At 38.6% G+C, this 115,343-nt stretch carries 101 protein-coding genes and 3 tRNA genes (2 of these 104 cut by a window edge); 50 read left to right on the top strand and 54 right to left on the bottom strand.

Annotated features, from left to right (window positions below; all coding sequences use genetic code 11):
- The 6 genes from ACSQ7D_RS02680 to ACSQ7D_RS02655 form a co-directional block, all read left to right on the top strand.
- Window positions 1–324 carry the end of an AGE family epimerase/isomerase gene (locus tag ACSQ7D_RS02680; protein WP_009420570.1) on the top strand. Its footprint begins 846 nt before the window's first position, so the window shows 324 of its 1,170 coding nt (coding positions 847–1,170); its start codon lies beyond the left edge, outside the window; its stop codon occupies window positions 322–324.
- A 6-nt stretch (window positions 325–330) separates the two neighbouring features.
- Window positions 331–1,596, top strand: coding sequence for a cyclically-permuted mutarotase family protein (locus tag ACSQ7D_RS02675; protein WP_437135274.1), 1,266 nt, complete (start codon window positions 331–333; stop codon window positions 1,594–1,596).
- A 135-nt stretch (window positions 1,597–1,731) separates the two neighbouring features.
- The gene (locus ACSQ7D_RS02670) at window positions 1,732–2,964 is read left to right on the top strand and encodes an MFS transporter (RefSeq protein WP_437135273.1); all 1,233 of its coding nucleotides are present in this window, start codon (window positions 1,732–1,734) and stop codon (window positions 2,962–2,964) included.
- A gap of 144 nt (window positions 2,965–3,108) precedes the next feature.
- A complete protein-coding gene (locus ACSQ7D_RS02665) occupies window positions 3,109–4,032 on the top strand; it encodes a dihydrodipicolinate synthase family protein (RefSeq protein ID WP_437135272.1) in 924 nt (307 codons plus the stop codon).
- A 69-nt stretch (window positions 4,033–4,101) separates the two neighbouring features.
- Complete coding sequence (locus ACSQ7D_RS02660) at window positions 4,102–7,374, top strand: SusC/RagA family TonB-linked outer membrane protein (protein ID WP_437135270.1); 3,273 nt, start codon at window positions 4,102–4,104, stop codon at window positions 7,372–7,374.
- A 23-nt stretch (window positions 7,375–7,397) separates the two neighbouring features.
- Window positions 7,398–8,879, top strand: coding sequence for a RagB/SusD family nutrient uptake outer membrane protein (locus ACSQ7D_RS02655; RefSeq protein ID WP_437135269.1), 1,482 nt, complete (start codon window positions 7,398–7,400; stop codon window positions 8,877–8,879).
- Window positions 8,880–9,050: 171 nt separating this feature from the next.
- Here ACSQ7D_RS02655 and ACSQ7D_RS02650 read toward each other — a convergent pair whose 3' ends face one another.
- The 5 genes from ACSQ7D_RS02650 to ACSQ7D_RS02630 all read right to left on the bottom strand — a co-directional run bounded on the left by ACSQ7D_RS02650 (window position 9,051) and on the right by ACSQ7D_RS02630 (window position 14,574).
- The gene (locus tag ACSQ7D_RS02650; RefSeq protein ID WP_437135268.1) at window positions 9,051–10,757 is read right to left on the bottom strand and encodes a phospho-sugar mutase; all 1,707 of its coding nucleotides are present in this window, start codon (window positions 10,755–10,757) and stop codon (window positions 9,051–9,053) included.
- A 93-nt stretch (window positions 10,758–10,850) separates the two neighbouring features.
- Window positions 10,851–11,630: a carboxypeptidase-like regulatory domain-containing protein gene (locus ACSQ7D_RS02645; RefSeq protein ID WP_437135267.1), complete on the bottom strand. Its 780-nt coding sequence runs from the start codon at window positions 11,628–11,630 to the stop codon at window positions 10,851–10,853.
- A 68-nt stretch (window positions 11,631–11,698) separates the two neighbouring features.
- Entirely contained in the window at window positions 11,699–13,108 is a 1,410-nt protein-coding gene (locus tag ACSQ7D_RS02640) for a CCA tRNA nucleotidyltransferase (RefSeq protein ID WP_178958839.1), read from the bottom strand.
- Window positions 13,108–13,899 (bottom strand): 3-deoxy-8-phosphooctulonate synthase, encoded by a 792-nt coding sequence (gene kdsA / locus ACSQ7D_RS02635; protein ID WP_002672353.1) that lies wholly within the window; start codon window positions 13,897–13,899, stop codon window positions 13,108–13,110. The genes ACSQ7D_RS02640 and kdsA overlap by 1 nt, the downstream gene beginning before the upstream one ends.
- 93 nt (window positions 13,900–13,992) lie before the next feature.
- Window positions 13,993–14,574, bottom strand: coding sequence for a MarC family protein (locus tag ACSQ7D_RS02630; RefSeq protein WP_009751479.1), 582 nt, complete (start codon window positions 14,572–14,574; stop codon window positions 13,993–13,995).
- A gap of 715 nt (window positions 14,575–15,289) precedes the next feature.
- On the opposite strand from ACSQ7D_RS02630, the gene fumC reads away from it, so the two are divergent.
- Window positions 15,290–16,687, top strand: a complete 1,398-nt coding sequence (gene fumC / locus ACSQ7D_RS02625) for a class II fumarate hydratase (RefSeq protein WP_015783032.1) — start codon at window positions 15,290–15,292, stop codon at window positions 16,685–16,687.
- A gap of 90 nt (window positions 16,688–16,777) precedes the next feature.
- On the opposite strand, the gene ACSQ7D_RS02620 is transcribed toward fumC, so the two are convergent.
- The 3 genes from ACSQ7D_RS02620 to ACSQ7D_RS02610 all read right to left on the bottom strand — a co-directional run bounded on the left by ACSQ7D_RS02620 (window position 16,778) and on the right by ACSQ7D_RS02610 (window position 21,336).
- A complete protein-coding gene (locus ACSQ7D_RS02620; RefSeq protein ID WP_437135266.1) occupies window positions 16,778–18,232 on the bottom strand; it encodes an aminoacyl-histidine dipeptidase in 1,455 nt (484 codons plus the stop codon).
- Between the two features lie 151 nt (window positions 18,233–18,383).
- Window positions 18,384–20,606: a patatin-like phospholipase family protein gene (locus ACSQ7D_RS02615; protein WP_437135265.1), complete on the bottom strand. Its 2,223-nt coding sequence runs from the start codon at window positions 20,604–20,606 to the stop codon at window positions 18,384–18,386.
- A gap of 88 nt (window positions 20,607–20,694) precedes the next feature.
- The gene (locus ACSQ7D_RS02610; RefSeq protein ID WP_437135264.1) at window positions 20,695–21,336 is read right to left on the bottom strand and encodes an O-methyltransferase; all 642 of its coding nucleotides are present in this window, start codon (window positions 21,334–21,336) and stop codon (window positions 20,695–20,697) included.
- A 470-nt stretch (window positions 21,337–21,806) separates the two neighbouring features.
- Here ACSQ7D_RS02610 and pncA point away from each other — a divergent pair, with 470 nt between their 5' ends.
- From pncA to speB, 7 genes are all read left to right on the top strand, one after another.
- Window positions 21,807–22,346, top strand: coding sequence for a bifunctional nicotinamidase/pyrazinamidase (gene pncA, locus ACSQ7D_RS02605; protein WP_016479475.1), 540 nt, complete (start codon window positions 21,807–21,809; stop codon window positions 22,344–22,346).
- A 23-nt stretch (window positions 22,347–22,369) separates the two neighbouring features.
- On the top strand, window positions 22,370–23,830 hold the full coding sequence (locus tag ACSQ7D_RS02600) for a M14 family zinc carboxypeptidase (RefSeq protein ID WP_437135263.1): 1,461 nt from the start codon (window positions 22,370–22,372) through the stop codon (window positions 23,828–23,830).
- A 25-nt stretch (window positions 23,831–23,855) separates the two neighbouring features.
- The gene (locus ACSQ7D_RS02595) at window positions 23,856–24,680 is read left to right on the top strand and encodes an endonuclease/exonuclease/phosphatase family protein (RefSeq protein WP_437135262.1); all 825 of its coding nucleotides are present in this window, start codon (window positions 23,856–23,858) and stop codon (window positions 24,678–24,680) included.
- Between the two features lie 15 nt (window positions 24,681–24,695).
- Window positions 24,696–25,886, top strand: a complete 1,191-nt coding sequence (locus ACSQ7D_RS02590) for a pyridoxal phosphate-dependent aminotransferase (protein ID WP_437135261.1) — start codon at window positions 24,696–24,698, stop codon at window positions 25,884–25,886.
- A gap of 105 nt (window positions 25,887–25,991) precedes the next feature.
- Entirely contained in the window at window positions 25,992–26,897 is a 906-nt protein-coding gene (locus tag ACSQ7D_RS02585; protein ID WP_009411114.1) for a YitT family protein, read from the top strand.
- Window positions 26,898–26,953: 56 nt separating this feature from the next.
- Window positions 26,954–27,328 carry a DUF4293 domain-containing protein gene (locus tag ACSQ7D_RS02580; RefSeq protein WP_002672326.1) on the top strand — a complete coding sequence of 125 codons (375 nt, stop codon included), beginning with the start codon at window positions 26,954–26,956 and terminating at the stop codon, window positions 27,326–27,328.
- A gap of 101 nt (window positions 27,329–27,429) precedes the next feature.
- Window positions 27,430–28,335 (top strand): agmatinase, encoded by a 906-nt coding sequence (gene speB / locus ACSQ7D_RS02575; protein ID WP_437135260.1) that lies wholly within the window; start codon window positions 27,430–27,432, stop codon window positions 28,333–28,335.
- Window positions 28,336–28,392: 57 nt separating this feature from the next.
- Here speB and idi read toward each other — a convergent pair whose 3' ends face one another.
- The 3 genes from idi to lgt all read right to left on the bottom strand — a co-directional run bounded on the left by idi (window position 28,393) and on the right by lgt (window position 30,466).
- On the bottom strand, window positions 28,393–28,911 hold the full coding sequence (idi, locus tag ACSQ7D_RS02570; protein ID WP_009419961.1) for an isopentenyl-diphosphate Delta-isomerase: 519 nt from the start codon (window positions 28,909–28,911) through the stop codon (window positions 28,393–28,395).
- 18 nt (window positions 28,912–28,929) lie between these two features.
- A complete protein-coding gene (locus tag ACSQ7D_RS02565; protein ID WP_016479480.1) occupies window positions 28,930–29,445 on the bottom strand; it encodes a DUF192 domain-containing protein in 516 nt (171 codons plus the stop codon).
- A 61-nt stretch (window positions 29,446–29,506) separates the two neighbouring features.
- A complete protein-coding gene (gene lgt / locus ACSQ7D_RS02560) occupies window positions 29,507–30,466 on the bottom strand; it encodes a prolipoprotein diacylglyceryl transferase (protein WP_437135259.1) in 960 nt (319 codons plus the stop codon).
- Between the two features lie 627 nt (window positions 30,467–31,093).
- On the opposite strand from lgt, the gene ACSQ7D_RS02555 reads away from it, so the two are divergent.
- The 5 genes from ACSQ7D_RS02555 (at window position 31,094) to ACSQ7D_RS02535 (ending at window position 37,659) form a co-directional block, all read left to right on the top strand.
- Window positions 31,094–32,023 carry an ABC transporter ATP-binding protein gene (locus ACSQ7D_RS02555; protein ID WP_002672307.1) on the top strand — a complete coding sequence of 310 codons (930 nt, stop codon included), beginning with the start codon at window positions 31,094–31,096 and terminating at the stop codon, window positions 32,021–32,023.
- Between the two features lie 193 nt (window positions 32,024–32,216).
- The gene (locus tag ACSQ7D_RS02550) at window positions 32,217–33,491 is read left to right on the top strand and encodes an ABC transporter permease (RefSeq protein ID WP_181830782.1); all 1,275 of its coding nucleotides are present in this window, start codon (window positions 32,217–32,219) and stop codon (window positions 33,489–33,491) included.
- A 1-nt stretch (window position 33,492) separates the two neighbouring features.
- Entirely contained in the window at window positions 33,493–35,598 is a 2,106-nt protein-coding gene (ppk1, locus tag ACSQ7D_RS02545) for a polyphosphate kinase 1 (protein WP_437135258.1), read from the top strand.
- Window positions 35,599–37,272, top strand: a complete 1,674-nt coding sequence (menD, locus tag ACSQ7D_RS02540) for a 2-succinyl-5-enolpyruvyl-6-hydroxy-3-cyclohexene-1-carboxylic-acid synthase (RefSeq protein ID WP_437135257.1) — start codon at window positions 35,599–35,601, stop codon at window positions 37,270–37,272.
- A 39-nt stretch (window positions 37,273–37,311) separates the two neighbouring features.
- A complete protein-coding gene (locus ACSQ7D_RS02535; protein ID WP_009419954.1) occupies window positions 37,312–37,659 on the top strand; it encodes a DUF2853 family protein in 348 nt (115 codons plus the stop codon).
- Between the two features lie 102 nt (window positions 37,660–37,761).
- On the opposite strand, the gene priA is transcribed toward ACSQ7D_RS02535, so the two are convergent.
- From priA to ACSQ7D_RS02490, 9 genes are all read right to left on the bottom strand, one after another.
- Complete coding sequence (priA, locus tag ACSQ7D_RS02530) at window positions 37,762–40,215, bottom strand: replication restart helicase PriA (protein WP_437135256.1); 2,454 nt, start codon at window positions 40,213–40,215, stop codon at window positions 37,762–37,764.
- A complete protein-coding gene (locus ACSQ7D_RS02525) occupies window positions 40,215–41,126 on the bottom strand; it encodes a YihY/virulence factor BrkB family protein (RefSeq protein WP_048748013.1) in 912 nt (303 codons plus the stop codon). Before ACSQ7D_RS02525 ends, priA begins: the two co-directional genes overlap by 1 nt.
- Window positions 41,101–41,328 (bottom strand): serine hydroxymethyltransferase, encoded by a 228-nt coding sequence (locus tag ACSQ7D_RS02520; RefSeq protein WP_437135255.1) that lies wholly within the window; start codon window positions 41,326–41,328, stop codon window positions 41,101–41,103. The genes ACSQ7D_RS02525 and ACSQ7D_RS02520 overlap by 26 nt, the downstream gene beginning before the upstream one ends.
- A 16-nt stretch (window positions 41,329–41,344) precedes the next feature.
- Window positions 41,345–42,010, bottom strand: a complete 666-nt coding sequence (gene ung, locus ACSQ7D_RS02515; RefSeq protein WP_437135254.1) for a uracil-DNA glycosylase — start codon at window positions 42,008–42,010, stop codon at window positions 41,345–41,347.
- Window positions 42,011–42,013: 3 nt separating this feature from the next.
- Window positions 42,014–42,775 carry a DUF6261 family protein gene (locus tag ACSQ7D_RS02510; RefSeq protein ID WP_278590115.1) on the bottom strand — a complete coding sequence of 254 codons (762 nt, stop codon included), beginning with the start codon at window positions 42,773–42,775 and terminating at the stop codon, window positions 42,014–42,016.
- Window positions 42,776–43,299: 524 nt separating this feature from the next.
- Window positions 43,300–45,471, bottom strand: coding sequence for an endonuclease MutS2 (locus ACSQ7D_RS02505; protein WP_437135253.1), 2,172 nt, complete (start codon window positions 45,469–45,471; stop codon window positions 43,300–43,302).
- Complete coding sequence (locus ACSQ7D_RS02500) at window positions 45,472–46,068, bottom strand: lipoprotein signal peptidase (RefSeq protein ID WP_009411097.1); 597 nt, start codon at window positions 46,066–46,068, stop codon at window positions 45,472–45,474.
- A gap of 84 nt (window positions 46,069–46,152) precedes the next feature.
- Entirely contained in the window at window positions 46,153–48,663 is a 2,511-nt protein-coding gene (locus ACSQ7D_RS02495) for a tetratricopeptide repeat protein (RefSeq protein ID WP_437135252.1), read from the bottom strand.
- 67 nt (window positions 48,664–48,730) lie between these two features.
- A complete protein-coding gene (locus tag ACSQ7D_RS02490) occupies window positions 48,731–48,856 on the bottom strand; it encodes a hypothetical protein (RefSeq protein WP_437135251.1) in 126 nt (41 codons plus the stop codon).
- 351 nt (window positions 48,857–49,207) lie between these two features.
- On the opposite strand from ACSQ7D_RS02490, the gene ACSQ7D_RS02485 reads away from it, so the two are divergent.
- Entirely contained in the window at window positions 49,208–51,331 is a 2,124-nt protein-coding gene (locus ACSQ7D_RS02485; RefSeq protein ID WP_437135250.1) for a Tex family protein, read from the top strand.
- A 152-nt stretch (window positions 51,332–51,483) separates the two neighbouring features.
- Here ACSQ7D_RS02485 and gltX read toward each other — a convergent pair whose 3' ends face one another.
- Genes gltX through ACSQ7D_RS02470 form a run of 3 tightly spaced genes read right to left on the bottom strand, consistent with a single transcriptional unit; the run spans window position 51,484 to window position 54,065 of the window.
- Window positions 51,484–52,986 (bottom strand): glutamate--tRNA ligase, encoded by a 1,503-nt coding sequence (gltX, locus tag ACSQ7D_RS02480; RefSeq protein WP_437135249.1) that lies wholly within the window; start codon window positions 52,984–52,986, stop codon window positions 51,484–51,486.
- A gap of 6 nt (window positions 52,987–52,992) precedes the next feature.
- The gene (locus tag ACSQ7D_RS02475) at window positions 52,993–53,655 is read right to left on the bottom strand and encodes a hypothetical protein (RefSeq protein WP_009411092.1); all 663 of its coding nucleotides are present in this window, start codon (window positions 53,653–53,655) and stop codon (window positions 52,993–52,995) included.
- Between the two features lie 50 nt (window positions 53,656–53,705).
- Window positions 53,706–54,065 (bottom strand): YraN family protein, encoded by a 360-nt coding sequence (locus tag ACSQ7D_RS02470; RefSeq protein WP_009422124.1) that lies wholly within the window; start codon window positions 54,063–54,065, stop codon window positions 53,706–53,708.
- Between the two features lie 241 nt (window positions 54,066–54,306).
- On the opposite strand from ACSQ7D_RS02470, the gene ACSQ7D_RS02465 reads away from it, so the two are divergent.
- Complete coding sequence (locus tag ACSQ7D_RS02465; RefSeq protein WP_437135248.1) at window positions 54,307–54,555, top strand: hypothetical protein; 249 nt, start codon at window positions 54,307–54,309, stop codon at window positions 54,553–54,555.
- 254 nt (window positions 54,556–54,809) lie between these two features.
- Here the strand turns inward: ACSQ7D_RS02465 and gyrA are convergent, their stop codons facing one another.
- Window positions 54,810–57,335, bottom strand: a complete 2,526-nt coding sequence (gene gyrA, locus ACSQ7D_RS02460; RefSeq protein WP_437135247.1) for a DNA gyrase subunit A — start codon at window positions 57,333–57,335, stop codon at window positions 54,810–54,812.
- Between the two features lie 355 nt (window positions 57,336–57,690).
- Here gyrA and ACSQ7D_RS02455 point away from each other — a divergent pair, with 355 nt between their 5' ends.
- From ACSQ7D_RS02455 to nagB, 3 genes are all read left to right on the top strand, one after another.
- Window positions 57,691–58,635, top strand: coding sequence for a glycosyltransferase family 2 protein (locus ACSQ7D_RS02455; RefSeq protein ID WP_437135246.1), 945 nt, complete (start codon window positions 57,691–57,693; stop codon window positions 58,633–58,635).
- A 33-nt stretch (window positions 58,636–58,668) separates the two neighbouring features.
- Window positions 58,669–60,147 (top strand): cysteine--tRNA ligase, encoded by a 1,479-nt coding sequence (cysS, locus tag ACSQ7D_RS02450; RefSeq protein ID WP_437135245.1) that lies wholly within the window; start codon window positions 58,669–58,671, stop codon window positions 60,145–60,147.
- A 249-nt stretch (window positions 60,148–60,396) separates the two neighbouring features.
- Window positions 60,397–62,340: a glucosamine-6-phosphate deaminase gene (gene nagB / locus ACSQ7D_RS02445; RefSeq protein ID WP_437135244.1), complete on the top strand. Its 1,944-nt coding sequence runs from the start codon at window positions 60,397–60,399 to the stop codon at window positions 62,338–62,340.
- A 280-nt stretch (window positions 62,341–62,620) separates the two neighbouring features.
- On the opposite strand, the gene gltS is transcribed toward nagB, so the two are convergent.
- Window positions 62,621–63,859: a sodium/glutamate symporter gene (gltS, locus tag ACSQ7D_RS02440; protein ID WP_437135243.1), complete on the bottom strand. Its 1,239-nt coding sequence runs from the start codon at window positions 63,857–63,859 to the stop codon at window positions 62,621–62,623.
- 281 nt (window positions 63,860–64,140) lie between these two features.
- Here gltS and ACSQ7D_RS02435 point away from each other — a divergent pair, with 281 nt between their 5' ends.
- The 6 genes from ACSQ7D_RS02435 to ACSQ7D_RS02410 all read left to right on the top strand — a co-directional run bounded on the left by ACSQ7D_RS02435 (window position 64,141) and on the right by ACSQ7D_RS02410 (window position 71,822).
- On the top strand, window positions 64,141–65,103 hold the full coding sequence (locus ACSQ7D_RS02435; RefSeq protein ID WP_437135242.1) for a transketolase family protein: 963 nt from the start codon (window positions 64,141–64,143) through the stop codon (window positions 65,101–65,103).
- A gap of 56 nt (window positions 65,104–65,159) precedes the next feature.
- The gene (locus ACSQ7D_RS02430) at window positions 65,160–66,014 is read left to right on the top strand and encodes a hypothetical protein (RefSeq protein WP_437135241.1); all 855 of its coding nucleotides are present in this window, start codon (window positions 65,160–65,162) and stop codon (window positions 66,012–66,014) included.
- Window positions 66,015–66,347: 333 nt separating this feature from the next.
- Entirely contained in the window at window positions 66,348–67,793 is a 1,446-nt protein-coding gene (locus ACSQ7D_RS02425) for an SWIM zinc finger family protein (RefSeq protein ID WP_437135240.1), read from the top strand.
- A 10-nt stretch (window positions 67,794–67,803) separates the two neighbouring features.
- Window positions 67,804–69,633, top strand: a complete 1,830-nt coding sequence (locus tag ACSQ7D_RS02420) for a HEAT repeat domain-containing protein (protein WP_437135239.1) — start codon at window positions 67,804–67,806, stop codon at window positions 69,631–69,633.
- 157 nt (window positions 69,634–69,790) lie between these two features.
- A complete protein-coding gene (locus tag ACSQ7D_RS02415) occupies window positions 69,791–70,063 on the top strand; it encodes a hypothetical protein (RefSeq protein WP_437135238.1) in 273 nt (90 codons plus the stop codon).
- Window positions 70,064–70,328: 265 nt separating this feature from the next.
- Window positions 70,329–71,822, top strand: a complete 1,494-nt coding sequence (locus tag ACSQ7D_RS02410) for a sulfatase (RefSeq protein WP_437135237.1) — start codon at window positions 70,329–70,331, stop codon at window positions 71,820–71,822.
- On the opposite strand, the gene ACSQ7D_RS02405 is transcribed toward ACSQ7D_RS02410, so the two are convergent.
- The 7 genes from ACSQ7D_RS02405 to tig form a co-directional block, all read right to left on the bottom strand.
- Window positions 71,819–73,447, bottom strand: coding sequence for an AMP-binding protein (locus ACSQ7D_RS02405; RefSeq protein ID WP_009751476.1), 1,629 nt, complete (start codon window positions 73,445–73,447; stop codon window positions 71,819–71,821). The genes ACSQ7D_RS02410 and ACSQ7D_RS02405 overlap by 4 nt on opposite strands.
- Before the next feature lie 26 nt (window positions 73,448–73,473).
- On the bottom strand, window positions 73,474–74,148 hold the full coding sequence (gene trmD / locus ACSQ7D_RS02400; protein WP_437135236.1) for a tRNA (guanosine(37)-N1)-methyltransferase TrmD: 675 nt from the start codon (window positions 74,146–74,148) through the stop codon (window positions 73,474–73,476).
- Between the two features lie 4 nt (window positions 74,149–74,152).
- Window positions 74,153–74,791, bottom strand: a complete 639-nt coding sequence (locus ACSQ7D_RS02395; RefSeq protein ID WP_437135235.1) for a hypothetical protein — start codon at window positions 74,789–74,791, stop codon at window positions 74,153–74,155.
- Between the two features lie 30 nt (window positions 74,792–74,821).
- Window positions 74,822–75,424: a thioredoxin family protein gene (locus tag ACSQ7D_RS02390; protein ID WP_437135234.1), complete on the bottom strand. Its 603-nt coding sequence runs from the start codon at window positions 75,422–75,424 to the stop codon at window positions 74,822–74,824.
- 63 nt (window positions 75,425–75,487) lie between these two features.
- Window positions 75,488–76,720 carry an ATP-dependent Clp protease ATP-binding subunit ClpX gene (clpX, locus tag ACSQ7D_RS02385; protein WP_289013339.1) on the bottom strand — a complete coding sequence of 411 codons (1,233 nt, stop codon included), beginning with the start codon at window positions 76,718–76,720 and terminating at the stop codon, window positions 75,488–75,490.
- Complete coding sequence (gene clpP, locus ACSQ7D_RS02380) at window positions 76,720–77,379, bottom strand: ATP-dependent Clp endopeptidase proteolytic subunit ClpP (RefSeq protein ID WP_437135233.1); 660 nt, start codon at window positions 77,377–77,379, stop codon at window positions 76,720–76,722. Before clpP ends, clpX begins: the two co-directional genes overlap by 1 nt.
- Before the next feature lie 232 nt (window positions 77,380–77,611).
- Window positions 77,612–78,940, bottom strand: a complete 1,329-nt coding sequence (gene tig / locus ACSQ7D_RS02375) for a trigger factor (RefSeq protein WP_009751461.1) — start codon at window positions 78,938–78,940, stop codon at window positions 77,612–77,614.
- A gap of 766 nt (window positions 78,941–79,706) precedes the next feature.
- Here tig and ACSQ7D_RS02370 point away from each other — a divergent pair.
- From ACSQ7D_RS02370 to ACSQ7D_RS02345, 6 genes are all read left to right on the top strand, one after another.
- Complete coding sequence (locus ACSQ7D_RS02370; RefSeq protein WP_002676096.1) at window positions 79,707–80,552, top strand: NADAR family protein; 846 nt, start codon at window positions 79,707–79,709, stop codon at window positions 80,550–80,552.
- 103 nt (window positions 80,553–80,655) lie between these two features.
- Window positions 80,656–81,270 carry a uridine kinase gene (gene udk, locus ACSQ7D_RS02365; protein ID WP_002672209.1) on the top strand — a complete coding sequence of 205 codons (615 nt, stop codon included), beginning with the start codon at window positions 80,656–80,658 and terminating at the stop codon, window positions 81,268–81,270.
- The gene (locus tag ACSQ7D_RS02360; protein WP_002672207.1) at window positions 81,270–81,578 is read left to right on the top strand and encodes a septum formation initiator family protein; all 309 of its coding nucleotides are present in this window, start codon (window positions 81,270–81,272) and stop codon (window positions 81,576–81,578) included. Before udk ends, ACSQ7D_RS02360 begins: the two co-directional genes overlap by 1 nt.
- A 31-nt stretch (window positions 81,579–81,609) precedes the next feature.
- Window positions 81,610–81,927 carry a DUF4298 domain-containing protein gene (locus ACSQ7D_RS02355; protein WP_002672205.1) on the top strand — a complete coding sequence of 106 codons (318 nt, stop codon included), beginning with the start codon at window positions 81,610–81,612 and terminating at the stop codon, window positions 81,925–81,927.
- Between the two features lie 50 nt (window positions 81,928–81,977).
- Entirely contained in the window at window positions 81,978–82,394 is a 417-nt protein-coding gene (locus ACSQ7D_RS02350; protein WP_009750555.1) for a PaaI family thioesterase, read from the top strand.
- A gap of 17 nt (window positions 82,395–82,411) precedes the next feature.
- Window positions 82,412–83,032 carry an L-threonylcarbamoyladenylate synthase gene (locus ACSQ7D_RS02345; RefSeq protein WP_178977900.1) on the top strand — a complete coding sequence of 207 codons (621 nt, stop codon included), beginning with the start codon at window positions 82,412–82,414 and terminating at the stop codon, window positions 83,030–83,032.
- A gap of 51 nt (window positions 83,033–83,083) precedes the next feature.
- Here ACSQ7D_RS02345 and ACSQ7D_RS02340 read toward each other — a convergent pair whose 3' ends face one another.
- Both ACSQ7D_RS02340 and ACSQ7D_RS02335 read right to left on the bottom strand, forming a co-directional pair.
- A complete protein-coding gene (locus ACSQ7D_RS02340) occupies window positions 83,084–83,368 on the bottom strand; it encodes a winged helix-turn-helix domain-containing protein (protein ID WP_009419679.1) in 285 nt (94 codons plus the stop codon).
- The gene (locus ACSQ7D_RS02335) at window positions 83,358–83,957 is read right to left on the bottom strand and encodes a hypothetical protein (RefSeq protein WP_437135232.1); all 600 of its coding nucleotides are present in this window, start codon (window positions 83,955–83,957) and stop codon (window positions 83,358–83,360) included. Before ACSQ7D_RS02335 ends, ACSQ7D_RS02340 begins: the two co-directional genes overlap by 11 nt.
- 272 nt (window positions 83,958–84,229) lie before the next feature.
- Here ACSQ7D_RS02335 and ettA point away from each other — a divergent pair, with 272 nt between their 5' ends.
- The 3 genes from ettA (at window position 84,230) to ACSQ7D_RS02320 (ending at window position 88,786) form a co-directional block, all read left to right on the top strand.
- Window positions 84,230–85,921, top strand: coding sequence for an energy-dependent translational throttle protein EttA (ettA, locus tag ACSQ7D_RS02330; protein WP_002672152.1), 1,692 nt, complete (start codon window positions 84,230–84,232; stop codon window positions 85,919–85,921).
- Between the two features lie 86 nt (window positions 85,922–86,007).
- Entirely contained in the window at window positions 86,008–86,586 is a 579-nt protein-coding gene (locus tag ACSQ7D_RS02325) for a flavin reductase family protein (protein WP_437135231.1), read from the top strand.
- Window positions 86,587–86,722: 136 nt separating this feature from the next.
- Window positions 86,723–88,786: a M13 family metallopeptidase gene (locus tag ACSQ7D_RS02320; RefSeq protein ID WP_437135230.1), complete on the top strand. Its 2,064-nt coding sequence runs from the start codon at window positions 86,723–86,725 to the stop codon at window positions 88,784–88,786.
- Here the strand turns inward: ACSQ7D_RS02320 and ACSQ7D_RS02315 are convergent.
- From ACSQ7D_RS02315 to prmA, 3 genes are read right to left on the bottom strand one after another with little or no spacing between them, the layout of a single operon-like run.
- Window positions 88,750–90,249 (bottom strand): phytoene desaturase family protein, encoded by a 1,500-nt coding sequence (locus ACSQ7D_RS02315; protein ID WP_437135229.1) that lies wholly within the window; start codon window positions 90,247–90,249, stop codon window positions 88,750–88,752. The genes ACSQ7D_RS02320 and ACSQ7D_RS02315 overlap by 37 nt on opposite strands.
- A gap of 3 nt (window positions 90,250–90,252) precedes the next feature.
- Window positions 90,253–90,939 (bottom strand): SMUG2 DNA glycosylase family protein, encoded by a 687-nt coding sequence (locus ACSQ7D_RS02310; protein ID WP_437135228.1) that lies wholly within the window; start codon window positions 90,937–90,939, stop codon window positions 90,253–90,255.
- Window positions 90,939–91,775, bottom strand: a complete 837-nt coding sequence (gene prmA, locus ACSQ7D_RS02305) for a 50S ribosomal protein L11 methyltransferase (protein WP_437135227.1) — start codon at window positions 91,773–91,775, stop codon at window positions 90,939–90,941. The genes ACSQ7D_RS02310 and prmA overlap by 1 nt, the downstream gene beginning before the upstream one ends.
- Before the next feature lie 499 nt (window positions 91,776–92,274).
- Between prmA and ACSQ7D_RS02300 the strand changes: the two genes are divergently transcribed.
- From ACSQ7D_RS02300 to ACSQ7D_RS02285, 4 genes are all read left to right on the top strand, one after another.
- Complete coding sequence (locus ACSQ7D_RS02300; protein ID WP_015782987.1) at window positions 92,275–92,925, top strand: phosphatidylserine decarboxylase family protein; 651 nt, start codon at window positions 92,275–92,277, stop codon at window positions 92,923–92,925.
- An 8-nt stretch (window positions 92,926–92,933) separates the two neighbouring features.
- Window positions 92,934–94,046: a CapA family protein gene (locus ACSQ7D_RS02295; protein WP_437135226.1), complete on the top strand. Its 1,113-nt coding sequence runs from the start codon at window positions 92,934–92,936 to the stop codon at window positions 94,044–94,046.
- Window positions 94,047–94,053: 7 nt separating this feature from the next.
- The gene (locus ACSQ7D_RS02290; RefSeq protein ID WP_437135225.1) at window positions 94,054–94,773 is read left to right on the top strand and encodes a YebC/PmpR family DNA-binding transcriptional regulator; all 720 of its coding nucleotides are present in this window, start codon (window positions 94,054–94,056) and stop codon (window positions 94,771–94,773) included.
- A gap of 91 nt (window positions 94,774–94,864) precedes the next feature.
- Window positions 94,865–95,413: an RsmD family RNA methyltransferase gene (locus tag ACSQ7D_RS02285; protein WP_437135224.1), complete on the top strand. Its 549-nt coding sequence runs from the start codon at window positions 94,865–94,867 to the stop codon at window positions 95,411–95,413.
- Here ACSQ7D_RS02285 and ACSQ7D_RS02280 read toward each other — a convergent pair.
- Both ACSQ7D_RS02280 and ACSQ7D_RS02275 read right to left on the bottom strand, forming a co-directional pair.
- A complete protein-coding gene (locus ACSQ7D_RS02280; RefSeq protein ID WP_437135223.1) occupies window positions 95,410–96,099 on the bottom strand; it encodes a DNA alkylation repair protein in 690 nt (229 codons plus the stop codon). The genes ACSQ7D_RS02285 and ACSQ7D_RS02280 overlap by 4 nt on opposite strands.
- A gap of 19 nt (window positions 96,100–96,118) precedes the next feature.
- Window positions 96,119–96,610, bottom strand: a complete 492-nt coding sequence (locus ACSQ7D_RS02275) for a DUF2271 domain-containing protein (protein ID WP_264854327.1) — start codon at window positions 96,608–96,610, stop codon at window positions 96,119–96,121.
- Between the two features lie 144 nt (window positions 96,611–96,754).
- Here ACSQ7D_RS02275 and ACSQ7D_RS02270 point away from each other — a divergent pair, with 144 nt between their 5' ends.
- The 7 genes from ACSQ7D_RS02270 to mgtE all read left to right on the top strand — a co-directional run bounded on the left by ACSQ7D_RS02270 (window position 96,755) and on the right by mgtE (window position 103,956).
- Window positions 96,755–97,792: a DUF445 domain-containing protein gene (locus ACSQ7D_RS02270; protein ID WP_437135222.1), complete on the top strand. Its 1,038-nt coding sequence runs from the start codon at window positions 96,755–96,757 to the stop codon at window positions 97,790–97,792.
- A gap of 85 nt (window positions 97,793–97,877) precedes the next feature.
- Window positions 97,878–99,008 (top strand): tRNA guanosine(34) transglycosylase Tgt, encoded by a 1,131-nt coding sequence (gene tgt / locus ACSQ7D_RS02265; protein ID WP_437135221.1) that lies wholly within the window; start codon window positions 97,878–97,880, stop codon window positions 99,006–99,008.
- 97 nt (window positions 99,009–99,105) lie between these two features.
- The gene (locus ACSQ7D_RS02260) at window positions 99,106–100,182 is read left to right on the top strand and encodes an LptF/LptG family permease (protein WP_437135220.1); all 1,077 of its coding nucleotides are present in this window, start codon (window positions 99,106–99,108) and stop codon (window positions 100,180–100,182) included.
- A gap of 350 nt (window positions 100,183–100,532) precedes the next feature.
- Window positions 100,533–101,186, top strand: coding sequence for a hypothetical protein (locus tag ACSQ7D_RS02255; protein WP_437135219.1), 654 nt, complete (start codon window positions 100,533–100,535; stop codon window positions 101,184–101,186).
- Between the two features lie 146 nt (window positions 101,187–101,332).
- Window positions 101,333–101,776: a hypothetical protein gene (locus ACSQ7D_RS02250; protein ID WP_437135218.1), complete on the top strand. Its 444-nt coding sequence runs from the start codon at window positions 101,333–101,335 to the stop codon at window positions 101,774–101,776.
- 23 nt (window positions 101,777–101,799) lie between these two features.
- Complete coding sequence (gene rsmA / locus ACSQ7D_RS02245; RefSeq protein ID WP_437135217.1) at window positions 101,800–102,573, top strand: 16S rRNA (adenine(1518)-N(6)/adenine(1519)-N(6))-dimethyltransferase RsmA; 774 nt, start codon at window positions 101,800–101,802, stop codon at window positions 102,571–102,573.
- Window positions 102,574–102,600: 27 nt separating this feature from the next.
- Window positions 102,601–103,956 carry a magnesium transporter gene (gene mgtE / locus ACSQ7D_RS02240; protein WP_437135216.1) on the top strand — a complete coding sequence of 452 codons (1,356 nt, stop codon included), beginning with the start codon at window positions 102,601–102,603 and terminating at the stop codon, window positions 103,954–103,956.
- Between the two features lie 41 nt (window positions 103,957–103,997).
- Here the strand turns inward: mgtE and ACSQ7D_RS02235 are convergent, their stop codons facing one another.
- The 15 genes from ACSQ7D_RS02235 to ACSQ7D_RS02165 all read right to left on the bottom strand — a co-directional run.
- On the bottom strand, window positions 103,998–105,212 hold the full coding sequence (locus tag ACSQ7D_RS02235) for a bifunctional folylpolyglutamate synthase/dihydrofolate synthase (protein WP_437135215.1): 1,215 nt from the start codon (window positions 105,210–105,212) through the stop codon (window positions 103,998–104,000).
- A gap of 108 nt (window positions 105,213–105,320) precedes the next feature.
- The gene (locus ACSQ7D_RS02230; RefSeq protein WP_308765874.1) at window positions 105,321–106,148 is read right to left on the bottom strand and encodes an energy transducer TonB; all 828 of its coding nucleotides are present in this window, start codon (window positions 106,146–106,148) and stop codon (window positions 105,321–105,323) included.
- An 8-nt stretch (window positions 106,149–106,156) separates the two neighbouring features.
- Window positions 106,157–106,543 carry an ExbD/TolR family protein gene (locus ACSQ7D_RS02225; RefSeq protein ID WP_437135214.1) on the bottom strand — a complete coding sequence of 129 codons (387 nt, stop codon included), beginning with the start codon at window positions 106,541–106,543 and terminating at the stop codon, window positions 106,157–106,159.
- A 27-nt stretch (window positions 106,544–106,570) separates the two neighbouring features.
- Entirely contained in the window at window positions 106,571–107,275 is a 705-nt protein-coding gene (locus tag ACSQ7D_RS02220; RefSeq protein WP_308765873.1) for a MotA/TolQ/ExbB proton channel family protein, read from the bottom strand.
- A gap of 168 nt (window positions 107,276–107,443) precedes the next feature.
- A tRNA-Val gene (locus ACSQ7D_RS02215) sits at window positions 107,444–107,518 on the bottom strand.
- 36 nt (window positions 107,519–107,554) lie between these two features.
- Window positions 107,555–107,632 (bottom strand) — tRNA-Val (locus ACSQ7D_RS02210).
- A 40-nt stretch (window positions 107,633–107,672) separates the two neighbouring features.
- Window positions 107,673–107,747: transfer RNA gene (locus ACSQ7D_RS02205), tRNA-Val, on the bottom strand.
- A 111-nt stretch (window positions 107,748–107,858) separates the two neighbouring features.
- Complete coding sequence (gene recG / locus ACSQ7D_RS02200; RefSeq protein WP_308765872.1) at window positions 107,859–109,973, bottom strand: ATP-dependent DNA helicase RecG; 2,115 nt, start codon at window positions 109,971–109,973, stop codon at window positions 107,859–107,861.
- 45 nt (window positions 109,974–110,018) lie between these two features.
- On the bottom strand, window positions 110,019–111,068 hold the full coding sequence (locus ACSQ7D_RS02195) for a glutaminyl-peptide cyclotransferase (protein ID WP_308765871.1): 1,050 nt from the start codon (window positions 111,066–111,068) through the stop codon (window positions 110,019–110,021).
- A gap of 1 nt (window position 111,069) precedes the next feature.
- A complete protein-coding gene (gene truB / locus ACSQ7D_RS02190; protein WP_308765870.1) occupies window positions 111,070–112,746 on the bottom strand; it encodes a tRNA pseudouridine(55) synthase TruB in 1,677 nt (558 codons plus the stop codon).
- A gap of 5 nt (window positions 112,747–112,751) precedes the next feature.
- On the bottom strand, window positions 112,752–113,402 hold the full coding sequence (locus ACSQ7D_RS02185) for an epoxyqueuosine reductase QueH (protein WP_308765869.1): 651 nt from the start codon (window positions 113,400–113,402) through the stop codon (window positions 112,752–112,754).
- A 55-nt stretch (window positions 113,403–113,457) separates the two neighbouring features.
- Complete coding sequence (locus tag ACSQ7D_RS02180) at window positions 113,458–113,904, bottom strand: GNAT family N-acetyltransferase (protein WP_002672071.1); 447 nt, start codon at window positions 113,902–113,904, stop codon at window positions 113,458–113,460.
- Window positions 113,905–114,041: 137 nt separating this feature from the next.
- Window positions 114,042–114,860, bottom strand: a complete 819-nt coding sequence (pyrF, locus tag ACSQ7D_RS02175) for an orotidine-5'-phosphate decarboxylase (RefSeq protein ID WP_437135213.1) — start codon at window positions 114,858–114,860, stop codon at window positions 114,042–114,044.
- Window positions 114,850–115,089, bottom strand: coding sequence for a hypothetical protein (locus ACSQ7D_RS02170; RefSeq protein ID WP_002672069.1), 240 nt, complete (start codon window positions 115,087–115,089; stop codon window positions 114,850–114,852). Before ACSQ7D_RS02170 ends, pyrF begins: the two co-directional genes overlap by 11 nt.
- On the bottom strand, window positions 115,086–115,343 hold the 3' portion of the coding sequence (locus ACSQ7D_RS02165) for an SIR2 family NAD-dependent protein deacylase (RefSeq protein ID WP_437135212.1). 432 nt of this gene lie beyond the right edge of the window; only the last 258 of its 690 coding nucleotides appear in the window; its start codon lies beyond the right edge, outside the window — the gene reads right to left on this strand; it ends in the stop codon at window positions 115,086–115,088. Before ACSQ7D_RS02165 ends, ACSQ7D_RS02170 begins: the two co-directional genes overlap by 4 nt.

Genomic DNA, 115,343 nt, shown 5'->3' with positions numbered 1-115,343 from the left:
TACTACTTTATGGATAGAAAAGGCTGTCCGCCCCAACAATTAGAATGGGATCAGAAATTGTGGTGGGTACATATAGAAACGCTTATTTCGCTGATAAAAGGATATCAACTCACTGGTAATAAAGAGTGCTTGCAGTGGTTTGAGAAAGTGCATCATTACACTTGGGAACATTTTAAAGACCCTAAACACCGCGAATGGTGGGGGTATCTCAATCGCCAAGGCGAAGTGCTTTTAGACCTTAAAGGCGGTAAATGGAAGGGCTGTTTTCACGTACCACGTGGCTTATATCAAGTGTGGAAAACAATTGCAATGATTAATGGTTAGTTGTTAATGGTTAATGATAAAAGACAAATAATGAACAGAAAAACTTTGACAAAGTCTAAGCTACTTTGCCAAAGTTTCCTACCCGTGCAGCTCGCATCTTTGGCAAAGTCTGCTCTATTCGTTTTATCTCTAATAATATTGACGGCTTGTACAGAAACCCAAAAAGAACAACCTATGAAAATTAATATTACAACACTTACCACCCAAGGCTTGGAAGGCGATTTGCAGAAAGGCGTTTCGGCTTCTTATGCTGCCCTGCTCAACGGTGAATTATTGGTAGCAGGAGGGTGTAACTTCCCTGATAAATTGGGTTTTGAAGGCGGAAAGAAAGTGTTTTACGATGAAATACTTCACTTCAATAAAACACAAAACCAATGGCAAACAGTGGGCAAGCTTCCTGAGGCAGCAGCTTATGGGGTATCGGTAGCGATTCCTGCTGGCTATCTGTGGATAGGAGGACAGACGGCTACACACTCTTTAGCCAATTGCTATAAGGTGCAGTACTCAAAAGAAAAAGGCATTACGCTTACTTCTTTTCCTTCTTTGCCTGAACCACTCGACAACTTTGCAGGAGCGAGCATAGGTAGCAAAGTTTTTGTGGCAGGAGGTAGTGCTTCGGGAAAGCCCTCTAACAAAGTATATTATATCGATACTGCTACTGATAAAGAGTGGCATCGCTTGCCTGATTTCCCCGAAGAGCCCAGTGTACAACCTGTATTAGTAGCGATGGAACAAGAGGGTGATACACACTTATTCTTGTTAGGAGGCTTTTTCGGGGGGGATACTACTCGCGTGCCTGCCCTCTCTACTGCTGTGTGGAGGTATAGTGTGCAACAACAGCAATGGCAAAAAATAGCTACACAAGCAAGTCCTGAAAAAGTGCCATTTTCACTCACAGGAGCTACAGCTTTGGCTATTGATAACCGCTATATTGCTTGTTTTGGAGGTGTAAATGCAACACTTTTCTTGAAAACCATCACTGACCTCTATCATATAGGTCGAGATACTACCCTCACTGATGAGACACGCAAGCAGAAAAACTACGACTATATGTCGCATTATATGACACAGCCTATTGAGTACTATCGTTTCAATAAAGAGTGTTATCTGTTCGATACTCACAGCCAACAGTGGTCGGTGCTCAATACACAAACTGATTTTGCTCGAGCAGGTGCTACCTTAGTAGGCTCTCCAGATGAGTTTTACCTCGTGCAAGGAGAACTAAAACCCGGTGTACGTAGTAATAAAACTTTTAAAGTTGTGGTAAAATAGTATATACTTACTTAAAGGGTGAGGCTATGCCTCAGAAATCAATCAAAAAAACAAAATCAAACAAACTTTTGTTAATCTGTTAGATTTCCCGACCGTAGGGAGGCTCTTTAACAAACTAATATAACAATTGATACTATGAAAAACAGTAAAATATACCCTTGGATAGTAGTGGCATTGCTATGGGTGGTGGCACTACTCAATTATTTAGATCGACAAATGCTCTCCACGATGCAGGAGTCGATGAAAATGGACATCAAAGAGCTTGCTGTGGGAGAAAACTTTGGTAGGCTGATGGGAGTGTTCCTTCTTATCTACGGATTGATGAGCCCTGTGGCTGGTATTATTGCCGACCGCGTGAACCGCAAGTGGATGATTGTAGGAAGCCTGTTTGTATGGTCGGCAGTAACTTATGGTATGGGTTATGCGACAACCTTTAATCAGGTGTATTGGCTACGCGCCTTAATGGGACTCAGTGAGGCGCTTTACTTAGCTACTGCTCTTTCTATGATAGCCGATTTCCATACTTCAAAAACACGCTCTTTGGCTATAGGTATTCATATGTCGGGGCTTTATGCAGGACAAGCCTTAGGAGGCTTTGGAGCTACTATTGCCTCTAACTATACTTGGCATACTGTGTTTCACTGGTTTGGTATGGTAGGGATAGTGTATGCTTTTTTCTTGGTATTTACTCTCTTTGACATAGAGCGTAAACCACAAGCAACTACACAAACAACGTCAGCACCGAAAAACTCATTGTTATCGTCGCTTGCTCTTGTGTTTGGCACTTTCTCTTTCTGGATACTCTTGTTCTACTTTATGGCATCGAGCTTTCCAGGTTGGGGAACTAAGAACTGGTTGCCTACGCTCTTTGCTACTAACTTAAATGTACCAATGGCTACCGCAGGACCTATAGCAACAATTTCTATCGCTATATCTTCTTTCTTGGGAGTGCTCATAGGAGGTACATTGTCCGACCGCTGGGTACAGACCAATATCAAAGCGCGCATCTATACTAGTACTATTGGCTTAGGGCTTACCATTCCTGCTTTGATACTCATAGGTTTTGGAGAGTCGTATGTAGCAATGATAGGGGCAACCTTGCTCTTTGGTATTGGCTACGGAATGTTTGATACCAACAATATGCCTATCTTATGCCAAATTATTCCGCAACAGCAACGCGCTACGGCTTATGGCATTATGAATATGGGGGGCGTATTTTCGGGCTATGCTGTTACCTTAATGCTTGGTACTTCTACCGATGCGGGCAACTTAGGAGCTGATTTTAGCAAACTCTCGGTGATTATCTTAATAGCCATTGTACTGATGTTGCTATTCTTAAAACCTAAGAGAGAATTGTGTGGAGAATAATAATCCCCAACCCCTCCCAAAGAGGAGCTAATTGAAATAGAATTATTAATAAACACTCTCCTTATTATTGCTTTTGAGGTTCCCCTTCCCCTTCCTTTTTGGGAGGGGAAGAAAGGAGAGGGAGAGAATAAATAACTAAATAAAATGACATTTGAAAAAATTAATGGGCTAATAGTAGCGCCCTTTACACCTTTTGACAAGAAAGGAGAAGTAAATTTAGACCCTATTGATCAGTATGCAAAACTCTTGCAAAAAAATGGATTAATAGGGGTATTTATCAACGGTTCGTCAGGTGAAGGCTATATGATGACGGTTGAAGAACGTATGAAGATAGCCGAAAAATGGGTATCAGTAGCTCCCAAAGACTTCAAAGTGATTGTACACTGTGGGGCTACCTGCATCAAAGATAGCCATAAAATGGCACAGCACGCCCAAGAAATTGGAGCTTTCGGTATAGGGGCAATGGCTTCACCTTTTCCCAAAGCGGGTAGGGTAGAGGAGCTGGTGAAATACTGCGAGGAAATAGCTTGTGGAGCGCCTAATCTGCCTTTCTATTTCTATCATATCCCTGTGCTCAATGGGGTGTACCTTCCTATGTTGCCGTTCCTTAAAGCAGCTGACGGACGTATTCCTAACTTAGCGGGTATTAAATACACCTACGAACCGCTTTATGAGTACAACCAATGTATGTTGTACAACAATGGTAAATACGATATGCTTTATGGCTTAGATGAGACTATCCTCAATGCTCTTGTAATGGGGGGTGCTCGTGGTGGTATTAGCGGTACTGGTAGCTATATAGGCAAGGTATTGGTAGGTATCATAGAAGAATATCACAAAGGCAATATTGCCAAAGCTGCTGAGTTGCAAAACTACGCCCAAGACGTGATAAATGTAATTGCTAAATATCGTGGCAACATAGTTTGCGGCAAGCGTATAATGAAGTTGCTCGGTTTAGACTTAGGTATCAATCGTACGCCTTTCCAAAACATTACTGATGAAGAGGAAGCAGTCATTAAGAAAGAATTGGAAACCATTGATTTCTTTAACAAATGTAACCAAATGTAGTATATATAAAATGTAATTAACCTACCACCCCATTGTATTTATAAAATCAATCAGTAAAAATTTAAAGTAATGAAGCAAAAGTATTTATTTAGTGTATTCTTCTTGTTGTTCTTTACCACAATAGGTTGGGCTCAAGAGATAATGGTGAAAGGGACGGTTTCTTCTGATGAAATGCCGTTGCCAGGTGCTGCTGTAGTTGTGAAAGGTACCACACACGGTACCCAGACCGACTTTGAAGGGAACTATACCCTCACTGCAAAGGAGGGTGATATTCTTGTATTTAGCTTTGTCGGATATACTACCCAAGAGAGAAGAGTAACAGGAGGTGGAAATGTTACACTTAATATTAAGTTAAAAGAAGAGAGCAATACGCTTGATGAAGTGGTGGTGACGGGATATGGAGTGCAAACTCGTAAAACCTTAGCTACTTCAGTTTCTAAATTGAACACAAAAGTATTAGAAAGTGCTCCACGTTCTAATGCGGCTACCGCTCTACAAGGTAGTATTGCAGGACTTAGAGTAACCCAAGTAACAGGGAAACCAGGGACTACCCCCGAAATACAATTGCGTGGTGGTACTGGCTTCGATGGTAGTGGTTCACCTTTGGTCTTAATAGATGGAGTACCAGGTTCTTTTTACGCTTTGAACTCTGATGATATAGAATCTATGGAGGTCTTAAAAGACGCTGCTTCTACTGCTATTTATGGAGCACGTGCTGCGAATGGAGTTATCTTGATAACTACTAAAAAAGGAAAAACAGGACGTTCTAATATTACCGTCAGAACCAAATATACGATGAATCAGAAACGTGCTTTACCCGATTATCTTGATGCGCGCGACTTTATCTACTGGAATAGACGTGCTATTAAGAATGTACAAGACTACGGAGTACACAATTTCGACCAATTCCTTACTGGTACACACGCTATGTCAACAGGTAATAACACTACTGATTCACCATATACTACAATGGAGCTTACTAATGCCAATCGTTATTTGCTTAATAATCCAGAATGGCAAACAATGACAGATCCTTTAGACCCTACTAAAACACTTATTTTTCAAAATAATAATGTAGGAGAACTTATCTATCAATATAGTGATGCTAAAGATTACAGTGTTTCATTTGAAGGAGGTAATGATAAAGGCACTTACTATTTGGGATTAGGATATTTAGATGATACGGGTTTAGTATTAGGGTCTAACTTTAAACGTTATTCTGGTACTTTTAACGGTTCATATAAGATTACTGATGATTTTAAAGTATCTTCTAATGTTCTTTATGCTCAATCTAACAAAGTAGGGTCTTTTAGAGATGCTTTGAGTACTTATGCCAATGAAGATGATTATTTTATTTTCCAACGTTTTGCAGGGCAAGCGCCTACTTCACGTATTTACAATACCAATCCCGATGGCAGTTCTTCTAAAGACTACAATCCTGGTAGTAACTCAGGTTTTGGTAACCCTGCTTACTACAAAGATAAGTTCTTAATGGACAATATAGAACACCGTATTACGGCTTCGGTACAGTTTGATTGGAAATTGCTTAAAAATCTTTCTTTGATGGCACGTGCTAGCCATTTCGCTGTGCATAATACAGATGAAAGGTTTTACAAGGCTTATATGAATAGTGGAGCTTTAGTATCTTCTCGCCAAGCTAAAACGGCTTACGATCGCACTATGAACAATCAGGGTACCCTTACGCTGAACTACAAAAATACTTTTGCTGAAAAGCATAATCTAAGTGTATTATTAGGAGGTGAGTTTTTCAAACAACAACAATTCGCTTCTAATGCAGCTACTGAAGGTTCTCCCACTGACCTTATCCGTACCCTCAATGCAGGAGCTAAAGCAAGTGGAATCCCTTATTCCTACAAACGCGATTATAGCATAGTGTCTGCTTTTGGGCAACTTAATTACGATTATGACGATCGCTACCTTTTAGGACTTACTTTCCGCTATGACGGTACTTCAAAACTACGTGATAATAAGTTTGGTTTCTTCCCGGGAGCTTCTATAGGTTGGAATGCTCATAATGAAGAGTTCTTCAAAGAAGGAAAAATTAGCCAAGTAATCAGCAGATTAAAACCACGTGTGAGCTATGGGGTAAACGGAAATATTGATGCTTTGACTATAAGCAATGATTACTATTGGTTGTTAGGAAAATATAGTGTACAAGCACCCTATAATGGTAAGAAAGGCTATGTAAATACTTCTGTACCCTTGTATTACTTGAAATGGGAAAAAGCTACTACGTTAAACTTCGGGTTAGACCTTGGACTTTTTAACAATCGTGTGAATTTCTTAGTAGATTATTTCATTCGTGATATTTATGATAAATTGGCAGACCAAAGAATACCTATCTCTACAGGTTTCTCATCTGTAAAAATCAATAATGGTACGCTACAAAACAGAGGTATTGAAATTGAAGCGAACTTCAAAGTTATCAATACCGATGATATAAAATGGAATATAGGAGCTAACTTTACCCGTATTCGTAGCTTTGTGAAGAAACTTCCACATAACGGTAATAATAAGAATCGTATAGGAGGACAAGAAATATGGGATCCTTCTGATCCTACTAAAACTATGTATGTAGGTGGTCGTCAGCAAGGAGAACGTGTAGGTGATGACTTAGTAGTAGGTTATCAAGATGAAGGTGTATATCATAACCAAGCTGAATTAGATCCTCATAAAGACAGACAAATTCAGTTTTATGCTGGTACGATACCTACTGTTAATAGAAAACCTATGGTAGGTGATACCCGTTGGAAAGATGTAAATGGCGATGGTATTATTGATAGTCGAGATAGAGTGGTATTGGGTAGAACAACCCCTGATTTTATAGGAGGTTTTACTACTGATTTTACCTATAAAAACATTAATCTCTTTATCAAAACAGACTATGCGGTGGGGCACTTAGTACACAATTCCGTACGAAGTAGAGGTATTTCACAAGTACAGGGTAATATGAACTGGACATCAGAGATAAAAGATACTTGGACACCTGAGAATCCTAATGCTGATATTCCACGTTATGACTTTACCGACCCTCGTGGCAACCATAAAGCTGAAACAAAAGCAGGAGAAGAACAATTTACAGCAAGTTCTCGCTACTGGGAAAAAGGAGATTATTTAGCTTTGCGTGAAATTACTCTTAGCTATAATTTGCCAGGAGCAGCAGTGAATAATGCTTTTAAAGATATTCGCCTTTTCGTTTCAGGTACTAACTTAGCTTACTTTACTAAGTATTCAGGTTATTCTCCTGAAAAAGGCGGTTGGGATAACGGACGTTTTCCTTTGCCACGTAGCTTTACTTTTGGTATCAATGCTACTTTTTAAATAACTTTTTAAATAGAACTAAAATGAAAAGAAATATATTATTAGGACTCTTATTGCTATTTTTGGGAGCCTGTGAATTAGAAACACCTCCTGAAAGTGATCTTACTTATACAGGATTTTGGAATAAAGAAGAAGCTGCTAAATCTGTACACTCAGGCGTATATTCACGTTTTAGAGCTTATGGCTATACAATGTGGCTGATGGGGGAACTCCGCTCTGATATATGGGGAGGTAAAGGTATTGAAAATTCACATAATCAAGACCTTTATACCAATGATATTAACATTACTAAGGTGGCATTTAATAACTGGGGAAATTGGTATACAATGCTTCATTATATCAATGATTTTATTAAAAATGCTCCTCAAACTTCTTTCAGTAATGAAAATGAGAAGAAGAATATGTTAGCACAGATGTATGGACTTAGAGCCTATATCTATTACACTATGCTAAAAAGTTGGGGAGATGTACCTATTGTTACAGAACCTTTGCAAAACGTTGATAACTTAGTAGCTCTTAAAAAAGCACGGGCTCCTAAAGCAGAAGTATTAGCTTTTATCAAACAAGATATTCAAAAATCATTAGACTTATTTGAAAACAATGAGAACTTTTATCGTGATAATGTCTATTGGTCAAAACGTGCTACCCTTATTCTTAAAGGAGATGTCTTCTTGTGGTCAGGTAAAGTGTTAGGTGGTGGTGTTCCTGAATTTACTGAAGCCAAGAATGCTCTTAGCCAAGTCTCAGGAGCATTAGTGCCCTATGAAAACTTATGGGGTATTGATAATGAAAAAAATACTGAGTTTATTTTTGCCTTAGACTATAAGAAAGATGAAGCTGAACATTTCTATAAAGTAACAACAGCACGTAATACTGATGTTAAGGATAAGTTTGATGATAGTGGTCGTAAAATTTCTTCTTTTCTATATGTAGAAGGAGGTAACTATAATTCTCCTTCTGAAAAAACTTTGCGCCTAATAGATGACGTAAAAGATCAACGCCGTGCTACATTTGTACGTGTTTACTCTGATAATGTAGGACATATTCCTTTTAACACTACTAATTATTTAGGTTCTATATTATCAAAATTCATAGGAAGGAATAATTCAGGAGATATAGTGAACGAAAATAACGTACCTATTTATCGCTATGCTGATGTATTATTGCTATTGGCAGAGGCTAAAAATAACTTGGGTGAAGACCCTTCTGCTGAGATAAACCAAGTGCGTGCAAGAGCTTATGGTAGCAATTATAACGTAGCTACTCACGGTTATACCAATAGCACTAAGGCTAATAATGCTAAGGCTATTCTTGATGAACGTTACAAAGAGTTCATTGGAGAAGGTAAACGTTGGTGGGATTTACTACGCGCAGGTGATAATTTTGTGTATGATGAAGTAGCTTCGATGACTTCCAATGGTACAAAAAAGAATATATACCTACCTATTTCTCCAGCTATGATAGCTGATGATAATACACTTGTTCAAACACCTGGTTACAAATAAAGATAAAGATTTTTAGCTTTATTGAAGATGAAAACGGAGTTCCTTGTAAAAGGGGCTCTGTTTTCTGTTTTACATATTTCTTTCTTCAAAAAAAGTACCTCTGCATTCAATTGTTAAATGCAGAGGTACTGTCTATTTGCGGACTCTATATAGAGTATATAGAGTGGTTCACTATTTTAGCTTCAATTCTTCTACTATCTTTTGGATTTTGCTATCCAAAACCTTTTGAGTTGCTTCAAAAGCGTCTACACTGCTCAAAGATGTATTTACACTGAAATAAAACTTAATCTTAGGCTCTGTACCGCTGGGGCGTGCTGCTACGCGGGTACCCTTATCGGTGTGGTAGATAAGCACATTCGATTTAGGAACGTCTATATCTTCTACTTTACCAGTAAGTGGGTGGAAAGCCTTAGACGATTGGTAATCGCAAATTAGCGTTACTTTTTCTCCGTTAATTTCCTTCAACGGATTTTCGCGCAAGTCTTTCATCATCTTAGCAATCTCTTCTGAGCCCGAAATACCTTTTTTCACTAAGGAAATGAGATACTCTTTGTAGAAACCGTATTTGGTATAAGCGTGTAGTAATTCTTTGTAGAAAGAACTGCCTTTAGCTTTCGCAAATGCAGCAATCTCACAAGCCAATAGGGTCGCAGTTACGGCATCTTTATCGCGTACGAAATCACCAACCATATAACCGAAGCTTTCCTCTCCACCGCCTATGAAAGTAAGCTTAGGGAAATCTTTAATCATTTTGGCAATCCATTTAAAGCCTGTGAGTCCTTCTTTGTATTGCACTTTGTATGCATTAGCAATTGCGTGAACCATAGGAGTTGAAACAATAGTAGAAGCTACAAACTCGTTGCCTTTAAAGCCTTTTTTGCTTTGTTGTGCCAAGAGAAAATCGGTCATCATTACCATTGTTTGGTTACCGTTAAGTAGCACCATTTTGCCGTGAAGGTCGCGAACGGCTATACCTATACGGTCGCAATCGGGGTCGGTACCTATTACGATATCAGCTCCTATTTGGTCTGCTTTTTTGAGTGCCAACGTAAGAGCTTCGGGCTCTTCTGGGTTAGGTGATTTTACGGTAGGGAAGTTGCCATCAGGTACAGCTTGTTCCTCTACGATGTGTACATTGGTAAAGCCAGCACGTTTGAGCACATCGGGAACCATTGTAATAGACGTTCCGTGCAAAGAAGTAAATACAATTTTTAGCTTGTCTTTCTCAGGAGCATTGAAGTCTCCGTGTTTGATAGATGCTTCGGCAAAAGCATTGTCAAGTTCTTTGTCGATGTAGTGAATAAGACTCTCATCGGCGTTGAATTTGATGTCTTTGAAGTCAATTGCTTCAATAGCTTTCATAATATCACCGTCTTCGGGCGGTACGGTTTGTCCGCCGTCTTCCCAATACACTTTATAACCGTTGTATTCTGGGGGGTTGTGAGAGGCGGTAAGCACGATACCCGCTTGACAGCCTAAGTAGCGTACTGTAAACGAAAGCTCTGGGGTAGGACGGAGGTCAGAGAAGAGGAATACTTTTATGCCATTAGCCGCAAACACATCGGCTACTATTTTGGCAAACTTCTTAGAGTTGTTGCGACAGTCGTGAGCGATAGCCACTTTAATCTCTTGGTTAGGGAAGCATTTTTTGAGGTAGTTGCTCAATCCTTGGGTGTTTTTGCCTAACGTGTATTTGTTGATTCGGTTAGTACCAATTCCCATAATACCACGCATACCACCAGTACCGAACTCTAAGTTCTTGTGAAAGGCTTCGTTGAGCTCATCGGGATTTCCGTCGATGAGGGCTTGAACCTTGTTGCGGGTTTCTGCATCAAAAGTGTCAGAAAGCCACATTTTTGCTGTTTCAATACTTTTCATAAAATTAATTTTATATAGAGGCTGACTCTTGTTATATATTTTATCAGCGTTGTTTTTCGTTAGCAAAGGTACAAATTAATTATTAAATAACAATTAATTATTAACATTTTTTTTTGTTTCTTCTTTCTGTAAATTAGTTAATTCATTCCACCATTCGTATAACATAAATTCTAATTGCTTGTTGTCTTTTCGCTCTACAAGCCGATGTGCTTCGGGTTTTTCCATTACATAGAAAGCTAAGGTGCCTATTTCTTCTTCCGTTAGGTGATGTTCATTTTTGAGGTAGTTGCCCATCTCATTTACGATGTAATGTGCCACCCTTAGGTTCTTTTCATTGATAACTTGTTGCTTTATAATCTTTGCCTTTCCGTTCAGGTGGTTGATAATTGCATTGAAATTAAAACTCACATTTCCTACTAGTAGTTTGTAGAGGGAGAATTTGTCTATTTGAAGAATATCTGTATTAGCGTACTTCCGTTTCTCTTCCCAAGTGCGTTCTTTTGGAGTATGTTGTAAAATACCCAAACTCTGAGCAGTAATCTTAGGTTTTTCAGTAACACTCACTTCTTCTAATGCAATAGTAATATCAGTCATTTTCAAAACAACCAATCGCTGTAAATCCACTTGTGTAAGGCTATGGTAAAGTGTTTTCTTGCCTACATACGTAGCTTTTAAGCTCTGTCCTTTGGTAGCGTCTATCGAAAAAGACCCCTCAGCATCGGTAGTAGTATAGTGCTGGTTGTCTATGTTTTGAATATGCACCCCTTCCAAAGGCGCATTGTTGTAGAATACTTTTCCTCTGATACGCGTCATTTCTTGCCCCCTCATCAAAAGCGGACTCATCAGCAATAATATGAAAAACCATAATTTCATTACTAAATTAATCGCTTGTACGGCTCGTCCTGCCTGTGTGGCTCGCACTGCCTGTGCGGATCGCACCTCTAAATCAACTTCATCTTCTTTGCTTTCTCCATCATAAAGGCTTTGGCAGCCTCGTATTCATTAGGAATTTTCCCCTCTAAAATCGCTTCTTTTATCGCTTCTTTTAGCATTCCTACCGGTTGTGAAGGAGGTAAGTTGAACGTCTGCATTATCTCTTCACCACTTACCGGAGGTTGGAAATTGCGAATGTGGTCTTTTTCTTCTACTTCCACTACCTTTTGGCGTACTATCTGAAAATTGTCGTGATATTTTTTGAATTTCTTAGGGTTTTTAGTAGTAATATCAGCTTCGCAGAGGGTCATTAGGTCTTCAAACTCCTCTCCAGCATCAAATACCAAACGGCGTACAGCTGAATCAGTAACAATATCATCAGCGATGATAATAGGGCGCGAACTCATCTTTACGATTTTCTGTACGTATTTCATCTTGTCGTTCAGAGGCATTCGCAAACGTTTGAAGAGGTGATATACCATCTTGCTCCCCACAAACTCGTGTCCGTGAAATGTCCAACCTATCTTCTTGTCGAAGCGTTTGGTAGGTGCTTTGCCAATGTCGTGTAAGAGTGCTGCCCAACGTAACCAGAGGTTATCGGTGTTCTCTGATATATTATCCACCACTTCTAAGGTATGCCAGAAGTTATCTTTATGGCGTTGTCCGTCGTGTTCCTCCACCCCTTGCAAGGCAATGAGTTCTGGGAGGATATAGTGTAACAAGCCCGTTTCGTACAGCAATTTCAGTCCAATAGAAGGTTTAGCCGAAGCGAGTATCTTGTTCAGTTCCTCTACAATACGCTCGTTCGAGATAATTTTTAGCCGTTCCTTATTGTCAGTAATAGCTTTCAGCGACTGCTTTTCAATCTTAAAATTCAGTTGGGTAGCAAACCTGATAGCACGCATCATACGCAAAGGGTCGTCTGAATAAGTAATATCAGGGTCTAAGGGGGTACGAATGAGCTTTCGTTTTAAGTCGCCTAAGCCGTCAAAAGGGTCGATAAGCTCGCCAAAAGTATCTCTGTTCAGAGAGAAAGCCATTGCGTTGATAGTGAAATCCCTACGATTTTGGTCGTCTTGTAGCGTGCCACTCTCTACATAAGGCTTGCGTGAGTTTGCCTCATAGCTTTCACGGCGTGCCCCTACAAACTCAATATCCAAGCCATCGGCTTTAATCATTGCTGTACCAAAGTTTTTAAAAATCGATACTTTAGGAGCATTAGGCAATCGCTCAGCTACTTTTTCAGCCAACGAAATACCACTACCGATTGATACTACATCGATGTCTTTGGGAAGTTTTTTCTCTAATAAATAATCGCGTACAAAGCCCCCAATCACGTAACTTTCAACCGATATCTCAGCCGAAATATCGCTTATGAGTTTAAAAATAGGATTAGAAAGCGCTTCAGTATAGTTCATTAAAATTCGTTAATTGTTTTGCGAATGGCAACCAAACGCGTTAAAAGACCTTCAAGGAGATCGAGATGTAGCATATTTGCCCCATCACTTTTGGCGTTAGCAGGGTCAAAATGGGTTTCGATAAAAAGTCCATCAGCATTGTTCACAATAGCAGCGCGGGCAATGGTTTCAATCATATCTGGGCGACCGCCTGTTACCCCACTACTTTGGTTAGGCTGTTGTAGCGAGTGCGTAACGTCCATTACTACGGGAGCAAACTTGCGCATCGTCGGAATTCCGCGGAAATCTACTATCAAGTCTTGATAACCGAACATCGTGCCACGGTCAGTTATCAACGCTTTTTCATTGCCACTATCAAATACTTTTTGCACGGCAAATTGCATACTCTCAGGACTCATAAACTGACCTTTTTTCAAGTTTACTACCTTGCCCGTTTCGGCTGCTGCCACCACCAAATCAGTCTGGCGCACCAAGAAAGCTGGTATTTGCAGTACATCTACATATTCGGCAGCCATCGCCGCATCGCTCACCTGATGAATATCAGTAACAGTAGGAACATTAAAGGTTTGCCCTACTTTTTGGAGTATTTTTAGTGCCTTTTCATCGCCTATGCCCGTAAACGAATCTACGCGACTCCTATTGGCTTTCTTAAAACTCCCTTTAAAAATGTAGGATATATTCAGTTTATGAGTGATATTCACTATATGTTCAGCAATTTTCATCGCCATATCTTCTCCTTCTATAGCACAAGGTCCCGCTAAGAGAAAGAAATTATCTTCTTTGTTTATCATTTTGTTTAATTGTTAGGTATAATTCTTTGAGGTTAGTAGCTTTTTCGTAATTTTTTATTTGTCGATGAGGTTCGTACTGTTATTTGTCATTCATCATTGCCCAAATAACATCGCCCTAATATTAGTAGTAAACAAGTTTACTGCAATCGCTAAAAGTATAACTCCAAAAAGATTGTGAATTACGGTAATGCCCTGTTTTCCTAAAAACTTCTCTATTTTCTCCGAAGATTTAAGTACTACATACACAATAATCATATTAATGAGGATTGCCACTATAATATTCTCTACATAAAACTTTGCCCTAAGGGAGAGTACAGTAGTGAGTGCCCCTGCTCCTGCCACCATAGGGAAAGCCAAAGGGACAATAGAGGCAGTCTCAGGCGTAGTGCCTTTGTAGAGGGTGATACCTAAAATCATCTCTAAGGCGAGAAAAAAGAGAATAAATGCCCCAGCTACAGCAAATGCCTCAACCGTTACTCCAAACAAATTGAGTAATTGCTTGCCTATAAATAAAAACAGAATAAGCAAAATACCGGCTACAATAGCTGTTTTCTCAGATTGTATACGTCCTGCTTTTTTCCGCAGATTAATAATGATAGGCACACTCCCGATAATATCAACTACCGCAAAGAGCACCATAGTAGCGGAGACAATCTCCTTTACATCGAAATTCATAATCCAAAAAATTTATGCAAAAGTAGTAAAATAATTGCGAACGATGAAAAAAAAAATCTCCCAATTTGTTAATTAATTGATTTACCAATATTTCAATATAACTAAAAGATTGATTTCACCTACATCATAATATGATAAAAACACTTTCTTACAATTATCATAGCCTCATCTTTCCTTCGTCTTTTCTCTATTTCCCCTTGTACCTTGCACCGTTTTTTGTATGAACTTTGCCTAAGTTTCAAACTTTGGCAAAGTTGAAATCCACTAATAACCTTCTTTTTATCTATCTTTTAGCTTTAACTTACCTTCTCTTTTCCTTCGTCATTTGTTCGTTCTAGACCCACTGTAGAGCCACTGTAGAGCCACTGTAAACCCACTGTAGAGCCACTGTAGACCTACTGAAAAGCCACTTATTGTTCGATTATCCTATAAGTTTCCTATAAGTTTTGTATACTCCTCTCCTAATGTCATCATTAATTCACTTCACCCCAAAAAATGCTCGTCGTGCTACGACTGCTTGTCGTGCTACAATTGCCTGTCGTGCTACACCTGCCCGTGCGGCTCGCACCTGCCCGTGTGGCTCGCTCTACCTGTCTTTAATAAATAGAATACAGTAATGGTATCAAAAAATCTCAGAAAAATTTTAATATTTAGAAAATACAACGTACCTTTGTAGCGTTTTTAAAAGAAGATTATTTTAACTAATACAAACAAAATGAGTTATAGAATTGAAAAAGACACTTTGGGTGAAGTGAAAGTGCCAGCCGATAAATATTGGGGAGCACAAACAGAGCGTTCACGCAACAACTTTAAAATCGGTGCACCCGCTTCTATGCCGATTGAAATTATCCGTGGTTTTGCTTACCTTAAAAAAGCTGCCGCTTATGCAAACTTCGATTTAGGAGTGCTTTCAGCCGAAAAACGCGATGCTATCGCTCAAGTTTGCGATGAAATTCTCGAAGGCAAACTCAACGACCAATTCCCATTAGTAATTTGGCAAACCGGTTCAGGTACACAATCTAATATGAACGTGAACGAAGTGATTGCCAATCGTGCTCAAGTGTTGGCTGGTAAAAAAATAGGTGAAGGCGACCCCGTACTAAAAGCCAATGACGATGTAAACAAATCGCAATCGTCTAATGATACTTTTCCTACCGGTATGCACATAGCTTGCTATAAAATGGTAGTTGAGAAAACTATTCCTGGTGTTCAGAAACTACGCGATACTCTCGCTGCTAAATCTGAAGCTTTTAAAAATGTAGTAAAAATAGGTCGTACGCACCTTATGGACGCTACACCACTTACTTTGGGACAAGAACTTTCTGGCTACGTATCTCAACTCGACCACGGTTTGCGTGCTCTTAAAAACACATTAGCTCACCTTTCAGAATTAGCCTTAGGAGGTACAGCCGTAGGTACGGGGCTCAATACCCCTAAAGGTTACGACGTGAAAGTAGCTGAATACATTGCTAAATTCACCGGTCTACCTTTTGTAACCGCTCCTAATAAGTTTGAAGCTTTGGCTTCTCACGATGCAATTGTCGAAAGCCACGGAGCTCTTAAACAATTAGCCGTATCACTCAATAAAATTGCAAACGATATTCGTATGATGGCTTCAGGACCTCGCTCAGGTATAGGCGAAATCATCATTCCTGCTAACGAACCTGGTAGCTCTATTATGCCCGGTAAAGTAAATCCTACTCAATGTGAAGCTATGACAATGGTGGCAGCTCAAGTAATGGGTAATGATGTAGCCATTTCAATAGGAGGTACACAAGGTCATTATGAATTAAATGTATTTAAACCATTGATGGCTTCTAACTTCCTTAAATCAGCTGAGTTGATAGGAGATGTTTGCGTGTCATTTGAAGAACACTGTGCAAGTGGTATTGAACCTAATTACAAACGTATTAAGGAATTAGTAGATAACTCGTTAATGCTTGTTACAGCTCTTAACACTAAGATTGGCTATTATAAAGCAGCCGAAATAGCCCAAACGGCTCACCGCAATGGCACAACCCTTAAAGAAGAAGCTGTGCGTTTAGGTTATGTAACTCCGGAAGACTTCGATAAATGGGTACGTCCTGAAGATATGGTCGGAAGCCTTAAATAAGTAATATAAAAAGTTTATAATATTAAAAAAAGGGAAAGCTATCTAATTGATAGCTTTCCCTTTTTTATGTAAGTAACTGTATATTTCTTCTTATTTGTTAGGAATATGTTGCAATATCGCTAGTAAGAACTTCCAAAACTTCTGTACAGAAGCTATATTTACCTTTTCAGCAGGCGAGTGTGCCCCTTTGATAGTAGGACCAAAGCTCACCATTTCCATTTCGGGGTAATGGGTTCCTAAAATGCCACATTCTAAGCCTGCGTGGCAAGCTACTACATTAGGTGTTTCACCGAAGAGCGTTTTGTATTGTGCTTTTACAATCTTCAAGATTTCAGCATCTACTTTGGGCTCCCAACCTGGGTAACTACCGGTGTATTCTACTTCAAATCCAGCTAACTCAAAACTACTGCGAATCGTATCAGCCAAATCATATTTAGAAGTTTCTGAAGCCGAACGAGTGAGGCAATACACGTTTATTTCGCCGTCTTTAATTTGTACCCTTGCTACGTTATTGCTGGTTTCTACAAGGTCAGCAATCGTCTGACTCATTTTATACACCCCATTGAAAGCTGCGTAAAGAGCGCGTAATACATCTTCTTGTTCTTCTTCTTCCATTACTTTCTCAGGTACCGCAGTAGGTTCAAGTAATACTGTAAGAGTCGGTTCAGTTACTGAATACTCGTGTTGGAGTGCTTGGGCAAGCGTAGCTACTTCTTTTTTAAAAGCTACTTCGTCGTTTTTATTAATAGTTACCATCGCTACGCTTTCTCTCGGAATAGCATTGCGCAAACCGCCTCCATCTACACTTGCAATATGCAAACCAAATTTCTCAGTACAAGTGAATAATATACGGTTCATCAGTTTGTTGGCATTAGCATAACCCTTATGGATATCTGTACCACTATGTCCACCGTGCAATCCTTTTATGGTAAGTATATAGCCTACTGAATTATCAGGCGTATCTACCACATCGTACTCTCTAAACGCCGATACATCTACACCACCGGCACATCCTATATCAATTTCGTCGTCTTCCTCAGTATCTAAGTTGAGAAGAAAATCACCAGAGAGCAATCCGCCTTTGAGCCCTTTAGCACCCGTCATTCCTGTTTCTTCGTCAATAGTAAAGAGAGCTTCAAGAGCAGGGTGGGGGATATCCTTACTTTGTAAGATAGTCATAATACTCGCAACCCCAATACCATTATCGGCTCCCAAAGTTGTACCATCAGCACGTACCCAGTCGCCATCTACTAACATTTTGATACCTTCCATACTAAAGTCGAATACCGTATCATTGTTCTTTTGGTGTACCATATCAAGGTGCGATTGTAACACTACTGTTTTGCGGTTTTCCATTCCTGCCGTAGCGGGCTTTTTAATGATTACATTGCCCGTTTCGTCTTGGTAGGTATCAAGCCCTAAACTTTTGCCGAAAGCTACCATAAAAGCAATGACTTTCTCTTCTTTTTTTGATGGACGAGGCACAGCATTCAAGCTCGCAAAGTTCGCCCATAACTGTTTTGGTTCTAACTCTGTTATTTTCATTATATTTATTAATTATTAGTTTTTAGTCATCAGTTATCAGTTGTTAGTATTTAGTCGCTACCGCTTTTACCTTTTACCTTTTACTTTTTATTCACATACCCAGCTGTGAGCCCTCGCTGGCTTTACCTTTTATCTTTTACCTTTTACCTAATCAGAACCAGTACCCTATATTAAACAGCCATATCGCTTGTCTTATTTCAGGTGAGTAAGTGCACTTCAGTTCTATAGGACCTAAAAAGCTCTCAATGCTATATCCTATACCATACCCCGAATAGTCTGGGTATTTCTTCCACTCGAAACTCTCAAAAAGATTGTTGTCTGCTTTAGCAATATTCGCTAATAATAGCAAGTGTTGTTTCTTAAAGGGTTGGATATCTATTACCAATTCTGATTTTAAGTAGTTTTTAGCACCAATGCTCAAAAAATCATAGCCGTAAAAAGGTGAATAGTTTGTAAATACATTCTTGTTATACCCTCCTAAAAAGAAGTCTAATGAGTATATATTAGAGCCTCCTATGGTAACACCACCTTCTAATCCTACTCGTGCGCTCAATCTTGGCAAGATAGGAAAAGCAAATGATAACTCTGTTTTACCCGTTGTAAATTTGTTAAAATCTGAGTAGTTAGAGGCAAGTGCATAAAAATTGAACTGTGTATTGAAGTACACCCCTCTACTGGGGAAAAAGCTATTGTTAAAGCTGTCGTATTTAAGATAAGAATACAGACTGCCTATATGACTCTTTTCCGAATACGAAGTCGCTGAACTTATTGAATGCACTTGCTCAGTATCAAACTGTATTTTGCGGTGCTCTACTCCTAAGCCAAATACAAAACCATTACCCGAAAGTGTTTGCAAATACAGCTGATTTACCCAGTCGTAAGCCTCTACGTCCATTCGGTTGAGTTCCGACTGCTCTATTCGGTAGTTAGATAAGCGTTTTGTGTTCAGCTTTCGGTCGAATTGCACAAACTTAGACCGCAATCCATAACTGATGTAAAATCCCTTATCCACAAAATAATCAAACTGATAGCGTATGTTATCTCCTACAATAAGGTCGAGTGAAAGAAAATCACTGCTTTGTAAGAAATAGTTCCGAGTATAGTTCATCAAGAACCCTGTTTTTAGCAGATTGTCATAATGTATCCCAAATTTCAAAAAGGTGCGTTGCGGATTCTCTCTTAAATAAAAGTCTATATGTTCCCCTTCAAATGTGTGCCTAATCTGGTGATTGATAGAATGGAAATTGTTAGTAGCCATCAAGTTGTCGATTCCGTCGTTCAGTTGCTCGAACGAAATCTTACGGTTTAGATATTTCAAGTGTAGTTTACCGCGCAAATAACTACGTGAAAAGTGTTCGTTGTTATGAAAATGGACGTCTTTTAAGTAAAAGGAATCTATCTTTTGTATTCGTTCTCTTTCCTCTGTATGTTTTTGTTGAGTTGCAATCTCACGCAATCTTGGTAGAAAATGTTCCGCTGCTATTTTGCCATTGTTGATGATTGTCTCTCCTTTATCAAACGAAATAACGTTGAATCCCTCTATATCAGGTTTGATGTACACATCGGTCTCTTTTATTTTTTTTGGCATATTATCTATCATTGGGAAGGTAGTAATCTGCGAAAAAATACTCAAAAAAGAGTTAATCTCCTCTCGTTTTGCTAGCGGACTCTGTACATCTACCCCTATGATAATATCCATTCCTTTTTTCTTAACTTCGTCTACCGGATAATTATCGGCAATACCGCCATCGGTAAGCCATTTACCATCTATTTCTACCAAATCGAATAGCGAAGGAAACGAACCGCTTGCTTGTATTGCTTGAGGCAAGAAACCGTTTTCAAGTACTACGCCTTTACCTGTTTCTATATCCGTTGCTACACACAAGAAAGGAATGGGTAACTGCGAAAAATCATAGATTTCATTCACCGGATAGAGTAGTTTCACAAACTCGTTGTAGATGTTTTGTCCTTTTGATACCGCACGAGGCAACCCTACTTTGAAGTTGTTGAAAGGCAATGCTACTGCATAACGGTCGTATATATAGCGCTCGTGTAATGATTTAGCACGGCGTGAAGTCTTGTCTTGCAAGAGTTTATCAAAGTCTAACTGACGGAAGATAGAGTCCAACTCATTGGCTGAATATCCTGCCGCATACAAAGCTCCTACCATAGCCCCCATACTCGTACCCCCGATGTAATCGATGCGCACCCCTGCTTCTTCCAACACTTTTAGTACCCCTATATGTGCTAATCCTTTCGCACCTCCACCGCTGAGTACCAATCCCACTTTTAAATCCTTTTTGTGGGTAGTATCTTGCGCACGCAGAAGAGGACTACTAAGTATCAGAAATATGGTTGCTAAGAATATTCTCATCCAATGAATTGCTTTTTAAAACAGGTACAAAGGTATAAAATAATTAACAAATAACAATATAAAAATGAGGATTAATTTTTTAATCGCTCTATTTTACTCTCGATATGGTAATACCGTCCCGTATGGGGAGTAGCACTGTCTCTATACGAGGGTCTTTTTTTAGTTTTTGATTGTAAGCCATTAAGGCTTGGGTATGTTTATCCGAAGGCTTTACTTCTTGCACTACTTTACCACTCCACAACACATTGTCAGAGAGGATAATACCTCCTGAGTTCATTTTCTCTATCACCAAATCAAAATAATGAGCGTAATTCTGTTTGTCAGCATCTATGAAAACAAGGTCGAAAGTAGTGCTGAGAGTAGGGATAATATCGGTTGCCTTGCCTAAGTGTTGCACAATTTGCGCCCCATAGCCACTCCGGTCAAAAAACTCTCTTTGCAGGTCAGTGAGTTCCTCTTTGATGTCGATAGTATGTAAAACACCATCAACTGCCAACCCTTCTGCCAAACAGAGGGTTGCGTAGCCCGTGTAAGTGCCTATTTCCAAAATAGTTTTAGGCTGTATCAATTTAGAGAGCAAACTGAGGAAACGCCCTTGTAAATGACCGCTAATCATTCTCGGTTGCAGTACAGTAAGATGAGTGCGCCTACTGAGTTCTTGCAGTAAAGGGGGTTCGTTGTCAGTATGTTCGCAAGCGTAATTTTCTAAATCTTCTGATAAAAAGTGCATTGGTAAAATATTTTTTTGGCAAAGATAGCAATAATATTCAAAAAAGCTGTACCTTTGCCACAAAAGCCAAAGGTAGAGAAGATTGATAGAAATGTAGAAGAAGCGAGGTAAAGTACTTTTTATTTCCAATATAACAATAACTTTACTATACCTTTTCTTCGTTCATTGTTCATTTGCCCGTGTGGCTCGCACCGTCATTTGTTCGTCTTTTGTTCGTTCATTGTTCGTTCATTGTTCGTTCATTGTTCGTTCATTGTTCGTTCATTGTTCGTTCATTGTTCGTCTTCTGTTCGTCTTTTGTTCGTCTTTTGTTCGTCTTTTGTTCGTTCATTGCTTATTTGCTAGTGTGGCTCACACTGTTTATCACATAAGATTTCGTATAATCCCTCCTAACTCACCATTAACCATTAATCATTAACCATTAATCATTAACCATTAATCATTAATCATTAGTTTAGAAAAGAGTTACTATGAAAGCACTTGTAATTGTAGATGTTCAAAACGATTTTATGCCTACCGGTACATTACCTGTACCCCAAGGCGACCAAATAATTCCCTTTATCAATGCCGAAATGACACAAGGGTATGACCTTATTGTTGCAACACAAGATTGGCACCCTGCTACTCATAAAAGTTTTGCAAGTCAGCACGCAGGTAAAAAGCCTTTTGAAGTAATACAGCTCGGAGGTATCGACCAAATACTGTGGCCAGACCACTGTGTGCAAGGTACTTTCGGAGCTGAACTGCATAAAGATTTAGATATTCGCCCCATTGCAGCCATTTTTCGCAAAGGAATGAACCCCGAAGTGGATAGCTACAGTGCTTTTTTTGATAATAATAAACAGAACAACACAGGATTACACGGTTTTTTGCAAGACAAAGGCATTACAGAACTCGTATTTTGTGGCTTAGCAGGTGATTTTTGTGTAGCTTATAGTGCCAATGATGCCAAAGCCTTAGGCTATAAGGTAAGTTTGTTCGACAAAGGTATAAGGTCAATCAATTGCTAAAAAATAAATATTAAAAGAATAATATGTTAAAAATAGAAGTGAAATATATTGCTTATATAATATTAGCTGTGGCTTTTGCGGGTTGTGACACACCTTTCTTCTCTCCAAGAGAAAACTACCAAACACCCTTTGAGCAAACTGATGGTACCAAGAGCTCATCATATCAGGAAGTAATAGACTACTACAAAGATTTATCGAAAGAATTTGCATCTATTTCCTTTAAAACAATGGGGCAAACCGATAATGGTCAGCCGTTGCACTTGGTAATCTACAGTCCCGATGCCGAGTTTAATCTCTCCAAGTATCACAAAGATAGAACTATTGTTTTTATCAATAATGCTATTCACGGCAACGAACCTGATGGAGTGGACGCTACTATGTTGCTCTTTCGTAATTTGGCGCAGAATGAAATCAAGCTTTCCAAAAATGTGATAGTAGTAACTATCCCAGTGTACAATATAGGCGGAATGCTCACAGGTAAGAAAAATAGTGAAGCAAACTACAATTTGAACTGCGATTTTGTAAAAGCTGATGTAGAAAATACCTTGTCGTTTGCTAAAATCTTACAAGAAGTACAGCCAGATATCTTTATTGATAACCACGTAATTGATGTAGCTAATGCTCCTTATGTGTTAAGCTATTCTACCTCACAAATTGAGAAGTTAGGCGTTTTTACAGGAGGTTATGTACGTGATGCTTTATTGCCACGTCTCTCTCAGCAGTTAGAAAAAAGACAACTCCCTTTCCAAAGCGATAGTTTGAGAACCCCTTTTAAGCAATTAACCTTATCCTCACACCCCGATATTCCTCGATATGCCACTGGTTATGTCAGCTTGTGGAATTGTATGAGTATCCGCATTAATACTAATAGACAGAAACCCTACAAAAAACGCGTAGAAGCTAACTATGAGATGATGAAAAACCTTGTAGAAATAGCCGATGCTGACAATCAGTATATCAAGCAAGTAAAAATCAAACAAACAGAGGCTGATAATGCACAAAAAGAATATTCGTTGGAATGGGAAATAGATTCTACTCAATATACAAAAGTAGATGAAAAACCTCTTTACAATCATTTTAAACCCGTGCAGAGTGTTAGTATTCCTCAAAGTTATATCGTCCCTAAAGTATGGCAAAGAGTAATTGACCGCCTAAAAGCTAACGGTGTAGCAATAACAGAAATAGAGAAAGATACGCTGATGAATGTAACATCTTATCGCATTGAGAGTTTTAAAACTTATACCTATCCGTTTGAGGGGCATTATTTACATCACCAAACACAAGTGAGTCCTCAGAAAGAAAAAGTACAACTTTACAAAGGCGATTATCTTATTGAGGTAGCGCAACCCGCTAAACACTATCTGTTAGAAACCTTAGAACCTCAAGCACCTGATTCTTTCTTTAATTGGAACTTTTTTGATAGTGTTTTAGGGAAAGAAGAAGGTAAAAATGCACCTATTTACCCTATTTACCGAAAAGAATAATTAATAATTTTAAAATAGCAATATTATGAAACCATTATTATTTATTTTATGTGTCTTGCCTACTTTTTCCATAGCGCAAGACCTAACCGTAATGACTTATAACATTCGTTGCGAAGTTCCTCAAGATGGTGTAAACGCCTGGACTGATGGCAATAGGAAAGAAAAGGTATTTACAGTGCTTACAGAGGCAAACCCCGATATCTTTGGAGTACAAGAAGCCTTACCACACCAACTCAAATTCTTGGAAGAGCGTTTCCCTACTTATCAGCGTGAAGGCGTAGGGCGTGACGACGGTAAGGGAGCGGGTGAACATTCGGCTATCTTCTTCAAAAAAAGTCGTTTTACCTTGCTCGACAAAGGAAATTTTTGGCTTTCTCAAACTCCAGAGGTGCCTTCCTTAGGCTGGGACGCTACTTGCTGTAACCGCATTTGCTCTTGGGTAAAACTCAAAGATAAAAAGACGACCTTTTGGGTGTTCAATCTCCATTTCGACCACGAAGGCAAAGTAGCTCAGGTACAAAGTGCTGATTTGGTTTTACAGAAAATTAAAGAGATTGCCAAGAGCGGGAAAGTCATCTTAATGGGTGATTTCAATCTTCCTACTGAGCACCCTGCCGTGCAAAAAATAGCATCTCAGTTGTACGACACTCAGTTATCACCCACTAATAAAACACCTAATATGGGTACTTTCAATGCTTTTAAAACCGATGAACCTTTAAAAGGACATATAGATTTTATCTTTGTTCAGAAGTCTATAAAAGTAAAACAATATAAAATTATAGAAACCCGCATCGATGGTCTCTATCCTTCCGACCATTTGCCTGTATGGGTAGAATTACAACTGAAATAAACTTTTTAAAACAGTATGAAACAGTATTTATCTGACCGTATCAACGCTATGGAAGTATCGGCTACCTTAGGAATGGCAGCCAAAACACGTGAACTAAAAGCCGAAGGCAAGGACATCATTGGTCTTAGCTTGGGTGAACCCGATTTCGATATCCCTGATTTTATAAAAGAAGCAGCTATCGAGGCAGTACAACAGAACTACAGCAAATATACTCCTATCGATGGTTATTTGGAATTGAGAGAGGCAATTTGCGAAAAGTTCAGACGCGACAATAACCTTCATTACAAGCCTTCACAAATAGTAGTATCTACGGGAGCTAAACAATGCTTGGCAAATGTAGCCTTGGCGATGCTCAATCCCGGTGACGAGGTGATATTTCCTGCTCCTTATTGGGTGAGTTATAAGGAAATAGCTAAAATGGCAGGAGGCGTTCCAATAGAGGTTCATACAACCATTGAGAACGACTTCAAAATAACTCCAGCTCAGTTGGAAGTAGCTATTACTCCTAAAACTAAAATGGTATGGTTTAATACCCCTTGTAACCCCAGTGGTTCTATATACAGCAAAGAAGAATTAGAAGCTCTAGCCGTAGTGCTTAGAAAACACCCTAACATCTTTATTCTCTCTGATGAGATTTATGAGTATATCAACTTCACCAATGAGAGAGTAACTAGTGTAGCCGAAATCGACGGACTTTATGAACGTACCATCACCGTAAATGGAATGTCCAAAGCCTTTGCAATGACCGGCTGGCGCATAGGTTATATGGGAGCCCCTGAATGGATTGCTAAAGCTTGTACCAAAGTACAAGGACAAATAACCAGCGGAGCTAATGCCATAGCTCAACGCGCTTCTATCACTGCTCTGAAAGCACCTAAAAGCAAAATACAATATATGGTAGACGAGTTTAAAAGGCGTAGAGATTTAGTATTACAACTTCTAAGTGAGATTGACGGATTCAAACTCAACGTCCCCGAAGGTGCCTTTTATGTGTTCCCCGATGTATCGTCTTTCTTTGGCAAAACCCTAAGAGGTCGCAATATCCATAACGCAACCGACTTCTCTTTGTATCTGTTAGAAGAAGCAATGGTAGCTACTGTTACAGGTGAAGCCTTTGGTGATGCTAATTGTATTCGCTTTTCGTATGCCGCTTCTGAGAAAGACCTACGAGAAGCTATAAGACGTATAAAAGAGAGTTTGCAATAATTAAAAACACTTTTTCAGTTTTGGTTTGCACATTCAATTAAAAATAGTACTTTTGCGCCTAAAAAATAAATGACTAAAGAATCATTGTAAAATTAAAGTAGTGTTATGGCAATAGCAGATAGCAAGACTATTAAATACTTAAAGTCTTTTTACATAAAGGATTATCTTATTATCATCTTAGGGCTTATATCATATGCGATAGGAATTACAGGCTTTATAATGCCTAATGGGATAGTAACAGGAGGTTTGGCAGGTATCTGTCTTATCCTAAATTATAAGTTAGGAGCCGACCTGGCTATTACCTATTGGATTATCAACTTTATACTCTTGGTGATAGGCTTTAAAGCAATGAGTAAGCAATTCACCTACCGAACACTCATCTCTATAACTATTCTATCGGGATTGATTTGGGCTGGGAAAGAGTATTTAATGCCTTACTTTATAGAACACCCTCCTTTGAGAGACGACTTCTTAAATGTAATTATGGGAGGATTGCTATGCGGTACGGGTTTAGGATTGGTTTATTCAGCTAACGGAAGTACAGGAGGCACTGATATAATAGGCTTTGTTATCACTAAGTATTACAGCATCAGTATAGCGCGTATTCTTTTGGTGGTGGACGTGTGTATTGTGCTATCGTCTTTCTTCATTTTGGAACGCCAAGACAATTCACTCGAAAAGACTATTTATGGACTTATCCTCTTACCTCTGATGTGGCAGATGGTAGAAATTGTTATCAATGGAGCAAGACAGTCGGTGCAGTTGTTTATCTTCTCTAAACACTATGATGAGATAGCGAATCACATCAATAGTGAACTCAAACGCGGTTGTACTATTATCGATGGGATAGGTTGGTATTCTAAATCCTCACAAAAAATAGTGATTGTAATAGCTCGCCGTACAGAGGCTACTTCTATCTTCCGTTTGGTGCGAACAATAGATCCTGCTGCCTTTGTAACGAAGACTAACGTAATGGGGGTTTATGGTAATGGTTTTGATAAATTAAAGTAAAATATTTTTCAGGTTTTAGAAAAAGTACTATATTTGCACGTTCAAAACAAAAAAGAATGATTCAGAGAATACAAACTATTTATATGCTGTTGGTAGTGATTGTAGCTACCGTAGCCGTCCCGATGCTTTTCAGTATAGATTGGCTTAGGAGTATCTTATTAGGGATAACAGCAATATTGGCTCTATACACCATATTTAAATATAAGAAAAGAAGTGTTCAGCAGTGGCTTAACTGGCTGAACGTCCTTATAAATTTTACTTTACTAGGAATATTTGTATATCGAATGCTAAACTCATCTGGAGAAGGCTTGCTTTCGGAGAAAGGTGTTGGGGTTTTCGTACCCGTGCTTTCTATCGTTTTTTTGTTTTTAGCCAACAAGGCTATCAGACGGGACGAGAAGCTCGTAAAATCAGCAGACCGATTGCGATAGACCTATAATCTTAGTAGTGTTGTGCGTTAAAAAAATCCTAAGTGTTTAAACTTAGGATTTTTTTATTATCTTTGTGCCCTATTTATTAAATAAATCAGATAATGAAAAGAACATATGCAGGTATTCCAACAGAAAATGCAACGCTGGAAAACTCGAAAGTAATGCTGGTAACAGTACCTTATGATGGTACATCTACTTGGGGTAAAGGAGCCGATAAAGGACCTGAATTGTTTTTAGATGCCTCAGAAAATATGGAACTATACGATATTGAAACAGATACCGAGCCTTATCTCAACGGAGTGTTTTTAGCAGGTGAAATAAGCGAAAACAGTTCGCCTGAGGCAATGACACAAGCGGTTTATGAAAAGACACAAGAACTATTGAAGCACGAAGATAAGCTTTTTACTCTTTTTGGTGGAGAACACTCAGTGTCTATTGGTTCTATACGTGCCGTAGGTGAAAAGTATGAAAAACTCACAGTATTGCAACTTGATGCCCATACTGATTTGCGCCCTGAGTATCACGGTTCGACCTCTAATCACGCTTGTGCTGTATTTGAAGCTAACCAAAAACACAAATTGGTACAAGTAGGTATTCGCTCGATGGATGTAGAGGAAAAGCAATATTTACCAAAAGGACGAGTATTTTTTGCTCACGAAATAGCTAAAAACAAAGAGTGGGTTGAAGATGTACTTGATAAGGTATCGGGGAATGTATATATCACGATAGATTTAGATGCTTTCGATCCTGCTATCGCACCTTCAACAGGCACTCCTGAACCAGGAGGATTGCAATGGTATCCTACTCTTAAACTCTTACGTAAAGTGTTTAAAAAATGTAATGTGGTAGCGTTTGACATTGTAGAACTAATGGATAGTCCGCAGGCTAAGCCTACAGCTTTCTTGGCAGCTAAACTTTATTACAAGATGTTAGCTTATTATTTTAAATATAGAAGTAAGAAAAAAGAGAATAAAAGTATAGAAGAGTTTTTTGCAAAGAAGGGATAAATTAATGATTATAAATAACAAAAGAGGCTATTTGATTTTTCAAATAGCCTCTTTTGTTTATCCTTTTAGTACTTGATGTAAGAATTTATCGAAAATAATCTTAAACCATTCAGTATACCGATGCGGGTGCTTAGCAATATCTTCCTTTATCTTTTCTGGAAGTTCCCAACGCCAATCGGCTACTTCTTCAGGGTTGATAGTAGGGGAGGCGTTATAGTATCCTATGAGAATATGGTCGAGTTCGTGCTCTGTAAGCCCGTTATCAAAAGGGGCTTTGTAGATAAAACTCAATATATCGGTAAGTTCTGTAACAAACCCCATTTCTTCTTGTAAGCGACGCTTACCTGCTTCAATAGTTGTCTCGCCCTGACGTGGGTGACTGCAACAAGTATTCGTCCACAAGTTAGGCGAATGATATTTGCTCGCAGCTCTTTGTTGTAACATAATCTCCCCTTTATCGTTGAGTATAAATACCGAGAAAGCCCTATGTAATAAGGCTTTTTGGTGTGCTTCAAGCTTCCCCATTAAGCCTATGGGAGTATCGTGTTCGTTCACTAATATTACTTGTTCTTCCATATTTGCAAATAGGAGTACTTATTTTACTTCCATTCTATCGCCTTTTTCAATTCCCCATTTATCGGACAATCCTCCATTGATTTCTAATACATACATAGCGGGTTTCTCTGAGGGTAAAGAGGTTTCGTCGTAAGGGCGAGCGTTTTTAGCTATACTTACCACCTTTTTATCTTTATCTAAATAGATGATATCCAAAGGTATTTCAGTATTTCTCATATAGAAAGAACGAGGAGCTTCTTCTGGAAAAATAAACCACATTCCTTGATGTTCGTCCATTGAAGAGCGGTACATTAGCCCTAAGGCACGCTCCTCATCGTTTTTAGCAAATTCAACTTCAATAGTTTGGATAAGAGAGTCGTTTTTGAAGATAGAGAGTTCACCGTCTCGAGTAAAATCAATATCTTGAGGAGTGATTTCTATTTCTTGCACTCTATTACTCTCATTAGAGAAGAAACGAGGTAAAATAAGGGCAATAGCTGCTAAGGCTACCAATACTAATGCTACAGTTACAAAGTGTTTTCTAAAAAATTGCATTCTAATTATAAAATTTAAATTTTAACTCTAATTAAGTTCTAAAATGTTCACAGAATTAATATTAATACTTACGTGTTTTGATGTGATTTCTGAATAACAAGTAGAAACCTGCTAAGATAAATGGAATACTGAGCCACTGACCAGTAGAGAGCAAGCCGAGAGAGCTTTCGAAACCTCCTTGACTTTCTTTTACAAATTCCACTGCAAAACGAATACTCCACAAGAGTACTAAAAATAGTCCAAAGATGAAGTAAGGTTGGTCTTTTTTGTCAGTTTTCCAATACACGTACCACAATACCCAAAACAAGCAAAAATAGCCAAAGGCTTCGTATAATTGTGCAGGGTGTTGGTAAGGGATAGAAGCTAAAATATCAGCATAACGAGGGTCGTGAGCAATGAGTTTATAAGCAGTTTGAGGGTCGGTTTGTTCAGTAATAGCCATTGCTCGACGGGGAGAGATAGCTCCGCCTTGTACAAACTTCACCCCTAACGGATAAGTATTGCTTACTATTTTGCCGTTGATTTCGGAATTAAAAAAGTTACCAAAGCGCACAAACATACCTCCGATAGTGATAGGAATCACCACGCGGTCTAATATCCACGATAGGCTAATATCTTTATACTTACGCACATACAGTATCATTGCGATAATAATACCTACGGCAGCTCCGTGACTTGCTAAACCTGAAAAGCCTGTAAGCTCCCAACCGCCACCGGGTTTCTCTTTAATAGGTAAAAAGATTTCGAGCAAGTGGTCTTTGAAATAATCCCAATTGTAAAATAAGCAATCGCCTAAACGTGCGCCTACTAAGGTAGCTATAGCGGTATAAACGAACAAGGTGTCCAGTTGTTGTACTGTTTTGCCTTCGTTGAGGTATATTTTTTTAGTGAGAAACCACCCCAAGCTAAAAGCCACAATAAACATCAAGCTGTAATAGCGAAGTGAAAAAGTACCTATAAAAGGTAGGTTTAAAGAGGCGAGAATCTCATTAGAATTCCATATAAAATTTAAAGCAATCATTAGTATTTATTTTTGAGATGCAAAAGTACGATTTTTATTTAAAACGACAAGTTATTTATAAAATTAATACCGAGTTAATACCAATAATACTAATAATACCAAAGTTAATACTAGAAATGCCAATAATACTAATAATGATGATTGAGTGAATAGAATAGGGCGGATTAGGGCTTGGGGTAATGAGCTAAAATGTACTGAGATTTTTCTGTTAAAGAATATTAAATACCGCAGATTTTTTAAATTTATACCACAAGGTCTTATTTTAAACCTCAAAAACACAAAATATTGATAAACAATATATTGGTTTAATTTTTATCTTTTACTTTTGAGCCATCTCAACCGAAGGAAGAGCGAAGGTAAGGCGAACCTAAACCGAAGCTAAGGCGAAGATAAGCCCTTAGTATGCTGTATATCAACTCATAAAAAACGCTCTTCTTATTATTGAGAAAAAAGTGTTAAAATGGGGTATATTGCGAGAAAAACGCAAAAAAACTTTGTAACATAGAACAACCATTAGCAAAGTTACCGAATACAAACCAATGACAAATATTTGCTTTTGAGTTTGAATTGCTATATCTTTGCACTTTGGAATTAATTGTTAATCATTTATCAGTAACCATTAAATAAATGCTTAGAATAGAAAATATCAGTAAACAATACGGCGACTATACGGCTTTAGACGATGTGTCGTTACATATCCCTAAGGGGAGTATCTTTGGTCTGCTGGGACCTAATGGGGCGGGAAAAACCTCACTGATACGTATTATCAACCAAATTGTATTGCCCGATGCGGGTAAGGTGTTCTTCGACGGAGAACTGTTACAACCTAAGCATACGGCACAAATAGGCTATTTACCCGAAGAGCGTGGTTTGTACAAAACGATGAAGGTAGGTGAGCAGGCTTTGTATTTAGCACAACTGAAAGGATTGAGCAAGGAAGAAGCTAAGGAGCGACTTAAATTTTGGTTTAACCGCCTTGATATTGGCGATTGGTGGCACAAAAAAGTACAAGAGCTCTCCAAAGGTATGGCACAGAAAATTCAATTTTTGGTAACTGTACTTCACAACCCTAAACTGCTGATATTCGACGAGCCTTTTAGCGGTTTCGACCCCATTAATGCCAATATTATCAAGGACGAAATTCTATACTTACGGGAGCAAGGAGCAACGATTATCTTCTCTACTCACCGAATGGAATCGGTTGAAGAGTTGTGCGACCATATTGCGCTAATCAATAAATCACGTAAGATATTAGATGGTAAGCTCATCGACATTAAGAGGGCTTATAAAAACAACTTGTATGAAGTAGGTTTAAAAGTTGCTGAAGAGCAGAAAACAGCTCTCTTAGCTGAACTTAAAAGCCAATTTGAAGTGAGTGAGACAAATTTTAAAACGCTATATGACGAGTTAAAATTACATATCCAGAAGAAAGAGGGACAAACGGCTAACGATTTGTTGCAATACCTCACTACACGTGCCGAAGTAACGCACTTTGTAGAGTCTATCCCCTCAGTAGATGAGATTTTTATATCGACCATTAATAAATTGAAAGAATAGTATAAGATGTCTGAAAGGTTTTCCGCTATAACGGAGTAAGTGAATAAAGAGAGGGAAGGTTCTTTATTGAATATAGATTTTTAACCTCCTCCGTTCTCCCTCCAAAGGGAGGCAGTCCGTAATCAAACCTCCAAAAGGAGGAGCTGTAGCGACGCAAAAGAGACTTTTAGATAGCATAAATTGACAAATTAAGATGAAATACTTAGGAATTATTACTCGAAGAGAGTACTTAAATAAAATACGTAATAGGTCGTTTGTAATAATGACGTTTGTAAGTCCGCTGATAGTGGTTATCTTTGCGCTTGTGATTGGTTTTTTGACTAACGTAAACAATAAGAGCAAGGCTAAGGATATTGTGATTGTAGACGAGAGTGGACTCTATGCCAACACTTTTGAGAATACCGAGACTATTCAGTACGAATATCTCAGCAATGTTTCACTCAAAGATGCCAAAGCCGAAGTGTTGGCAAAAAGCAAATACGGATTGTTGTATATCCCTGATAAAGGCGACCAAAATATTGCTTTTTATAGTGAAGAGTCGCCTTCGTTATCTCTTACCAGTGAGCTTACTAATGCTATGGAGCGGACACTCTTTCAGCATAACCTTACTAAAAAAGGGATTGACAAAAAAGAGATAGATGCCGCTAAAACGCATATAAGCATACAAATGGAGAATTTTACGGGAGAGAAGACCTCGGAGTTGGATAACGTAATGAAAATAACCATTGGAGGCATAGCGGGGTATCTTATTTTTATGTTTATCATCATCTATGGTAATATGATAATGCGCAGTGTGATAGAGGAGAAAACCAATCGCATTGTGGAAATCATTATCTCATCAGTTAAGCCTTTTGAACTAATGTTAGGCAAGATATTGGGTACTTCATTAGCAGGTCTTACCCAGTTTGCGATATGGATAGTTATAGGAGGTGTACTGTTGGCATTGGCACCCTCCTTTTTTGAAGTAAATACCTCTGCACAAGCGGTACAAGGAGCGGGTAACGTATCGGAAATCAACAATATAGTGGCTACCTTGTACCATTTCCCTTTTGCGGAAACCTTTGTGGTGTTCCTATTGTTCTTCATAGGAGGTTATTTGTTATACAGTTCGCTTTATGCGATGATTGGCGCAATGGTAGACAACGAAACTGATACACAACAGTTCCTAATGCCTATATTATTACCGCTAATATTAGCCTTTTATGTAGGTATGTTCTCGGTAATTGAAGAGCCTCACGGTACGATTTCGGTAGTATTTTCATACATACCTCTCACTTCGCCCGTAGTAATGTTGATGCGTATACCGTTTGGGGTAGCGTGGTGGGAAGTACTGATTTCTCTCGTTATTTTGTATCTCACTTTCTTTGCGGTCATTAAATTAGCATCTAAGATATACCGCATTGGTATCTTGATGTACGGCAAAAAAGCTAGCTATAGAGAGGTATGGAAATGGCTCAAAATGAAGTAAAATGAAGATAAAAAATCAATATATCAACCGCGAATTGAGTTGGCTAAAATTCAATGCACGCGTACTTCAAGAGGCAGCCGATGAGCGAGTGCCCCTATTGGAGCGTTTGCGTTTTGCGGGTATCTTCTCCAACAACTTAGATGAGTTCTTTAAAGTGCGTTATGCTACTGTAAAACGAGTGGCGATGAACGAAACCTCAGACAAAGAACTGGGGGTACACGCCAAAGAGCTCTTGGAAGAAATTACCAAAGAGGTAATACAACTACAAGAAGAGAGCTTGAAAATTATTGCCACTATTACCAAGGAATTGGAGAAAGAGCAGATATTTATAGTAGATGAAAAAACGTTATTACCTGAGCACGAATCCTTTGTAAATACCTATTTCTACGACAAAGTACGCCCCGCCCTCTTTACTATTATCCTTAACGATTTAGAGAAGTTCCCACAACTGAAAGACGATGTGGCGTATTTGGCAGTGAAAATGACCCTAAAAGAAGAAGACGAAAAAACCTCAGGAGTACAAAAGTTCTTTTCATCACGTGTTTATAAAGAAAAAATACAGTATGCCCTTATTGAGTTGCCTGCTACCCTCGACCGTTTTATAGAGTTGCCTCAAATAGGAGATAAGCATTATATTATTATGCTTGATGATGTGATACGCTTTTGCTTGCACAAGATATTTAACATTTTCAATTACGAATCGCTTACGGCAAATATGATTAAAATCACTCGTGATGCCGAGTTGGACATAGACGATGATTTGAGCAAGAGCTTTATCGAGAAACTCTCGACCAGTATAGAAGACAGACGCAAAGGCGAGCCGGTGCGCTTTGTGTACGACAAGATGATAGACAAGGACACCTTGCAATTTTTATTAGAGAAAATGGGTATTATGAAAACCGACAGCGTAATCCCAGGAGGGCGCTACCATAACCGCCGCGACTTTATGAACTTCCCCAGCTTAGGGCGTAAGGATTTGACATATGCCTCTATACAGCCACTACCTGTACAAGGACTCACCTCAGAAGAGAGTTTGCTAAAGAAAATTGCCGAAAAAGACTATTTGCAATACACGCCTTACCATACTTTTTCTAACATTATATGGTTTTTGAGGGAAGCTGCCCTTGACCCTAAGGTAAAATCGGTGAAAATAACCATTTATCGTTTGGCAAAGAACTCGCAAGTAGTTAATTCACTTATCAATGCAGTGAAAAATGGCAAACAAGTAACCGTACAGATAGAATTGCAAGCTCGTTTTGATGAAGAATCGAATATACGATATGCTGAACAGCTAAAAGCAGAAGGTGTAAAAGTCATCTTCGGCGTACGCGGACTGAAAGTACACAGTAAAATATGTGTGATTGAACGTAAAGAAGGTAAAGAACTGAAACGTTATGGATTTATCAGCACTGGTAACTTCAATGAAACTACTGCTAAAATCTATACTGATTATACGCTTTTTACTGCCAATCAGGAGATACTCAAAGAAGTGAACAAAGTGTTCAACTTCTTTGATGCCAACTACAATGTGCAAAAATTCAAGCATCTAATAGTGTCTCCACACTATACCAAAAAGCAACTCAAACACCTGATAGACGAAGAAATTAAGAATGCTAAGGCGGGCAAAGAGGCGTATATCAAACTGAAGATGAATAACATTACTAGCTACAAGATGATAGACAAGCTATACGAAGCCAGCCGTGCAGGAGTAAAAATACAAATGATTGTACGTGGTATTTGCTGTTTAGTGCCTGGCATTGAAGGAATGAGTGAGAATATAGAGGTAATAAGTATAGTTGATAAGTTCTTGGAGCATCCACGTTTGTTTATCTTTGCCAACGGAGGCAACCCTAAATTCTACATCTCTTCAGCCGACTGGATGACACGCAATATTTTATTCAGAGTAGAAGTAGGTTGCCCTATTTACGACAAAGCAATACAGCAAGAGTTGATAGACACCTTCGAAATAAGTTGGGCAGACAATGTAAAAGCACGTATAATTAACCAGGCACAGGACAACACCTACCGCCCTCATACTACCCCTTCTTTGCGCTCACAGGTAGCCTTATACGAGTATTATCAGCATAAAAATAAGCGCACCAAATAGATGAAAAGACCTCAAATAAAATTAGCACAATACGTAATAGAAGCCTGTAAAGCCAAACAATTAAAGCACATTGTTATTTCACCAGGGTCGCGCAATGCCCCTCTGACTATTGGCTTTGCCAACGACCCTTATTTTAACTGTTACAGCATCGTAGATGAGCGTTGTGCTGCTTTTTTTGCCTTGGGCATTGCTCAGCAATTACAGCAACCTGTGGCAGTGGTGTGTACATCGGGCTCTGCCTTGCTGAATTACTATCCCGCTTTTTCAGAGGCTTTTTACAGCAATATACCATTAGTGGTCATCTCAGCCGACCGTCCGTCGAGCAAAATAGATATAGGCGACGGGCAAACCATACGTCAGGTGAATGTACTGGCAAACCACAGTGCCTACAATGCCAATCTATCCGATAAAGCACATAGCGATAAAAGCAATTTTTACGAGCTAAACAGGGCACTGAATACAGCTATAGAGGAGCAATTGCCGGTACACATCAATGTACCTTTTGAAGAACCCTTATACCTCACTACGGAAGAGCACTATCCTTTTAAGAATATAGCTGCAAAACCTCAGAAACCTATTATTAATAAGGGAAAAGTCACTGATTTTGTGAAACATTGGAACGCTTCAGCTAAAAAAATGGTATTAGTAGGAGTGTTGGCTCCTAATAGTGTAGAAGCACAATATGTAGAATGGCTTGCTAAAGATCCTTCGGTATTGGTATTGACAGAAACTACATCTAACTTGCACCACTCCCATTTTATTCCTTATATAGATAAATTGCTCACTTATACTGAAAGAGACCCAGCTCTAAAAGAAGCCTTACGACCTGATTTATTACTTACTTTTGGAGGCTTGGTAGTTTCCAAAAAGATAAAACAGTTCTTACGTAGTTATAAACCTACTTATCACTATAATGTAGATTTGCACAAAGGTTATGATTCATATTTCTGTTTAACAGCTCATTTTAAAGCGGATATCAATACTTTTTTGAGGGAGGTAATCTCTAATTTGGTTAATGTTTCTTCCGTATATCAACAGCAGTGGTTAGAGGTGAAAAACGAGATACAGCAAATACATTTAGAGTATATCAGCCAAACGCCTTTCTCCGATTTTAAAGTGTACAGTGAGGTATTCAGTAATATTCCTAATGATTATATTATACAGATAAGCAATAGTTCTGCAATTAGGTATGCCCAACTGATAAAAGCCCACCCTTCTTGGAAGGTGTTTTGCAACCGAGGTACTAGCGGTATCGACGGTAGTATGAGCACTGCTATTGGGGCTGCTGTAGGAAGCGCATCGCCCACAGTGTTCATTACAGGTGATTTGAGTTTCTTTTACGACAGCAATGCTCTTTGGAACAAATATATTCCACAAGACTTTAGAGTGATTCTCCTCAATAATCAAGGTGGAGGCATTTTCAGAATACTACCCGGTGATAAAGTTGATCCTAACTTTGAATACTTCTTTGAGACACCTCATAGGCTTACAGCAGAACATTTTTGTAGAATGTATGGCATTAGCTATCAGTTAGCAACTAATCTATCTGATTTACAGAAAGATTTAAGTAATTTCTTCGAAGTATCAGAGAGACCTAAGCTGTTAGAAATCCATACACCAAGAAAAATAAATGATAAAGTTTTGTTAAAATATTTTGAGGTATTGAAAAAATGACTACCTTTACCGCATTAATAATTTTAAATATAAAAAATTATGAGCAAACGTGATGAATTAATTGCTGTGTACACCCAAGATTTGAAAGAAAAATGTGGTGAAAAGAACCCAGATGTAGCGTTCTTAACAAAAGTAACTGTAGGCTTAGGTCCTTCTATCTACAACGCCGATGCTTCTAAAGTATCAGGCTCTGACCAAGCAGAGTTAGACCGTGTAAAACAAAACTTCCTAATCAAAAAATTAGGTTTGAAAGACGGTCCTGAGTTAGACAAAGCTATTGAAGCTGTGTTAGAAAAATATGGTAAATCAAACAGAAATAAGCACCGTGCAGTTGTTTATTATTTGTTGGCTAAACACTTCAAAAAAGAAAGCGTTTATAACAAATAAAAGATTTTTTAAAAAGAACAAGAGGCTATCCAATTCAGATAGCCTCTTATTTTTTATGTAGATATTTTTGGAAAGAACATTCATATCTCAAATAAATAGTAATTATTCCACCAAATAACTTACCCGAATAGCACGAAAGTTGCTGATAGCTTGAAAACTGTTTTCAATACGCTTGATATGCTCTTTAGTGTGACGTAAAGAGACTTCGGAGGGGTGTACTTTCACCAAAACATCTTTCAGATATTCATTTCTAATACGCGAAATAGGAGGGAATTCAGGACCTAAGACGTTTATTCCCCTTTGAGAAGCAAAAACTTCACGAAGTGTATTAGCAAACCACTCAGCACTTTCATTTACTTGGTTAAAATTACTGTGTTTGAGAGTTATTTTTATCATTTGTACAAAAGGAGGATATAAAAAGGATTGGCGTTCCTCTATCTGACTTTGATACATTCCTCTGAAATCATTTTGTAATACTTGCTGAATTACGGGGTGCTGTGGGTTATAGGTTTGTATCAATACTTTTCCTTGTTGGGCACTTCTTCCCGCACGCCCTGATACTTGCAATAATAGCTGAAAACTCCTTTCGTAGGCTCGGTAGTCAGGAGAATGAATGAGAGCATCGGCATTCATTACGCCTACTAGACCTATATTTTCAAAATCTAATCCTTTCGTGATCATTTGGGTACCTACTAATATTTGCGTTTCTTGTTGCTCGAACTTCGATAATATTTTTTCATATCCGTATTTACCATTGGTAGTATCCTGATCCATTCTGTCTATGGCTATTTTTGGGAAAAGCACTTCTAATTCTTTACTAATTTGCTCTGTTCCGAAGCCTTTTGTTCTTAAATCAACACTTCCACAAGCTATACAGGCTTTGGGCATAGGAATCGCATAACCGCAATAATGGCATCGCAACTGATTACTGCTTTGATGAAAAGTGAGACTTACATCGCAATGCGGACATTGGGGCACCGTGCCACATTGCATACACTGCACGATAGGAGCATAACCTCTTCTGTTTTGAAAGAGAAGCACCTGTCTCCCTTGCGATAAAGTATTCGTAATTTCCTTTATCAGAATGTCGGAAAAATGCCCGTTCATACGTTTGCGATGGTACTTATCCTTAATATCGATAAGCTCGATAATAGGAGGAAGGAAATCTGCATAGCGTTTTGATAAGTATACAAATCCGTACTTTTCAGTCTTCACGTTATGCATACTCTCCAACGAAGGCGTTGCCGAACCCAGCAAAGTTTTAGCTTTGAAAATGTTTGCTAACATAATAGCAGTATCCCGTGCTTGCATTCGAGGGGCTGGTTCAAACTGTCGGTAAGAATTATCGTGCTCCTCATCAATGATTACAAGCCCTAATTGCCTGAAAGGCAAATAAACTGATGAGCGAACACCTACAACCAATTGCGCTTTGGGATTATTATTTAGTACATTATTCCAAACTTCCACCCGTTCGTTTGTACTATATTTAGAATGATATACTGAGAGGCTCTTGCCAAAGTGATTCTTGAATCGGTTGATAAGATGAACTGTCAAGCCGATTTCAGGAAGAAGATAAAGTACTTGTTTTCCTGTCTTTAAATATTGGTCGATAAGTTCAATGTAAATTTCAGTCTTCCCAGAGGCGGTAACCCCTTGTAAAAGAACTGTATTTTTAGTCTGAAACTGTTCCTGAATTTGATGAAGAGCTTCTTCTTGTACCTCATTGAGTATCTTTTTTGACAAAACATTACTATCAGCAAAGCTAACGCGGTCTTTCTGTAAGTAATATTCTTCAAAAATACCTTTTTCTATTACTGATTTTAGTACTGTTGTCGATACACTGGCTTCTTCTAATAATTTTTCTGCTTTTAAAGGCAATACTTCTCTGTTGATATAATTAAAATAAGCCATTATTAGCTTCTTTTGCTTTTCCGACCTTTTTAAGAGTTCTAAGGCTTTTTGCAAGCCTTCTTCGGTTTGATATTCAGAAGATAAACGAATGTATTTGATGAGTTTTGGTACATATTTCTCAAATATTCTTTCGGAAATGCGAGCAGCTCCTTTCTCTACCAAGCTCTTCATCACTTTCAGAGCCTTGTTTTTGGGGATTATCTTGCTCACCTCACTACCTTTGAGGGCTGTTTTGTAATGTAAGGCTTCGTATACCTGCCACTCGTCATCGGTAAAGAGTGTTGAATTTAATTCTTTTTCTGCAATTTCGATTATTGTTTCACTTTCTAATAAAAAAGCCGATGGCAAGGCTGATTTTAGTACTTCCTCTAAAGTGCACATATAGAAATCGGCTATCCATTGCCAATGTTCTATTTGCTGGGGAGTAACGATAGGCGATTCATCTAAGATATATTCAATGTCTTTGGTGTCATAAGAAGGCTCGACCGTATGTATATGATGTACTATAGCCGTGTATACTTTCGATTTACCGAATGGAACAGCCACGCGCATTCCCATTTGTAAGAAATGTGCTTCGTTTTCATTAATACGATAGGTAAAAAGTTTAGAAAGCGGAAGCGGCAAGATTACATCTACGAAATACATCAGTCGTGTTTTTTAAGTTTCAGAAGCGAAGCATTCAGTTCAAACCCCAATAACAATATGTTGGCATTTAACCAAATATAAAGCAGGAAGATAAGCAATGCCCCGATAGACCCATACAGCTGGTTGTAGCGAGAAAAATTCTCGATATAAATACCGAACAAATAGGTTGTCAAGCCGAACAATAACACTGTAAAGAGCGAACCTGCTGAAAAGAACTTACTTTCCCTGCCTTCAACTGTGCCGAAGTAAAACAGCAGTCCTGTACCGAAGTAGGTAATCAGTGCGACGAAAACTATTTTCGATATTTTAAGTAGCGTTTCGTAATCGGTAATAAAATTGATTTTATCGAGGTAAGGCACTAAGTATACTTCGTAATAAATGAATACAATCACAGCAAATAGAACGAGAAGCGCCAAAATAATTGCTACCATTAGGGCGTAGAGATATTGCTTGATATAGGTGCGTGTGATTTGCCGATGGTACGAATACTCAAACCCTCCAAAAATTGCCATAATACCATTGGTCATTAAGAAAATAGAGAGAAAAAATACCGAAGACAATAAGCCACCACGTTTTTTATCGGCGATATCGAAAAAAATATCTGAAAAGAAATCGTGCGTACCTGGGGGAAGCATATCTTCAATAAAAGCCCAAAAGTCTCCCTGGAAATTTTCGATAGGAATATAAGGGATTAAGTTTAAAATGAACAGCAAAAAGGGAAAGATTGCCAAGAAAAAACTATACGAGATAGCGCTCGCCCGATAGGTGAGTGCACCTCTAATAATCCCTGCGGTATACAGTTCGAGCAAATCATATAATGAAAAAGCATTTTTAGCTAAAGGAATACTTTTCAAAAAGCTTACGAATTGCTTGATAATGGGAAGGTTATGTATTCTCTCTTTTAATGTCATCAGTAGTTAGTTTTTTTTGGGAAAGCATATTGCTTTTAGTTGATTTTCTTTCTTTTAGTCGCTCTTTTATCGCCCCGATAAACCAATAAGGAATAACCATACATAAAAGGCAGAATAGCCAAAAACCAATTAGGAAAATGACTACAAAAAGGAGAAAACCCAAATATTGCTCAATGCTGAATGATAGATAATAAACGCTCATAACTTTTTCTATCTAATTACCAGTTTATGGTTTCCTTCCCTACGGATGTAAGATAGGCATTAGCTTTGCTGAAATGCTTATTGCCAAACCAATAGCCTTTGTTTGCACTCAAAGGAGAGGGATGCCCTGAGGTAAGAATACAATGTTTTGCCGGGTCGATAAGGCTTGTTTTCTTTTTGGCATAACCACCCCACAACATAAACACTATATTGTTACAATGTGCTGAAACTGCTTTAATAACAGCGTCAGTAAAAGTTTCCCACCCTTTATTTTGGTGGCTACCAGCTTCGTTGGCTCTTACGGTGAGAGTGGCGTTCAGTAGCAAAACTCCTTGCGATGCCCAGCGCTCCAAATTGCCACTGATAGGGTAGGAGGTACCTAAATCTTGCCCTATTTCCCTAAAAATATTGATAAGTGAAGGTGGGTGGGCAATGCCATCGTGTACTGAAAAACACAAACCGTTTGCCTGCCCTTCGCCGTGATAGGGGTCTTGCCCGATGATAACTACTTTCACCTTGTCCAGCGGACAATGGTCGAAAGCCGAAAATATTTGCTTTCCTTTGGGATAACAGATATTTTCGGCATATTCTTTCTTTACAAAATCGGTGAGCTGACTGAAATACGGCTTATTAAATTCTTCTTGTAATACCGACTTCCAGCTGGGGTGTATGTTCACTTCCATAGTTTATGGGGTTACATTTGTATTTTCTTTGTTTTTAGCAGAAGGGGCATTCGGCTTTCTACGCGCTATCACATCGGCGTAATACTTCCTGCTGTTATTGATGACCTCCAACGTCTTTTTGTAGAACTCATCTTGTTTCACCCCCGATAGGGTTACAATGTAATTTACCATATTGCGGTAATCATCTGAGAGCTCTTTGCGTAGCGGACGTATATGATAGGCTTCTTTTTGCAAGGTTTGGAACGACCTATGCGAAAAAAGTTCATCAAACGCTTTATTAGATTTTTCCAACTCACTTACAAACTCCTTAATTTGCAAGGTTTTTACTGCATTTACATAAGGTTCAGCTTTGAGCTGAGTAATGAGAGTTGTAAGGTTGCTGGTTTCTTCCTCATACGTTTCTTTTGAAACATCTTTATAAGGGTCTATAAGCCTTTTTAGCGTTTCAAAAGCCTTTTTCTTATCGTCCGTTTTCGCATATTTATAGGGGCGAATACTCAAACGCAAGGCACGCATATCGGTATCTCTTGCGTGGTCAAGTTCAGCGAGTTTTTTGGTCTCTTCACTAGAACGGATTCTTTCCAATCCCTTTTCATAAGAAGGAATTTTGTTTTTTAACTTTTCGAAGAGCACTTTAAAATCGGCATCTGTTTCCAATTTTAAATCAGTCTTTCCGAAATCTTCAAAAAAACGCACTAAAAATTGTTTAAACTCGGCATTATGCAAGCGAGCAAGGTCTAAATTGATTAACTTCTCCTTTTTCATAAGTAGAAAATATTTTTTGAGGTTGTTAAATAATATAGTATTATAAATTAGGGATTATCCTAATAACGATAATCCTCGTTTTTATGCGACAAAATTACGAATTCCTTTTTTTATATGCAAAATTATTTTCAAAGTTTTTTATTGATATATGAAAAATCAATATTAGTATATGGTGTTTGTATTATAATTGATTCAACTTTGCCAAAGTTTCAAACTTTGGCAAAGTTAATACTGCAAAAACTACTGAAATAGCTAACTTTTATGTTAAACTAATATAGTTAATTTGTAAAAACCTCGCTGTTTTAACCTCCGAAGAAGATAAAAATATAAAAATTTACACTTTTTTGTAACTTTACAAAGTTAAACTACTCCAAAAGTGGCTCGCTATTAATTTTATAAAGTTCGGCAACACAAAAAGTGACTTTCTATCCACTTTAAAAAGATAAAGAACTTAAAAAGTGATTGTTTTTTGGACAATCACTTTTTTGAAATATTAATAAGTTGCCTTTTCAGTAAGTTGAACTTTATCGGATTTTCTGTACGAGCTCCAATTCATCCAAAGAAACAGAGGTAGTAAACGCCCCGTAATTTACTATGGCTTTGCCTTTTTCAATCTTATCGATACTTCCCACGCTCCGGCTGTCTTTAATGCGCACACGGTCGCCTACTGAAAGGGCGCGTTGTAGCTTTTCCTTTTCGGCGCGTTCTTGGGCAATGCGCTCTTTCTTCTCTTCTTTGCGTTGCTGGCGGATAGCCTCCATTTGCTTATGAACTTCTTGGGTAGTAGTTTTTTTCTCCTCTTTTTGCTTGGTACGTTCCTCTTTGCTTATTTGTTTGCGCTTGGCGTTTTCCATTTCAATGAGTTTAAGAAATTCGGATACCAAAGGGCGACGCTTACCATCGTAGAAATAACGTTCGGCTATCTGATCTACCTTACTACCTAAGGTAATCATACGTTGGCTTTGGTCATAGAGCTCTTGATAATTTATGAGCTTGCTTTTTACTTTATCATTGAGTTCCTCCAAGCGTTTGGCTTCTTCGCGGGCTTTGGTTTCTTCATCTTTCAGGGTTTCGGCAGTTTTTTCCATTTTGGAGCGTTCTTTCTGCAATTTGGCGATAGTGGCATCAAAACGCACTTTTCCTTTCTCTATTTTTTTCTTAGCCCGATTGATGAGGCTAAACGGAATGCCGTTTTTCTGCGCCACTTCAAAAGTGAAAGAACTTCCCGCTTCGCCTATTATCAGCTTATAGATGGGCTCTAAGGTTTTATCGTTGAAAAGCATATTGGCATTGCTCGCGTGGGGCAATTCATCTGCCAACATTTTTAAATTGGTGTAATGGGTGGTAATCACCCCAAAAGCCTTTCGATGGTAGAACTCTTCTAAGAATATTTCAGCCAAAGCACCTCCTAATTCGGGGTCGCTACCTGTCCCGAACTCATCTATCAAAAACAAGGTGCGATGGTTGCACTTCTTGAGGAAGTAATTCATATTTTTGAGTCGGTAGCTGTATGTGCTAAGGTGGTTTTCAATAGATTGGTTATCGCCGATATCGGTAAGAATGCGTTCAAACAAACACATTTTAGAACGATGATGCACCGGAACGAGCATTCCACTTTGTAACATTAATTGCAATAAGCCAATGGTTTTAAGCGTAATACTCTTTCCACCCGCATTAGGTCCCGAGATGACGATAATACGATTTTCATCATTCAGTTCTATGGTTTGAGGAAAGGTAGTAACACCTTTTTTGGCATTGCTAAGATACAGCAAAGGGTGATATGCTTCACGGAGGAATAGTTCGCGCTCCTGAGTGATTTCTGGCAAAAGTGCGTTCATTTGGTGAGCGTACTTAGCTTTGGCGCAAATAATATCAACGGCTGTAATGTATCGCTGATAGTCTTTCAGCAAATCGGCAAACTGACTGATGAAGGCAGTAAGTTCTCTTAATATACGCTGGATTTCCTCTTTTTCGTCATAAAGCAGATTGGAGAGTTCTCGAGAGTAGATTTCGGTTTGTCGCGGTTCTATATACACTATGCTACCCGTTTTTGAGCTCCCCCATACGGTGCCTTGTACTTTTCGGCGGTACATTGCTTTCACTGCCAATACGCGGCGGTTTTCTACTACGGTCTCGCGGATATCATCGAGATAGTCGGCAGTGTTATACTCGGCGAGAGCACGATTGAAACTTTCGTTGAGTTTTCCTTTCAAGGCGCTCAGCTCGCGACGTATATTGCCAAGCGTAGGAGAGGCTTCGTTTTTTATCTCGCCGTACTTGTCCAACACTTTATCGATAGCGTTCAGCAGTTCGGTAGTATACTCGATACTATCAGCCGTTTCGAAAAGGGTAGGGTATAGCGTTTTGAACTTCTTAAAGAAGAGAATTTGAGTGTTTACAACCTCGCTGATACGATGAATCTTCCTAATGTTCGACACTTCTAACAAGGCGTTTTCAATAGATAGAAGTTTAATTTCGGAAGTGATAGATTCGCAATAGTGTGAAGGGATTGTGTTGTTATTATCAAAAGACGATAGATATTCATTGGTTTGATTCAGTGCCAATAACAGGCTCTCCTGATTGTCGAAAGGCTTGATACGTAAGGCGTATTTCTTGCCGAGTTCAGTAAGGCAAAGGTCAGACAAATGAGAGAGTACAATGGGGAACTCTAAGTCTTCAAGTGTTTTTGTATTCATTTAGTTTTTAGGAAATATCTTTTTGTGATATAAAATCATCAGCCCCACTGCTATACATATTGCAGAGTCAGCCACATTGAACACAGGCTCGAAGAAACGAAAGCGTTCGCCTCCCCAAATGGGTACCCAGCTGGGAAGTGTAGTATCGATAATAGGGAAGTAGAACATATCCACCACTTTGCCGTGCAAGAGGGTTCCGTAAGGATTTTCGGCAAATAGGGTAGCAATGTTACCATAACTATGGTCGAAAATTATGCCGTAAAACACCGAATCGATGATATTGCCCAGTGCTCCTGCCAATATCAAAGAAATGCAAATAATAAGTATCTTAGGTTGTTGCTTTCTCACTGCCGATACCAGCCAATAACCGATACCTATTACCGCTACAATGCGAAAGAGGGTAAGAATGAGTTTGCCGTATTCGCCGGGGATTTTAGTACCCCAAGCTGCACCTTCGTTTTCTACAAAATATATTTGAAACCAACTGAAAACGGTTACGGCTTCGTTGAGGATAAAGTGTGTTTTGATGTATATTTTGCTCCATTGGTCGATGATAAGTACCAACAGAATAATAAGGAATGCGTGTTTTAATTTCATATTGTTTTTTTGCTAAATGAGGTGCAAAGATACTAAAATAAAGCTGAATGACAAGCCATAAAGCAACAAATACTATAAGCTGACTTAGTTTTCATTCTTTTCTTTCTCCAAGAATTTTTCTTTGTCTTTGCGAATTTGTACCAATCGGTAGTTTTCAGTGGCTATAACAAAAGCAGATAGTTTGTTTTTCTCCAAGAACTCTTTCAAATCAGTAACAATGCTCTGAGCTGAATAAGCATCGCGGATATTATGAACTACCAACCAAGTTTCATCGGCATTATAGAGGTCTTCTGAAAGGGTAAGTACCTCAGAAATTGCCTTTAATTTCTGGGTAAGTTGTTCTTTTATAGTTGTACGTGTCTCGGAAACCGTACCTGTAATGACTACTTTCCATTTCGTAGCCTTATCGTCAGTAACAAAATCTTCGGTTTCTACATCTTTAAGCTCATCTAATAGATTTTTAGCCTCTTCACTTTCAGCAGTGGCAGGATAGTTAGTCGCTATCTGTTGTAACTGCGCTTGGTAAGGAGCAAGCCCCTCTAAACGTGCCGTTGTTTTGGCTTGCAACAGTGCGATAGCAGGTGCTACTGAAGTTTCACGATACTGCGCCCCTTCTGTTTGCAACTGGTGAGCCGTCTCGATAATTTCACCGCGATTGTATCGAGCTATAAGGGTATCAACAAAAACTTGTGCCTGTTTATTGCGCTCTTGTTGTGAGGTTTCGCTTCCTTGCAATAGTTTTGCATAATCAGTATTAGGATAATTAGCGAGTAGTCGCCCTTTGATGGTTTCAGCTTTGGGGTTATGAGTATCAGTGTAATTCTTTTGGAGCTCATAAAGTGTAACTACTTCTAATTCGGGAGAAGGATTGTTGGCAAGAACGCGTTCTAAACGTTGTATAGCCAATTCATTTTCACTGAATTTAGAGCGATAGAGCACGCCCAACTGGTACAAGGCTTTATTTCTATCGATGTTAAGTTGAGCGATTTCGGCTTCGGTCTTAGGAAGTTGAGAAAGATAAGTGTCGGGAGTTTCTACTTCTTTTTCAGCTATTTGTTGTGTAGTAGCTGAGACAGTGAGGTTCGCCACATTGGCATTCCCCATACTCGACCAACGCCAGTTATCCTCCAATTTGCGATCTCCCCAATATTGTTGAAACTGTTGTTTTCCATAAGCTACACTCATCGGATTGTAGAAATAAAACTTGCCACCCTTTTCAGTAGTAGCATCGGGCATCGTTACCCCCATACCTGTGTTGGCAACCTTTTTATTGTGTTGCTTTTGTGTGCGAAGAGCAATTGCTTTCTGTACAGAATCGATATGTTTTTGGTAATACGCACGACGTTCTGTCTCTGGCAAGCGCATAACTTTTAAAACGCTATCATTTTTCTTAACGACATATTCTAACTCAGCAATCTTGGACAAGTTGTCTCTTTTTCTGCGAATAAAAAGATGTTCAAAGGTATGTTCAGGGATATAAGTAAGAGTACTATCCAAATGCTGATAAGCTCCCGTGTAGTCTTTTTGGTCAAAAAATAATTCAGAGAGACGTGTATGAGCTTTTGCTTTTAACGGATTGTTATTCTTATTGTTGGAAAGAGAACTGCGATAAAAATCGGTAGCCAAACGCTTATCATCGTCTTTTAAAAGTTCGCCGTGAGTGTAGTAAAGCACATCGAGATAGTTTTTGTGCTCATAACGGCGTTCAAGCTTGGTAAGGTAAGCTAAAAAATCAGCCTTTTCTTCAGGGGTAAATGTTTTGTTGCGAGCCTTTCCTGCTTGGGCTTCTACCCATAACTTTCGCGGAATCTTCCAGTTTTGCTTCACAACCTTTTCAAAAGCTACTTCGGCAGAGTCTTTTTGATGCTGTTTTTCATAAAGCTGAGCTGCAATAAAGTAATATCTACCGCGTAAAGCCTTATTACGAGTGTATTTACCAGCATTGTAAAGCGCATCAGCAGCCTCAGGATATTGTTCTTGATTGATATAAGCCTGTCCTAAGGTAGCATAGGCTTCAGCTCTATCATTTTTGCGTAATTTAGGATTCTCTTTTAAAAATTCAGTGAGTTTTTCTATAGCAATTTTATCTTTACCTAAACGGAGATTAGCTTTTTGTGCCCAAACCGCTGCCTCAGGAATACGCTCGCTCGTTCCGTAGTTTGTAAGCAGGTGATTGAAAGCCTCTAAGGCAGGAAAGAAACGCTCATCGTAATAACGGGCTTGACCGAGTAACATATAAGCGTCGTCAATTTTATAGTTGCGTTGTACTCCTTTAAAAACCATAGAGTGTTTCTGAATGGTTTTAATAGCTTTTTCTTCAGCACGTTGAAAATCAGCATTACCTGTACCATCTAATTGCACTTTTCCTGTCATACCGATAGGCTCTACGGGTAGAATTTCACTAAAATTATCTTGATATTTTTCGCGTAGTTCATTAAGACCTTTGGCATATGCTTCCTCCCCATTGAACAGTACATTATACTTGGTAACAATAGGTTGCATCTGACGGTTATAATAGGTATTAGCATTAGGTGTACAAGCTAAATATAGCAAAAAAACAACTAAAAAACTACTGTATAGTAAAACTCTTTTCATACTTTTTCATAAGTGCTGTTACAGAGTGCGAAAGTACTACTTTTTTTTAAAAGAGCGAAATATTATTTCAAAAAAATAAGTTTTCTCTACCAAAGCACCGCTTTATATACAGTTTAGATATATTTTTACTCTTATTATCCTTCGTCCATTGTTCGTCTTTTGTTCGTTCATTGTTCGTTCTTTGTTCGTCCATTGTTCGTCTTTTGTTCGTCTTTTGTTCGTCTTTTGTTCGTTAATTGTTTATCTGCCCGTGCGGCTCACACCGTCTTTCCTATAAGCTCTCCATATCTACATTATTTCATTCTCCCGCCTCCATTTGCTAATTCTTAAATTTGCTAATTTGCTAATTACACCTGCCCGTGCGGCTCGCACCTGCCCGTGTGGCTCGCACCTGCCTGTCGTGCTCCGACCTCGTACTGTCATTGATTTAGTATTATTGGCATTATTGGCATTGTGGTATTAAAAGACATTTGCTAATCTGCTAATTCTTCAATATCTTTGCACCTTCAATTTAAAAACACTGTTAAATCGATAACACATTAGTATGACAAACATTCAATATATAAAAGCCCAAACACAACTATCTGAAAAAGCTATTGAAAACACACTTTCACTATTAACCGAAGGATGCACTATCCCCTTCATTGCACGCTATCGAAAAGATAGCACTCAGAATTTAGATGAAGTAGCCATTGAGCATATTGCCAAATCCCAAGCTGATTACGACAATATCTGTAAGCGTAAAGAAACGATTCTCTCTTCTATTGAAGAACAAGGAAAGCTTACAGACGAATTGCGCAAACGTATTGAAAACTCTTTTGAGCTCAATGAATTAGAAGACCTATACTTACCTTACAAAAAACGGCGTAAAACAAAAGCCGATGTAGCCAAAGAAAATGGCTTAGAACCTCTTGCAAAACAGATAATGAGTCAGCGTGTAACCGATTTGGAACTATTAGCAGGACGTTACCTTTCCGACAAAGTACCTACTGAAGAAGAAGCTTTACAAGGGGCTTCGGATATTATAGCTGAATGGATTAACGAGAATACGTTTATACGTCGCACTCTTCGCCGAATATTTCAGCGCAAAGCAATCATCAGTAGCGAAGTAGCCAAAGGTAAAAACGAAGAGGAAGAAGCTCAGAAATACGCTCAGTATTTCGATTGGGAAGAAGCCCTTAACAAAGCGCCCTCTCACCGTGTATTAGCAATGTTGCGTGCCGAAAAAGAAGGATTTGTAAAACTAAAAGTACAAGTAGATAGTGAAGAAACCTTACCTTTTATGGAAGAAAACATCATAAAGAGTAGGGGAGAAGTAGCCGATTTCTTGAAGAAAACGGTAAAAGACAGCTATAAACGCTTATTAGAGCCTTCTATTTCCAATGAAACACTACAAGAGGCAAAAGATAAAGCCGATGCGAAAGCTATCAGTGTGTTTGCCGAGAACCTCTCACAGTTGTTATTAGCCTCCCCTTTGGGTGAAAAGCGCATTTTGGCTATTGACCCAGGATATCGTACAGGTTGTAAGGTAGTGTGTTTAGATGAAAAAGGCGACCTTTTGCATCACGATGTTATCTACCCTCACGCTCCCCAGAATGATATGACTATGGCTACCAAAAAGCTCAGCACAATGGTCTCTCAATACAATATCCAAGCCATTAGTATAGGCAATGGTACTGCTTCTCGTGAAACAGAGTCGTTTGTAAGAAGTATTGCTTTCCCTGAAAAGGTAGAAGTATTTGTGGTGAGTGAAGCAGGAGCATCGGTTTATTCAGCTTCTAAAATAGCTCGCGATGAGTTCCCCGATTACGATGTAACTGTACGTGGGGCAGTATCCATAGGCAGGCGTCTTGCCGACCCATTAGCTGAATTAGTGAAGATAGACCCTAAGAGCATAGGAGTAGGTCAATACCAACACGATGTAAACCAGTCGTTATTGAAAGAGGAGCTTGATGCAACCGTAGTGCGTTGCGTGAATAAGGTAGGGGTAAACCTCAACACAGCAAGCAAATCACTACTCAGTTATGTATCAGGAATAGGGGAGAAGATGGCTGAAAACATAGTAACCTATCGCTCGGCTAATGGTGCTTTTAGTAAGCGAGAGGACTTAAAAAAGGTACCTCGTTTGGGTGACAAAGTATACCAGCAAGCAGTAGCTTTCTTGCGAGTACACAATAGTGAGAACCCGCTTGATAATTCAGCAGTACACCCCGAAGCTTATCCTATCATCAAACAAATGGCAAAGGACACGGGAATCTCAGTGGCACAACTTATAGGTAACAAACAAGCTATTGCCTCTATTGATATTCAAAAGTACAAAATAGATAAGGTGGGTGAACTTTATTTGAAGGACGTATTAAAGGAATTAGAAAAACCAGGGCTCGACCCTCGTACTACTGCTAAAGCCTTTGCCTTCGACCCTAATGTAAAAACCTTTGATGATGTACGTATAGGAATGATATTACCTGGTATAGTAAACAATATTACTGCCTTTGGTTGCTTTGTGGATATAGGTGTTAAAGAAAGTGGATTGGTACACATCTCTCAACTGAAAGAAGGTTATGTCTCTGATGTAAATGAAGTAGTTAAACTCCACCAACAAGTGCAAGTAAAAGTTATAGAGAAAGACGAAGTGCGCAAACGCATTTCACTAAGTATGGTGTGGTAATAATTAACGATGGAAACACTTACAATTTGCAGTAGATACAAACGCTATAAAGTACCTCATCAAACACGGTTCGTATTATCAGAATAAAATAAGCCTGTATGAAAAACTTTTCATACAGGCTTATTTTAAGTTGCTATTCTGCTCTATATATGTTACTTTTCTGCTGAAAGAAGTGCGTCTAAACGGCGTAGTGTTTCCTCTTTGCCAATCACTTCTATAATATCGAATACGTGAGGCCCTTTGAGTTCACCTACTAAGGCTAAACGCAATGGAGGCATCACTTGTCCAAAGCCTAAGCTTTTAGTTTCCATATATTGTTTTACTGCTTCTTCTAAAGCTACTGAGGTGAAGTTAGATGTGTTTTTAAGTACCTCACTTACTTCTTTTACGATTTCAGGAGTTTGCTCTTTCCATTGTTTTTTGAGTGCCTTTTCGTCGTACAGAGCAGGAGCTTCAAAAAAGAATTTGCTAAGTTCCCAAAAATCACTCACAAAGGTAGCACGCTCTTTGATGAGACCAACTACTTTCTCTATCGTAGCCATCGGAACTGTAACGCCTCTTTGGATAAGGTCTTTTTGAAAAAGGGTAGCTAATTCTGCATTAGGCTTCATTTGTAGGTATTGGTGGTTGAACCACTTTATCTTTTCAGGGTCAAAGCGAGCCCCTGCCTTATGTACTTTTTCCAAATCGAAGAGTTGCACGAGTTGCTCGACAGTGAAGATTTCTTCATCGGTACCAGGATTCCAACCCAAGAGTGCTAAAAAATTGATAAGTGCTTCGGGGAAATACCCTTCTCCACTAAAACCTTTGAGGGTTTCGCCATTCTCTGTCCAATCCATTGGGAAGACAGGGAAGCCTAATTTGATACCGTCACGCTTGCTGAGCTTACCATTACCCACCGGTTTGAGGATAAGAGGTAAGTGTGCAAAAGCAGGGGCTTGCCAACCAAAAGCGCGATAGAGCAAAAGGTGCAATGCCATAGAAGGCAACCACTCTTCACCGCGTATCACGTGAGTGATTTCCATTAAGTGATCGTCTACGATATTTGCCAAGTGGTAAGTAGGCATTCCGTCGCTTTTAAAGAGCACTTTATCGTCTAAGGTACTCGTATCAATAGTTACTTCACCACGAATCATATCGTTCATTTTTAGCTGTTCGTTATGTGGCATTTTAAAGCGAATTACATACTCATCGCCACGCTCTAAGCGTTGTTGTACTTCTTCTTTGCTAAGTGAAAGTGAGTTTTGCAATGCATCACGTGTAGCCCAATTGTATATAAAGGTCTCTCCTTTGGCTTCTGCTTCCTTGCGAGCTGTATCTAATGCCTCAGCAGTATCAAAAGCGTAGTATGCCCAACCGTTATTGATAAGGGTATCGGCATATTGTTTGTATAACGGTTTGCGTTCACTTTGGCGATAAGGGGCGTGTTTTCCTTCTTTGCCTACTCCTTCGTCGTAAGTAAGACCTAACCAATTGAGAGAATTTATGATGTACTGTTCTGCGCCTTCAACATAGCGATTTTGGTCGGTATCTTCTATGCGAAGTAAAAAATCACCGCCGTGTTTTTTGGCGAACAAATAATTAAATAGGGCGGTACGTACGCCTCCGATATGCAATGCTCCCGTAGGACTGGGAGCAAATCTAACTCTAACCATTTATTTTTATAATAATTTTAAATCTTTAATTACTTTGAAAGCTATATCGATGTGGTTTTCGGGGATTACGATAGTAAATTCGTTGGCGGTAGAAATCACCTCGTTCATATTCACTCCCTCCCAAGCCAAACGTTGAAATATAAAATAATAAATGCCCGATACTGAGACGTTTTCTTCCGGAAGTTTTACACTGATAGCTCCTAAATCGGTGAATTTGTGCAAAATGCGTTCCTTCTTAAAGATATTCTCAACAATAGACTCCATTGAGTTACTGACAATAATATTTGCTTCATTTACCCCACGAGTAGTAGCGTAGAAGATATCTCTATTATTTTTGATTTTATTGAGTAGCTGAGCCTGAGCATTCATAAAGGTTTCAGAGGTTAAGAAAGTATAGTCGGTTAAATTTGAACGAACAATAATATCGCCTATATTCTTCAATACCTTTACAATACGATGAGTAGAGCGAAACTCCATATCTACTGAAAGGCGTTTGAGAGCCATAACAATAGCCCCATTGCGCACTTCACGCTGAGTAGTTTCAGCTTGTATATCCTTACGTATGATACGAGCCAAAGAAGTAAGGTTAATAATCCCTTCTGAAAGAGCGGTTTGTAAGAAAGGTTTTGATTTGATATAGTGCTCGACGGCTGATGCTATTGTTTTCATTTGTATTGGATATTATAAATTTATTAAAAAGTAATTGGGGGCATAAATCATTAAAAAGGATAAAAAGCGTCTTCTATGTAGTTTAAGCTAAATTCTGCATTGTTTTTTACGATGGATATAATATCGAATTGTATTTCTACATCTAAGTCTTTTTTCTTTATATAAAAATCGGTAGCTTTCACTAATAGTTCTATCTTTTGCTGATTTACAAAGCTCTCGGGTTCACCATAAGCACTTGAGCTACGTGTTTTTACTTCTGTGATATGCAAAATATTACCTTTTTGCGAAATGATATCAATCTCGGCGTGCCCAAACCTAAAATTGCGTTCTAAAATAGTATGACCATTTTCTATTAGGAAGTTTACGGCATCTTGTTCTCCTTCATTTCCTAAATCGTTGTGCATTGCCATAATAAGCGTTGGTTTTTATAATTTAACGCCAAAAGTACAAAATATTAATATATGTAACAAAAAAATATTAGTTTTTTTTCATTTCTATAAGTTGAGAGGGACTAAGCTATTTGATATCACAATACTAATTATAGGTAAAAGGTAAAAGGTAAAAGATAAAAGGTAAAAGATAAAAGGTAAAAGGTAAAAGGTAAAAGGTAAAAGGTAAAACAATGTGAGGTCGTAGCACAACAGGTAGATAGTGCGAGCCGCACAGGCAGTCGTAGCACGACAGGCAAATAAACAAAAAACGGTGCGAGCCGCACGGGCAGATAAAGAAATGACGAAGAGAACCTCCCCCTTACACATACCCAGCTTTCGCTGGCTTCCTCCAAAGGGGGAACTACAGCGACGTAAAGACGAACAAAGAACGAACAAAGAACGAACAAAGAACGAACAAAGAACGAACAAAGAACGAACAAAGAACGAACAAAAAGCGGAGAAAAAGTGAAGGTAAATTAAAACTAAGATATAAATAAGAAGAATGTTATTAGTAGATTTCAACTTTGCCAAAGTTTCAAACTTTGGCAAAGTTTGTATATGTAAATGAACAAAAGACAGTGCGAGTCGCACGGGCAGATAAAGAAAAGACGAACGGTGGTTAAAGAAATAGCGGAGGTAAGGTGGGTAGATTAGGGTAGAAAAAAAGCCCGTAATACTGCGTATTACGGGCTTTTTTAATTTAATTAATTATGAACACAAATTTTATTCCTGAGTATTTAAAGGTTCATTATCATTAGTAGGAGCTTCTTCAGTGCTCTCATCGTCATCTTCTTTCATTACCTTAGTAACGGCGGCAATAGAGTCTTTACCTTTGATATTGATGAGTTTTACGCCTTGAGTAGCACGTCCTAAAATACGAAGGGTATCGATTGATAAACGAATAGCAATACCTGATTTATTGATAATCATCAAATCTTCACCTTCTAATACGCTTTTAATGGCTACTAACTGACCTGTTTTCTCGGTAATAGAAATGGTTTTTACCCCTTTACCACCACGGTTAGTAATACGATATACGGCTTCGTGTGTTTCGGGGTCATCAATATAGGAACGTTTACCATAGCCGTTTTCTGATACTACCAATACAGTCTCTTCGCGTGGGTTTTCAATAGCAATCATACCTACTACCTCATCGTTTTCAGTATCTAAGTCGATACCACGAACCCCTTGCGAATTACGCCCTACGGCACGCACTTTCTCTTCGGCAAAACGAATCGCACGACCTGATTTCACGGCTAACATCAACTGGCTACTGCCTGAGGTAAGTTTTGCTTCGATAAGTTCGTCACCTTCTTTAATAGTGATGGCATTGATACCATTCTGGCGTGGACGAGAGTATTCTTTGAGAAGCGTTTTCTTAACAATACCCTTTTTAGTAGCCATAATGAGGTAATTGTTGCTGATGTAGTCTTCATCTTTGAGGTTTTGTACACTCACGAAAGCCTTAATCTTATCATCGGATTCGATATTGATAAGGTTTTGTATAGCACGACCTTTGGCAGTTTTGCTACCTTCTGGTATTTCGTATACACGCATCCAGAAACACTTACCTTTTTGAGTAAAGAATAATAAATATTGGTGATTAGAACTTATAAAGAGGTGTTCTAAGAAATCTTGGTCGCGTGTGGTAGAGGCTTTTTGTCCTACACCGCCACGGCTTTGGGTCTTATATTCACTAAGCTGAGTGCGTTTGATATAGCCTGCGTGTGAGATGGTAATTACCATTTTATCATCAGGAATCATATCTTCTACACTGAATTCGCCCCCTGCGTATTCAATGGTAGAACGACGCTCATCGCCATACTTCTCTTTTATTTCTAGTAGTTCTTCCTTAATAATTTCGGTACGACGTTCTTTGCGGGCTAAGATATCTTCTAAATCGCGTATTTCAGCCAGCTTTTCTTCGTATTCTTCTTTTGTTTGTTGGATAAGAACCTTATTGATACGACGTAGTGCTAACGCCAAGATAGCTTCGGCTTGTAAATCGGTAAGGTCGAATTCGGCAATTAAATCTTCTTTAGGTTTATCATGGAAACGGATAATCTCAATAGCTTTACCCATAGTGTCCTCGGTTGCCATCACCTTCATATACCCTTCTAAAATATGAATACGTTCTTTGGCTTTGCGAAGTTCATAGTCGGTACGCCTATACACTACGTCATAACGGTGTTCTACGAAGTGAAAGATAAGGTCTTTAAGGTTTAACAACTGAGGGCGCCCTTTTACTAAGGCAATGTTATTAACACTAAATGAGGTTTGTAGCTCGGTATGCTTAAAGAGATTGTTGAGCACTACATTAGGCACAGCATCGCGTTTGAGAATATAAACGATACGTATTTTACCACGAGCTGATTCATCGCGTACATCGGTGATACCCTCTAACCTACCTTCTTTTACGAGGTCAGATGTTTTTTTCAAAAGCACAGATGTATCGACTTGATAAGGGACTTCGGTTACTACAATACAATCTTTACCTTTTATTTCTTGAAACTCAGCTTTGGCACGAATGATTACTCGTCCGCGTCCTGTTTTGAAGGCTTCTTTTACGCCTTCATAGCCATAGATAATACCTCCCGTAGGAAAATCAGGAGCTTTGATGTATTTAATGAGTTCATCGATTTCAATATCGTTATTGTCGATATAAGCAATAGTTCCATCGATAACTTCATTAAGGTTATGAGGAGCCATATTAGTAGCCATACCTACTGCGATACCTGCTGAACCGTTCACCAATAGGTTAGGGATGCGTGTAGGGAGTACGATAGGCTCTTCACGAGAGTCGTCATAAGTAAGTTGGTGGTCAACTGTCTCCTTGTCGATATCTGAGAGCATTTCTTCGGAGAATTTACGCATACGGGCTTCGGTATAACGCATTGCGGCAGGGGGGTCACCACCCATTGAACCGAAGTTACCTTGTCCGTCTACAAGCATATAGCGTAAACTCCAATATTGTGCCATACGCACCATAGTATCGTAAACAGCTGTATCGCCGTGAGGGTGATATTTACCGAGAACCTCACCCACAATAGCAGCCGACTTTTTATAAGGGCGATTGCTGAGCACTCCCATATCGTACATACCGTAAAGTACACGGCGGTGTACAGGTTTTAAACCATCACGAACATCGGGCAATGCACGTGAAACGATTACCGACATCGAATAATCGATATAGGCAGATTTCATTTCATCGCTGATGTCTACAGGAATCAGTTTTTCTCCTTCTGTCATAATATATTAATAGGTATCTGTTATATAAATTAGCGTGCTAAGATACAACCTTTTTTTATATTGGCAATAAAAAAATGTTTGTTTTTTCATCATTAAACTGTAAGTGTTTGATAGTAAGTGTAAAAATAACTTATAAAGAATTAATAGGAAAGAAGAAAAATAGTGCTATAGATTAAGTAAAAGAGCCTCTGATAGGTGAAAATGCGGTGTTATTATCTATGAAATCGTATTTTAAAGTGATTAACCTTATATCATTCATATAAACAAGTTATATGGTGATAAAAATGAATTTATTTGCTACATTTATTGGTATTCATTATTAATTTATTACTTTTGCACTTCAAATTGTTATAAGATGCAAATATCAATCATTATACCGCTTCTCAACGAACAAGAATCGCTACCTGAACTTTATCAGTGGCTACATAAAGTACTCACTGAACATCGCTATTCTTATGAAATTATCTTTGTAGACGATGGTAGTACTGATAATTCTTGGCAGGTAATCAAAGAGTTATCGGGTAAAGATACTAATGTACAGGGTATTCGTTTTTTGCGTAATTACGGCAAATCACAAGCACTGCACGCAGGATTCAAACAAGCACAAGGTGAAGTGGTGATTACTATGGACGCCGACCTGCAAGACAGTCCAGATGAGATTCCTGCTCTTTATAATATGATTACCCAAGAGGGTTATGACCTTGTATCGGGTTGGAAGAAAAAACGTTATGATTCGGTATTGGCAAAAAATCTGCCTTCTAAACTCTTCAACTGGGCAGCGCGCAAAACCTCAGGTCTCACCCTTCACGATTTCAACTGCGGACTCAAAGCCTACAAACAAGAGGTTGTAAAGAATGTTGAAGTATCAGGTGAGATGCATCGCTATATTCCTGTATTGGCAAAGAACGCTGGTTTCAACCGCATTACCGAGAAAGTTGTACAACACCAAGCCCGCAAATACGGTGTGACCAAATTCGGTATGAATAGGTTTATCAATGGTTTTTTAGACCTTATCACTATTAGTTTTCTATCCCATTTCGGTAAACGCCCGATGCACTTCTTTGGAGCATTAGGAGTACTGATGTTCTTTATAGGTTTTTTGTTTTCGGCTTACCTTGGTATTGATAAATTATTTATCAATCCACACGGTCGCCTTATTGCTGATAGACCTCAGTTTTACCTTGCGCTTACCACTATGATCATTGGTACACAACTATTTATTGCAGGCTTTCTGGGAGAAATTATTTTAAAGACTAAAAGTAACGAAGAGAGATATAAAATTAAGGAATTAACAAATTAGTAAATTAGCAAATTAGTAGATAATATAACAGTAATGGAACATCAATTAAAAATATTTAATTCCTTAACAGGAGAAAAAGAAGTTTTTGTACCCTTACACGAAAACAATGTAGGAATGTACGTATGTGGGCCTACTGTATACAGCAATGTGCATTTAGGCAATGTGCGCACCTTTATGTCGTTTGATTTTGTGTATCGCACGCTTAAATTCTTAGGTTACAAAGTGCGCTATGTACGCAATATCACCGATGCAGGTCACCTTACCGATGATGGTGATGTGAACAACGACCGCTTTGTAAAACAATCACGTCTCGAAAAACTCGAACCTATGGAAATTGTACAAAAATACACTGTAGATTTCCACAAAGTATTAGAGATATTTAACTTACTGCCTCCTACTATTGAGCCTACCGCTACAGGGCATATATTGGAGCAAATACAGCTTACCGAAAAACTCTTAAAAGACGGATTTGCTTATGAAAGCAATGGTTCTGTATACTTCGATGTACTTGAATACAACAAGCGCGGACTCAATTATGGGGAGCTCTCTCGACGCAATATAGAAGAGCTCTTTGCCAATACTCGTGATTTAGATGGGCAAGGCGAAAAACGCAATCCTCAGGACTTTGCGCTCTGGAAGAAAGCCTCTCCTGCCCACATTATGCGTTGGGCATCACCTTGGGGCGACGGCTTCCCAGGTTGGCACTTAGAATGTACGGTGATGAGTACCAAATACCTCGGTAACCAATTTGACATTCACGGAGGCGGTATGGACTTGAAGTTCCCACACCACGAATGCGAAATTGCACAAGGTAAAGCGGGTCACGGCGAAAGTCCCGTACGCTACTGGATGCACGCCAATATGCTCACAATGAACGGGCAACGTATGAGTAAATCTACTGGTAACTATATATTGCCTATGCAACTCATCAGCGGAGAGAATACTTTTTTTGAGAAACCTTTTGCTCCCGCTGTTATTCGCTTTTGCTTTATGCAAGCACACTATCGTAGTGTACTTGACATTTCTAACGAAGCAATGCTCGCTGCCGAAAAAGGCTTTAACAGACTTATGGAAGCGATGAAGATATTGAATGAACTTACTACGGATGCAGAGCTCCCAACTTCGCTCCCTATAGCCGAATGGAAACAAAAATGCTACGATGCATTGTTAGACGATTTCAATTCACCTATACTCATAGCCCATCTTTTTGAAGCTGTAAAGTGGATATTCCAAGTGAAAAACGGCGAAGAAAAGATTTCAGTAACAGAACTCAAGGAGTTGAAAGAACTGATGAATGCTTTTGTTTTTGATGTATTGGGGTTACAAAGTGAGCAACAAACTGCTAATAACAACGACAAGCTCGACGGCGTGCTCCACTTGCTTATTAATATGCGAATGGAAGCCCGTGCCAATAAAGATTGGGCACTTTCCGACAAGATTAGAGATGAACTCCTTGCATTGGGTATTCAGCTCAAAGACAGTAAGGAAGGTACGAGTTATAGTGTAAATTAAAACAACTGTTACGGTTGAAACAAAGAACTCAGTAGTACTTAGTTCAGAGAATGTAGAGATTCGTCTTTATGGTGATTATTAGGTGTTTAATAATTTGATTTATGAACCAAATTATCTATGCTTTAAGTTCTTAGAATGCTGTATAAAAAGATACTATAAAGAAATGTTAAATTTATTTGTGTAATTTGTAAAAAAGAAATACTTTTGCAGGGTCAAAACTGAAATTATAATAATTATTCATTAACAAAAATGAGAACACATATCAGAAAAGAAGTTTCATCAATTGCTCATCAGCCTGCTGGCTCCGTTGAGGAAACTCGTTTCGAGAAAATCTACAACGTTGTTTTCTCGAACTCAGTAACCGCTTCAATTAGTGTCGCACACGAAATCGCCGACCTTATCAAAAAGAAACAAGCCGAAGGTAAAAAATGCATATTAGGCTTAGCCACTGGTTCTTCTCCAGTGAAAGTTTACGACGAATTAGTGCGTATGCACAAAGAAGAAGGACTTAGCTTCAAAAACGTAATTACCTTCAACTTAGACGAGTATTATCCTATGGAAAAACAGGATATACAAAGTTATTGGTACTTTATGCACGAGCACCTCTTCAACCATATTGATATTCCTAAGGAAAATATCAATATCCCTGACGGAACAGTACCTCACGACGAATTAGAAGCTTATTGTGCTAATTACGACAAAAAAATCGAAGAATGTGGCGGACTCGATTTCCAACTCCTCGGTATCGGTCGTACCGGTCACATCGGCTTCAACGAACCTGGTTCTAACCGCAATTCTGGTACTCGCATCATCACTCTCGACCACATCACTCGTTCCGATGCTGCCGAAACCTTCCACGGTATCGACAATGTGCCTCGTCAAGCCATTACAATGGGTATCCGCACAGTGTTAAAAGCACACCGCATCGTATTGCTCGCTTGGGGTAGCAGTAAAGCCTCTATCGTAGCCAAAGCTGTAGAAGGCGATATCACTGCCGAAGTACCTTCAAGCTACCTCCAACTTCACGAAAACACTACTTTTGTATTAGACGAAGAAGCTGCTGCCGATCTTACTCGTATCAAAACCCCTTGGCTCGTTACCGATGTACAATGGAATGAAGACCTCAAAGCTAAAGCTATTGTTTGGCTTTGCGAACACTTGGGTAAAACAATCCTCAAACTTACAGATTCTGATTACAACGAGTACGGTATGTCCAAACTCTTGGCAGAATCAGGTCCTGCTTACGATTTGAACATTGCTATGTTCAACCGCTTGCAACACACCATTACTGGATGGCCAGGAGGAAAACCTAATGCCGATGATACAAACCGCCCCGAACGTGAACATCCTCATAAAAAACGCGTGATCATCTTCAGTCCTCACCCCGATGACGACGTGATTTCTATGGGAGGTACTTTCGACCGCTTAGTTTCTCAAGGTCACGAAGTGCACGTAGCTTACCAAACTTCCGGTAACTTTGCTGTATCCGACCACGAAGCACTTAAATTCGCCGAAGTATTCAAAGATATAGCCAAAGAAAACAAAACTGAAGTAGCTGTAATCAACGAGATTATTAGCAACATCACCAACAAAAAATCCAATGAAATCGATAGCCTCCTCGTACGCCAACTCAAAGGTAACATCCGTCGCCACGAATCATTGGCTGCTACACGCTACGAAGGAGTTCCTGATAAACACGTACACTTCCTCAACTTGCCTTTCTATGAAACAGGTGGCGTGAAAAAGAACCCTATAGGTGAAGCCGATATCAAAATCATTATGGATTTGATTGAAGAAGTAAAACCTCACCAAATCTATGCTGCTGGTGACCTTGCCGACCCTCACGGTACTCACAAAGTATGTCTCGATGCTATCTTTGCTGCTTTGAAAAACTTAAAGCACAAAGATTATATGAAAGACTGCTGGGTATGGTTGTACCGCGGAGCTTGGCACGAATGGGATATCCACGAAATAGAAATGGCTGTACCTATGAGCCCAGCACAAGTACTCAAAAAACGTCAAGCCATCTTCTTCCACCAATCTCAAAAAGATGGTGCTATGTTCCAAGGAGACGACTTGCGCGAATTCTGGCAACGTGCCGAAGCTCGTAACAGCGAAACCGCTTGTCGTTACCGCAATTTAGGCTTCGCCGACTATGCCGCTATTGAGGCTTTCAAACGTTACTTCTTCTAAGAATTTAATAGATTTTTATAGAAGAAACTTTTTCTAAAAAGTTTAAAAAGATTGTTTATCAATCTAAAAAATAATGAGGCTATCTGATAAGAGATAGCCTCATTTTATTTGGTGTCTTGCTACGAATTTTGTCCATTATACTTTAAATAACCTTTTGTTAAAATAAATCTTTTGGTTTTTCAGAATCTAATATTTTTCTTTTTGTCTTTGTTCTTTGCTAGTTTATCCTATAAACTTTTGTATAAGCTAATCCTAATTTCACCATAACCATCGGCTATTATCATTGCAACAAACTAATAAATGTAGTTAAGATAAAAGCATTGATGAAGTCGATAAAGAAAGCCCCTACCATTGGCACTATCAAGAAGGCTTTGTGTGAAGGTCCAAAACGCTCGGTTACCGACTGCATATTGGCGACTGCCGTAGGGGTGGCACCCATACCAAAACCGCAGTGTCCTGCTGAGAGTACAGCAGCATCGTAGTTGCTACCCATCAGGCGGAAGGTAACAAAATAGGCATAAGAGCACATCACAAAGGTTTGCACAGCCAAAATAATGAGCATCGAGAGAGCTAAATCAAGCAATTGCCACAGTTTGAGGTTTAAGAGAGCGATGCCTAAAAACAAACTCAGAGAAGCGTTGCCAAACACATCGATAGCGCGGTCGAACATATTTACACTGAAGCCTCTGGTAAGCACATTGCGCAAGAGTACCCCAAAAAACAATGCCCATACAAACTGAGGAATAGTGAATCTCTCAGGGAAGAAGGTAGTTACTGTGGGGGATACCATTATAGCTGAAAACGATAGGCAAGCGGCAAATAGTGCCATTGTTTCTATCGCTGATTTAGAAGTGATGAGGCGTTGTTTAATTGCATTTTCAAAAACTTCTACTACGTTATCGGCTACGGTGTCAGTACTTTGTTTTTCAGTAATAGGCTTTTTTCCTATATTGTTCACTAACTTGCGTGCTATGGGACCACCAATAAGTCCGCCGAGTACCAATCCGAAGGTAGCCGAAGCCATTCCCAGGTCAGTAGCTCCCTTTATACCGTAGTCGGTTTCTAATATTTTACCCCAAGCACCTGCCGTTCCGTGTCCGCCAGTAAGTGTTATAGAGCCCGTGATGAGTCCCATAACAGGGTTTTGCCCCAAGGCACTTGCTAAGCCCACCCCCACAGAGTTCTGTACTACAATAAAGAGGGCGACCACCCCCAGGAAAATAATTAGCCCTCTACCACCAGCTTTTAGTCGAGAGAAATCGGCACTCAAACCTATGGACGAAAAGAAAAATAGCATAAAAGCATCTTGCAAGCTGTTATTGAACTCTAAGGAAATGCCTGTGGCAGTATACAGCAGATAGATAAATACTGCTGCTAACAATCCGCCCGCTACAGGTTCGGGTATATTGAAGTTTCTTAAAAATTTGATTTTATGCACTAATAGTCGCCCTACGAGCAACACTATCGTAGCGACAATCAGGGTGTAATAAGGGTCGATGATAATGGTTTTCATATCCATAATAAGCGAGATATAGATTTAATGAGGGGCTAAAAGTACAAAAGATTATTTTACTGAAGAAATAAATAAACAAAAAAAACTGTAAGTAATGAATGTTTACTATCTTTACTCTTAATTTAAAACGATAGCTTGTGATAGAACTAATTAGTTTTCTTCTTATGCTTATAGAGGCGTTTCTGCTTTTCATTTATTTTGTTTATGTAGAAATAGATAGTTTTGTTAGGAAGAAAAGATAAAAAGTATTACTTTTGTCGCTCAAAAAGAAAAACACTCATTTACCGATGAAAAAATATATTGATACAGGAAAAAAAGACACCCGAAGTGGTTTCGGGGCAGGACTTGCTGAGTTAGGACGCAACAACCCTAATGTAGTTGCTCTTTGTGCCGATTTGATTGGCTCATTGAAGATGGAAAAATTTATCGAGGAGAACCCTACGCGCTTCTTTCAAATAGGTATTGCTGAGGCAAATATGATGGGTATTGCTGCTGGTCTTGCTATTGGAGGTAAAATACCTTTTACAGGCACCTTTGCAGCTTTCTCTACAGGGCGTGTGTATGACCAAATACGGCAGTCGATAGCTTATTCAAATAAAAATGTAAAAATTTGTGCCTCTCACGCTGGGCTTACTCTCGGAGAAGATGGAGCTACCCATCAAATATTAGAAGATATTGGTTTGATGAAAATGCTTCCTAATATGGTAGTTATCAATCCTTGTGATTACAATCAAACAAAAGCTGCTACTCTTGCCATTGCTGATTATGTAGGTCCTGTTTACCTACGTTTCGGTCGTCCTACGGTAGCAAACTTTACTCCTGAAGACCAAACCTTTGAAATAGGAAAAGGTATTTTGCTAAACGAAGGAAAGGACGTTACTATTATCGCTACAGGGCATTTGGTATGGGAAGCTCTTTTGGCTTGTGAGGAATTGGAGCAAAAAGGTATTTCAGCAGAAGTTATCGATATCCACACTATTAAACCGTTAGACGAAGAGCTTATTCTTACTTCAGTAAAGAAAACTAAAGCAGTAGTAACTTGTGAAGAGCATAATTACTATGGTGGATTAGGTGAGAGCATAGCTCGTGTGCTTACACAGCGTTATCCTGTTCCACAGGAATTTGTGGCTGTAAACGACACCTTTGGTGAAAGTGGAACTCCCGCTCAGCTAATGCAAAAGTACGGTTTAGACAAAGAAGGTATTTTGAAAGCTGTTGAGAAGGTACTCAAAAGGAAAACTACCCATTAAGGGAAGATAAAAAACTACTAATTTATTTGATAAAACAAATAAAAAGCAAATTGTTTATGATAGATTATTTACAAACCAAGAATCCTTATTTTAATACCTCTGGACTTACCTCATCAGAGGCTAACTACGTATGTGAGCGTATTAAAGAACGACTTAAACCCATTCAAGATCTTGTTAATACTATTGAAACTCATACTTCAAGTATTGATGGGGAACCTTTGGATAACTTTGAGAAGGTAGATGATATCGGAGGTAAGCTCACTGAAATAGGGTCGCTATATGCAATCTCAGCTTATTTGCGTACGGCAATTAAGGAGAAGGAAGCCCGATTAGATGTGCTAGCAAAAAAGCTAACCAATATACAACTTGAAGCAGAAGCTGAAGTAAAACCAATTGACTATGAACACCTCAATCGGCTTAGAGAGGTTACCATAGAAGATTACCTCAAAACTTTATCACTTGAAGAAGTAGTACGATATAAGGAAGCTGAAGCTAAAGCAGCCCACATCGGGAAGTATATTCATAATTTTGATGAAGTACGAGCAAATCTCACAAAAAAAGAACTTATTACCCTAAAGCAAGTAGGTGAGCAGGTTTTTAAAATAAAGAATGTACCTCTGTACGACCTTGCTGAGCTACAAGAACTGCAAGAACAGCTATTAGCTCAGCATCGTGAGGTTGAAAGTGAGGTAAACTTTTATAAGGCTCAGTTTCGTACGTTCCAGAATAACGCTCAATTGCAATATGAACAAGAACTTCAAAAGTTGCAACAAGAACGTCAGAAAAAGGTAACTGCTCTAGTAGTAGAAAGAACTGCCGAATTGATGAAAATAAAGGAAACGGTTGCAGGTTTTAGAATCGTAGTGCCTAACAGTTATAAAGGTACTATTGAACATCTTTTAAAGAAATAGGGTTTGGTGCGGTGTAAAATAGTTGACCTATAACAGATTTACATCATACCAATTTAGAAAGCTACAAAACGGATTTTTCATAAGATAGCAAACACACTCATTGATATTTCGCTCTATACCCAAACAGTTTTTAATAAGGGGAATGTGTGTTACCCCCCCGCTGATGTTTATCACATCATAATTAAAACTTTGTTATAGTCTTTGCCTTTGTGGGTATAGAGGTCTTGAACTTAAACATTGCCATCGACTGCGTTCCGTTTTGTAGCTTTCACTTTTATAAAAGGATAATAAATTGTTTATGTTCCGATAAAACCATATAATTCACAATACAATATGATAGAAGTAACACAACAAAAGATTGAAGAACTCGCTCCTAATGCCGAAGCAGCTAAAAAAGGGCGAGATTTACAAAAGAAAGGAAAATTTACTAATCTAAAAATCAATGCTGAAAAGAACCTTATATGGGGTGAATGTGCAGGAAGTGGTAAAAATCCTTATTATTGCTCAGCTGACTATATAGATAGCCATAACCCAGTGTTTCGCTGCAATTGCCCTAGTCGTCAGTTTCCTTGCAAACACGCTATTGGTTTATTGTATTGCTTTGAGGCAGATAAGAGTCAATTTAGTGAAGGTGAGGTGCCAGAAGATATTACTGCTAAGCGTGAAAAGATAGAGAAAAGACAGGAAAAGAAAACTCAAGAAAAAGAGTCTATCAAAGAGAAAGCTGATAAACCTAAGAAGGTAAATAAAACGGCTTTTGTTAAGAAAGTAGACACTCAGCTTATAGGTATTGATACAGCTCAGAAACTTTTGCGCGATATAGTCAGTACAGGACTTTCTTCAATAGATGCTAAATTACGCACCACTCTTAGAACTCAAATAAAAGAATTGGGCAACTACTATATAGGCGGTATACAAACGGCTTTCAATAACCTACTTTTGTCACTTGAAGAAGTAGAAGAGGAAGAATATACAGAGGTAGTAAATAACTTAAATTATCTTTCAGCTTTACTAAAAAAAGCCTCTGAATATCTAAAAGCCCGCAAAGAGGATCCAGAAGGGTTACCTGAACTATCTTCAGCTATTGAAGAGCAGATAGGCTATGTATGGAAGTTAGTAGAGCTAATGCAATATGGACTTTATGAGGAAAATGCAAGCCTTGTACAGCTTTCGTTTAATAGTTATGACAATGAAGCGCGCAAAGAATATGTAGACGAAGGATTATGGCTTAACCTAACTACAGGCAAGATATTCAAAACGATGAATTATCGTCCTTACAAGGCAGCAAAGTACATCAAGGAAGAGAACACTATGTTTGGTGTTTTACAACTGAAAGACTTATATATTTACCCTGGCGATACCAATCCTCGTATTCGTTGGGAAGCAGACAGTATAACGGAACGTCCTCTACAAAAAACAGACCTTACTACCATTAAGCAATGGGCATCGACTCAGTTTGCTGATACTATCAAGAGTGTGAAGAACACTATAAAAAATCCACTGATGGATAAGCATCCAGTAGTACTTTTGGCACTGCATAAAGCTTATAGAGTAGGGGAGGATTTGGTTGTAGAAGATGCCAATGGTTTTGCTATCACCTTGAAAGATATAGGAGAAGGGGCTGTATCACCAACGGGCAATCTGAAAGCTTTTTTGCCCTCCAACGCCGAAGGGCTCACCCTCACAGCAATGATGCATAATGATGTAGCTAGTGGACTTTTGTCTGCCCAGCCAATGTCGCTTATTACCCCTGATAAAATTATTCGTTTATTATATTAGCATATTAGATATGAAACCTTTATACGATTTACAACAAGAACTTAATCGTCTGTTTATAGCAGGAAGTAAGTTTGCTAAAAATGACCCTCGCTTACAGAAGTACATTCCTGTACTGAAGAAATTGGGAGAAAAGGCTCCGGTATTTAATAAATTAGCCCAAGAAGTAGAAGCATTGCTACAAGTTGAAAGCCAGCAATCTGCCGAAAAGCTATTAAATGTTTCCACTTTGCTCTATTCGGTGCTCTATACACAAGGTGTTACTATACAAGCAGAAGCTACAAAAGTCCTACAAGAACCTAATGTATCTATAGCCGATGTGAATACAACCTATTCGTATTTACAACTGAAACCTGTATTGCAAGCTCTTACCCAAAGTAACTCAGGACGTTTAGAAGTACTTAAAGACGCTTTTGAACGTGGTATATTTAAAGATTCTCGTACCTTTGGTTATTTGAGCTATGCCTTGGCTGATAAGTATACTGAACTCGCCGATTATGTACTCCAAACTATTATTCCCACTTGTGGTCAAGCAATGCTCCCTTTCCTGCTATCGGATTTTCGTTTAGAGGATAGGACTGAAAACGTACGCCGTTTGCGATTATTACACCAGCTAAAGTATACCGAGATGGATAGCTTGATAGATAAAGTATTCGCTGAGGACTTGCCAAATCTTCAAGCTGAAGCCATTAGCATAATAGCTGAGAAGAAAGATACGCAAACAGAAGACTTTATCATCAGTTTAGCAAGCGATAAGAATAAAGTGGTACGAGGAACAGCTTATAAGGCATTGGCTAAACTCGGTACGAAACGCAGTATTGATAAGCTTTACGAATTGTACAGCACTAACAAACAGAAAGGAAATGCGGAACTCTTAGCAAATGCTATTGCTACAGTTCCGCTACCCTCGCACTATCAACCATTCGTTCAAAAAGTACGTGAACGTTTTGAAGCATTACTTGCAATGGATGAAACTGATGAGAAAGCAGTAGTAGCCATATTTGACCGATTGCCTATAGAGTTAGAAGTGTTAAAGTACAAAGATTATCCTGAGACTTATGCACTTTTGGGAGATATTTTGAGCAATAAGCAATTTAACACGATGGCAAAGAAGCGTTCGGCAAGCAATTACTTCATTTCTCCGAGTTTAAATGAAGTACTGAATACTTTCGATAATAACAAGGTTTTAGCTTTCTACGAACAACACGCTACTGATATTTTTACGAATACTTGGACATCAGTACTTGCTACGGACTATTTCTATCGGGCTTTAGATAGCAAGGGACACTTTAGCAAGGAGAAAATATACGAGGTTTTTGCTCCACAGTTTAATAAAGCTATCATAGCAGATAATATAATAGAAGCGCTAGCAGGTACAGCTTATAGCTATAACAACTATGGTGAGAGGTATTTTGATAGAGAGGCTCTTACAAAAGAAGAGCTAGATCCTCGTTGGGCTGATTTGCTTTGCAATTATTTGGCAAGTTCAAAAGAAGACACCACCTACAATATAGATGCACTCGATATTCTCGACCGTATAGAAGAAGATAGTGAACGTGTAAATTACCTAATTACTAAAGCTCTTGTTAAAAAACCAGCGTACGCCATAGAACGAATCTACCGCTTAATCATAAAGCGCAATATACCAGACAAGTTTGATGTGCTATATGAGTCGTTGGCAAAATTGCCTAAGAACAATCAGTATTACTATCGCAATATAGTAGAAGATAAAGAGTTTTGGAAGCTTTTTCCCAAAGAATACGCTTCGAAATTCCGTGAATTACACGAAAAAACAAAATTCGATATCTTTACAGAAATAGCAGAAGAGATAGAAAGAGGATAACAAAAAGGGATAATACGAAAGCACAATTGAAAGGTTAATGATTAATGGTTAGTGATTAATGGTTAGTGATTGGTAGTGAATTAGAAAGATTTTTATGCAAAGCTTATAGGATAGACGGTGCGAGTTACACGGTCAGTCGTAGCACGACAGGCAGATAATGAAAAGACGAACAAAAGACAAACAAAAGACAAACAAAAGACAAACAAAAGACAAACAAAAGACAAACAAAAGACAAACAAAAGACAAACAAAAGACAAACAAAAGACAAACAAAAGACAAACAAAAGACGAACAAAAGACGAACAAAAGACGAACAAAAGACGAACAAAAGACGAACAAAAGACGAACAAAAGACGAACAAAAGACGAACAAAAGACGAACAAAAGACGAACAAAAGACGAACAAATGACGAACAAATGACGAACAAATGACGAACAAATGACGAACAAATGACGAACAAATGACGAACAAATGACGAACAAATGACGGTGCGAGCCGCACGGGCAGATAAACAAATGACGAAGGAAAGACAAACAAATGACGGTAAGAGCCACACGGGCAGACGAACAAATGACGAAGAATAAATATATCTAAGATCAACTTAGACTCTATCTAAGATGAAATTTAGTTATTATTTTAGTTACATATAATTTTGTTTAATTGAAAAGTTGTATCTTTGCTGAAACTTTAAATGAAATGAGAACACTCTTTTTACTTGCTTCAACACTCCTTTTTCTCACAGTTGAAGCACAACGCCCTAATATAGTAGTTTTTATAGTAGACGATATGGGATGGGAAGACACTTCTTTGCCTTTTTGGAGTGAACGTGTTCCTAATAACGATATTTATCACACGCCTAATATGGAGCGATTGGCTTCGCGAGGGGTGCAGCTTACGCAAGGTTATGCGGCGTCAATTTGTTCGCCCAGCAGAGTGAGTTTACTTACCGGTAGCAATGCGGCACGCCACCGTGTTACTAACTGGACGTTGCACTACAATACCCCTACCGATGTGGAAGATACCGTACTCACGCCACCCGATTGGAATGTAAATGGTATTTCACCCATACCTAATGTACCTCACGCTTATTATGCTAAAACGCTTCCTCAGTTATTAAAAGAAGCTGGTTACTACACTATTTGCATAGGGAAAGCACACTTTGGGGCAACTCAAACCTTAGGGGCTAATCCGTTGAATTTAGGGTTTGAGAAGAATATTGCAGGACACGCGGGAGGAGGACCTGCGAGCTATTCAGGGCTTACTAATTTTGGCAATCGTACTGATGGACAACCTTCGTCGGCTTTTGCGATTCCTGACCTCGAAAAATATTGGGGAAAAGATATTTCGGTAACCGAAGCACTTACGTTAGAAGCACTCGAAACATTAGATAACCGACCTAAAGACCGTCGGTTTTTTCTCTATTTCTCACATTACGCAGTGCATATTCCTATTGAGGAAGATAAGCGTTTCAGTACTAAATATCAGCATTTAAACCCTATTGAAGCTCGTTATGCCTCGATGATAGAAGCTATGGACAAGAGTTTGGGCGATGTGTTGGATTATCTCAAAGCACATCAGTTAGAAAATGATACTTTTATTTTGTTTCTATCGGACAACGGAGGGCTGAGTGCCGTAGGTCGTGGTGGAAAACCTAATACACATAACTATCCGCTACAAGCAGGTAAAGGCTCGGCTTATGAAGGAGGTGTGCGTATTCCTATGATAGCCTCTTGGCAAGGACAACTACCCACAAATAAGCACACTGAGCAACCTGTAATTATAGAAGATGTATTTCCGACACTTTTGGAAGTGGCAAAGATAAAAGACTATAAAGTACCTCAAAAGGTAGATGGGAAAAGTTTTTTGGCAATCTTAAAAGGTAAAAGAGTAGGAGAGGAGCACCGTTGCTTTTATTGGCATTGTCCTAACAATTGGTATACAGTGGAAGGCTATGGTTATGGAGCTTCCAGTGCTATAAGGCAAGGCGATTGGAAATTAGTATATATGCACAAAACGGGTGAGAAACAGTTGTTCAATATTAAAGAAGATATAAGCGAAGCTCATAACTTAATTAAGCAGTACCCTCGTAAGGCAAAGCAACTTACAAAAAAAATACGCCATTATCTCAAAGAAGTAAAGGCGCAGATGCCTATGAATAAAGAGACAGGGAAAATAGTTCCCTTACCTTAATCTTCGTCCTCTAAACCGAGTTCTCTCGCTGATATTTCACGCATTTCTACCTTGCGTATTTTACCCGAGATAGTCATCGGGAACTCTTCTACAAATTTCCAATAACGAGGCACTTTGTAATGAGCTATGCGTCCTTTGCAGAAGTCGTGGAGTTCTTCTTCGGTGAGGGTAACCCCTTCTTTAGGTTTAATCCAAGCCATAACTTCTTCACCGTATTTTTTGCTAGGGACACCAATTACTTGCGCGTCCATTACTCCTTTATAGGTATAGAGGAAGTCTTCTATTTCTTTAGGAGAGATATTCTCACCTCCGCGAATAATTAAATCTTTAATGCGACCTGAGATATGAATATAGCCATCATCGTCCATCATAGCCAAATCGCCAGAGTGCATCCAGCGTTGTTCGTCTATTACCTGCTGTGTAGCCTGTGGACTGTTCCAATACTTCAACATTACTGAATAGCCACGGGTACATAGCTCACCGTTCTCACCTCGTTTCACGATGGCTTTGGTCTCAGGATTGATAATCTTAATCTCTAAGTGGTCGTGAATAGTTCCTACCGAGTGGATTTGTTTCTCGAAAGGTGCTCCTATTTTAGTTTGTGTAGAGACAGGTGAAGTTTCTGTCATACCGTAGCAAATAGTTATTTCGTGCATATTCATTTGCTCTTTTACGCGTTTCATAATTTCAGGAGGACACAAAGCTCCTGCCATTACCCCTGTACGCAGACTTGATAAATCATAAGGTTGTTTGTCTAATACATACAGTTCTGAGATGAACATCGTAGGCACACCATAAAGCGAAGTACATTTTTCTTTCTCTACAGCTTCGAGTGTTTTAGTAGCATCGAAACTGTCATTAGGGATTACCATAGTAGCACCGTGTGTTGTGCAGGCGATATTGCCGATTACCATTCCGAAACAGTGGTAAAAAGGTACAGGAATGCACACTCTATCTTTTTCGGTATAATTCATTCGGATACCGATAAAATAACCGTTGTTGAGGATATTGTGGTGAGAAAGTGTAACGCCTTTTGGGTTGCCCGTAGTTCCTGAAGTATATTGTATATTTACGGGATCATCAAACTGCACTCTCTCTTCAAAAGAAAGTAGTTTCTCGTCGGTAACTTTTTCACCGTGTGCTAAAAAATATTCCCAACTCTCTCCCCAATACACTTCTTTACGCAAAGATTCAGTAAACTCACGCGCATCGTCTATCATTTTTTTATAATTACTACTTTTAAACTGAGGGGCAGCAAAGATGTATGATATCCCTGATTGATTGATTACATAAATCAACTCACTGGTACGATAAGCAGGATTGATATTCACCATTATCGCTCCTATTTTGGCTGTGGCATACTGCAAGAGCGTCCACTCATAGCAATTAGGCGACCAAATACCTACCCTATCGCCTTGTTTCACACCTAAGGCGATAAGCCCTTTCGCTACCGTTGTTATTTGCTTATAAAACTCGGTATAAGTAACTCGGTAGTCCTGGTGTACGGATATAAGCGCTTCCTTATTAGGGTATTTTTCTACTGTTTTACGAAGGTTCTGGTCGATAGTTTCTCCTATAAGAGAGATATTGGAAGCTCCATAGGTGTAAGCTAAGTTTTTATTCATAAGGATTATTTTAAGTTATTCTTTTGTTATTTCAGTAAGTCAGGTCGTTTGGCTTTGGTATGCTCATAAGCTATATTTTCCCGCCATTGTTCTATTTTGGGGGTATTGCCACTGGTAAGGATTTCGGGTACTTCCCAACCCTTGTAGTTAGCAGGACGTGTATAGACTGGTGGAGCCAACAAATTATCCTGAAACGAATCGGTAAGGGCTGAAGTTTCATCGGAGAGGACACCAGGGATGAGGCGAATAATTGCATCGCAGAGCACTGCTGCACCTAATTCTCCACCTGAAAGCACATAGTCACCTATGGATATTTCTTTGGTGATAAAGTGGTCGCGTACGCGCTGGTCTACCCCTTTGAAGTGCCCACACAAGATGATAAGATTTTTAGCCAACGACAGTTGGTTAGCCATCTTTTGTTGCAGTGTATCTCCATCAGGGGTGAGAAATATCACCTCGTCATAATCTCTTTCAGCTTTGAGAGCTGAAATGCACTTATCGATAGGCTCTATCATTAGCACCATACCTGCCCCCCCCCCAAACTGATAGTCATCTACTTGGCGGTAGGCATTATTGGCATAGTCGTGTAGGTTGTGGAAATGTACTTCTACTAATTGTTTATCAATTGCACGCTTTATAATGGAGTAGCCAAAAGAACTCTCCATTAGTTCAGGAACAACTGATATAATATCAATACGCATCAGTCTAACGATGTTTATTTATTTCGTCTTGCAACTGGCGACGCACTTTCTGTTCGCGTTCAATAGCTGCTTTGCGATAGCTCTCGTATTCCTCTTGTAATTCTGATAATTGATGAAGAGACTTTCTTGTAACAATATTTCCGTTAGAGTATTTGTAAATATACAGCACTAATAGAACTCCTAAAGCAATAATAATTCCCCACATAATGGTATTGTATAAACCTTTGGATAATAAAGCTCCAAATAGATTCATACTATCTTTCTCATTGCGGGTTTGGTCTAAGGTAGTTTGCAAAGAGGCTATATTATCATTTAGTGTCTTAATAGTTTCTTCGTGAGTTTTTACTTTTCCCTTTTCAGCAGCGAGACGTGATTTTATATTATTCACACTATCTGCCATACTGCGTTGAAAGCTGGCAAGTTTAGCTTTGTCAAACATTTTGTAATTTTGCCAAGACCCTGCTCTGTCTATCATACGTTGGAACTGTTCGGGTAGGGTGGTAGGCTTTGGTTCTTCAGGCTGTACTTCCACAGTTGTTGAAGCAGTTTTCTGTGAACTAAATGAAGTTGTTGTTGCATCTTGTGCTTTAATTGATACAGCAGAAAAGGCACTAAGTGCCATCATTATTATTAGTTTTTTCATATAACTTATATTTTAAATTAATAATTGAGGTTACAATGTTTTCATTATCTTTGTAAAATCGTCTACAATGGTGGCTCCTTTGTCCTGGTTGTACCATTTTTGTAGTTCTTCTTTGAATTCAGGGGTGAGTTTACCATTCTTAGCCTTCTCTTCTTCTACCATTTTAGTAGCTACTGACGGACGAGAGCCCCAATGTGCTAATACCTTATCTTCTAAGTCTAAAAACACTACTACAGGAATGGCTTTGCCTCCATTGGTAAGAAAAAGATTCATCAGCTCTTCATTCTCATCTCTAAAAACAAGTTTCATAGTGATTTTAGGGTTGAGGATCGCTATTTTATGTACGACGGGTACAATTTGAGCCGCATCAGCACACCAACTTTCGGCAATCACTAATAAACAAACACTCTTAGGGTAGTTTACAAAGAATTGAGCCTTATCTTCAGGTATTTCTATGGTCTTATCTAAGCGTTTGTAGCGTTTTTGGTTTAAAGCAGTGTAATATATACGTTCTTCGGTTTGTTCTTCTCCACTCGATTTTCCTTCTGTTGCATACTTGTCTATCAGGTTGCGATAGGTCTCGTAAGAAACAGCTTTTAGGAGGCTATTGCGAATGATTTGTGTTGTATCCATATTCAATTAATTAACAATTAAAAGGTAAGGCACGAGCTACAAGCTCGCACCTGCTTTTGTAATTTAAGAAGCTATTTGCAAAGCTGATTTGTTGAGTTTTTCCTCAGCGTATTCTTTGGTTACTGTCAGTTCTTTTACGCCTGAATTAGGAAGCTCAAACATCGCATCAGTGAGTATATTCTCGCATAGCGAACGCAAACCACGTGCGCCGAGTTTATACTCTAAGGCTTTCTCAACGATAAAGTCGAGCGCTTCTTCTGTTATATCAAATTTAATGCCATCCATCTCAAAGAGTTTTTTATACTGTTTGATGATGGCATTCTTAGGTTCGGTAAGAATCATACGCAAAGCGTGTTTATCTAATGGATTCATATAGGTAAGCACCGGTAAACGACCTATAATCTCGGGTATCAAACCGAAGTCTTTTAGGTCTTTGGGTATGATGTATTGCACCAAGTTTTTCCTATCTACTTGTGTATTTTTAGACGAGTTGTAACCCACCGCTTGCATATTCAGGCGTTTAGAAATAACACGCTCAATGCCATCGAAAGCTCCTCCGGCAATAAACAAGATGTGTTCGGTGTTTACTTCTATATACTTCTGGTCGGGATGCTTGCGTCCGCCCTTGGGAGGTACGTTCACCACAGAGCCTTCGAGGAGTTTTAGTAGTGCTTGTTGTACCCCTTCGCCCGATACGTCACGAGTGATAGAGGGATTGTCGCTCTTGCGAGCAATCTTGTCGATTTCGTCTATAAACACGATGCCTCTTTCAGCTTTTTCCACATCGTAGTCAGCAGCTTGTAATAGGCGTGAGAGAATACTCTCTACATCTTCACCTACATAGCCTGCCTCAGTGAGTACTGTAGCGTCTACAATGGCAATAGGCACATTTAGCATCTTAGCAATGGTGCGTGCTACTAAGGTTTTACCTGTACCCGTTTCGCCTACCATTATCACGTTACTCTTTTGTATTTCCACTTCATCGTCGGCATCGGGTTGTTGCAAACGCTTGTAGTGATTGTATACCGCCACTGAGAGTATTTTTTTAGTAAAGTCCTGACCTATTACATACTGGTCGAGGAATTTTTTAATCTCTTGTGGGGTTTTCAGGGTCATATCACCCGATACTACAGGCTTCCCTTTTTGAGCTTTAGTACCGAATGCCTCTTCTATAATGATATTAGCTTGTTCAACGCAATAGTTACATATATTACCAGCCATACCGCGAATTAGCATCTCGGTTTCGGGTTCTGCACGACCGCAGAATGAACAATATTCTACTTCTTTTTTAGCCATTATTTTCTTTCTAACACTTCGTCTATCATACCATACTCTTTAGCTTCGCGTGCTATCATCCAGTAGTCGCGTTCTGAGTCTTTATACACTTTAGCAAAAGGTTGCTTAGAGTGTTTGGCAATGATTTCGTAGAGTTCGTTTTTGAGTTTCAACATTTCTTTTAGATTTATTTCCATATCGCTGGCTACCCCTTGTGCACCTCCCGAAGGTTGGTGAATCATCACACGAGAGTGTGGCAATGCCGAGCGTTTGCTCTCAGTTCCAGCACATAGCAATACAGCAGCCATCGAAGCAGCAATACCGGTGCAGATAGTAGCCACATCAGGTTTTATAAACTGCATCGTATCGTAAATGCCTAAGCCGGCATACACGCTACCCCCTGGCGAATTGATATAGATTTGAATATCTTTAGCGCTATCCACACTTTCCAAGAAAAGCAATTGTGCAGTGACAATATTCGCTACTTGGTCGTTTACATCGGTGCCCAAGAAGATGATTCTATCCATCATCAAGCGCGAAAATACGTCCATTTGGGCTACATTCAGCTGGCGTTCCTCCATAATGTAAGGGGTCATACTGCCAATAATCTTATCGTAGTAAAGACTATTTACACCGTGCTGTTTAGTAGCATATTTTCTAAATTCGTCTGATAAATTCACTTTTTTAATGATTAATTGTTAATAATTAAAGGTTATCTTTTTAGGAAGTATGGTTAGATAATGATTAACAGACTTCTACAAAATATCAAACTTTGTCTAAGTGTAGCTGTTTTTACCTTTTATCTCTTGCCTTTTACCTAAAAAGGGTAGTCCAAAATTGCCAAAGTAAGATACAGAAATGGTATTTATCATTAGCAATTTTGGACTGGTTTTTTATGTTTTTTGTGAAGTTCTATTCAGGGAAAGCTAACTTTACAAATTCATCGAAAGTAACTTTCTTTACATCAGTATTTACATTTTCTTTGTAAAACTCAATGAGTTTCTTAAATACCAATTGTTGCTGAATGCGTTGTACTTCTTCTCGGTTTTGCAACACACGGTCTACAATGCCGTCTACATAACTATCGTCATCGGTAGGCATACCGTATTGAGATAACTGTGCTTTGATATAAGTGCGCGCAAAGTCTTTTAACTCTTCAAATTTAGGGTGCAAGTTATTATCTTCCATCACCTTGCCTTCGATAAGCTGATAACGCAATCCTTTTTCTGAATGCTCGTATTCTTTTTCCGCTTCTTCCTCAGTAAGTTCTTTTTCACCAGCAGTGCGCAACCATTTTTTAAGAAAAGCAACAGGGAGGTCAAACTGAGTATTGTCTACCAAATAATCGGTAACAGTGTTCAAGAAATGCTGGTCGGCTTGCTCATTGTATTGTTGTTGAGCACCTTCTCTTATCTTGTTGCGCAATTGCTCTTCGGTGGTAACAGAACCATCAGGGAAGAGTTTATTAAACAATTCTTGGTTTAAAGCAGCTTTTTCGCGTTCATTCACTTCTTCCAGGGTAAAAGTAACTTCTACATCTAAGTGATGAGCTTCGTCGTGCGATACTTTTAGGTAGTGCATTAAGCTGTGTGCATCTTTGAACAACCCTTTAGTTTGCAACTGAAATTGGTCACCTATCTTTTTGCCTACAAACTCTTTGCGAACAGCATTGCTGAGTTCTTCTAAGGTGAAAGTAGCTTGAGAGTCAATACCTTTTTCCTCGTTAAAGAAAGTACCAGTTACTTCAAGACTGTCATCATCTATTACTTCGCCTTTGGCAACGAGTTTACCAAATTGTTTCTGAATGCGTTCTATTTGTTTGTCGATTTGGTCATCAGTAACGGTAATTTCGTAGCGAACGATTCCTTTTTTAGGTTGCAAGTTTACTTCGATAGCAGGAGCTAAGCCTATTTCAAACTCAAAAGTAAAGTCATCGGCATCTAAGTCGATGTCTTTTTTCTCTTTGGGGAGTGGGTTACCTAAAATATTGAGTTTTTCATCGCCTATGTATTTGTATAACGAGTCTTGTAACACTCGGTTGATTTCGTCAAACTTCACAGCTTTTCCATACTGTCTTTTAATCATACCAGCAGGTACGTGACCCTTTCTAAATCCAGGAATAGAAGCAGTTTTTCTGTAATCGTTTAGTACTTTCTCTACTTTATCGGCGTAGTCGTTTTTTTCAATAGCTATCTTAATGACAGCATTCAAAGCATCTACTTGCTCTCTGTTTATATTCATTTTTTAAAAAATATTAATCCAAATTTTTCAGTTTGCAAAAGTAGTACATTTTTTTTATATAGCAAAACTTTATGCTAATTCTTATATTTTAAAAGCATTAATTTTACTTTTTTCTTCACCCTAAATTTTTAATCATTTTCATCTCACAATATTCTTTGCGTTGCTACATTCCTCAGAGAGGAAGTTTGCACCAGCTCAGTATGTGAATAGGGAGAGGTTTCTTTTACCTTATCTTCATTCATTGTTCGTCATTTGTTCATCTGCCCTTGCGACTCGCACCTTCTTTTCTTCGTCTTTTCTTTATCTGCCTGTGCGGCTCGCACCGTCATTTGTTCGTCTTTTGTTCGTCTTTTATTCGTCTTTTATTCGTCTTTTGTTCGTCTTTTGTTCGTCTTTTGTTCGTCTTTTGTTCGTCTTTTGTTCGTTAATTGTTTATCTACTCTTGTAGCTCGCACCGTCTTTTGTTTTCCTTAGGCTTGATTCAGTTTCGCTCTATCTTCAAATAAGTTTTGTCTTTCAGACTGATAGTCTTTACCAATTTTTTTTTAAGGCTTGTCCCCCTTCGGGGGTTCGGGGGCTTCTCACTAGTCTTTTCATTATCTGCCCGTGTGGCTCGCACCGTCTTTTATTACCCGTACATAGTGCTATGATTGCCTCTCGTGCTACGACTGCTCATACGACTCACACTGTGGTATTAACAGCGCATTTGCTAATTATCCAATTATTTACTATCTTTGTCCCATTGTTAATGATTAATTATTCAATTATGGATTATATGACTCCACAGTGGATTAAATATCCTGAACTTTCTGAATTTACGATGGGCTGGCGTATGGGCTATGGCGAAGAGTACCGCTATCAATTTTGGGATTGGTACGACTCGCTTACGAATAAACAGCAGCAAGAGTATCAAAAGCTCTTTCCTTATCCTGTTTTTTGGCATTACAACAATTGGAAAATGATTAACAATGACGGTAAATTATCTCAAGATATTGTTGATAATGAAGAGGATTATTACTTTGGAAGTATTTCCTTTTGGCAACCTAAGGGAATGTGTAAATATTCCAAAGAAACCTTTCTTAACTCTCCTAAAAAACTCAAGTTTCTCTTCTTTTGGAAACCTAATGCCGATGCCATAGATGAATCCTGTTTTTCACAATGGCAACTTTCGCCTTTTAATGTAAATGCCAATGAATATTCGTGTACTGAGCAGTATATGATGGCTGAAAAAGCACGTTTGTTTGACGATGAAGAAGTAGAAAAGGAAATAATGAACACCACTGACCCTAAGCTGATAAAGGCTTTAGGCAGAAAGGTACGCAATTTCGACCCTGCCGTATGGGATAAGGTGAAATACAGTATTGTACTTAATGGCAATTACTATAAATTTACCCAAAACCAAGCAATGATGGATTTTCTTTTATCTACGGGTGATAAGATATTAGTAGAAGCCAGTCCGTTAGACACCATTTGGGGCATTGGTTTAGGTAAAGATAACGAAAAAGCGTTCAACATCGCTTCGTGGCGTGGTAAGAATCTCTTGGGGTTTGCCCTAATGGAAGTACGAGATGAACTTCGCAAACTTTATAAGAACGCACACTTGTTGCTGTAGTATGTAAAGACCAATCACTAAAAGAACTTCTCATTGACGATTTTTAAGTTTTACTTTGTCAATTGAGTAGTATTTTATACTTTTGCCCCAAAATACATCAAAGATGCTTATCATAGGAATTACAGGAGGAACAGGTTGTGGTAAAACAACTGTTGTTAATCAAATTATTAAAGAACTCTCAGGCGAGGAAGTTACCGTTATTTCACAAGATTCTTACTATAAAGATTTGAGTTATCTTAGCTTTTCTGACCGCACCAAAATCAATTTTGACCATCCTAACTCTATCGATTTTGATTTGCTTAAAGAACATTTATTAGCATTAAGAGAAGGAAAAGATATTCAAAGTCCTACTTATTCATTTGTAGAACACAACCGTACTAACGAAACCATTTTAGTTAAACCTACCAAAGTGGTAATTGTAGAAGGTATTCTTATCTTTGCACACCCCGATATCCGTGAGCTTTTTGATATTAAAATATTTGTACACGCCGATTCTGATGAACGACTTATACGTCGTATCAAACGCGATACAACCGAGAGAGGTCGTGATGTGAATGAAGTACTCAATCGCTATCAAACCACCTTAAAACCTATGCATTTAGAGTTTATTGAACCTGCTAAAGAATTCGCCGATATCATTATTCCTAATAATAAGCGCAATAAAGTAGCTATTGATATCATTAAAACAATAGTGCATAACCGTATATTTCAAAAATAATGAAAAAGTTACTTGAATATCTATCTTTATTGAAGGGCTATAAACTATATCTCGCCATATTATTCTTTTTTATAATATGGATGACTTTCTTTGATGCTAATTCTATATTAACTCATCACGAACTCAATAAAGAAAGAGAAAAACTCAATAAGCAAAAACAGTTCCTTAAAAGAGAGATTGAAAAAGATAAAAAAGAACTTCAATCTCTTTACACCGAAGAAGGTAAAGAGAAGTTAGGACGTGAAATATACTATCTCAAACACGACGACGAAGAAGTGTTTATCATCGAATACGATAGCATTAATTAAAACAATAAACTAACTTTTTTTTAAATTAGCTATGAACAAACGATATGAGAATATTAGCAAGATGAACGACATTCTTGCTAAATTAGAAAATACTCTTACCAAAGCTCAAGAAGTATTGGAAGAATGGAAAGCAATCCAACCGGAGTATGACCAGTTGGTAGCTTATTACGATAGTAAACAGTGGCGCCAAGACTATTTTGATAGCAACGATGGTAAAATACCTGACGAAGTACCGCAATGGGTACTCACACAAGATGCTATTTTTGATGCTATTGGCACTCAGTTTTATTTAGCTGATGAATATCGCACTTTATTGGATAAAATTAAAGCAAAAGAAATGAACCCTTAGGAAATCACCGCTTATACTTTTGTAAACTCTTAAAGTTTTTACTAAATCATATGAATAAAGAAACCTTGCGACAACTGTGGGAAACACTACCTCCTAATAATTTAATGCGTGATTGGCAAATGGAAATTGCTGAAATTACTGAAAGTACTATTACTCTTAGTATGCCAGTTACCGAACGCGTTACTCAGATAGACGGGGTTCTTCACGGAGGCGCTACACTTGCGCTGGCAGAAACTGCAGGGAGTTTAGGAGCTTATTTGCTCTATCGAGAAGAAGGAGAGCAGATACGAGGTATAGAACTAAGTGCTAATCACGTGCGAGCAGGTAGGGTAGGGGATACACTCTATGCTAAGGCAATATGTGTGAATGCAGGTAGAACGCTCCAGTTATGGGAAATAAAAGTAACAAATCAAGACGAAAAGCTTATCTCTTACTGCAAATTTACCACTATACGAATTAATTACTAACTGTTAATCATTGAAAAATGGCTGAGTTTATAAAACTATATAATGAAAATCCCAATGAAAAAGATATAAGTAGGGTAGTAGAAGTCCTTCGCCGTGGAGGATTGATTATTTATCCTACCGACACAGTTTACGGATTGGGCTGTGATATTACTAACACTAAAGCTCTTGAAAAGATTGCTCGTATCAAAGGTGTAAAGCTCGAAAAAGCAAACTTCTCTTTTGTGTGTTCTGATTTAAAGAACCTATCAGATTACGTAAAACAAATAGATACAAGTACTTTTAAGTTGTTGAAACGTACGTTACCTGGTCCTTATACTTTCATTATGCAAGGTAATAATAATTTACCTAAAGATTTTAAGAAGAAAAAAACAGTGGGTATTCGTGTCCCCGATAATTTAATAGCTCGTACAATTGTAGAGAAATTAGGAAACCCTATTGTATCTACCTCTATTTATGATGAAGATGATGTGATAGAATATACCACCGATCCAGAACTTATTTTCGAGAAATGGCAAAACAAAGTAGATTTGGTGATTGACGGCGGTTATGGCGATAATGTAGCTTCCACAGTTATAGATCTTTCAGGAGATGCTCCTAAAGTATTGCGTGAAGGCAAAGGAGATATATCAATTATTTGATATTAGCCGTTAGTGGTTAGAAACTAACGACTAACGGCTAACGGCTAACGGCTAACGGCTAATATAGCTTTTTAGTGCCTCTACATATCGCTCAAAAGCTAAAAGACCTTCTTTGGTGAGCTGAACTTCGGTATTGGGGTAGTTATCTTTAAAAGATTTTTTGACAGTGATATAACCAGCAGTCTCTAACTTCTGGATTTGCACAGAAATATTACCAGAGGTAGCTTTGGTTATTTCCTTAATACGAGCAAAATCAGCTTTTTCTTCTGAAACCAATAGTGAGACGATAGCCAAACGAAGCTGTGAGTGCAAAATAGGGTCTAAATCAGCGAACATTACTTCTCTTTTTATATTTGTTATGAAATTGAATACCAGGCACTAAGAACAATAAGGTTGCTAATACTACGCATAGCAAAGGCAAATAGATTTCATAACTAAAAGGCACAAATATACCTGCATAAATTAACAACAAAGCTACTAACGATGTTGCTATCCAGAGTTTCATTTTCATTTGTAATGCCATTGCTAAAGCTACAAAAGCAAAAGGCAGATAAATGACCAAAATGGCTATTTGAAATTTGCCAAAAGAGCTCAAAGGTACTAAAAAAGCAAAAATTGCATTAATGCCTGCAACTGCCCATATCCAATCTAACCAATCGACGTAGTTTTTTTGTGTAGCAACTTTCTTTTCTTTGTATTTGATAATGAAGTTCACCACAAAGCCAAGAGGCATTAATATCAACCATACAAATCCAGATTGTTTGGAATAATAGTTGGTGATAAGCATCACAAACTGCAGTACGCCTGCAAGCATAATAAGCACACTCCAAAAGATAAGGAAGAAACCGTTCTCTTCGTACTTTTGTTTTCGTTGATTGATGACAGACTGAATGATTTTCAAGCTGTCGGATACTTGTAAGTCCATAATGTTAAAATGTTTAATGTTATAAATTCGCTGCAAATATAAGTTAGTTTATAATATAAACCAAATTTTTAGCAATTATTTTTATAGCATAAGGTATGTTTTTTTTATATAAACTTGTAATTCAATTAATTATAGAAGTTTAATTTTACAGTTTACAAGTGCGTGCGAGCCAAAATTTGCTTACTTGATATTCTTTTTATATTTTTGCACTTGTAATAATAAGAATCTTTAATGATTTCATTTACTATTCATTTTTTACTTTTCACTAAATTATGGCAGACGATAAAAAGATAATCTTTTCGATGAATAAGGTAAGCAAAACCTATTCATCTACTAATAAACAGGTACTTAAAGATATTTACCTAAGTTTCTTCTATGGAGCCAAAATCGGTATTTTAGGGCTTAATGGCTCTGGTAAATCCTCTCTGCTAAAAATTATTGCAGGAATAGATAAAAACTATCAAGGAGAAGTAGTATTTGCTCCTAATTATACCGTAGGCTATCTCGAACAAGAACCTCATCTTGATGATGATAAAACTGTTATTGAAGTAGTACGCGAAGGAGTAGCCGAAACTGTAAAGCTCTTAGAGGAATTCAATCATATCAACGACCTTTTTGGGCTCGAGGAAAACTATTCTGACCCCGATAAGATGCAAAAGCTGATGGATAAGCAAGCCGAGTTACAAGACAAGATAGATGCCTTAAATGCTTGGGAACTCGACAATCAGTTAGAAGTAGCAATGGAAGCCCTCCGTACCCCTGAGCCCGATACGCCTATCAAAGTGCTTTCGGGAGGAGAACGCCGTAGGGTGGCACTCTGCCGTCTACTCTTGCAACAACCCGATGTTTTGTTACTCGACGAGCCAACTAACCACCTCGATGCAGAATCGGTATTGTGGTTAGAACAGCATTTGCAACAGTATGCAGGTACAGTCATAGCCGTTACCCACGACCGTTATTTTTTAGACAATGTAGCGGGGTGGATATTAGAGCTCGATCGTGGAGAAGGTATTCCTTGGAAAGGCAATTACTCTTCTTGGCTCGACCAAAAAGCTAAACGTTTGGCTCAAGAACAGAAAACTGAAAACAAACGTCAGAAAGTATTGGAGCGTGAGCTCGAATGGGTACGTCAAGGTGCTAAAGGACGTCAAGCTAAACAAAAAGCACGTTTGCAGAACTATGACCGTCTGCTCAATGAAGACCAAAAACAATTAGAAGAAAAGTTGGAAATATATATCCCCAACGGACCTCGTTTAGGAACTAATGTAATAGAAGCACGTCACGTAGCCAAAGCCTTTGGTGATAAGCTACTCTATGATGATTTAAACTTTGTGCTTCCTCAAGCAGGAATAGTAGGAGTGATAGGACCTAATGGAGCAGGTAAATCTACGATCTTCCGTATGATAATGGGTGAAGAACAGCCCGATAGCGGTGAGTTTTTGGTAGGTGACACGGTGAAGATAGCTTATGTAGATCAAACTCACAAACAGATAGACCCCGAGAAGTCTATATGGGAGAACTTCTCTGGTGGGCAAGACCTCATTATGATGGGAGGTAGACAAGTGAACTCTCGTGCTTATCTCAGTAGATTTAACTTTGGTGGTAGTGAACAAAATAAAAAAGTAGCCACTCTTTCAGGAGGAGAACGCAACCGTTTACACTTGGCAATGACTCTTAAAGAAGAGGGTAACGTATTACTGTTAGACGAGCCTACCAACGATTTAGACGTAAATACTCTTCGCGCCTTAGAAGAAGGTTTAGAGAACTTTGCAGGTTGTGCAGTAGTAATTTCACACGACCGTTGGTTTTTAGACCGTATTTGTACTCATATCTTAGCTTTTGAAGGTGACTCACAAGTGTATTTCTTTGAAGGTAGCTTTTCAGAGTATGAAGAGAATAAGAAAAAACGACTTGGCAAAGAAGTAACACCTACTCGTATTAAGTATAAGAAGTTAGTACGGTAAGAATAATAAATATGAAAACTTTTTGATAAATATTTATTGTTTTTCCAATTAGATTTTGTACTTTTGTGCCAAAATAAAAAAATAGTATGAAGTCTTTTTTACCAACTATGTTTTATTACGGGTTTCCTGTAGTACTTCTTACTACTACCGATAAAGATGGAAACGCCGATGTAACGCCTATTTCAAGCACCTTTACTTTAGGTGCGAATGCTGTGATAGCGCTTGTAAAACTAAACAAGGCTTATCATAATGTGATGGAAGTGCCCGAGGTAGTTTTTAACCTCCCTACTGCAGCTATGTGGGAAAAAGTAGAGGCAATTGCCCCTTATACCGCTCAAAACCCTGTGCCTCCTCAAAAAATGGGTAAATACACTTATACTGACGACAAGTTTAGTATTGGAGGATTTACTCAATTACCTTCAGAAAAAGTACGTCCTCCGCGTATTGTCGAATGTCCTATTCAGGCAGAAGCTAAAGTGAAAAACGTGAATGACCGCGATGCTTATGTACTTGTAGAATTGGAATTTGTGCAAGTACACGCTGAAGACCATTTGGTAATGGAAGGTAATAAAATCAACCCATTAGAGTGGGAACCGCTCATCTATAATTTTAAACATTATTACGGATTGGGAGAACACAAAGGTTTGAATTTCAGTATTAAGTAATGACTTATCTAAGATAAGAAAAAAGAAAGCTTTGCTAAAACTCTTACAAGGTTTAGCAAAGCTTTTTTTATATTCTTTATTGCTAATTGTTAATTATTTTTTACCTTTGCTTCATTAAACAAAAACATTATACAAGATGATGAGAAAAACAGTAAAAACCGCACTGTTGTTTTCGTCGGTAGGGCTAATGGTTGCCTGTGGCGGGAATAACAAAAAATCAGAAAATGCAATGACAGACAAAAATGCTGACAAGGGGATTGCTCTTGCTGAAATGGACACTACGGTACGTCCGCAAGATGATTTCTACAATTATGTGAACGGCACTTGGGCTAAAACTGCCAAAATACCAGCCGATAAACCTACGTGGGGCTCTTTCCATATCCTACGCGAGAAAACCGATGAGAATTGCTTGCTCATCTTGGATAATCTCCTCAAGGAAAACTTCGCTCAAGGTACTGAAGGTCAGAAAATAAAAGACCTCTACGAATCGTTTATCGATTGGAAAAAACGCGATGCCGAAGGACTCAAACCTATTGAAGGTTATTTGAATAAGATTGAGGCTATTAAAAACCTCACAGACCTTCAAAAGTATTTGGAAGAGGTAACTCGCGAGGGTGAAAACCCTATCTGTGCTTGGGGGGTATATGCCGATATGAAGGATTCTAATATGAATACTGTGTATCTCGGCAACTTTAGCATCGGTATGGGGCGCGATTACTATCAAAAAGACAACAAGGAGAATACTGAGGCTTTACAAAAGTATCAAGATTATGTAAAGGCTATCTTTAAAGTTCTTAAAGACGACAAAGCTGCTGAAAAAGCTAAACAAATGGTAGATTTTGAACGCTCGGTAGCCAAATTGATGCTCACCAATGAGGAAGATCGCAATCCTAACCTTAGCTACAACCCTCAAACAATGGCTGAGCTCAGCAAATTAGTGAAGAACCTCAATCTACCTCAGTTTCTTAAAAACGTAGGGGTGAACACTGATAAAGTAGTTGTTTCTGAAATTCGTTTGTACAAACAATACGATAAGTTTATCAACGAAAAGAACTTGCCTCTTATCAAAGATTACCTCAAATATCAATTAGTAGCCGATAATGCGAGCAACCTTACCAAAGAACTCGATGAGCTTTCTTTTAACTTCTACAACAAGGAGTTGCAAGGACAACAAGAACAACGTCCGATGAACAAACGCGCTCTAAGCGTTATCAATAGTATTTTGGGTGAAGCCTTTGGTAAATTGTATGTAGAAAAGTATTTTCCACCTAAAGCTAAAGAAGAAATGGTTACTTTGGTAGATTATCTCAAAAAGAGCTTTGCACAACATATCAAAGATGTAACTTGGATGTCAGATGCTACTAAAGAAAAGGCTTTGGCTAAACTCAATAAATTTACTGTGAAAGTAGGTTACCCCGATAAGTGGGAAGACTACTCTAAATTGACTATTGAACCGGCTGCTAAAACGGTGTATTTTGCTAACTTGCAACGCGTGAGTGAATGGGCTTACCAAAAGAGTTTGGAAAAAGTAAGCAAGCCTGTAGATAAAACTAAATGGGGTATGTCGCCTCAAACAGTGAATGCGTATTACAATCCATTGTATAATGAAATTGTGTTCCCTGCGGCTATCTTACAACCTCCTTTCTTCAATTTCGAAGCCGACCCTGCGGTGAACTTCGGGGGTATTGGTGCTGTAATAGGTCACGAAATGACACACGGATTTGACGATAGTGGCGCTGAATTTGACGGCGATGGTAATCTAAAAAATTGGTGGACTCCTGAAGATAAAAAGAACTTTGAGAACGCTACCAAAGCCCTTGCTAAACAATACGACCAATACGAACCTGTGAAAGGTGTATTTGTAAATGGTACTTTCACCAGTGGTGAAAACATAGCCGACCTCGGTGGGGTGAACATCGCTTTTGATGCTTTGCAAATGTACTTAAAAGATAAAGGTAATGTAGGTAAGATAAGCAATTTCACTCAAGAACAACGTTTCTTTATCTCTTGGGGTACCGTATGGCGTACGCTTTCGACTGATAAATACCTTACAAATCAAGTAAAAACTGACCCTCATAGCCCAGGATATTTCCGTTCATTCGGTCCGCTTGTGAATGTAGACGCTTGGTATAAAGCCTTTGATGTAAAAGAAGGTGATAAACTTTATAAAAAACCTGAAGACCGCATCAAAATTTGGTAGGTGAGCACCGCACTGATAGTAACTCCTACTAATCCGTGCATTGCAACACTCTGCCCTGTAACATACAAATTTTTGATGTGAGTTTGTGGCATAAAAACGCTTTCCATTATATGGTTAGCGTTTTTTTTGTAGCCGTACAATGCTCCCGTAGGGTTGCCTATATAATCGCGGTAAGTAAGCGGTGTAGAGGTGTAGTAATGAGCAATAGCACTTTTGAGTGTAGGAAATTGTTGAGCAACTACATCTAATAAATCCATAGCACGCTGACTTTTGAAAACTTCATACTGGTTGCCTCTATGATTCCCCTCGGTGTTGGTAGTAAAACTATCTTGCCAGCGTTGCAGTTCATCAGTGTTCATATAGGTGAGGATAGTAACATTATCAGTATATTCCCTGCTGTCTTTTGGTGGATTCATAGAGAGCATATACGAAAGCGGAAAGTCGTTATTAGGGTAATTAGTAGCGTGGTAAACACTGTTATTATCCTTAAACCAATATACATTATAAGGCAAGTAGCGAAAAGAATTTAGCTTGAGTACCAAATGTAATGAAAAGGCAGCAACCGTAGGTTGTAAGCCCTGCACGCGTTTGCAAAAAGAAGGCTTAAAAGGCGTTTTGCCTGTGATGTTGAGTAGTTGCTTTACATCTATAGCCGAGATGATTTGTTTTGCAACAAACTGCTCTCCTTGCTTGGTGAGTACTGTGTTGATAGTATTCCCTTCACTGTATTCAAAGCCTATGACCTCCCTTTGGTTGAAGAGGTCAGCACCGTACTGGCGTAGTTTTTCAATGAGCAAGTTGGTGATTTGGCTACCATCTTGTGTGAGTCGCCAAGCGCTTTCTATATATGAATTGACCGATAGCGCGTGCACGTATAAAGGTGTCTGCTCATCAGCACCTCCATAGAGAAAGTTAGAGCCCAATAGCACGGCTTTGAGTCGTTCATTATTGGTAATACTATTAAGGAAATCTAAGAGTTTTAAAGAAAGCGTATGCACATCGTAATCGGCTACTGCTTGCTTATGGCGGTAGAGTGGAAACTTATCGCAAATAGATTGCATTGTGTGAGCATACTCTTCTAAGGCTTTCTTTTCATTCGGGAAATAGGAGAGGAGTTGTTGTACGAAGTTCTCATAACCCTGAGCGTGAGGATACATCACGTTAGGTGTATCGCCAAAACAAATACGGTCGTAGCCGTTTATATCAAGGCGTTCTACCGAAAGATGATTGGCAATACCTACATCTTTAAAATACTCATATAGTACCTGACCTTCTGCGAGACTTCCTATGTAATGCACTCCTGTATCAAACAGCGTATTATTGCGCACAAAAGTTTGTAGGTTACCTCCATACTGCTCATTTTTCTCCAATACACACACTTTCTTTCCTGCTTTTGCCAAGAGCAAAGCCGAAAAGAGCCCCGAGAGTCCGCTACCTATCACCAAAACATCGTATTGCTTCATTGTCTATATTCCAAAACTCATCAAAAACTTATCGATATACAACTGTTTTTCTTTTGATTTATACTGTTGAATAAAGCGAGGGTGCTCTAATACTACCATTTCACCAAATAAAGTAGCTTCTTTATTCAATTTTTGTAAGAAAGTAGCGTTCTTTTTGCCTAATACGAACACCTTTTGAGTATCTACTCCTAAGGCGATGTGCTTTTTGAGAGTTGCTATCATATAGTCCTTTACCGATTTGAAGAGCGTATCCTCATCGTAATAATTAGCATTGAGCCATTTGCCGTCAGAGGCTTTTCGAACAATAGCCAAAGGAAAAGGAGAATTGATATAAAAATCATTGTAGAACTTAGTGACTCCACCGTATGCTTTTATCATATCATACATAAAAACCGATGATACTTCGTGGGTATGTGCCGACTTCATTACAATACCACACTCGCTTTCTAATCGCTTGGTATCAGTAAAAGGAACGCCTGTAACTCCTGCCCCGTGTCGGCTGGGATTGATGCCTATAATGAATTTCCGCTGACGGTTATCGTTGTAGAATTTGTGATAAAAAGCACGCATTACCTCCATAGTTTCAGGGTTATCCATATAAGGATTCAGCACATCAAAATCCTTAGGCAAGGATTGGTTGTACTCTAAATGTGTGTTGAAGTTGATAATTCTATCGGCAAAAGTATTCATTAGGCTTGTTTTTTGAATTTTACTGCTACCCAGTTGTTGCGTTCTAAGTTCTCGATGTATTGCAGACCGTATGCTTCCGCTTTTTTGCGGATAAGAGGTATATCTTCCTTGTAAAAACCACTGAGCAAGAGAGTGCCTCCTGCTTCGAGGACTGGCACATACTGCGGTATATCGTTTAAGAGAATATTACGGTTGATATTGGCAATAATAAGGTCGAAGTCTTTTTCATTAGCCAGGGAAGAAGCATCTCCCAACTGTACTTTGATGTGCTTACAACCATTGCGTTCTACGTTTTCTGTGGAGTTCTCTACACACCATTCGTCTACATCAATGGCGAGTACCTCAGTAGCACCGCGTTTGCTTGCCATAATAGCGAGTACGCTTGTGCCACAACCCATATCGAGTACCTTTTTGCCTTTGAGTTCTTCCTTTAAAAGGAATTGCAACATCATATAAGTAGTTTCGTGATGACCAGTACCGAAACTCATCTTAGGGTCGATAACAATTTCATAAGGGGTATGTGCTTCGGGGTGGAAGGTAGCACGCACGGTACACTCATCGTCTACGGTGATAGGCTCGAAGTGTTTTTCCCATTCCTCATTCCAGTTCACCTGTTCAATAGTTTGATGTGTGTAGGTAATTTGGAACTCCTCGCTGTGAAGTATCTGTATGTCAGAGAGTATATTAGCATTCCAAAAGGGTTCTTGTATATAAGCCTGCAAACCGGTTTCGGTATCTACAAAGCTCTCGAAGCCTACTTCGGCGAGTTCGGCAACTAATATTTCAGAAGCAACCCCCATAGGAGTAATGGTAAAAGTGTATTCTATGTAATTCATTAAATATAATTGATTATCAGTATTATTTATTTAAGTAGAGTACTGATTAGAAAACTGAGAAAAAAATGTTAAAATATATAAAAACCGTGCATTTTCTTCAAAAAAAAATGATTAAAACACTTCTTTATCTTTATTGCTATGAAAAATATTAAATATTTATTAATCAGTTAAATAAGAGTTACAGCTACTCTGCTGTTTAGATGGTGTTAGAGCGAAGCTAAGACGAAGGAAAGACGAACCTAAGACGAAGGTAAGCCGAAGCTAACGTCTTATTAAGCTGTATTTCAATTGGTAAAAACTTCAATTTTCGACATTGAGGAAAAAATGTTAAAATTGCCGATATGCCAAAAAAAATGCAATAGTTATTAAAGTTTTAATGTCAGAGGGCAAAAGTAGTAAAAAAATAGGGAAGACCAAGAATTATGGTTGAAAAATATTTATTGTGCGTTGCAATTTGTTAATTCTTTCGTATCTTTGCACCCTAAAATAATTGCATACAATGTTTCACAAGGAAGGTTTTAAGATTATTCTCATTACGCTATTCGCCGTGATAGGTATATCGGTTATAGCGCATTATTTTGTTGATATACTGTGGCTTAAAAAGCTTATACAGATAGTAGCTTTTTTATTTTTGATAGCTATATTGCAGTTCTTTAGAAATCCTAAACGCATTACGCCTAAAAATGACCAGCATATTATCGCTCCCGTAGATGGTAAGGTGGTGGTGATAGAAGAAGTGTTTGAGAAAGAATATTTTAAAGATAAACGTTTGCAGGTATCGATTTTTATGTCGCCTGTGAATGTGCACGTAACTCGTTATGCTTTAGGTGGAAAGGTTACTTATAGCGAGTATCACCCGGGGAAGTATTTGGTGGCGTGGCACCCTAAGGCTTCGGAAGAGAATGAACGTACTACCATAGTGGTAGATAATCCTGTATTCGGTGAAGTGTTATACCGACAAATAGCGGGAGCATTGGCTAAACGCATTGTGAATTATGCCAAAGTGGGTGAAACAGTGGTACAAGGCGAAGATGCTGGATTTATCAAATTCGGGTCGCGTGTAGACGTGTATTTGCCTTTGGGGACGAAAATAAATGTGCAACTCAATCAGACCGTAAAAGGAGGAATTGATGTGATTGCCGAAAAATAAAGGATAAGATGCAGAGAATCTTATTGTTAATAGCATTAAGTTTTAGTGGATATGCTACAGCTCAAATAGATAGTCTGGTGCATACTACTGTTGATACCTTACTCGTTCGTACCAAAGATACGCTTACCATAGTAGCCGTTGGCGATGTGATGATAGGCTCCGGTTTCCCTGCTGGTTATTTGCCTAAGGACGATGCGGTGAACAGTTTTAAATACGTAAAACCCTATCTGAAAGGTGATATTGTGTTCGGAAATTTAGAAGGAGTGATACTCGATAGTGGCGATTCGGAGAAGTGCAAGGATACAGAAGAGAGTCCTTGCTATGTTTTCCGTATGCCCAACCGCTATGGGAAAATCATTAAGGAAGCAGGTTTTAACCTGATGAGTACCGCTAATAATCACGCCAATGACTTTGGTGAAAAAGGACGGCGCAATACGGCTAAGATACTCGATAAGGTGGGTATATACCACGCAGGGCCAGTAGAAAAAAAGTTGGTTGTATTTGAGAAAGAAGGCATAAAGTACGGTTTTTGTGCTTTTTCACCCAATAGCAATATGCTATCGATAAATAACATAGAGCAAGCAACCGATTTGGTAAAGGAATTGCGCCCACAGGCGGATATCCTTATTGTTTCTTTCCACGGAGGCGCTGAAGGCTCTAAAAATACACGCGTACCGAGAGCTGATGAGTTTTTCTTCGGTGAAAATAGGGGGAATGTGTATAAGTTTGCGCACTCGGTAATAGACGCAGGTGCCGATATTGTATTGGGGCACGGGCCTCACGTTACCCGCGCGGTGGAAGTGTACAATAGGAAGTTTATCGCTTATAGTATGGGAAATTTCAATACTTATGGGCATTTTAATCTGCAAGGAGTTAATGGTATTGCTCCTTTGCTTGATATTAAGATTGACCGCAAAGGCAATTTTCTTTATGCCAATGTGATTTCAGTGAAACAGACGAAAGTGAAAGGATTAAAACTCGATAATGATTGCAAGGTGTTTAATGAGATGAAACGCCTTACTCATCTTGACTTTCCTGAGACACCTTTACACTTTGTGAATAACCAAATTTTGATTAAAACAACAGAACAGACAGATAACAAACTAATAACTAATAACTAAAATAAAAATGGGAAGAGCATTTGAATTTAGAAAAGCCCGTAAATTTAAGCGTTGGGCAGCAATGGCAAAAACATTTACCCGTTTAGGGAAAGACATCGTAATGGCAGTGAAAGAAGGAGGTCCTCACCCTGAGAGTAACTCACGTTTGCGTGCCGTGATACAGAATGCCAAAGCCGCCAATATGCCTAAAGAAAATATTGAGCGCGCCATCAAAAAAGCAACTGAAAAAGATACTGCAAACTATAAAGAAGTTCTTTTTGAAGGCTATGCACCTCACGGTATTGCTTTACTCATAGAAACGGCAACCGACAATAACAACCGTACCGTAGCTAATATTCGCAGTTATTTTAACAAGTGTAATGGTACTTTAGGTACATCGGGGTCAGTGGAGTTTATGTTCGACCACACTTGTAACTTCCGTATTAATGGCAATGGGATAGACCCCGAAGAGTTGGAACTCGAAATGATAGACTTCGGGGCAGAAGAAGTGTTTGTAGACGAAGACGGTATCCTCATCTATGCGCCTTTTGAGAGTTTTGGAGCTATCCAAAAAGAGTTAGAAAGCCGTAACATAGAAATCTTATCGTCAGGCTTTGAGCGTATTCCACAAGTAACGAAAGAACTTACCCCTGAAGAACAAGCCGATGTGGAGAAACTTCTCGAGAAGATAGAGGAAGATGAGGACGTGCAACAGGTGTACCATACGATGAAAGAAACGGAAGAATAATTAATGAGTTTATTCTTTTCCAAGAAGCTATGAACGAGGTAATGCAGAGTTTAACAGTGAGGGAAACTGTTCAATAAAAAGGTTAATCTTTATGAGAATAATATCAGGGAAGAATAAGGGGAAACAGCTTATAGCACCTAATAAATTGCCAGTTCGCCCTACTACCGATTTTGCGAAGGAAGCTCTTTTTAATATACTCAATAACTATTATTATTTTGAAGAACTTTCTGTACTCGACCTTTTTGCAGGAACAGGAAATATTAGCTATGAGTTTGCCAGTAGAGGTTGCCCCTCAGTATTATCAGTTGATAACCATAACGGTTGTGTGCAATTTATCAATAAAATAGCACGTGAATTAGTCTACCCTATTACAGCACTTAAAGCCGATGTATATGAATATTTAAAACGTACTACTCAGCAGTTTGATGTTATCTTTGCTGACCCTCCGTATGATTTCCCAATTGAAAAGTTTGTTACTATTGCCGATATTGTCTTCAATCAAAACTTACTTACTGAAAATGGAATACTCATTATTGAACATTCGTCTAAAACAGATTTATCAGAACAGCCATTTTTCTCACAAGCAAAGAAATATGGAGGGAGCGTATTTAGTTTTTTTGAAAGAGAAGAACAAGATTAGAGTTTAAACTGCAACAAATATTTCTTAGTATCTTCGGAAATACGACGGCTTTCTCTTGCTTTTTGTATACTCTTATTTTGTACAAAAGGAGAAAGTGTTTTTGATTCTATGTAAGGAACTGTTGCTTCATATTGTTTTGTTAAAGCAGTAGCAAAGTACCACGCTATCATCATATTTATGTAATATTCATCTGAGGTAATTTTTGTTACCCAGGTTAAGTATTCTTCCTTAAAAAGAGCATCTAAATAATTAGACAATAACAACCCAATTCCGTAACGTACTGTATAGGTTTCTTTGCTTGTAATCCATTGTTTGATGTGTTTTAATGTCTCTTCGGGGTATTTCAAGAAGATTTTAGGAGCAAAAGTATCACACGTAGCCCAATTATCAATATAAGGGAGGAACCGCTCTGTATATTGCATTGCTTTATCAAAATCTTTTAGCTGTTCAATGATAAAACCGTGTAGATTATTCTCCTCATAATAATAATGAGGTAACTCTTCTAAAAAAGACATTGCCTCAGTAGGGTAATGCTTTACTAATTCTTTAGCCAACGCTCGCATTGCAGGTGTTCTAACCCCTATAATACGAGATTTCTCCACAGTGGGAATCAAATTCGCTGTAAAATCTCTATAAGGAGAGTCTTCTAATGCCCATAACCGGTCTAAAATAATTTCTTTACTCATAATTTCTTTAAGGTGATTGTCAATCGTTAGGCATTAATCTCACATAACGGATATAACCTTTACCTTCAACTTTAGTGTTAAGGTTCTCGGTTTTAAATTCTACTTCAGCATCTTTAGCATAGTAATATTCATCTTCAACGGCAGTCTCAAAACGTATTTTGTAGCCCTTGTTCAGTTTACTATCATCAATTGTAAGTATCTTTACAGCGCGTTCTCCTCCGCTAATGGTAGCTCCCGTAATCCCATCAATTGTCTGGCGTTTACCATAAAACTTCCACCATTGAGTAAGATCGTCGTACCATTCAGGATCATCTCCAAGAATTTGTAGTGTTTGCTCATATTTACCTTCGGGATTGATAAGTGAAACTACTATGTAGGCTCCTTCACCCTTGTAATTAGTCAGTTGTATGAGGCATTTGTATTTTTTAACAGTTGCTTGCTGTACAAATGAAAGAGTAAGTAAAGCAATTATTCCTACGGCTAATGTTTTTAAAAAGTGCTTTTTTATCATCTTTATTACAAGTTTTAAAATACTACTATTTAGAATAAACTGATGCAAAGATAGGCAATAATTACTATCTGACAATTTATATACTCAACTTTTTTATTTTTCTCACTTTTCTTCGTACCTTTGCACCTGAAAAACTGATAATTTATGAATAGTTCCAAGCGCCAAAAACTACAACACCACAAGAATATAGCTACGGGGCTCTTTGTTTTGATGTTTATCATTTATATAGCAATGGTGGTATGGCATAAAAAAGCTCCCGAACTCACTTTTATAGGTTATATAAAGGCTTTTTCTGAAGCCGCTATGGTAGGAGCGCTTGCCGATTGGTTTGCAGTAACAGCACTCTTTCACAAACCATTAGGATTAAACATTCCACATACCAACCTCATTGAGGAAAGAAAGAATGACATCGGGGAGAATTTAGGTGATTTTGTGGTGGAGAACTTCCTTAAACCTAAACAGATACGTCCTTACATCACCGATATTAAAGTATCATCATTTATAGTTGAGTGGCTCTCGAAAGAAAGTACTCCTCACCAGATAGAAACTTTTGTAAGAAAAATACCTCTCAATGCAAAAGCAAGCGAAGTACTCACCACTTTTTTAGACGAGAATAAACATCAGAAATTCCTTCGGAAAGCTTTTGAAAGGGTAGCTACTTATCTTGCCGAACATCAAGAGATGGTGCAACACGAAATTGACAGCCAATTTCCTCCTCTTGTTCCATCGTTTATTAAAGATACAATTACTCGGAAGGTAAGTAATGGGCTCTATCAGTTAGTTGTAAAAGCATCGGAAGATGAAACACACCCTATCAGGGCTGAAATTACAGCGCAATTGTATGAATTTGCCGAAAAACTCAATACTCCTGAATGGGAACAACATCTTGCAAAGCTATTGCGCACCGCTACGGAGCGCTTCTCCGATGAACTCCGTCAAAATGTCCAGCTGCAACACCAAATAGACGCTTGGGTACAGAAAACTGCCTATCAGTTTGTGCTAAAAAACAAAGAGGAAGTGGGAAAACTCATCAGTCATACGGTAGAGAACTGGGAGGGACGCGAATTGAGCGAAAAACTTGAATTGGAAGTAGGTAAAGACCTCCAATTTATCCGTATCAATGGCACTTTGGTAGGCGGATTAGTCGGTTTGGCTATTTACGCCTTTACTCAGTTATTCTGAAAGAGATATTAGCCTATTTGCTAACTTTCCTGATTTGCTAATTTGCTAATTCTTCCCTACCTTTGCGCCCGAAAATGTTTCAACTATGGATTTTGAAATACTAAAAACAGACGAACATACTAAAGCACGTGCTGGGAAGATTACTACCAGCCACGGCGTGATTGAAACCCCCATTTTTATGCCTGTGGGAACGGTGGGAAGCGTGAAAGGAGTGCACCAACGCGAACTGAAAGACGATATTAATGCCGATATCATCTTGGGGAACACCTATCACCTCTATTTACGACCTCAAACACCCATTTTGGAAAAAGCAGGAGGCTTACATAAGTTTATTAATTGGGATAGAAACATACTTACCGATAGCGGTGGTTATCAAGTATATTCATTGGCTGCCAACCGAAAGATAAAAGAAGAAGGTGTAAAGTTCAAAAGCCATATCGATGGCTCTTTTCACTTCTTTTCACCCGAAAAAGTAATGGAAATAGAGCGCAGTATAGGTGCTGATATTATGATGGCTTTTGATGAATGCACGCCTTACCCTTGTGAATACGGTTATGCAAAACGTTCAATGCATCTCACACATAGGTGGCTCGATAGATGCATTGCTCACCTCGAAAAAGTACCTTCTAAATACGGTTATCATCAAAGTTTATTCCCGATAGTACAAGGGTCAGTCTATAAAGACCTTCGTACACAGTCTGCCGAATATATTGCAAGCAAAAATGCCGATGGAAACGCTATCGGGGGGCTATCAGTAGGCGAACCCGTAGAACAAATGTATGAAATAACCGAACTTGTATGCGATATTCTCCCCAAAGACAAGCCCCGATACCTTATGGGAGTGGGTACACCCGTTAATATATTGGAAAATATTGCTTTGGGAGTGGATATGATGGATTGTGTAATGCCTACGCGCAATGCTCGCAACGGAATGCTCTTTACTGCAAAAGGAATTATCAATATTAAAAACAAAAAATGGGAAGATGATTTCTCGCCCATAGACCCTGACGGTCATACTTACGTAGATACCTATTACACGAAAGCCTATTTACGTCATTTATTCGCTGCTAACGAGTTTTTGGGCAAACAAATCGCTTCAATTCACAATCTTGGTTTCTATTTATGGCTTGTGAGGGAAGCTCGCCGACAAATTGTAGCGGGTACTTTCTTTACGTGGAAGACAAAAATGGTTACTGATATGTCAAATCGTCTTTAAACAAATTAAATTAATTAATATACTTCTGATAAAAACGCTTTTGCGTCGCTAATTCCCCCTTTGGAGGGGGATAGGGGGAGGTTTAAAAAACAAAAAAATGAAAATACTCGACTGGTACATCTTAAAACGCTATCTTCTTACCTTCTTTATGATGATAATTCTCTTTATTCCTATCGGAATTATCGTAGATTTATCTGAAAAAGTAGATAAGATGATACAAAAAGGCGCCCCGATGAACGAAATACTGTGGTATTACCTCAGTTTTATCGTTTATTTTGCCAATATATTGTTTCCCATCTTGCTATTCCTCTCTATCATCTGGTTTACATCAAAGTTAGCCAATAATACCGAGATAATCGCTATCCAGAGCTCAGGTGTATCGTATATGCGCTTTTTGCGTCCGTATATCGTGGGTGCGAGTATCATTTCGGTGATAGTGTTTTTTATGGGAATGTTTATTGTACCGGCTGCCAGCACTGTGTATAATGATTTTTGGAATAAGTATATACGTTCTTCGAAGGTGGAAAGCGTTTCAGACCTCTACAATCAGTTTTCTGACAACGATTACCTTTATGTAAGCTCGTTTAACTACCAAGACAAACGCGGGTATAACTTTTCAGTAGAACATTTTGAAGGTATTAAGATGACGGAAAAGATAAATGCCGAAACGATTCAGTGGATAGACAGCACGAAAACCTATCGGCTTACTAATTACTCCAAAAGAAAGATAGGGGAGGGCGACGATGTGATAGTGAAACGCGACCAGTTAGACACGATATTCAATTTCAAGCCTGATGACCTGATGCCTATGGAATATACAGCGGAAAATAAGAACTTGTTTGAGCTAAACAAGTTTATTGAACGCGAAAAGATGAAAGGTTCACCCAATTTAAATATGTATCTATTGGTAAAATACCGCCGTTGGGGTGCTATAAGTACTGCCTTTATCCTTACGCTTATCGGCGTGGCTGTTTCATCGGTGAAAAAGCGCGGAGGAATGGGAATCAACTTAATGGTGGGAGTAGTCGTAGGGTTTAGTTTTGTGTTTTTCGACCGTGTGTTTGGAACCCTTGCTCAAACCTCAGGAGGCTTATCCCCATTGATGGCAGTCCTTTTGCCTAACCTTATTTTCCTTACCTTAGCTATCTTGTTACTCCGGAAAGTAAGAAACTGATAGAGCATTTTAACCCTTTGTAACACCAAAAGAAAGTGTTGCAACTGTAAAACAAAAGAAAGTAAATGCAAAAGGTAGTAAAGTAATAAGATAACAAAACTAAGTAATAAGTAAAAAGCGTATTGTAATGCCAAAATAACCCACTGTAACTACAAACGTAAGTAATGTAACAGCTTATCGTCTTATTTTAAATTGATATGAGAAGTTTACAAAGAATACTTTTTTACCAGCAAAAACAATAATTTGCACAGTGTTATTTGGCAGGATTTTTGCGGTATAGAAATGAATGTAAATCATAATGATTTAACATTTTTCAACTAATTTATAGACCTTTTAAAATATGTAATATTATGAAGGAAAAGAGTACAGAATTAAAAACACTTGAAAACAGACGTTTGTTATTTACCAATTACAGTGAAATAGCCGAATTGAAAGCTCAGTTAGAGGAATATCAATACAATGAAGAGGCTATGAAAGTAGGTAAAGCACTTTATGACAAAGCACAAGCCGCTTATAACGATAATTTGGCAAAAACGAGCCAAACGGTAGAGAAAAGAGCCTTGTTTGAAAAGGCTTATAAAGCGATGAGCGACAAATATAAAGAACATCGCAAGGTCGCAAAAGTAGCGTTGAAAGCATCTCCCGAAGCGCTGGTATCATTTGGGTTAAAAGGAACGATGTCGCGCGATTATCTGGAAGGTTTAGCCACCACGAAAAAGCTTTACGAGGGCATTAAAGCCACTACTACCCAGCGGGCAGCGCTCGACAGGTTCAAACTTACCGAAGCCGTCGCCGATGAACAGCTTTCAGCCATTGTGAAAGTGGAAGAGCTCCGTGCGCAATACGTGAAATTGCGCGGTATCGACCAACAAGCCACTCAGGATAAGAACAAAGCCTTCGAGGCAATGAACAAATGGGTGAAGGAATTTTACGAAGTAGCCAAGATAGCCCTTTCTGACCGTCCGCAACTACTTGAAAGCATTGGTAAACTCGTAAAGAGTTAGTTGTAACGCAATAATATAAACATTTTAGCACAGAAGCCCACCCGCCACCAAAGTTAAGAATTTGTTCTTTTTCTTGTTTATAAATTTTTATTAGATTTTAGGGTGTGGCTTCTGTGTATTTTTAAATTGCACAAAAGAATAATATTATGAAAACAGCTATAGAATTTAAAGAAACACAATTTTCTTATATATTACTGTCTATTTTAGCCCTTTTTATAGGGATTATAGCTTTTTCGGGCTATCAAAGCAAAGGAGGTTGGGTAATAATTCTATTATTAGTGGCTATTTTAGTAGCTGTATTCTATAAACTCACTACTGTAATAGATGATTATGGTATTGTAGCTTCATTTGGTATCGATTTTTTGAGTAGACGAATGAATTTTCAAGAAATGGACGTCTCTACTATTCAACTCATTGATATTCCTTGGTATTATGGCATTGGGATACGGTATACTTCGGCAGGTATCATCTATAATACGAAACATAATAAGGCAATCAAGATATTGTCTAAGGACAGAAAGAAGGTGTTTTTGGTAGGAACTGACCATTATGAGGAAATAAAGTCGATACTTCTGCAAAAGAACAACTAAAAGCCTCTCTGAAAGGTATATAAATGGAATTAGTAAAAGCAAAAAAGCATTTAGGACAACATTTTTTAAAAGATTTAAACATTGCACAGAAAATAGCTGATACATTATCGCTAAAAAACTATAAAAAAGTAGTAGAAATAGGAGCTGGAATGGGCGTGCTTACTCAGTTTTTGCTCAAAAAAGACGTTGATGTGCACATAGTGGAAATCGATAAGGAATCGGTAGCTTATTTGGAGGCAAATTATCCTGCATTAAGAGGAAAAATAATTGCCGATGACTTTTTGAAATATGATGTAGCGGGTTATTTATCCGAACCATTTGCTATTATAGGTAATTTTCCTTATAATATCTCTACTCAAATCGTTTTTAAACTACTTGAACTGCGAAAATATGTTCCTGAGTTTAGTGGAATGTTTCAGAAAGAGGTAGCCGAACGTATATGCGAGCACGAAGGCAGTAAAACGTATGGAATTTTATCAGTTTTAGTACAGGCTTTTTATGAAACGAGCTATTTATTCACAGTTTCGGAGAGTGTTTTTAATCCTCCGCCCAAAGTAAAGAGCGGTGTAATACGATTAGTACGGAAAGCTGACTTCCATTTAGATTGTGATGAAGGATTATTCTTTACCGTAGTGAAAACAGCTTTCAATCAACGGCGAAAAACCCTTCGCAACAGCCTAAAACCACTACTTACAGATGAGAATTTAAAGCAAGACCCTATATTTGATAAGCGTCCTGAGCAATTGCCTTGGCAAGAGTTTGTTTTTATTACTAAAAAAATCAGTAATCAAGTTTGATAGCTAACGATTTGACGTCTTAAAACTATGACAACTTTTAAAATAACAGATGAACTCATTGAGAAAATCCATAAACTCATTGAGGAAAAACAAAATAAAGAACTTACAACCCTCTTAAATGATTTACACTATGCCGATATAGCTGAAATCATTCACGAATTGGATATTGAAGAGGGGGTATACATCATTCGTTTAATTGATGCTGAGAAAACATCAGATGTACTCACAGAATTAGACGATGATTACCGTGAGAATATCTTAAAAAACCTTTCTGCAAAAGAAATTGCCGATGAAATCATCGAGTTGGACACCGATGATGCGGTGGATATCATCTCTGAATTGCCCGAAGATAGAAAAACAGAGGTTATTTCGCATATTACGGACGTAGAACACGCCAAAGACATCGTAGAATTACTTCGTTATAGCGAAGATACTGCGGGAGGACTAATGGCGAAGGAACTTGTAAAGGTAAATGAGAATTGGAATGTGCTAAAATGCGTAAAAGAAATGCGCGAACAGGCGGCTCACGTTACTCGTGTGCATTCTATTTATGTGGTAGATGATAATGATGTGCTTAAAGGACGACTTTCACTTAAAGATTTGCTTACTACTTCCACACGCTCAGAAGTGAAAGACATTTATATTCCAAAAGTAGACTACGTATACGTTACTGATACTGCCGAAGAGGTAGCTCACATAATGAGTAAGTATGACTTAGAGGCAATTCCTGTAGTTGATGAAATGAAACGTCTTGTGGGACGCATCACTATTGATGATGTGGTGGACGTGATAAAAGAAGAAGCTGAAAAAGACTATCAGTTGGCAGCAGGTATTACCAATGATGTGGAGGCAAGCGATAGTGTATGGAAACTTACCAAAGCACGTTTGCCTTGGTTACTTATTGGAATGTTCGGAGGATTAGGTGCAGCGAGTATTATCAATGGTTTTCAGGATACGATGATGATTTACCCTATATTATTGATATTTATTCCGCTTATTCAAGCTACTGCGGGAAATGTGGGAGTACAATCATCGGCGATAATAGTACAAGGATTAGCAAATAATTCTATCGACGGCGAACTTATCAAGCGGTTATTCAAAGAATTTCTATTAGGACTCATCAACGGAGGAACTATTGCAGGAATAGTGATATTAGTAAGCCATTTTGCTTTTCAAGCTGAGTATTTGGTAAGTATTACGGTAGCCATAGCACTCATTACAGTGATTGTAAATGCTGCTGTGATAGGTACTTTTATCCCGATACTTCTCCACAAGCGCGGTATTGACCCAGCGGTTGCTACGGGTCCGTTTATCACTACCAGCAACGATGTTTTAGGTATCTTGATTTACTTTTTTATCGCAAAAATGATATTAGGATTTTAAAACAACCTTCATTTGTTTTTCAGTATCCGCTTTTTGTTATTTTACAACACTTCCGCAACTACAAACGTGCTTCCACCAACAAAGATAAAGTCAGTGGGAAGCGCTTGTGCTTTAGCGGCATTTAAGGCTTCTGCTACTGAAGAATATCTCTCCCCTTGGAGTCCTTTTGTAGTGGCAATTTTCTTTAATGTATCTACATTAAGTCCTCTTGCAATAGCAGGACTGCAAAAATAATAGGTAGCTTCTTTTGGGAAAAGCTCTAAAACACTATTTACATCTTTTTCTTTTACAAAACCTACTACAATATGAAGATGTGTATAGGTTTGCTTTTTGAGTTGTTCCATCACATAAGTAAGTCCGCCCACATTATGTCCTGTATCACATACGATAGTAGGGTAGGAGCCAAGGGTTTGCCAACGACCTTTCAGATTTGTATTGTGCACTACGTGTAAAAGACCTTGTGCAATATTCTCCGGAGTAATATCCCACCCCTGGTGGATAAGCAATTCGGTAACAGCTATTACTCCTTTGATGTTTTTCTCTTGGTAGGCACCTTGAAGGTCGGTTGTAAGAGAAGTTTCTATGTGATTAGCAAAAATAATAGGAGCATTCATTTCTTTAGCTTTTGCTGTGAAGACGGGAGCAGTTTCCTCTTGATATTCACTGATTACTACAGGCACATTTCGTTTGATAATACCAGCTTTTTCAAAAGCTATTTTAGGTAAAGTATCTCCTAAAATATCAGTATGGTCTTTGGAGATATTGGTAATAAGAGAAACTTCGGGAATGATAATATTAGTGGAGTCAAAACGTCCTCCTAAACCTACTTCTATCACAGCGATATCTACTTTTTCATTCTCGAAATAGCTGAACGCCATTCCTACTGTCATTTCAAAGAATGAGAGGTGATATTCTTCCAAAAAGGGTCTGTTTTTAGCTATAAAACTTACCACATAGTCTTCAGGTATTTCCTTCCCATTAATTTTGATACGTTCGCGGAAGTCTTTGAGGTGTGGAGAGGTGTACAATCCTACCTTAAATCCTGCCTCTTGTAGGATAGAAGCGAGCATACTGCTGGAAGAACCCTTTCCGTTAGTGCCTGCAATATGCAAACTTTTGAATTTTGTTTGAGGGTTTCCTAACACCGAAGTAAAGGCGAGGATATTATCTAATTTGTTGTTCAAAGCGGTTTTACCTTGTGTTTGAAACATTGGTAAGCGGTTGAACATCCACGAAAGTGTTTCTTGATAATTCAATGTTAAAGATAATTTTAGTTGTTTTACAATCAAAAATGAGATAATCAGTTATACTATAACCATTATCTCATCTTGTTAATTATTAATTACCAATTATTAATTGATTTCTTATTCTCCGAGTTTAAAGTTGATAACAATAAAACCTACTTGACGTGCAGGAGCATTATCATCGGCGTTCCAGCGGTGCATAGTAGCTGTTTTTCGAGCAGCTTCCAGCAAACACTGAGCAGAGTTAGTAGTTCCTTTCACACCAGCAGTAGCTTTTACTACTTTACCACTACGGTCTACTTCTATTTGTACTACTACGCGTCCTTCCTCATTGCAATTTTGAGGTACTTTACCTTGTGAAGCAATAGTACGACCTTTCAATCCCCAACCTTTGCCAGTGCCATTACCACCTCCTGAGCCATAATAAGAATTAGCGTACTGACTACCATCTATCTGTCCCTGATAACCAGGTTGGTTGCCATCTCCTTGTCCTGAGGTACCACTACCACCTGCATTGGCAGCTCCCAATATATTTGATAACGCATCCGAAGTTTCCCGTGAAGGCTTAGGAGCGGGTTTTGGACTCTCTTTTGGAGTATCTTTTTTAGGTGTTTCTTTCTTTTTTTCTTTCTTTTTAGGTACTTCGGGTACAGAAACTTCTTCGTTGTTATCTTGAGCCAAAAGGTTTTCCTTTACTTCTTGTGAAGTACTCTGTTCTGGTTGTGTTTGAGGAGATGTTTTAGTTTCTTCCTGTTTAGCAGCACTTGGCGGAGGAGTGCGTTCGCCCATTCCTACCAAATCAACTCCATAAATAACCTCTACACCTTTTTCGGGTGGTGGGTCTAAGTACTTCATTCCTGCAAAAAACAGTATGAAGATTACTAAACACATCACAACCGTAGTGAGTGCTAAGGATTTACGTTTATGTTCTGTATCGAATAAATTCATATACCTTTCTATTTTGGACGAACAGCCAAAATCACCTTAAATTGGTTTTGGTTTGCCACATCCATCACTGTTACCGCATTTTCAATAGGTACACTTTCCTCTACACGCAAAATGATAGTAGGATTTTCTACTCCCTTGAGTGCTGATTTGAGCTCTGTATCGAGATTATCTACTGAAATAGGTTTCTTGTCAAGAAAATAGTTTAAATATTTATCAATGCTTACTGAAACGTTTTGTGTATTGGTGCTTTTACCTTTAGCTTTAGGCAATAACAAATCAAGTGCATTGGGGCTGTTGGCAGTAATCATAAAGAATATTAACAACAGAAACACAATGTCCGTCATAGACGACATACTGAACTCAGGACTTACCTTATTTCTACCTTTTAATTTCATAATTAGATCAGAGTAGTTTTTTAAGACCTATAGAGGTTCGTTTAACAAGTCTAAGAATTCAACAGCATTGGCTTCCATTAGGTGTACCACCTTATCAGTTTTTACTACTAAGTGGTTGTAGCCTACATAAGCAATAATTCCTACTATAAGCCCTGCTACGGTAGTTGCCATCGCGGTGTAGATACCACTTGCTAATGACCCCATCTCTGCCTGACCGCCTGCTGAAGCCATTTCGTGGAATGACATAATCATACCAACAACTGTACCTAAGAATCCAATCATAGGTCCTGCTCCTGCAATAGTAGCGAGAATAGCCGTATTCTTTTCAAGATTGTAGACCTCTAAAGTGCCTGCATTTTCAATAGCTTTATTAATATCTTCAAGAGGTTTACCTATACGAGAAACCCCTTTTTCAATAAGGCGTGCTACAGGAGTATTCGATTGTACACAAAGCATTTTAGCAGCATCTAAGCGTCCAGCTGAGATACAATCACGTATTTTATACATAAAAGTTTTATCCATTTTAGAAGCTGCCTTAATAGCAAAAAGGCGTTCAAAATAGAGGAAAAGAGCTACAGCGAGCATCACAAATAAAATACCAATAATAATGATACTGCCCATACCACCATCTAGAATCAGTTCCATTATAGAAAGGGTTTTCTCTTGTACTGCGATGGGAGCAGTCTCGGTTGCAGTAGTTGCAACGTCTACAGAAGTTTGTAATCCTAACATATTATTTTTGTTTTTCTGTTTAAAAATATCGCAAAAATAAGAAATAATTATCAATAGACAATTATTAATTAATAATTAACAATTTAGAAAATTATAAACACTTGATAATCATTTGTTATTAAAATGAATAATTAACAAAAAAAGCTACTCAGTATTGAGTAGCTTTTGTGGACTCTACTGGATTCGAACCAGTGACCCTCTGCTTGTAAGGCAGATGCTCTGAACCAGCTGAGCTAAGAATCCTTTTTAATTATGAAAACAACAATAAAATCCGAGTTTTGGTGGGTCCTACTGGATTCGAACCAGTGACCCTCTGCTTGTAAGGCAGATGCTCTGAACCAGCTGAGCTAAGAACCCCAAAATTACAATGATAAAAATTTTTTAATTTTAACCTAAGTGGGTCCTACTGGATTCGAACCAGTGACCCTCTGCTTGTAAGGCAGATGCTCTGAACCAGCTGAGCTAAGAACCCTTACGTTTAATTCGGGTGCAAAGGTACTACTTTTTTTTAACTCTCCAAATTTTTTGGTGAAAAAAAGTAGAAAAAGATTACAATGTAGTAAGCATCACCTCTTCAGCTCCTTTATGAAATGTATGTCCAGAGGTTTTTATAGCGTTGTAACTGATAGAGCGTGTGGGCTATGCGTTGGTTTTGGGGCAACTCTAAATTAGGATCGGCTTTCAGTAGATCGATAGCTTGAAAGCGTGCTGCTTTTAGTATATCTTGGTCTTTTACAAGGTCGGCTATTTTTAGAGCGAGCACTCCACTTTGTTGCTTACCCATTAGGTCACCAGGACCACGCAATTTTAGATCTACTTCAGCGATTTCAAAACCGTCGTTGGTGCGCACCATCGTTTCCATACGTGTACGAGTATCGTTACTCATTTTGTTACCTGTGAGTAATATACAATAACTCTGTTCACTGCCACGCCCTACACGTCCACGCAACTGGTGTAGTTGTGAAAGTCCAAAGCGCTCGGCACTCTCAATTACCATTACAGAGGCATTGGGAACATTTACCCCCACTTCTATCACGGTGGTAGCCACCATTATTTGTGTTTCATTACGTAGAAAGCGCTCCATTTCAGCATCTTTTTCAGCTGGTTTGAGTCTACCGTGTACCATAGAAACCTTATATTTTGGCAAAGGAAAGCTTGCCGTGATATAATCATAGCCTTCGGTAAGGTTCTTAAAATCTAACGCTTCCGATTCTTCTATAAGTGGATATACTACATAAGCTTGTCTTCCTTTATCTATCTCTTTTTTAATAAATTCATAAGTCTCTGCACGGTGGTTTTCAAACTGATGTAGAGTTTTAATAGGCTTACGCCCAGGGGGGAGCTCATCTATTATCGAAACATCTAAATCACCATATACACTCATCGCTAAAGTGCGTGGGATAGGGGTGGCGGTCATTACTAAAATATGAGGCGGAATAGTGTTTTTATGCCATAACTTCGAGCGCTGTTCTACCCCAAATCGGTGTTGCTCATCGATAATGGCGAGTCCTAAGTTTCTGAACTGTACTTTGTTTTCCAAAAGAGCGTGAGTGCCTATAAGGATAGAAAGCTCTCCAGACTGTAATTGTTCGTCTAACATTTTGCGTTCTTTAGTTTTAGACGAACCTGTGAGCAGTGCTACAGTTACTCCTGTTTCTTTTAGTAGTTCACTAATGTTTTGGTAATGCTGATTGGCGAGAATTTCGGTAGGTGCCATCAAGCAGGCCTGACAACCATTATCTACTGCTAAAAGCATCGTCATTAGGGCTACGATGGTTTTACCAGAGCCTACATCGCCTTGCAACAAGCGGTTCATTTGGGCATTTGAGCCCACATCGGCGCGTATTTCTTTCAATACTCGTTTTTGGGCATCGGTAAGCGGAAAAGGCAAATGATGGTTATAGAAGTTCATAAAAGCATCGCCTACATTCTTGAAAGGTTGTCCTTGGAACTTCTGTTTGTGCAGAAGATTCTTGCGTACCAACTGTACTTGTATGTAGAAAAGCTCTTCAAATTTGAGTCGTACAGAGGCTTTAGTAAGCAAAGTTTGATTTGTAGGGAAGTGGATATTGCGCATTGCCTCCTGCTTGGAGATGAGGTTCATTGAAGTGAGTATGTTATCCGGTAAATTCTCAGCAAAGCTATTGCCTATTTCTTCAAAAACCGTTTGTACTAATTGGCGCATCACTCTATTGGTAATGTTGCGTTTAGCTAATTTTTCGGTGGAGGGATATACGGGCTGAATACTGCTGTGTCCTGCCTTCTTGAATTCGCTGAGCAAGTCCATTTCGGGGTGAGGCATAGAGAAAGTGCCTCCAAAGAAATTCAGTTTGCCAAAAATCACATAAGGTTCGTTGATTTTTAGGGATTCACGCAACCATTTGAGCCCTTTGAACCACACGAGCTCCATAGCGCCCGTATCGTCTACAAAGGTAGCAACAAGACGAGTACCTTTTTGGTGAGCCGACTCTACTGTGCGTAAGTTTACTATCTTGCCTACGAGTTGCACCTCGGCATTATTGTTCTGTAATTCGTTGATTTTGTAAAACTTGGTACGGTCGATATACCTGTTAGGGAACAAGTTTAGCAAATCTTGATACTCATAAATACCGAGCTCTGTTTTCAAAAGTTCAGCCCGCTGATTGCCCACGCCACGCAGATAGTTGATGGGAGTATGTAGGATATTCTCTGGAATCATAAGAGCAAAAGTAATAAAAAAATACAAACATCAAGCTCACATTATTTAATTCTTGTTTATAAAAATTACCTCAAATATCTTACTCCAATTCTTACCCGTGATGAAGAAAGTATTACGCCTAGCGTGATAAGCAATGCCATTAAGAACATCTAAGTCAGGAGTTTGTTCTACTTTTTCTTTTAATCCTCGTACATCTACAACGCCTTCTATAGCACCATTATTGGGGTTGATAATCATAATACCATCTTTTAGATAAGTATTAGCATATATTTTCCCGTCTACAAATTCTAATTCGTTAGCATTGGTAAAAATAGATTTATTAGTACATAGTTGTAAACTGTCTACTTCTTCAAAAGTGTTAGGATTGAGTATCCAAATCTTTTCTGAACCATCACTTTTGTAAAGTTTATCACTGCCGTTATGACAGAGCCCCCAACCTTCTTTACTTTTATGGTAAGAGAATGTTTTTAACAGTTTTAGCTGAGTATCATATACAAATCCTATATTTTCTCTCCAAGTGAGTTGGATAATTTTATCTCTAAAAACGGTAGATCCTTCACCAAAATACATTGCTTGTAAAGGTACATTTTTGTACATTTCGCCCGTAAAAGGATTCCATTTGCGTATGGAAGATTCTCGGTATTGCCCTGTGCTTTCTACTAAAGTATCACCTATAAATTCTAAACCTTGAGTATAAGCCTGTTTGTCGTGGGGATATTCATTTAGTATTTTATAAGTATACAATTTAGGAGCTTGTCCTGCTAAAAGTAAAATTTCTTTTCGTACTTTATAAACTTCTCCTTTATCAGTATATACAGTTACTTCTAAAGGCTGTTTACCTAACATTAGGTTTTCAAGTACTATGTTCTCATTAGTAACAACAAGCTCTTGGTGATGAAACTGATAGCTAATCTTTACTATTTTACCTTCAAACTTAGGATTCACAACTTTTATCTGTAAAGTTTCTCCTATGTGGTATTCCTTCTTTTTAGGATACAGTTCTATATTGAAAGCGTCTTGCTTAGGTGGATTTGCATTTTTGCAAGCTCCTATTAATAAGAAACTTAATATGCAAATTAACTGTTGTAATTTCATTCTATCGTTTACTTTGAAAAATATAAGTAATAGTTCCTGTTTGCTCTTTTTTGCCTGTTACAGCATTAAATCTGGCTCTGCTAGCATATAGTAATGAGTTTTCTATAAGGCAATCATCATTGGTAGTTGAATTCATTTTGTCAAGAGCTGTTCTAATAACTCTTCCTGCTTCATCAACTGTAATAATAATCACTACTTGCCCTTCTTTTTCACAAGTAAATACAGGGTTAGGTATATTTCCTGTCCTGCCAGATAAGGCATATTTTACTAAAGTATTCTTATTTACTTTATTATCAGATGAAATTTTAGTTGTTTTTTGAAGAGTATTATCGTCCGATATTACTAAGTTAGACGACATTTTATTATTACTCACCAATTCTTCTTTAGCACTTTCCATCTCTTGAGAAGCACGCTCTGCCATTATTTCGTCTAAAGTTTTAAAATTCTCAGTATGACGTAAGTCAGCATCGGCTTGATTATAAGCATTAGTAGTCAGTTTTGCATTCATAGTTTGAGAAAGATCAGGCGCTTCAGTTTGTTCCTCTAATTTTGGAGGTTCATAAGGTAAATCATCTGGAGTGAATGCCATTTCAATCATTATTTCTTTCTCTCTACTGCTAAGTTGTATCACCATAAGGGTTACTATCGTACCGAAAAGTATCAGTAAAGTAAGTATAATTGCCTTATCAGTATTTGAAAACATCGATAGAAAGTAGCGAAACTCATATTTGATTCCTGAGGTCTTTTTCTTCTTTTTTCGAGGAAAAATAGCTTCTATATTAAGGTCGGAAGTGTGTTGTTGTTTTTGTTGTTTATTAAGGCGTTCTCGCTCTCGCTCTTCATACACTTCATTAATAGACTTTTTCCTATTGTTTTGTGTGTTCAAAGTAGATTCTTTTCGAGCGAAATGGTCATTAAGAGTTGTTTTATTCTTATCGATAAATCGCTCGAATACAGTAGTGAGAATAATAGGTTTTGTTTGCATTTTTGGAATATGTATGTTTATAAATTCATCAGGCGTTAAGGCATCATTTACCGAAAAATCACCTATCTTAGTACGTCGCAATGCAGATAGATAGCCACCAGACCCTAAGGCTTTACCAAAGTCGTTTGCCAAGGAGCGTATGTAGGTGCCTTTGCTACATACCACCTCAAAGTGCAACTTAGGAAACAGACTTGCATCTATATTGAAACTGTGAATATAGATAGTGCGCTGAGGAACTTCTATTTCTTTCCCGTCGCGGGCAAATTCGTAGAGCCGTTTGCCTTCTTTCTTGATAGCTGAAAATACAGGAGGCGTTTGCACGAGTTCCCCTACAAACTGCATTCGCACTTGTTCTATCAGTTCAGGAGTGATATGGTCAGTAGGGTAGTGGGCATCTATTTCGGTTTCCTTATCGTAGGAAGGAGTCGTAGCCCCTACGGTGATAGTACCCGTATAAGTTTTTACAGCGTCTTGTATTTCGGTAATCTTCTTAGTAAATTTGCCCGTACAAATCACCAATAAACCAGAGGCAAGCGGGTCTAATGTTCCTGCGTGCCCTATCTTTATCTTCTTGAGCTTATAGTGTCTGAGTATTGCCCATTTGATTTTGTTCACTGCTTGAAACGACGACCATTGCAGGGGCTTATCGATAAGCAAGATACGACCTTCTGTAAGTTCTTCTGGAGTTATCATACTATTCACTTTTCACTTCCGTAGTATTTTTCCCCTATTCGTATTTTCTCTCTTCCGTTAGCTACTCGCCATTTGTTAGCATCGCGCAACGAGAAAGCACAACCGCAGTACTCTTGTTGGTAGAACTTCTCGTTTTTGCAGATTTCCATATTACAGGCAGCACCTCCGTTTTTGCGCCAATTGTAGTCCCAATAGGTAAGTCCCTCGTACTTATTGGCAGCATTTTTGCCTGCTTCATTCACTTGGTTGAGGTCTTTCCAACGCGAAATGCCCAATGAGGTTGCAATGGTATCGAAGCCGTTTTCGTAAGCATATAAAGCCGTACGCTCCATACGCAAATCAAAACACATCGCACAGCGACTGCCCCGTTCTGGTTCAAATTCCATACCTTTAGCACGCGTATACCACTTATCGGTGTCGTATTCGGCATCTACAATAGGTACGCCACACTTTTTGGCAAAGCGAATATTTTCCTCTTTGCGAATTTCATATTCTTTTTGAGGGTGAATATTAGGGTTGTAAAAAAATATAGTAAAGTCTATCCCCGACCCCTGAATAGATAGTATAATTGAACCTGAACAAGGTGCACAACAAGTGTGTAACAAGAGCTTTTTGCCATTATTGGGTAATACGAGATTCTTGTGGACTAATTCCATAGTATTTTTATTGTTTCCTTATTAGAGGGCAAAAATACAAAGAAATAGTAATATATCAAGACTCTGGTGGGTACATTTGTTTGAGAGCATTCACATATACCTCTGCACCTTTACGTTTAAAGCCTTCATTTTCATAGAGCTTAATAGCAGCTTCGTTAGTAGGCGAGGTAAAGAGCAATATTTCTCCTAAGCCCAATTCTTTGCCTTTGGCGATAAGAAGTTGAATGAGCTGAGTGCCTATTTTTTTACCACGTGCCATCTCGTCTACCACCACATCTTCTATCCAACCTTTATAGCCCGAAATCACTCTGTAGATAGCCATAGAAGCCATTCCGTGTAGGCGACCGTCTTCTATATAACCTACTACATAAGGTGCTTTAGTTTTGTCTTGAAAAAGGTCAGATAGTCGTTGTTGGTAGCGCCTGCTCAACAGTGAAAAAAGTCTGTGAGCGTCATCTTCAATGGTTGGTGTAATGTTGCTTTTATTTAAAAATGTAATCATATTATTTAGTTGTTAGTCATTAGTTTACTAGTTTTTAATCACCATATTCTGCCAAAGTTTTAAACTTATACAAAGTTGATATACCTATTACTTCTCATTTCTCTTGTTCCTTTTCATTACTACTCATTTACCACTTATCATTTACCATTAAGCATTAATTTCATCTTCTGTTGTAATTCCTCAGCTTTTTCACTTGCTACTTTGGCAAAGTCTTCGTCCTTAGAAGCGTAAATAATGCCTCTTGACGAGTTGATAAGCAGTCCGTAGTGGTCGTTCAAACCATACTTACATACCTCTTCCAAGCTGCCTCCTTGTGCCCCTACTCCAGGTACTAATAGAAAATGTTTAGGGATAATTTTGCGTATTTCCTTTAAGTATTCCGCCTTGGTTGCGCCTACTACGTATATCAGGTTTTGGCTGTTTTGCCAAGTGAGTGAGGTGCGTAATACCTTTTTGTACAGCTCTTCATTGTTGAGTTTTTGCGTTTGGAAGTCGAAAGCCCCTTCATTAGAAGTTAGAGCTAAGAGAATGGTGTGTTTGTTCTCAAAAGCTAAAAAAGGCTCTACCGAATCCCTTCCCATATAGGGGGCTACTGTCACGCTATCGAATTGCATATCTTCAAAGAAAGCTTTGGCATACATACTTGAAGTGTTGCCTATATCCCCACGTTTGGCATCGGCAATAGTGAAAATCTCGGGGTGGTGACGGTTTAGGTAGTCAATCGTCTTTTTTAAGGCGCGCCAACCTTTTTCGCCGTGTGCTTCGTAGAAAGCTGTATTGGGTTTGTAGGCTACCGCAAAAGCGTGGGTAGCCTCTATAATCGCCTTGTTGAACGCAAAGAGCGGGTCTTCCTCTTCAAGCAAGTGAGGAGGAATTTTAGTCATATCGGTATCCAAGCCCACACATAACAGCGATTGTTTAGCTTCGATTTGCTGTATGAGTTGCTTAGTAGTCATTTTCTTCTATACGGGCGATTTCTCGTTCGTAGAAAGCGATAGCTTCTTCTATAAGGTTCTCGCTTTCAGCCTCTAACTCTTTGGTGTCTTCTTCGTCAAACTCTTCCAGCCATTCTACTTCGTCGTTGTCTAAGTTCAGCACGAAGCGCGGATACTCTAAATGCACCACGAACATAGCGTCGGGCATATCGGTGTTGTCACCTAAAATAAATTTTGGGAAGTTACTCATTTCAATTCTTTTATTAGTTCAATAGCTTTAGCTACCCCTGTTGAAGCAACGTCTTTAATTACAGTGATTTTATCTTTACTACTGATGCTTGGACGTGGGTCTATATAATATATAGGTGTATCTTTCTTGGCACAGTTCATCAATCCAGCAGCGGGGTACACTTGTAATGAAGTACCTACAATAACCACTATATCGGCAGTTTCTACCTCTTCGGCAGCCTTTACAATCATTGGTACATCTTCGCCAAACCACAC

The sequence above is a fragment of the Capnocytophaga sp. G1920 genome, from assembly GCF_051417515.1.
The sequence above is the reverse complement of the archived record's forward strand: the minus strand, read 5'-3'. Positions and strand labels throughout refer to the sequence as shown.

Bases quoted from the DNA above. Each gene is read 5' to 3' on its own strand.
- ACSQ7D_RS02675 (WP_437135274.1), top strand. From the start codon at position 331: ATGGTTAATGATAAAAGACAAATAATGAACAGAAAAACTTTGACAAAG.
- ACSQ7D_RS02670 (WP_437135273.1), top strand. From the start codon at position 1,732: ATGAAAAACAGTAAAATATACCCTTGGATAGTAGTGGCATTGCTATGG.
- ACSQ7D_RS02665 (WP_437135272.1), top strand. From the start codon at position 3,109: ATGACATTTGAAAAAATTAATGGGCTAATAGTAGCGCCCTTTACACCT.
- ACSQ7D_RS02660 (WP_437135270.1), top strand. From the start codon at position 4,102: ATGAAGCAAAAGTATTTATTTAGTGTATTCTTCTTGTTGTTCTTTACC.
- ACSQ7D_RS02655 (WP_437135269.1), top strand. From the start codon at position 7,398: ATGAAAAGAAATATATTATTAGGACTCTTATTGCTATTTTTGGGAGCC.
- ACSQ7D_RS02650 (WP_437135268.1), bottom strand. From the start codon at position 10,757: ATGAAAAGTATTGAAACAGCAAAAATGTGGCTTTCTGACACTTTTGAT.
- ACSQ7D_RS02645 (WP_437135267.1), bottom strand. From the start codon at position 11,630: ATGAAATTATGGTTTTTCATATTATTGCTGATGAGTCCGCTTTTGATG.
- ACSQ7D_RS02640 (WP_178958839.1), bottom strand. From the start codon at position 13,108: ATGAACTATACTGAAGCGCTTTCTAATCCTATTTTTAAACTCATAAGC.
- kdsA (WP_002672353.1), bottom strand. From the start codon at position 13,899: ATGATAAACAAAGAAGATAATTTCTTTCTCTTAGCGGGACCTTGTGCT.
- ACSQ7D_RS02630 (WP_009751479.1), bottom strand. From the start codon at position 14,574: ATGAATTTCGATGTAAAGGAGATTGTCTCCGCTACTATGGTGCTCTTT.
- fumC (WP_015783032.1), top strand. From the start codon at position 15,290: ATGAGTTATAGAATTGAAAAAGACACTTTGGGTGAAGTGAAAGTGCCA.
- ACSQ7D_RS02620 (WP_437135266.1), bottom strand. From the start codon at position 18,232: ATGAAAATAACAGAGTTAGAACCAAAACAGTTATGGGCGAACTTTGCG.
- ACSQ7D_RS02615 (WP_437135265.1), bottom strand. From the start codon at position 20,606: ATGAGAATATTCTTAGCAACCATATTTCTGATACTTAGTAGTCCTCTT.
- ACSQ7D_RS02610 (WP_437135264.1), bottom strand. From the start codon at position 21,336: ATGCACTTTTTATCAGAAGATTTAGAAAATTACGCTTGCGAACATACT.
- pncA (WP_016479475.1), top strand. From the start codon at position 21,807: ATGAAAGCACTTGTAATTGTAGATGTTCAAAACGATTTTATGCCTACC.
- ACSQ7D_RS02600 (WP_437135263.1), top strand. From the start codon at position 22,370: ATGTTAAAAATAGAAGTGAAATATATTGCTTATATAATATTAGCTGTG.
- ACSQ7D_RS02595 (WP_437135262.1), top strand. From the start codon at position 23,856: ATGAAACCATTATTATTTATTTTATGTGTCTTGCCTACTTTTTCCATA.
- ACSQ7D_RS02590 (WP_437135261.1), top strand. From the start codon at position 24,696: ATGAAACAGTATTTATCTGACCGTATCAACGCTATGGAAGTATCGGCT.
- ACSQ7D_RS02585 (WP_009411114.1), top strand. From the start codon at position 25,992: ATGGCAATAGCAGATAGCAAGACTATTAAATACTTAAAGTCTTTTTAC.
- ACSQ7D_RS02580 (WP_002672326.1), top strand. From the start codon at position 26,954: ATGATTCAGAGAATACAAACTATTTATATGCTGTTGGTAGTGATTGTA.
- speB (WP_437135260.1), top strand. From the start codon at position 27,430: ATGAAAAGAACATATGCAGGTATTCCAACAGAAAATGCAACGCTGGAA.
- idi (WP_009419961.1), bottom strand. From the start codon at position 28,911: ATGGAAGAACAAGTAATATTAGTGAACGAACACGATACTCCCATAGGC.
- ACSQ7D_RS02565 (WP_016479480.1), bottom strand. From the start codon at position 29,445: ATGCAATTTTTTAGAAAACACTTTGTAACTGTAGCATTAGTATTGGTA.
- lgt (WP_437135259.1), bottom strand. From the start codon at position 30,466: ATGATTGCTTTAAATTTTATATGGAATTCTAATGAGATTCTCGCCTCT.
- ACSQ7D_RS02555 (WP_002672307.1), top strand. From the start codon at position 31,094: ATGCTTAGAATAGAAAATATCAGTAAACAATACGGCGACTATACGGCT.
- ACSQ7D_RS02550 (WP_181830782.1), top strand. From the start codon at position 32,217: ATGAAATACTTAGGAATTATTACTCGAAGAGAGTACTTAAATAAAATA.
- ppk1 (WP_437135258.1), top strand. From the start codon at position 33,493: ATGAAGATAAAAAATCAATATATCAACCGCGAATTGAGTTGGCTAAAA.
- menD (WP_437135257.1), top strand. From the start codon at position 35,599: ATGAAAAGACCTCAAATAAAATTAGCACAATACGTAATAGAAGCCTGT.
- ACSQ7D_RS02535 (WP_009419954.1), top strand. From the start codon at position 37,312: ATGAGCAAACGTGATGAATTAATTGCTGTGTACACCCAAGATTTGAAA.
- priA (WP_437135256.1), bottom strand. From the start codon at position 40,215: ATGTATTTCGTAGATGTAATCTTGCCGCTTCCGCTTTCTAAACTTTTT.
- ACSQ7D_RS02525 (WP_048748013.1), bottom strand. From the start codon at position 41,126: ATGACATTAAAAGAGAGAATACATAACCTTCCCATTATCAAGCAATTC.
- ACSQ7D_RS02520 (WP_437135255.1), bottom strand. From the start codon at position 41,328: ATGAGCGTTTATTATCTATCATTCAGCATTGAGCAATATTTGGGTTTT.
- ung (WP_437135254.1), bottom strand. From the start codon at position 42,010: ATGGAAGTGAACATACACCCCAGCTGGAAGTCGGTATTACAAGAAGAA.
- ACSQ7D_RS02510 (WP_278590115.1), bottom strand. From the start codon at position 42,775: ATGAAAAAGGAGAAGTTAATCAATTTAGACCTTGCTCGCTTGCATAAT.
- ACSQ7D_RS02505 (WP_437135253.1), bottom strand. From the start codon at position 45,471: ATGAATACAAAAACACTTGAAGACTTAGAGTTCCCCATTGTACTCTCT.
- ACSQ7D_RS02500 (WP_009411097.1), bottom strand. From the start codon at position 46,068: ATGAAATTAAAACACGCATTCCTTATTATTCTGTTGGTACTTATCATC.
- ACSQ7D_RS02495 (WP_437135252.1), bottom strand. From the start codon at position 48,663: ATGAAAAGAGTTTTACTATACAGTAGTTTTTTAGTTGTTTTTTTGCTA.
- ACSQ7D_RS02490 (WP_437135251.1), bottom strand. From the start codon at position 48,856: ATGGACGAACAAAGAACGAACAATGAACGAACAAAAGACGAACAATGG.
- ACSQ7D_RS02485 (WP_437135250.1), top strand. From the start codon at position 49,208: ATGACAAACATTCAATATATAAAAGCCCAAACACAACTATCTGAAAAA.
- gltX (WP_437135249.1), bottom strand. From the start codon at position 52,986: ATGGTTAGAGTTAGATTTGCTCCCAGTCCTACGGGAGCATTGCATATC.
- ACSQ7D_RS02475 (WP_009411092.1), bottom strand. From the start codon at position 53,655: ATGAAAACAATAGCATCAGCCGTCGAGCACTATATCAAATCAAAACCT.
- ACSQ7D_RS02470 (WP_009422124.1), bottom strand. From the start codon at position 54,065: ATGGCAATGCACAACGATTTAGGAAATGAAGGAGAACAAGATGCCGTA.
- gyrA (WP_437135247.1), bottom strand. From the start codon at position 57,335: ATGACAGAAGGAGAAAAACTGATTCCTGTAGACATCAGCGATGAAATG.
- ACSQ7D_RS02455 (WP_437135246.1), top strand. From the start codon at position 57,691: ATGCAAATATCAATCATTATACCGCTTCTCAACGAACAAGAATCGCTA.
- cysS (WP_437135245.1), top strand. From the start codon at position 58,669: ATGGAACATCAATTAAAAATATTTAATTCCTTAACAGGAGAAAAAGAA.
- nagB (WP_437135244.1), top strand. From the start codon at position 60,397: ATGAGAACACATATCAGAAAAGAAGTTTCATCAATTGCTCATCAGCCT.
- gltS (WP_437135243.1), bottom strand. From the start codon at position 63,859: ATGGATATGAAAACCATTATCATCGACCCTTATTACACCCTGATTGTC.
- ACSQ7D_RS02435 (WP_437135242.1), top strand. From the start codon at position 64,141: ATGAAAAAATATATTGATACAGGAAAAAAAGACACCCGAAGTGGTTTC.
- ACSQ7D_RS02430 (WP_437135241.1), top strand. From the start codon at position 65,160: ATGATAGATTATTTACAAACCAAGAATCCTTATTTTAATACCTCTGGA.
- ACSQ7D_RS02425 (WP_437135240.1), top strand. From the start codon at position 66,348: ATGATAGAAGTAACACAACAAAAGATTGAAGAACTCGCTCCTAATGCC.
- ACSQ7D_RS02420 (WP_437135239.1), top strand. From the start codon at position 67,804: ATGAAACCTTTATACGATTTACAACAAGAACTTAATCGTCTGTTTATA.
- ACSQ7D_RS02415 (WP_437135238.1), top strand. From the start codon at position 69,791: ATGAAAAGACGAACAAAAGACAAACAAAAGACAAACAAAAGACAAACA.
- ACSQ7D_RS02410 (WP_437135237.1), top strand. From the start codon at position 70,329: ATGAGAACACTCTTTTTACTTGCTTCAACACTCCTTTTTCTCACAGTT.
- ACSQ7D_RS02405 (WP_009751476.1), bottom strand. From the start codon at position 73,447: ATGAATAAAAACTTAGCTTACACCTATGGAGCTTCCAATATCTCTCTT.
- trmD (WP_437135236.1), bottom strand. From the start codon at position 74,148: ATGCGTATTGATATTATATCAGTTGTTCCTGAACTAATGGAGAGTTCT.
- ACSQ7D_RS02395 (WP_437135235.1), bottom strand. From the start codon at position 74,791: ATGAAAAAACTAATAATAATGATGGCACTTAGTGCCTTTTCTGCTGTA.
- ACSQ7D_RS02390 (WP_437135234.1), bottom strand. From the start codon at position 75,424: ATGGATACAACACAAATCATTCGCAATAGCCTCCTAAAAGCTGTTTCT.
- clpX (WP_289013339.1), bottom strand. From the start codon at position 76,720: ATGGCTAAAAAAGAAGTAGAATATTGTTCATTCTGCGGTCGTGCAGAA.
- tig (WP_009751461.1), bottom strand. From the start codon at position 78,940: ATGAATATAAACAGAGAGCAAGTAGATGCTTTGAATGCTGTCATTAAG.
- ACSQ7D_RS02370 (WP_002676096.1), top strand. From the start codon at position 79,707: ATGGATTATATGACTCCACAGTGGATTAAATATCCTGAACTTTCTGAA.
- udk (WP_002672209.1), top strand. From the start codon at position 80,656: ATGCTTATCATAGGAATTACAGGAGGAACAGGTTGTGGTAAAACAACT.
- ACSQ7D_RS02360 (WP_002672207.1), top strand. From the start codon at position 81,270: ATGAAAAAGTTACTTGAATATCTATCTTTATTGAAGGGCTATAAACTA.
- ACSQ7D_RS02355 (WP_002672205.1), top strand. From the start codon at position 81,610: ATGAACAAACGATATGAGAATATTAGCAAGATGAACGACATTCTTGCT.
- ACSQ7D_RS02350 (WP_009750555.1), top strand. From the start codon at position 81,978: ATGAATAAAGAAACCTTGCGACAACTGTGGGAAACACTACCTCCTAAT.
- ACSQ7D_RS02345 (WP_178977900.1), top strand. From the start codon at position 82,412: ATGGCTGAGTTTATAAAACTATATAATGAAAATCCCAATGAAAAAGAT.
- ACSQ7D_RS02340 (WP_009419679.1), bottom strand. From the start codon at position 83,368: ATGTTCGCTGATTTAGACCCTATTTTGCACTCACAGCTTCGTTTGGCT.
- ACSQ7D_RS02335 (WP_437135232.1), bottom strand. From the start codon at position 83,957: ATGGACTTACAAGTATCCGACAGCTTGAAAATCATTCAGTCTGTCATC.
- ettA (WP_002672152.1), top strand. From the start codon at position 84,230: ATGGCAGACGATAAAAAGATAATCTTTTCGATGAATAAGGTAAGCAAA.
- ACSQ7D_RS02325 (WP_437135231.1), top strand. From the start codon at position 86,008: ATGAAGTCTTTTTTACCAACTATGTTTTATTACGGGTTTCCTGTAGTA.
- ACSQ7D_RS02320 (WP_437135230.1), top strand. From the start codon at position 86,723: ATGATGAGAAAAACAGTAAAAACCGCACTGTTGTTTTCGTCGGTAGGG.
- ACSQ7D_RS02315 (WP_437135229.1), bottom strand. From the start codon at position 90,249: ATGAAGCAATACGATGTTTTGGTGATAGGTAGCGGACTCTCGGGGCTC.
- ACSQ7D_RS02310 (WP_437135228.1), bottom strand. From the start codon at position 90,939: ATGAATACTTTTGCCGATAGAATTATCAACTTCAACACACATTTAGAG.
- prmA (WP_437135227.1), bottom strand. From the start codon at position 91,775: ATGAATTACATAGAATACACTTTTACCATTACTCCTATGGGGGTTGCT.
- ACSQ7D_RS02300 (WP_015782987.1), top strand. From the start codon at position 92,275: ATGTTTCACAAGGAAGGTTTTAAGATTATTCTCATTACGCTATTCGCC.
- ACSQ7D_RS02295 (WP_437135226.1), top strand. From the start codon at position 92,934: ATGCAGAGAATCTTATTGTTAATAGCATTAAGTTTTAGTGGATATGCT.
- ACSQ7D_RS02290 (WP_437135225.1), top strand. From the start codon at position 94,054: ATGGGAAGAGCATTTGAATTTAGAAAAGCCCGTAAATTTAAGCGTTGG.
- ACSQ7D_RS02285 (WP_437135224.1), top strand. From the start codon at position 94,865: ATGAGAATAATATCAGGGAAGAATAAGGGGAAACAGCTTATAGCACCT.
- ACSQ7D_RS02280 (WP_437135223.1), bottom strand. From the start codon at position 96,099: ATGAGTAAAGAAATTATTTTAGACCGGTTATGGGCATTAGAAGACTCT.
- ACSQ7D_RS02275 (WP_264854327.1), bottom strand. From the start codon at position 96,610: ATGATAAAAAAGCACTTTTTAAAAACATTAGCCGTAGGAATAATTGCT.
- ACSQ7D_RS02270 (WP_437135222.1), top strand. From the start codon at position 96,755: ATGAATAGTTCCAAGCGCCAAAAACTACAACACCACAAGAATATAGCT.
- tgt (WP_437135221.1), top strand. From the start codon at position 97,878: ATGGATTTTGAAATACTAAAAACAGACGAACATACTAAAGCACGTGCT.
- ACSQ7D_RS02260 (WP_437135220.1), top strand. From the start codon at position 99,106: ATGAAAATACTCGACTGGTACATCTTAAAACGCTATCTTCTTACCTTC.
- ACSQ7D_RS02255 (WP_437135219.1), top strand. From the start codon at position 100,533: ATGAAGGAAAAGAGTACAGAATTAAAAACACTTGAAAACAGACGTTTG.
- ACSQ7D_RS02250 (WP_437135218.1), top strand. From the start codon at position 101,333: ATGAAAACAGCTATAGAATTTAAAGAAACACAATTTTCTTATATATTA.
- rsmA (WP_437135217.1), top strand. From the start codon at position 101,800: ATGGAATTAGTAAAAGCAAAAAAGCATTTAGGACAACATTTTTTAAAA.
- mgtE (WP_437135216.1), top strand. From the start codon at position 102,601: ATGACAACTTTTAAAATAACAGATGAACTCATTGAGAAAATCCATAAA.
- ACSQ7D_RS02230 (WP_308765874.1), bottom strand. From the start codon at position 106,148: ATGAATTTATTCGATACAGAACATAAACGTAAATCCTTAGCACTCACT.
- ACSQ7D_RS02225 (WP_437135214.1), bottom strand. From the start codon at position 106,543: ATGAAATTAAAAGGTAGAAATAAGGTAAGTCCTGAGTTCAGTATGTCG.
- ACSQ7D_RS02220 (WP_308765873.1), bottom strand. From the start codon at position 107,275: ATGTTAGGATTACAAACTTCTGTAGACGTTGCAACTACTGCAACCGAG.
- recG (WP_308765872.1), bottom strand. From the start codon at position 109,973: ATGATTCCAGAGAATATCCTACATACTCCCATCAACTATCTGCGTGGC.
- ACSQ7D_RS02195 (WP_308765871.1), bottom strand. From the start codon at position 111,068: ATGAAATTACAACAGTTAATTTGCATATTAAGTTTCTTATTAATAGGA.
- truB (WP_308765870.1), bottom strand. From the start codon at position 112,746: ATGATAACTCCAGAAGAACTTACAGAAGGTCGTATCTTGCTTATCGAT.
- ACSQ7D_RS02185 (WP_308765869.1), bottom strand. From the start codon at position 113,402: ATGGAATTAGTCCACAAGAATCTCGTATTACCCAATAATGGCAAAAAG.
- ACSQ7D_RS02180 (WP_002672071.1), bottom strand. From the start codon at position 113,904: ATGATTACATTTTTAAATAAAAGCAACATTACACCAACCATTGAAGAT.
- pyrF (WP_437135213.1), bottom strand. From the start codon at position 114,860: ATGACTACTAAGCAACTCATACAGCAAATCGAAGCTAAACAATCGCTG.
- ACSQ7D_RS02170 (WP_002672069.1), bottom strand. From the start codon at position 115,089: ATGAGTAACTTCCCAAAATTTATTTTAGGTGACAACACCGATATGCCC.